Source organism: Psychrobacter sp. Arc29 (genome assembly GCF_041431175.1).
Taxonomy (GTDB): Bacteria; Pseudomonadota; Gammaproteobacteria; order Pseudomonadales; family Moraxellaceae; genus Psychrobacter.
Genome location: NZ_JASMRR010000003.1, coordinates 230,685 through 346,027 on the forward strand (window position 1 = coordinate 230,685; position 115,343 = coordinate 346,027).

General features: G+C 43.7%; 92 protein-coding genes, 2 tRNA genes and 1 pseudogene (2 of these 95 cut by a window edge). 49 read left to right on the forward strand and 46 right to left on the reverse strand.

Features of this window, described 5'->3' with window-relative positions:
• Positions 1–923 carry the 5' portion of a dihydroorotase gene (pyrC, locus tag QO189_RS06065; protein WP_371531968.1) on the reverse strand. It extends 148 nt beyond the left edge of the window, so only the first 923 of its 1,071 coding nucleotides appear in the window; it begins with the start codon at positions 921–923; its stop codon lies off the left edge, out of view.
• Between the two features lie 293 nt (positions 924–1,216).
• Here pyrC and QO189_RS06070 point away from each other — a divergent pair, with 293 nt between their 5' ends.
• Complete coding sequence (locus QO189_RS06070; RefSeq protein WP_371531969.1) at positions 1,217–2,455, forward strand: argininosuccinate synthase; 1,239 nt, start codon at positions 1,217–1,219, stop codon at positions 2,453–2,455.
• A gap of 160 nt (positions 2,456–2,615) precedes the next feature.
• Here the strand turns inward: QO189_RS06070 and QO189_RS06075 are convergent, their stop codons facing one another.
• Positions 2,616–3,893, reverse strand: a complete 1,278-nt coding sequence (locus QO189_RS06075; protein WP_371531970.1) for a hypothetical protein — start codon at positions 3,891–3,893, stop codon at positions 2,616–2,618.
• A gap of 141 nt (positions 3,894–4,034) precedes the next feature.
• Between QO189_RS06075 and QO189_RS06080 the strand changes: the two genes are divergently transcribed.
• A complete protein-coding gene (locus QO189_RS06080) occupies positions 4,035–4,550 on the forward strand; it encodes a L,D-transpeptidase family protein (RefSeq protein WP_371531971.1) in 516 nt (171 codons plus the stop codon).
• 231 nt (positions 4,551–4,781) lie between these two features.
• Here QO189_RS06080 and QO189_RS06085 read toward each other — a convergent pair whose 3' ends face one another.
• Both QO189_RS06085 and QO189_RS06090 read right to left on the reverse strand, forming a co-directional pair.
• On the reverse strand, positions 4,782–6,368 hold the full coding sequence (locus QO189_RS06085) for a CYTH domain-containing protein (protein WP_371531972.1): 1,587 nt from the start codon (positions 6,366–6,368) through the stop codon (positions 4,782–4,784).
• A 154-nt stretch (positions 6,369–6,522) separates the two neighbouring features.
• A complete protein-coding gene (locus tag QO189_RS06090) occupies positions 6,523–8,109 on the reverse strand; it encodes an isocitrate lyase (RefSeq protein ID WP_371531973.1) in 1,587 nt (528 codons plus the stop codon).
• Positions 8,110–8,762: 653 nt separating this feature from the next.
• Here QO189_RS06090 and QO189_RS06095 point away from each other — a divergent pair.
• Together QO189_RS06095 and QO189_RS06100 are read left to right on the forward strand one after the other, a co-directional pair.
• Complete coding sequence (locus tag QO189_RS06095; RefSeq protein ID WP_058025743.1) at positions 8,763–9,752, forward strand: LysR family transcriptional regulator; 990 nt, start codon at positions 8,763–8,765, stop codon at positions 9,750–9,752.
• A gap of 362 nt (positions 9,753–10,114) precedes the next feature.
• On the forward strand, positions 10,115–11,488 hold the full coding sequence (locus QO189_RS06100) for an NAD-dependent succinate-semialdehyde dehydrogenase (RefSeq protein WP_371531974.1): 1,374 nt from the start codon (positions 10,115–10,117) through the stop codon (positions 11,486–11,488).
• A 174-nt stretch (positions 11,489–11,662) separates the two neighbouring features.
• Here QO189_RS06100 and purN read toward each other — a convergent pair whose 3' ends face one another.
• Entirely contained in the window at positions 11,663–12,355 is a 693-nt protein-coding gene (gene purN, locus QO189_RS06105) for a phosphoribosylglycinamide formyltransferase (protein WP_371531975.1), read from the reverse strand.
• Positions 12,355–13,404: a phosphoribosylformylglycinamidine cyclo-ligase gene (purM, locus tag QO189_RS06110; protein WP_371531976.1), complete on the reverse strand. Its 1,050-nt coding sequence runs from the start codon at positions 13,402–13,404 to the stop codon at positions 12,355–12,357. The genes purN and purM overlap by 1 nt, the downstream gene beginning before the upstream one ends.
• A gap of 323 nt (positions 13,405–13,727) precedes the next feature.
• On the opposite strand from purM, the gene QO189_RS06115 reads away from it, so the two are divergent.
• From QO189_RS06115 to QO189_RS06125, 3 genes are all read left to right on the forward strand, one after another.
• Positions 13,728–14,834: an AI-2E family transporter gene (locus tag QO189_RS06115; protein ID WP_201599510.1), complete on the forward strand. Its 1,107-nt coding sequence runs from the start codon at positions 13,728–13,730 to the stop codon at positions 14,832–14,834.
• Between the two features lie 316 nt (positions 14,835–15,150).
• Positions 15,151–15,954, forward strand: a complete 804-nt coding sequence (hda, locus tag QO189_RS06120; RefSeq protein ID WP_371531977.1) for a DnaA regulatory inactivator Hda — start codon at positions 15,151–15,153, stop codon at positions 15,952–15,954.
• Between the two features lie 103 nt (positions 15,955–16,057).
• Positions 16,058–16,759, forward strand: coding sequence for a DUF2057 family protein (locus tag QO189_RS06125; protein ID WP_371531978.1), 702 nt, complete (start codon positions 16,058–16,060; stop codon positions 16,757–16,759).
• A 119-nt stretch (positions 16,760–16,878) separates the two neighbouring features.
• On the opposite strand, the gene QO189_RS06130 is transcribed toward QO189_RS06125, so the two are convergent.
• Both QO189_RS06130 and QO189_RS06135 read right to left on the reverse strand, forming a co-directional pair.
• Positions 16,879–17,364, reverse strand: a complete 486-nt coding sequence (locus tag QO189_RS06130) for a Dps family protein (RefSeq protein WP_201599508.1) — start codon at positions 17,362–17,364, stop codon at positions 16,879–16,881.
• A 246-nt stretch (positions 17,365–17,610) separates the two neighbouring features.
• On the reverse strand, positions 17,611–18,270 hold the full coding sequence (locus tag QO189_RS06135; protein ID WP_371531979.1) for a YcxB family protein: 660 nt from the start codon (positions 18,268–18,270) through the stop codon (positions 17,611–17,613).
• 485 nt (positions 18,271–18,755) lie between these two features.
• Here QO189_RS06135 and serS point away from each other — a divergent pair, with 485 nt between their 5' ends.
• The 5 genes from serS to QO189_RS06160 all read left to right on the forward strand — a co-directional run bounded on the left by serS (position 18,756) and on the right by QO189_RS06160 (position 24,397).
• Positions 18,756–20,042: a serine--tRNA ligase gene (gene serS, locus QO189_RS06140; protein ID WP_371531980.1), complete on the forward strand. Its 1,287-nt coding sequence runs from the start codon at positions 18,756–18,758 to the stop codon at positions 20,040–20,042.
• Positions 20,043–20,055: 13 nt separating this feature from the next.
• The gene (locus QO189_RS06145; RefSeq protein WP_371531981.1) at positions 20,056–20,436 is read left to right on the forward strand and encodes a hypothetical protein; all 381 of its coding nucleotides are present in this window, start codon (positions 20,056–20,058) and stop codon (positions 20,434–20,436) included.
• 93 nt (positions 20,437–20,529) lie between these two features.
• Positions 20,530–22,527: a transketolase gene (tkt, locus tag QO189_RS06150; RefSeq protein ID WP_371531982.1), complete on the forward strand. Its 1,998-nt coding sequence runs from the start codon at positions 20,530–20,532 to the stop codon at positions 22,525–22,527.
• Positions 22,528–22,798: 271 nt separating this feature from the next.
• Positions 22,799–23,341, forward strand: coding sequence for a hypothetical protein (locus tag QO189_RS06155; RefSeq protein WP_371531983.1), 543 nt, complete (start codon positions 22,799–22,801; stop codon positions 23,339–23,341).
• A gap of 60 nt (positions 23,342–23,401) precedes the next feature.
• Positions 23,402–24,397: an NERD domain-containing protein gene (locus tag QO189_RS06160; RefSeq protein ID WP_371531984.1), complete on the forward strand. Its 996-nt coding sequence runs from the start codon at positions 23,402–23,404 to the stop codon at positions 24,395–24,397.
• 12 nt (positions 24,398–24,409) lie between these two features.
• Here QO189_RS06160 and QO189_RS06165 read toward each other — a convergent pair whose 3' ends face one another.
• The 8 genes from QO189_RS06165 to QO189_RS06200 form a co-directional block, all read right to left on the reverse strand.
• Complete coding sequence (locus QO189_RS06165) at positions 24,410–25,381, reverse strand: peptide ABC transporter ATP-binding protein (protein WP_371531985.1); 972 nt, start codon at positions 25,379–25,381, stop codon at positions 24,410–24,412.
• Positions 25,378–26,451, reverse strand: coding sequence for an ABC transporter ATP-binding protein (locus QO189_RS06170; protein ID WP_371531986.1), 1,074 nt, complete (start codon positions 26,449–26,451; stop codon positions 25,378–25,380). The genes QO189_RS06165 and QO189_RS06170 overlap by 4 nt, the downstream gene beginning before the upstream one ends.
• 1 nt (position 26,452) lies before the next feature.
• Positions 26,453–27,367 (reverse strand): ABC transporter permease, encoded by a 915-nt coding sequence (locus tag QO189_RS06175; RefSeq protein ID WP_114700463.1) that lies wholly within the window; start codon positions 27,365–27,367, stop codon positions 26,453–26,455.
• Positions 27,368–27,500: 133 nt separating this feature from the next.
• Complete coding sequence (locus QO189_RS06180) at positions 27,501–28,517, reverse strand: ABC transporter permease (RefSeq protein WP_114700462.1); 1,017 nt, start codon at positions 28,515–28,517, stop codon at positions 27,501–27,503.
• A gap of 241 nt (positions 28,518–28,758) precedes the next feature.
• The gene (locus tag QO189_RS06185; RefSeq protein WP_371531987.1) at positions 28,759–30,399 is read right to left on the reverse strand and encodes an ABC transporter substrate-binding protein; all 1,641 of its coding nucleotides are present in this window, start codon (positions 30,397–30,399) and stop codon (positions 28,759–28,761) included.
• Positions 30,400–30,895: 496 nt separating this feature from the next.
• Positions 30,896–32,524 carry a GMC family oxidoreductase gene (locus QO189_RS06190; RefSeq protein WP_371531988.1) on the reverse strand — a complete coding sequence of 543 codons (1,629 nt, stop codon included), beginning with the start codon at positions 32,522–32,524 and terminating at the stop codon, positions 30,896–30,898.
• 176 nt (positions 32,525–32,700) lie between these two features.
• Positions 32,701–33,042, reverse strand: coding sequence for a DUF779 domain-containing protein (locus QO189_RS06195; RefSeq protein WP_371531989.1), 342 nt, complete (start codon positions 33,040–33,042; stop codon positions 32,701–32,703).
• Between the two features lie 198 nt (positions 33,043–33,240).
• Positions 33,241–34,767 carry an aldehyde dehydrogenase family protein gene (locus QO189_RS06200; RefSeq protein WP_371531990.1) on the reverse strand — a complete coding sequence of 509 codons (1,527 nt, stop codon included), beginning with the start codon at positions 34,765–34,767 and terminating at the stop codon, positions 33,241–33,243.
• A 326-nt stretch (positions 34,768–35,093) separates the two neighbouring features.
• Between QO189_RS06200 and QO189_RS06205 the strand changes: the two genes are divergently transcribed.
• The 3 genes from QO189_RS06205 to QO189_RS06215 all read left to right on the forward strand — a co-directional run bounded on the left by QO189_RS06205 (position 35,094) and on the right by QO189_RS06215 (position 38,499).
• Positions 35,094–37,040 carry an AAA family ATPase gene (locus tag QO189_RS06205; protein ID WP_371531991.1) on the forward strand — a complete coding sequence of 649 codons (1,947 nt, stop codon included), beginning with the start codon at positions 35,094–35,096 and terminating at the stop codon, positions 37,038–37,040.
• Between the two features lie 128 nt (positions 37,041–37,168).
• Positions 37,169–38,317 (forward strand): type I glyceraldehyde-3-phosphate dehydrogenase, encoded by a 1,149-nt coding sequence (locus tag QO189_RS06210; protein WP_371531992.1) that lies wholly within the window; start codon positions 37,169–37,171, stop codon positions 38,315–38,317.
• A 91-nt stretch (positions 38,318–38,408) separates the two neighbouring features.
• Positions 38,409–38,499 (forward strand) — tRNA-Ser (locus tag QO189_RS06215).
• A 127-nt stretch (positions 38,500–38,626) separates the two neighbouring features.
• On the opposite strand, the gene QO189_RS06220 is transcribed toward QO189_RS06215, so the two are convergent.
• From QO189_RS06220 to QO189_RS06230, 3 genes are all read right to left on the reverse strand, one after another.
• Positions 38,627–39,358 carry a hypothetical protein gene (locus tag QO189_RS06220; protein ID WP_371531993.1) on the reverse strand — a complete coding sequence of 244 codons (732 nt, stop codon included), beginning with the start codon at positions 39,356–39,358 and terminating at the stop codon, positions 38,627–38,629.
• 335 nt (positions 39,359–39,693) lie between these two features.
• Complete coding sequence (locus tag QO189_RS06225) at positions 39,694–40,026, reverse strand: CopG family transcriptional regulator (protein WP_201599496.1); 333 nt, start codon at positions 40,024–40,026, stop codon at positions 39,694–39,696.
• A 190-nt stretch (positions 40,027–40,216) separates the two neighbouring features.
• Positions 40,217–40,292 (reverse strand) — tRNA-Asn (locus QO189_RS06230).
• Between the two features lie 493 nt (positions 40,293–40,785).
• Here QO189_RS06230 and QO189_RS06235 point away from each other — a divergent pair.
• From QO189_RS06235 to QO189_RS06295, 13 genes are all read left to right on the forward strand, one after another.
• Positions 40,786–41,130: a multidrug efflux SMR transporter gene (locus QO189_RS06235; protein WP_201599578.1), complete on the forward strand. Its 345-nt coding sequence runs from the start codon at positions 40,786–40,788 to the stop codon at positions 41,128–41,130.
• 1 nt (position 41,131) lies between these two features.
• The gene (locus QO189_RS06240; RefSeq protein WP_227675741.1) at positions 41,132–41,722 is read left to right on the forward strand and encodes a TetR/AcrR family transcriptional regulator; all 591 of its coding nucleotides are present in this window, start codon (positions 41,132–41,134) and stop codon (positions 41,720–41,722) included.
• Positions 41,723–41,839: 117 nt separating this feature from the next.
• Positions 41,840–43,342 carry a betaine-aldehyde dehydrogenase gene (gene betB / locus QO189_RS06245; protein ID WP_371531994.1) on the forward strand — a complete coding sequence of 501 codons (1,503 nt, stop codon included), beginning with the start codon at positions 41,840–41,842 and terminating at the stop codon, positions 43,340–43,342.
• A gap of 105 nt (positions 43,343–43,447) precedes the next feature.
• Complete coding sequence (gene betA / locus QO189_RS06250) at positions 43,448–45,148, forward strand: choline dehydrogenase (protein ID WP_371531995.1); 1,701 nt, start codon at positions 43,448–43,450, stop codon at positions 45,146–45,148.
• 291 nt (positions 45,149–45,439) lie between these two features.
• Positions 45,440–47,485, forward strand: a complete 2,046-nt coding sequence (gene betT, locus QO189_RS06255) for a choline BCCT transporter BetT (RefSeq protein WP_371531996.1) — start codon at positions 45,440–45,442, stop codon at positions 47,483–47,485.
• Between the two features lie 217 nt (positions 47,486–47,702).
• Entirely contained in the window at positions 47,703–48,191 is a 489-nt protein-coding gene (locus QO189_RS06260; RefSeq protein WP_371531997.1) for a YgjP-like metallopeptidase domain-containing protein, read from the forward strand.
• A gap of 159 nt (positions 48,192–48,350) precedes the next feature.
• Positions 48,351–48,773: a tetratricopeptide repeat protein gene (locus tag QO189_RS06265; RefSeq protein ID WP_371531998.1), complete on the forward strand. Its 423-nt coding sequence runs from the start codon at positions 48,351–48,353 to the stop codon at positions 48,771–48,773.
• A gap of 27 nt (positions 48,774–48,800) precedes the next feature.
• On the forward strand, positions 48,801–49,994 hold the full coding sequence (locus QO189_RS06270) for a flavin monoamine oxidase family protein (protein WP_371531999.1): 1,194 nt from the start codon (positions 48,801–48,803) through the stop codon (positions 49,992–49,994).
• A gap of 72 nt (positions 49,995–50,066) precedes the next feature.
• The gene (locus QO189_RS06275; RefSeq protein ID WP_371532000.1) at positions 50,067–51,005 is read left to right on the forward strand and encodes a DMT family transporter; all 939 of its coding nucleotides are present in this window, start codon (positions 50,067–50,069) and stop codon (positions 51,003–51,005) included.
• A gap of 189 nt (positions 51,006–51,194) precedes the next feature.
• The gene (locus QO189_RS06280) at positions 51,195–52,955 is read left to right on the forward strand and encodes a TrkH family potassium uptake protein (RefSeq protein ID WP_371532001.1); all 1,761 of its coding nucleotides are present in this window, start codon (positions 51,195–51,197) and stop codon (positions 52,953–52,955) included.
• Positions 52,956–53,033: 78 nt separating this feature from the next.
• Positions 53,034–53,735 (forward strand): TrkA family potassium uptake protein, encoded by a 702-nt coding sequence (locus tag QO189_RS06285; protein ID WP_371532002.1) that lies wholly within the window; start codon positions 53,034–53,036, stop codon positions 53,733–53,735.
• Positions 53,736–53,778: 43 nt separating this feature from the next.
• Positions 53,779–54,321: a DUF3124 domain-containing protein gene (locus tag QO189_RS06290; RefSeq protein ID WP_371532003.1), complete on the forward strand. Its 543-nt coding sequence runs from the start codon at positions 53,779–53,781 to the stop codon at positions 54,319–54,321.
• 62 nt (positions 54,322–54,383) lie between these two features.
• Positions 54,384–54,797: a PaaI family thioesterase gene (locus QO189_RS06295; RefSeq protein WP_371532004.1), complete on the forward strand. Its 414-nt coding sequence runs from the start codon at positions 54,384–54,386 to the stop codon at positions 54,795–54,797.
• A gap of 102 nt (positions 54,798–54,899) precedes the next feature.
• On the opposite strand, the gene QO189_RS06300 is transcribed toward QO189_RS06295, so the two are convergent.
• The 10 genes from QO189_RS06300 to QO189_RS06345 all read right to left on the reverse strand — a co-directional run bounded on the left by QO189_RS06300 (position 54,900) and on the right by QO189_RS06345 (position 66,007).
• Positions 54,900–55,580, reverse strand: coding sequence for a cytochrome c (locus QO189_RS06300; RefSeq protein ID WP_371532005.1), 681 nt, complete (start codon positions 55,578–55,580; stop codon positions 54,900–54,902).
• An 87-nt stretch (positions 55,581–55,667) separates the two neighbouring features.
• Positions 55,668–57,269 (reverse strand): flavin monoamine oxidase family protein, encoded by a 1,602-nt coding sequence (locus QO189_RS06305; RefSeq protein ID WP_371532006.1) that lies wholly within the window; start codon positions 57,267–57,269, stop codon positions 55,668–55,670.
• A gap of 94 nt (positions 57,270–57,363) precedes the next feature.
• The gene (locus QO189_RS06310) at positions 57,364–58,764 is read right to left on the reverse strand and encodes a c-type cytochrome (protein ID WP_371532007.1); all 1,401 of its coding nucleotides are present in this window, start codon (positions 58,762–58,764) and stop codon (positions 57,364–57,366) included.
• A gap of 155 nt (positions 58,765–58,919) precedes the next feature.
• Positions 58,920–59,534 carry a YceI family protein gene (locus QO189_RS06315; RefSeq protein ID WP_371532008.1) on the reverse strand — a complete coding sequence of 205 codons (615 nt, stop codon included), beginning with the start codon at positions 59,532–59,534 and terminating at the stop codon, positions 58,920–58,922.
• 220 nt (positions 59,535–59,754) lie between these two features.
• Positions 59,755–60,549 (reverse strand): PAP2 family lipid A phosphatase, encoded by a 795-nt coding sequence (locus tag QO189_RS06320; protein ID WP_371532009.1) that lies wholly within the window; start codon positions 60,547–60,549, stop codon positions 59,755–59,757.
• A gap of 67 nt (positions 60,550–60,616) precedes the next feature.
• On the reverse strand, positions 60,617–61,087 hold the full coding sequence (locus QO189_RS06325) for a diacylglycerol kinase (RefSeq protein WP_371532010.1): 471 nt from the start codon (positions 61,085–61,087) through the stop codon (positions 60,617–60,619).
• Between the two features lie 213 nt (positions 61,088–61,300).
• Positions 61,301–62,647 (reverse strand): sensor histidine kinase, encoded by a 1,347-nt coding sequence (locus tag QO189_RS06330; protein WP_371532011.1) that lies wholly within the window; start codon positions 62,645–62,647, stop codon positions 61,301–61,303.
• 77 nt (positions 62,648–62,724) lie between these two features.
• Positions 62,725–63,426, reverse strand: coding sequence for a response regulator transcription factor (locus tag QO189_RS06335; protein WP_371532012.1), 702 nt, complete (start codon positions 63,424–63,426; stop codon positions 62,725–62,727).
• Positions 63,427–63,475: 49 nt separating this feature from the next.
• Positions 63,476–65,164: a phosphoethanolamine transferase gene (locus QO189_RS06340; RefSeq protein ID WP_371532013.1), complete on the reverse strand. Its 1,689-nt coding sequence runs from the start codon at positions 65,162–65,164 to the stop codon at positions 63,476–63,478.
• A 153-nt stretch (positions 65,165–65,317) separates the two neighbouring features.
• Positions 65,318–66,007 (reverse strand): Crp/Fnr family transcriptional regulator, encoded by a 690-nt coding sequence (locus tag QO189_RS06345; RefSeq protein WP_371532014.1) that lies wholly within the window; start codon positions 66,005–66,007, stop codon positions 65,318–65,320.
• Between the two features lie 85 nt (positions 66,008–66,092).
• Between QO189_RS06345 and QO189_RS06350 the strand changes: the two genes are divergently transcribed.
• The gene (locus QO189_RS06350; RefSeq protein WP_371532015.1) at positions 66,093–66,884 is read left to right on the forward strand and encodes a class II aldolase/adducin family protein; all 792 of its coding nucleotides are present in this window, start codon (positions 66,093–66,095) and stop codon (positions 66,882–66,884) included.
• Between the two features lie 7 nt (positions 66,885–66,891).
• Entirely contained in the window at positions 66,892–67,764 is an 873-nt protein-coding gene (locus QO189_RS06355) for an alpha/beta fold hydrolase (protein WP_371532016.1), read from the forward strand.
• Between the two features lie 112 nt (positions 67,765–67,876).
• On the opposite strand, the gene QO189_RS06360 is transcribed toward QO189_RS06355, so the two are convergent.
• From QO189_RS06360 to QO189_RS06380, 5 genes are all read right to left on the reverse strand, one after another.
• Entirely contained in the window at positions 67,877–68,650 is a 774-nt protein-coding gene (locus tag QO189_RS06360; RefSeq protein WP_227675846.1) for a sulfite exporter TauE/SafE family protein, read from the reverse strand.
• Positions 68,651–68,848: 198 nt separating this feature from the next.
• The gene (locus tag QO189_RS06365; protein ID WP_371532017.1) at positions 68,849–70,354 is read right to left on the reverse strand and encodes a tripartite tricarboxylate transporter permease; all 1,506 of its coding nucleotides are present in this window, start codon (positions 70,352–70,354) and stop codon (positions 68,849–68,851) included.
• A 5-nt stretch (positions 70,355–70,359) separates the two neighbouring features.
• Positions 70,360–70,815: a tripartite tricarboxylate transporter TctB family protein gene (locus tag QO189_RS06370; RefSeq protein WP_075107518.1), complete on the reverse strand. Its 456-nt coding sequence runs from the start codon at positions 70,813–70,815 to the stop codon at positions 70,360–70,362.
• 115 nt (positions 70,816–70,930) lie between these two features.
• Complete coding sequence (locus QO189_RS06375) at positions 70,931–71,950, reverse strand: Bug family tripartite tricarboxylate transporter substrate binding protein (RefSeq protein WP_371532018.1); 1,020 nt, start codon at positions 71,948–71,950, stop codon at positions 70,931–70,933.
• Between the two features lie 605 nt (positions 71,951–72,555).
• Positions 72,556–73,845, reverse strand: coding sequence for an SLC13 family permease (locus QO189_RS06380; RefSeq protein WP_371532019.1), 1,290 nt, complete (start codon positions 73,843–73,845; stop codon positions 72,556–72,558).
• A 345-nt stretch (positions 73,846–74,190) separates the two neighbouring features.
• Here QO189_RS06380 and QO189_RS06385 point away from each other — a divergent pair, with 345 nt between their 5' ends.
• On the forward strand, positions 74,191–74,913 hold the full coding sequence (locus tag QO189_RS06385; protein ID WP_371532020.1) for a GntR family transcriptional regulator: 723 nt from the start codon (positions 74,191–74,193) through the stop codon (positions 74,911–74,913).
• Between the two features lie 168 nt (positions 74,914–75,081).
• Here QO189_RS06385 and QO189_RS06390 read toward each other — a convergent pair whose 3' ends face one another.
• Together QO189_RS06390 and QO189_RS06395 are read right to left on the reverse strand one after the other, a co-directional pair.
• Complete coding sequence (locus QO189_RS06390) at positions 75,082–75,777, reverse strand: hypothetical protein (RefSeq protein ID WP_371532021.1); 696 nt, start codon at positions 75,775–75,777, stop codon at positions 75,082–75,084.
• Positions 75,778–75,994: 217 nt separating this feature from the next.
• A complete protein-coding gene (locus QO189_RS06395) occupies positions 75,995–77,386 on the reverse strand; it encodes a GntP family permease (protein WP_371532054.1) in 1,392 nt (463 codons plus the stop codon).
• 514 nt (positions 77,387–77,900) lie between these two features.
• On the opposite strand from QO189_RS06395, the gene QO189_RS06400 reads away from it, so the two are divergent.
• From QO189_RS06400 to QO189_RS06420, 5 genes are all read left to right on the forward strand, one after another.
• Positions 77,901–78,764: a LysR substrate-binding domain-containing protein gene (locus tag QO189_RS06400; RefSeq protein WP_201602115.1), complete on the forward strand. Its 864-nt coding sequence runs from the start codon at positions 77,901–77,903 to the stop codon at positions 78,762–78,764.
• A gap of 385 nt (positions 78,765–79,149) precedes the next feature.
• A complete protein-coding gene (locus QO189_RS06405; protein WP_371532022.1) occupies positions 79,150–80,574 on the forward strand; it encodes an aspartate ammonia-lyase in 1,425 nt (474 codons plus the stop codon).
• A gap of 661 nt (positions 80,575–81,235) precedes the next feature.
• Positions 81,236–81,595, forward strand: coding sequence for a hypothetical protein (locus QO189_RS06410; protein WP_371532023.1), 360 nt, complete (start codon positions 81,236–81,238; stop codon positions 81,593–81,595).
• Between the two features lie 98 nt (positions 81,596–81,693).
• Positions 81,694–82,434 (forward strand): BLUF domain-containing protein, encoded by a 741-nt coding sequence (locus QO189_RS06415; protein WP_371532024.1) that lies wholly within the window; start codon positions 81,694–81,696, stop codon positions 82,432–82,434.
• A gap of 3 nt (positions 82,435–82,437) precedes the next feature.
• Entirely contained in the window at positions 82,438–82,965 is a 528-nt protein-coding gene (locus QO189_RS06420) for an ATP/GTP-binding protein (RefSeq protein WP_371532025.1), read from the forward strand.
• Between the two features lie 101 nt (positions 82,966–83,066).
• Here QO189_RS06420 and rluF read toward each other — a convergent pair whose 3' ends face one another.
• From rluF to QO189_RS06440, 4 genes are all read right to left on the reverse strand, one after another.
• Entirely contained in the window at positions 83,067–84,050 is a 984-nt protein-coding gene (gene rluF, locus QO189_RS06425) for a 23S rRNA pseudouridine(2604) synthase RluF (protein WP_371532026.1), read from the reverse strand.
• Positions 84,051–84,161: 111 nt separating this feature from the next.
• Complete coding sequence (locus tag QO189_RS06430; RefSeq protein ID WP_252962564.1) at positions 84,162–84,440, reverse strand: peptidylprolyl isomerase; 279 nt, start codon at positions 84,438–84,440, stop codon at positions 84,162–84,164.
• Between the two features lie 173 nt (positions 84,441–84,613).
• Positions 84,614–85,468, reverse strand: a complete 855-nt coding sequence (locus QO189_RS06435; protein ID WP_371532027.1) for a patatin family protein — start codon at positions 85,466–85,468, stop codon at positions 84,614–84,616.
• A 209-nt stretch (positions 85,469–85,677) separates the two neighbouring features.
• Positions 85,678–86,109 carry an Lrp/AsnC family transcriptional regulator gene (locus QO189_RS06440; RefSeq protein ID WP_087040231.1) on the reverse strand — a complete coding sequence of 144 codons (432 nt, stop codon included), beginning with the start codon at positions 86,107–86,109 and terminating at the stop codon, positions 85,678–85,680.
• A gap of 168 nt (positions 86,110–86,277) precedes the next feature.
• Here QO189_RS06440 and QO189_RS06445 point away from each other — a divergent pair, with 168 nt between their 5' ends.
• From QO189_RS06445 to QO189_RS06455, 3 genes are all read left to right on the forward strand, one after another.
• The gene (locus QO189_RS06445; protein ID WP_371532028.1) at positions 86,278–87,372 is read left to right on the forward strand and encodes an ornithine cyclodeaminase; all 1,095 of its coding nucleotides are present in this window, start codon (positions 86,278–86,280) and stop codon (positions 87,370–87,372) included.
• A 239-nt stretch (positions 87,373–87,611) separates the two neighbouring features.
• Positions 87,612–88,571 carry an arginase gene (locus QO189_RS06450; protein ID WP_238036617.1) on the forward strand — a complete coding sequence of 320 codons (960 nt, stop codon included), beginning with the start codon at positions 87,612–87,614 and terminating at the stop codon, positions 88,569–88,571.
• A gap of 95 nt (positions 88,572–88,666) precedes the next feature.
• Positions 88,667–90,082 carry a YjiH family protein gene (locus tag QO189_RS06455; protein ID WP_371532029.1) on the forward strand — a complete coding sequence of 472 codons (1,416 nt, stop codon included), beginning with the start codon at positions 88,667–88,669 and terminating at the stop codon, positions 90,080–90,082.
• Between the two features lie 248 nt (positions 90,083–90,330).
• On the opposite strand, the gene QO189_RS06460 is transcribed toward QO189_RS06455, so the two are convergent.
• From QO189_RS06460 to QO189_RS06475, 4 genes are all read right to left on the reverse strand, one after another.
• The gene (locus QO189_RS06460; protein ID WP_371532030.1) at positions 90,331–91,980 is read right to left on the reverse strand and encodes a BCCT family transporter; all 1,650 of its coding nucleotides are present in this window, start codon (positions 91,978–91,980) and stop codon (positions 90,331–90,333) included.
• A 182-nt stretch (positions 91,981–92,162) separates the two neighbouring features.
• Positions 92,163–94,670 carry a CoA transferase gene (locus QO189_RS06465; RefSeq protein WP_371532031.1) on the reverse strand — a complete coding sequence of 836 codons (2,508 nt, stop codon included), beginning with the start codon at positions 94,668–94,670 and terminating at the stop codon, positions 92,163–92,165.
• Positions 94,671–94,917: 247 nt separating this feature from the next.
• Positions 94,918–96,408 carry a CoA-acylating methylmalonate-semialdehyde dehydrogenase gene (locus QO189_RS06470; RefSeq protein WP_371532032.1) on the reverse strand — a complete coding sequence of 497 codons (1,491 nt, stop codon included), beginning with the start codon at positions 96,406–96,408 and terminating at the stop codon, positions 94,918–94,920.
• 75 nt (positions 96,409–96,483) lie between these two features.
• Complete coding sequence (locus QO189_RS06475; protein ID WP_371532033.1) at positions 96,484–97,665, reverse strand: iron-containing alcohol dehydrogenase; 1,182 nt, start codon at positions 97,663–97,665, stop codon at positions 96,484–96,486.
• 241 nt (positions 97,666–97,906) lie between these two features.
• Here QO189_RS06475 and QO189_RS06480 point away from each other — a divergent pair, with 241 nt between their 5' ends.
• From QO189_RS06480 to QO189_RS06500, 5 genes and pseudogenes are all read left to right on the forward strand, one after another.
• Positions 97,907–98,683 carry an IclR family transcriptional regulator gene (locus QO189_RS06480; RefSeq protein ID WP_371532034.1) on the forward strand — a complete coding sequence of 259 codons (777 nt, stop codon included), beginning with the start codon at positions 97,907–97,909 and terminating at the stop codon, positions 98,681–98,683.
• 346 nt (positions 98,684–99,029) lie between these two features.
• A complete protein-coding gene (locus QO189_RS06485; RefSeq protein ID WP_371532035.1) occupies positions 99,030–100,010 on the forward strand; it encodes a YhdH/YhfP family quinone oxidoreductase in 981 nt (326 codons plus the stop codon).
• Positions 100,011–100,923: 913 nt separating this feature from the next.
• Positions 100,924–101,061: pseudogene (locus QO189_RS06490) on the forward strand (DUF4172 domain-containing protein); the annotation flags it as partial.
• Positions 101,062–101,091: 30 nt separating this feature from the next.
• Positions 101,092–101,286: a hypothetical protein gene (locus tag QO189_RS06495; RefSeq protein WP_371532036.1), complete on the forward strand. Its 195-nt coding sequence runs from the start codon at positions 101,092–101,094 to the stop codon at positions 101,284–101,286.
• A 33-nt stretch (positions 101,287–101,319) separates the two neighbouring features.
• Entirely contained in the window at positions 101,320–101,769 is a 450-nt protein-coding gene (locus QO189_RS06500) for a Fic family protein (RefSeq protein ID WP_371532037.1), read from the forward strand.
• Positions 101,770–102,494: 725 nt separating this feature from the next.
• Here the strand turns inward: QO189_RS06500 and nirD are convergent.
• Together nirD and nirB are read right to left on the reverse strand one after the other, a co-directional pair.
• Entirely contained in the window at positions 102,495–102,845 is a 351-nt protein-coding gene (nirD, locus tag QO189_RS06505) for a nitrite reductase small subunit NirD (RefSeq protein ID WP_371532038.1), read from the reverse strand.
• Positions 102,846–102,935: 90 nt separating this feature from the next.
• Positions 102,936–105,521: a nitrite reductase large subunit NirB gene (nirB, locus tag QO189_RS06510; RefSeq protein ID WP_371532039.1), complete on the reverse strand. Its 2,586-nt coding sequence runs from the start codon at positions 105,519–105,521 to the stop codon at positions 102,936–102,938.
• Positions 105,522–106,131: 610 nt separating this feature from the next.
• On the opposite strand from nirB, the gene QO189_RS06515 reads away from it, so the two are divergent.
• The 5 genes from QO189_RS06515 to cobA form a co-directional block, all read left to right on the forward strand.
• A complete protein-coding gene (locus QO189_RS06515; protein ID WP_371532040.1) occupies positions 106,132–107,634 on the forward strand; it encodes a NarK family nitrate/nitrite MFS transporter in 1,503 nt (500 codons plus the stop codon).
• Positions 107,635–107,637: 3 nt separating this feature from the next.
• Positions 107,638–109,752 carry a protein kinase gene (locus tag QO189_RS06520; protein ID WP_371532041.1) on the forward strand — a complete coding sequence of 705 codons (2,115 nt, stop codon included), beginning with the start codon at positions 107,638–107,640 and terminating at the stop codon, positions 109,750–109,752.
• Between the two features lie 76 nt (positions 109,753–109,828).
• On the forward strand, positions 109,829–111,274 hold the full coding sequence (locus QO189_RS06525) for an NAD(P)/FAD-dependent oxidoreductase (protein WP_371532042.1): 1,446 nt from the start codon (positions 109,829–109,831) through the stop codon (positions 111,272–111,274).
• On the forward strand, positions 111,271–114,450 hold the full coding sequence (locus QO189_RS06530; RefSeq protein ID WP_371532043.1) for a molybdopterin-dependent oxidoreductase: 3,180 nt from the start codon (positions 111,271–111,273) through the stop codon (positions 114,448–114,450). The genes QO189_RS06525 and QO189_RS06530 overlap by 4 nt, the downstream gene beginning before the upstream one ends.
• Positions 114,451–114,587: 137 nt before the next feature.
• A protein-coding gene (cobA, locus tag QO189_RS06535; protein WP_371532044.1) for a uroporphyrinogen-III C-methyltransferase crosses the window boundary here: on the forward strand, positions 114,588–115,343 show its 5' portion. 177 nt of this gene lie beyond the right edge of the window; the window shows 756 of its 933 coding nt (coding positions 1–756); it begins with the start codon at positions 114,588–114,590; its stop codon lies beyond the right edge, outside the window.

The following is a 115,343-nucleotide window of genomic DNA, read 5'->3' on the forward strand; positions in this document are numbered from 1 at the left end:
GCGCCAAAACGACTGGCAAATCCTTCTAGCTTATCTATTTTGCCAACGCTATCAAACGCAGTGGCATATAACGGCAGGGCAGTTGCTGAACTATAGCAACCAGCACAGCCACAAGCGGCTTCTTTCTGGTCGGTAGCATGTGGCGCAGAGTCGGTACCCAAGAAGAATTTCGGATTACCACTCGTGGCCACATCTAACAAGACTTTTTGATGGCTCTCACGCTTTAAAATAGGTAAGCAATAAAAGTGCGGTTTGATACCACCAACCAATAGATGGTTGCGGTTAAACATTAAATGCTGCGGCGTAATAGTAGCAGCAACATGGTTGCCTTGAGCCAATACAAAATCTGCTGCATCACTGGTCGTTATATGCTCTACCACGATTTTTAATGTTGGGAATTTGACGATAATTTGTGCCAGTACTTCGTCTAAAAAGCGTTTTTCGCGATCAAAGATATCTATATGGTCTTGCGTCACTTCACCATGTATCAGTAGTGGTAAATTGTGCTTTTCTAGTGCTTCAAATACATCGACACAGGCATTGATGTTGGTAACACCATCGGCAGAATTGGTGGTCGCTCCAGCAGGGTAAAGTTTGACCGCTTGTACGATGCCTGACTGTGCGGCCAATTCGATATCTTGGGCAGTGGTATTGTCCGTTAAGTATAAAGTCATACGTGGATCAAAGGCTGATTTTCGCTCAAGACTTAAATCGCTTGCTGCCAAAGTTTCCATGATACGCGCGCGATAGGCCTGTGCATCATGTGCATTTTTGACTGGCGGCACAAGGTTTGGCATACAGATCACACGGTTAAAACTACCTGCTGCGTGCGGTACGGTCGTGCTCAAAGCCTGATCGTCGCGCAAGTGAATATGCCAATCATCTGGCTGAAGGATGGTTAATTCTCTAATCGAATCAGTCATAGTGTCAAAGCGCTCTATATCGTCAAATAAAGGAAAAAAAGAGGATAATACTGTGCGACTATCATAACAGATTTGCCCAGTTGACTAAATATAAGGCGAAATATCTGTACATAATTCATTGAGTATTATTTAACCCTTTTTAAGATTTAAGCCAAAAGCACACGCCTTATGGCAGTTAGACTTTTGCCTATAGTAAATATGATGTACACTGAGCAGGTAATTTCTTTTTAACTTGCTTTCGATTTGATCTTAGCGCGTTTACTAAAACTAAATTCTCATAACAGGAGTTATTCATGGCTCAGCTTGATCCAAAAAATATTAATAAAATCGTACTGGCCTATTCAGGTGGTTTGGACACCTCAATTATTGCTAAGTGGCTACAAGAAACCTATGATGCGGAAGTGATCACCTTTACCGCTGATATCGGTCAAGGCGAAGAAGTTGAGCCAGCACGTGCCAAAGCGCAAGCAATGGGTATCAAGCACATCCATATCGAAGACTTGCGTGAAGAATTTGCTCGTGACTATGTATTCCCGATGTTCCGTGCCAATGCCATCTATGAAGGTGAGTATTTACTTGGCACCTCTATCGCCCGTCCACTGATTGCCAAGCGTTTGGTTGAAATCGCAAAAGAGCACAACGCCGATGCCATCAGTCATGGTGCGACTGGTAAAGGTAATGACCAAGTTCGTTTTGAGCTGGGAGCAGTTGCATTGTCGCCAGACGTGGTTACCATTGCCCCTTGGCGCGAGTGGGATCTATCAAGCCGCGAAAGCTTAATGAAGTACGCTGAAGAGCATGATATTGCCATTGATTATGCCGGTAATAAGAAAAAATCACCTTACTCAATGGATGCCAACTTGCTACATATCTCTTATGAAGGTGGCGTTCTAGAAGAGCCGTATACCGAAGCAGAAGAAGACATGTGGCGCTGGTCTGTCAGCCCAGAAGACGCGCCTGACGAAGCGCAATATCTAGAACTAGAATACAGGAAAGGTGACATCGTTGCTATCGATGGCGAAGCGCTAAAGCCTTATGAAGTCATGATTAAGCTGAATGAAATCGGCGGTAAACATGGTATCGGTCGTTTAGATATCGTTGAAAACCGTTATGTTGGCATGAAGTCACGTGGTTGCTACGAGACGCCAGCTGGCACGATTATGCTAAAAGCCCATCGCGGTATCGAGTCACTAACGCTTGATCGCGAAGCCGCCCATCTAAAAGATGAGCTCATGCCACGCTATGCAAAAATCATCTACAATGGCTATTGGTTCAGCCCTGAGCGTATGATGCTACAGGCATTGATTGACAAATCACAAGAATACGTCAACGGTACGGTACGTGTAAAATTATACAAAGGTGCTGTGAGCGTCGTCGGTCGTAAGTCAGATGATTCGTTATTTGACGAAAAAATCGCTACTTTCGAAGATGATGCGGGTGCTTACGATCAAAAAGACGCAGAAGGTTTTATCCGTCTAAATGGTCTACGTTTGGCTATCGAAGCTAGCCGTGGTCGCGATTTGTCTAAATAAGCGTTTCGATTGTACGTAGTTAATATTGTACGTAGTTAATTAACCATTTAGCTCAACAGCAATAAAAAAGAGGCCTATATAAATAGCGCCTCTTTTTTTTATGGCTGATGCGTTTCTATCAAGACTCTGTTTTGAACATCACTTTATTAATCACATGTCTTTATTGAGCTTGTGCTGTCTCTGCCGTATCAGACTCTTTATCGTCCATCCTTACAATAGCGACATCTTGTTGCTGACGCTCATCAGCGATATCTTGTTCTAGTATTTCTTCGGTGGCGAGCACGACGCCATCAGACTTTTGCGATTGATATTTGAGCGTAGCGAGCGCCCCTAGTACACCGATGACAATTATAATAATAAGAATGACAGGGTTTTTCCAAAGTGGCGTGGAAGCGTCATATTCTATAGGCTTCTCGCTCGTTGTCGCTGGCGTGTTATCATTATTGCCACCGATCAATCCTAAGCTTACCAACGGCGGCTTTGGTGGATTGGCGGGTTCAGAGTTGATGCGCAGCCGGTTTCGACTAAGATAAATATCAGAGATTTTCGCCAGCTGTAATAACCAGCGCTGATGTGGCAAAGCAATAGCGTGCATCTCTTCAAATACCAGCATGTCGTTATGACGACCCTGCGGCAAATTATCAGGTGAGCGTCCAATAGCTTTTAGGTAATTACCCGTTGCCAATTGCATGTCTTGTACAGGTTCATGGTTTTTAGGCTCGAATCCTGTCAACTCGTACCAGTGGCTATCAAAAGGTGGCGGGGTGCTTGATAGCTGCTCAGCGTTTAATAGCTTGAGCTCTGCACTCTCCGCATGATTTTCCAAAGGCTCTTTGTCTTCTATAGACTCTGTCAGTATGGCCGGCTCGCTGTTAGCACTCTCTGATTCAAGAGTAGGCACTGCTTGCGTTTGCTCATCTCTAAAGCGTGCTGCGGACAAAAACTGTGGTTGTAGGGCGAACCATTTGTTCATCTCGTCACTATCGAGTTGACTGTATTCTGCCAAGATAGCCAATTCTCGAAGGACAATCACGCATAAAGAGGTGAGTAAGATTTGAACTTGCTGCGTTTTTGCATGAATATCTTCAGCAATATGGTCACTGATTTTTATCACACGGGCGCTGTTATTAAAAACGGCATCTGCCGCATCGTTTCGGTGATATAACGTCGCCTTAAGAGTCGCAAAATTCATTGAGTTGTATTGTCGTAACTCTTTGACAGCAGCACGTCCAAATAGCCTTTTGCTGAGTGCTTGTCCTTGATGTTGCTGCTGATAGGCAAGAAGCGCGCTCACAATGGCTTGTAGACTGGCATCCATCGCCAGCCTCGCTTGTGGCAATGAGAGCTGTGCGGCATCAGCCAAAAGTGGCAGCATAGGCTTGGTATCATGATATAAAAAATCATACATCGACACACGTGTCGGTGAAATAGTCGTCATAATCTGCTAGCATCAAAAAGTGTGCCTCTATATTACGGTGCCAAAAGCATTGACACAATCCCTTGATAATAGAAATTTTGAATCAGTTTTACCAATTACCTTAACAGTTATCTTATGGATGACTGATGGCGGGAAGCATTTATGACGAATAATGAAACTTTTAATAAACATCTAGTGATCAACATTGCTAAGCAAACATTAACAGTCCATAAGCAGCAAGCTGAGGTCACTGAATATACTGTCTCTACGGCAAAAAATGGCATTGGTAGTCAGCAAGATAGCGGTTGCACGCCACTTGGTCAGCATATCATTGCAAAAAAAATAGGCGGCAGTGAGCCTATGAATGCTGTGTTTGTGGGGCGGGTACCAACTGGCGAAGTATATGATGCTGTTCTTAGCACGTTACATCCTAAGCGTGATTGGATACTGAGCCGTATTCTTTGGTTGAGCGGTTTGGAAGAAGGCTCGAACAAGGGTAGCAATAGTAAAGGCGGCTGTGATACTTATGAGCGCTACATCTATATCCACGGCACACCAGATACTGAGCCGATGGGTATACCGCTTTCACATGGCTGTATACGTATGCGTAATACAGATATCGTGGAATTATTTGAGCAAGTAGAAGAGGGTATGCCAGTAATGATCGTTGCAGATTAACTAAGATTAATCGTACTTATTATTTCTAAAGCATATTTATTTATCGGTATTTGAGCCCAAAAAATCCGATGACGGCTAAGGATGGTAGTGAAAGGTATAAATATTGAACAATAAGATCAAAGCGAAAAATAAAATGGTGTATCTATAAAAAAGGACAGCTTCATTGATAAAAGCTGTCCTTTTTACTAAGCGATGTATTTTTACCGAGGTATCTTTACCGAGTCATACGTTTTACCAAAATGTTGAGCTGTCTTTAAATTTGGCCAAACGCGTTTCGATATAACTTGGGTCATCCGTAAGCATGGCAGCAAACCAACCTGCACCGTATAGGGCATTAATATCTGTGGTCGATTTTAGCGCGTAAAGCTGTTGATATTGATTGTCATCATTGCGTTGCTCTAGCGCTATTTGCGCTTTTATCAGACGCTTTAACCAACGCTTGGTTTTCTTCTTGGTTTTTTTCTTACTTAACAAAGGCGCAGAAAACTCACTTATGTAGCGTAGCGCTTTTAGGTGATCGCATAGTAGCGCTTCGTCCTGATTATCCTCAGAGATATCCGTATCAACATCTACATCATCGCTCACAATCTCGGTATCACTTACTGCATCAGTTTTTTTATCTGCTTTGAGGCACTTCTTATATTGTTTCGATAAAATTTTTGCTAGCTCGTCGAGAGCGAGTTTATCCGTTTGAGGCTCAATACTAGGGTCACTCATGGTAAAGGCAATCAGCTCTAACAAGGTTAGCTGAAAGTCATTGGCTTGCAGTGTATTGATCGGTGTGATTTTTATATCTTCGATATCTGTTGTCCAGTCAACAGCAGGGGCTCCGAGTGCCTGTAGCTCAGGTTCGATATAGGCCTCGATATGAGCGAGTTGGTAATAATTGTCAAGCAACGTCGAGGTTTGCTTTAGTATCGGTAGCCATTCTGGGTTGATTTCATCAGAAAAGTCAGCAAATGCGGTTAATGCAGCTTGCATACGATCAATACCGATGCGTGTTTGCAAAATATGCTCGTGATCAATGCTTCCAGCGACGATAGCACTGCTATTCGGTAATATCTGTAACAGACAGTTATGTACGGCTGCTCGTATAAAGGCGGGCATGCTACTGTCTTTGTTCACATCTAGTTGGCTTAGGTCAGCGCCAACTGCTGGACTGTGTTTCTGTCCATTGATGAGCAAGCCACCGTTCTCAGCTTTGGTCACGGTAGATAGACACAGCTTGTAGCGTTTGCACCATGTTTTGGCTGTCGTAAATAGAAAATCTAAATCTCCTGACACCAATTCGAACTCTATCTCCTGAATGGTTTTTCGCTGAGAGTCGTCAGTACCATGGATAATTTCTCCATGATCGTAAGCCATCTCGATACAACTATCAGTTTCATCATCATTATCTTCTGTCAGTAAGCGCGTGGTGCGCTCGACGTCGGTGACATACAGTTGTGTTAGGTTTTTTGACAACTTTTTGAGTTTAAAGTCAGCCAGCGCAGAGGCGATTGGAGTTTCTGCATATATCGTCAAATCAGGCATCAGCTCGTTATTATCAAGCATTTCCTGTACTTGTTTGTCGTCTAACACAGCGTTGTGCTCCAAACGAGCGGCAATGCCATCGCCACCAGCTTTGATGGTTTGTACCCATGTATCGCCTTCTTTGCGAATACGCAGACCGATACCTGCCTGTGCAAGCTGCTGATCAGGGGTATCGTAATAGTGTGCAGCCAGTGGTGTCACTTGTGATGATTTAACTTTTGCTTGACGCATTAAACCTTTTAGACGTGACTCTGGTACCAAAAACTTCAGCTCTATCTCTTGCATATTGGCTCCTAATAATTCTGACTGATGGCTTTGATTTAACTTTTGCTTGATAATTATTAGTCTACCACTCTCTGATTATTTAAACCGCAATAAAAAACCGCCCTACATGATGTAGGACGGTTTTTTTAAATACATGCTGCTAGTCTGTCGGTTATTAGAACTGGTTCATCGTGTTCTTACCGCCGCCAGCTTTCAGTGCGTTGTCACCTGAGAAGATTTCTTTGTGGTCATCGCCAAGGTCAGAACCAGCCATTGCTTGGTGCTTAACACAAGAGATGCCTTCACGGATTTCTTTACGTTGTACGCCAGCTGCATAAGCAAGCATGCCTTCTTCACCGAAGTAGCCTTTAGCAAGTTCATGAACGCTAAGTGCAGTCGTATGATAAGTTGGTAGCGTGATTAAGTGATGGAATACACCAGCTTCACGTGACGCATCACGTTGGAAGTTCTTAGCGGCAACGTCAGCTGCTGCATCAAGCTCAGTACCGTCGTAATCAGCACTCATCAAGTCATCTTTATTGTATGCAGAGATGTCTTTGCCCTCGGTTTCCCACTGTGCGATAACTTGCTTACGGAAATTAAGCGTCCAGTTGAACGATGGGCTGTTGTTGTATACAAGTTTCGCTTTAGGCTGTTGCTCTTTGATACGGTCAACCATTGATTTGATGTGTGCAACGTCTGGAGTCGGTGTTTCGATCCATAGTAGGTCAGCGCCGTTTTCTAGAGCAGTGACACAGTCAAGTACAACGCGGTCGATGTTAGTCTCTTCACGGAATTGATATAGGCCGTTAGGTAGACGAACTGGACGTACTAGTTTGCCGTTGTGCTTAAGTAAGCTATCGTTTTCTTTGGCATCTTCAAGAGATACTTCTTCCATTTCGATGAAATCGATGTATTTAGAAGCAAGGTCGCCTGGCTCATTTGATACTGGGATTTTTTGCGTGAGTGATGCGCCCTCAGAGTCAGTACGAGCAACGATAACGCCGTCTTCAACACCAAGCTCTAAGAATGCATAACGGATAGCGTTTAGCTTAGAGATGAAATCTTCATGCGGTACGGTGACTTTACCAGCTTGGTGACCACATTGCTTAGCATCAGATACTTGGTTTTCAACCTGAATGGCACAAGCACCAGCTTCAATCATTTGCTTAGTCAATAGGTAAGTGGCTTCTTCGTTACCGAAACCTGCATCGATATCTGCAATGATTGGCACAACATGCGAATCAAAGTTTTCGATTTTTTCTAAGATTGCTGAAGTGTCTTGGCCCGCTTCTTCAGCAGCGTTTAGCTCACGGAAGTAGTCGTTCAATACTTTAGCATCAGCTTGACGTAAGAACGTGTAGATTTCTTCGATTAGTTTAGGCACTGACGTTTTTTCGTGCATAGATTGGTCAGGTAGTGGACCAAACTCAGAACGTAGCGCCGCTACCATCCAACCTGAAAGATAGATATAAGTTTTAGAGGTAGTGCCGAAGTATTTTTTCTTGGCATACATGGTTTGCTGTGCCACAAAACCATGCCATGCACCTAGAGACTGTGTGTACTGAGACGTATCATTGTCATAATCTTCCATGTCTTGACGCATGATTTTTGCAGTATACTTTGCGATATCCAAGCCCGTTTTAAAACGGTTTTGTGACATCATACGTGCGGCATCAGTCTCGCTAATGTTCTGCCAGTTGCCGTGCTTTTGCTTTAATTCACGTACTAGGTCGATCGCTGATTTATATGCAGTTGACATCTATAGTCTCCTTGGTAGGGTGTAAAAAATAATAAATTGAGCGTTAAAATAATAATTTGTGTTGTCAATAAACTTGGTAGTGGTGGTATCAATACCTCGTAAAGGCCTTCTTTACCCTAAACAAACCTGTGCATGAATACAAGAAGATTGCTGAACTCAGCAGTTGACAAATAATTGCTGATTTATAGTGTTGATTCAGCTTGTCCACGTCTATCAAAGGTGTTTGAGCATTTAATAAACAGCGTTGTCATAATTAGCAACAAGAGATGTTACAATTATACTGACACTTGGTAGTGTTTCACTGTCGAGATAAACCATTACTATGCTATTTAACTATGTTGTTTTTTGGACGATAACCCGTTCATAAAACTCAGGTTTGTGGTCTGTACCGCAAATCCTTTATGGAACTCACTATAACTGCCTTACCAAGATTTATCTAATTTATGATACTTATCTTTAGTATTTTTATAGGTTATAATGTAGTTATAACAGTATCTTATGGTGATGGAATTGAGTTATGCTGAGTATCTTTTGCGGTAAAACCAATAAAAATTCGCAAAATTATGCTGTCCTAGATCGAAAATCACCATTTCAGCACTGATAATACCAAGCGTGCCGTGGTGCTTATTTTTTAAAAGCTAAGAGAAATACATATGAATTTGCAGCGGGTTGATTTAAATTTATTAGTTCATCTAGATGTGTTGCTACGAGAAAAAAACGTCACTCGCGCAGCTGAGCAGCTTGGTATCACCCAGCCTGCCATGAGCAATATCTTGCGCCGTCTGCGTAAGTTATTTAATGATCCGTTGCTGGTGCGCTCCTCTGAAGGGATGACACCGACTGAGCGCGCCCTTGAGTTGCAGCCACGCATCCGTGAAATACTTGCAGATTTGACTCAAGTCCTAGAGCCACGCACTGAATTCCGTCCTTATAGTACGTCACGCGTTTTTCGTATTATGACGTCAGATTATGCTGAGGCGACTTTGGTACCGAAGCTAGTAAAAGCACTACGTTCGGAAGCACCCAACGTTATCTTAGATTTTTTGACGCCCTCAGATGTCTCTTATCGCGATATGGAGCAGGGGCGTGTTGATTTGGCGATCAATCGTTTTAATGAGATACCACAAAGCTTTCATCAGGTTTTGGTATGGCGTGATACATTTAGTTGTTTGTTATCGTCTGAAAGTCCTTATGCCAATCGTTTTAATCTGAAAAACTATCTAAAAGCACAGCATGTTTGGGTATCTAAAACAGGGATGGGCGTAGGATTTGGGGTTAACCCAGAAAAATCAGGTGGCCTAGGGTCTATTGATCAGGCATTGCAACGCTTGGGCCAAAAACGCCAAATTAGCGTCTTCACCCGCCACTATCAGATGCCAGCCATGCTTGCCGCAAATAAAGATTTGATAGCGACATTGCCAACCCGTGTGGCAAGAATGCAGGCCAATAACGACAGTATCATGATGGAAGAACCGCCGTTTTTTATTCCTGAGTTTGAGCTGACCATGGCATGGTCACCATTGTTACAGCATCATCCTGCTCACCGTTGGTTGCGTCAATTAATCATGCATGTGGCACGGCAAGTAGTGGCTGAGGAAGAAAATCCACCACAAGAAATACCTGTCATTAATCATTTGTTTTAACAAGGTTCTTTACAAAGTAGTAAGTATTTTATGGTGAACAATTAGCTTACTTTGAATATTACTGTTTAACCTGTATTTGGTGTATTCAGCGAACTAAACCAGCCATTAGGCTGGTTTTTTCGTTTAGTATTGCTATGTAGTCTTATTCAATATTTAGCTATTCTTAATAAGACAGTCACACTATTAACATCTTCAACACACTTCACAATATATTGTAAAACTCTTCGCCAAATACCTTGTTATGATAGGTGCAGATAGAAAACAACTTATCAATTTATTGAATTGTTCTATCGACGCAATACCAAACAATTAAAAGTGACAATAATACTAAATACATAAAATTAAATAATAAGGACATCCACATGTCAGATATTACTACTGTTAACCCAGCAACGGGCGAAGACATTAAAAATTATGATTACATGAGCAACGACGAAGTTAACAAGATTGTTGATGCGTCACACAATGCATTTTTAGAATGGCGTACTGTGAGCCATGAAGAACGCGGACGTGTTATCAAATCTATCGGTGACAAGCTGATGGATTATAAGGAAGAGCTATCTAAGCTTATGACCGAAGAGCGCGGTAAGCTATATGGTCAAAGTCAGCAAGAAGTCGATCTCTGTAAAGCAATTTGTGACTACACGTCTGAAAATGGTGTCGCTGCGCTTGCGGATGATGAGCGAGATATCGAAAACATGAAAAAAGGTATCGTGACTTATCAGCCAATCGGCGTCATCTATGGTATGCAACCTTGGAACTTCCCAGCGTATCAAGTATTCCGTTATGCCATTGCTAATTTGATGGCAGGTAACAGCGTTTTACTTAAACATGCAGCGAACGTCACAGGTTCTGGATTATTGATTGAAAAAATATTCCATGAGTCTGAATTGCCAAATGATTTATTCCGTACGATTTTGATTGATCATGATCAATCAGAAAAATTGATCGAAAATGACAAAGTACGCGGTGTAACGCTCACAGGTAGCGATGATGCTGGTCGTATTGTTGGTCAACAAGCGGCCAAAGCAATCAAAAAGTCAGTATTAGAGCTTGGTTCAAATGACGCCTTTATCGTACTAGAAGACGCCGATATCGAAACCGCCGTAGAGACCTGTACCCAAGCCCGTTTAATCAATAACGGTGAGACTTGTGTAGCAGCGAAACGCTTCATTGTCGTTGATAGCGTCTATGATGAGTTCCGTAAGCGTATCGTAGAGAAGTTTGAAGGTACAAAATCTGGCGATCCAATGGATGACAGCTCAGACATCGGTCCATTAGCGCGCAAAGATTTGCAAGAAAAACTGCATGAGCAAGTAGAAGACAGCTTGAAAAAAGGCGCGACGATAGCCGTTGGTGGTCAACTACCAGAAGGTAAAAGCAGTTATTATCCAGCGACTATTTTAGAAAACGTTGAGAAAGGTCAGCCTGCTTATGACGACGAGCTGTTTGGTCCAGTAGCCTCGCTCATTCGTGCGAAAGACCAAGACGATGCGATGCGCATTGCAAATGACAGTCGTTACGGCCTAGGTGGCGCTATCTTCTCAAAAGATGAAGAAAAAGCGATTCGCCTAGCCAGTGAACAATTCGATACTGGTATGGTGTATATCAATGGTTACGGTCTTGCCAATCCTGCATTGCCATTTGGTGGTGTGAAGAACTCAGGCTATGGTCGTGAGCATGGTGGATTTGGTATCAAAGAGTTTGTAAACATTAAAGCAGTACATGTATTTTAAGAAGATAGAAATTTATCATGAATGACCATTTATACTCTTTTATAGGTGGTCATTGAATAAGAAAAGCCCAGCTACTCATTGCGAGTAACTGGGCTTTTTGTTGTTTTATACCGTAAAAAATGGCTTAAACAACCAAAGGTTTTATCTGTCTATATGTTATGCATTACTTATATTTTATGAAGTAATAAATAACTGCAAAGGTAGGGTTGGTAAGTAGTTTGTAGCCTGTGAGGAGGTGCTATCTACCTCAAGTGACAAGACGTTTTTTGCTAGCAGCAGTATCGTCCACGGTAAAAGCTTGTGCTCAAGCTTCTGTACTCGTGACTGTAAGCTCTCTGCTGTATCGTTGATATCGACACTTAGTACGGCCTGAGTCAATACCTGACCTGCATCTAGCTCCGCTGTCACCTTATGAATGCTGCAGCCATGATAGCGATCACCTGCTTGCAATACTCGCTGATGCGTATCTAGCCCTTTATAAACTGGCAATAGAGAAGGGTGCAAGTTAATCATCGGTGCAGGCGCATTATCGATAAATGAGCCACTCAATACACGCATGAAACCAGCCAAAACGATCAGATCAGGTTGCCATGCAATGAGCTGCTCGTTTGCATGAGCCTCAAAGGTCTTAATACCCATGCGTTTGCCACTCGCAACGTGCGACAAGACAGCAACTGGAATATTGGCATCTTTAGCACGTGTCAACGCATAAGCATCTTCACGGTTACTAATGACACCAACGATTTCAATCGGTAGCGCACCTGCTTGCATGGCATCTATGAGCACTTGCAGGTTGCTACCACTTCCTGAGACCAAAACGGCAATACGTAATGGCTTGATAGGTTGGCTTGTCTGATCAATTGACATTAACGGTATACCACGGCATCGGCTTCACGTTTGACCATTTCACCCAGTTGCCAAGCGTTCTCACCAGCGTCATTTAGTGTCTTGATGGTTGCTTCCGCTTTGTCTTTAGGAACGACAATGACAAAACCAACACCGCAGTTGAATGTGCGGTACATCTCACTTTGTGCGATATTGCCTTGGGTCTGTAGCCAAGTGAATAGCTCTGAGAACTGCCAGCTGTTTGTATCAATGCTGGCCGCTAGGTCATCAGGCAATACGCGTGGTAAGTTATCTGTTAAGCCGCCACCTGTGATATGTGACATCGCATGGAATGCTGAACTACCAAGGGTGTCCTGTAGCGCCTTGATGGCTTTTACATAGATGCGAGTAGGCGCCATAAGAGCGTCTTGAATAGGCTGACCATCTAGTTGCTCATCGCTGTTGGTCACGTCAATACCGCTGACTTCAATAACTTTTCGTACTAGTGAGTAGCCGTTTGAGTGTGCCCCACTTGAGGCAAGTGCAATCAATACATCACCTTCTGCGACATTTTCACCGGTGACAACTTCGGCTTCTTCAACTACGCCCACGCAGAATCCAGCGAGGTCATAATCGTCGTCTTGATACATACCTGGCATTTCAGCAGTTTCACCGCCGATAAGCGCACAGTTAGCAAGTTTACAACCATCGCCAATACCAGTGACCACAGTCGCAGCTACATCAACATCCAGCTTGCCTGTTGCGTAATAATCTAAGAAAAATAGTGGCTCTGCACCGCAAACCAACAAATCGTTGACACACATCGCGACCAAATCAATACCGATGGTATCGTGACGATTGAGCTGCAATGCCAATTTTAGTTTGGTGCCCACACCATCAGTACCAGACACCAATAACGGAGAAGTGTAACCTGTTGGGATACGGCATAACGCACCAAAACCGCCAAGTCCACCCACGACTTCAGGACGAGTAGTGGCTTTTGCAACGGACTTGATTCGCTGAACCAAAGCATCGCCTGCATCGATATCAACGCCGGCGTCTTTGTAGCTTAAAGAAGGCTTGTCACTCATAGTCATCTCACAGTTGGGGATAGATAATTGGAATTAAAAAGTAAGGGAGTCAATCGCGCTAAAATCAGCGAGATAAAGTTTAAAGGCAAAGTTTAAATATAATGCGCGCATTATACCCAAAAACAGACCGTACTCGCAAAGCAACTTGCCAATATTTGGCTAAGATTTGCATTAAGTGGTAAATAAGCGGTTAAGAAACAAAAAATGACTGATTTTTTGTTGTACTCTGCGATAATAAAACGCTAAATTTACGACTCCTGACGGCTCAAGTACCGCAATTTTTGTCACTATCTTAAATCAGCCCACGTATAGGATTACTTATCATGATGAACCAACCAATCGACCCTTTTTTCAGACGTTTATTTATCGTCGTCGCTTTGGTTGTGGCGCTGTTCCTTCTCTACCTGATGATACCAGTCATTGTGCCGTTTATATTTGCTTTTATGCTGGCTTACTTGTTCAATCCTTTGGTAAAGCGATTGTCAAAACATCTCAGACGTTGGATCGCAATTATTATTGTTTACTCTACCATCACTGTAGGGATGGCGCTATTGCTCTGGTGGTTGGTACCGACATTGTGGCATCAGCTACAAGCCGCTTGGGAGTATCTACCTAAGATATCTGGCTGGTATAACCAAGTAGTACGAGAGTGGTTCAACAGCAATACTCGTTTTCAATTGCCTGTCTTAGAGTCTAAGGATTTTTCTGAGACGCTGGTCGAGTATATGCAAACAAATTATAAGTTTGCTGATGCCAGTACCATGATGAGTCAAGTACTGACTTCAAGTATGAACTTTATTAACAGTGCAGGACTGATCGTGTTGGTGCCAATTTTAACGTTTTATTTTTTGTTCAATTGGGATCAGCGTTTACAGACGTGGAAGATGGCGATACCGGGAGCATACTGTAAACAAGTCATTGGCATCGCCAAAGAGTGCGATCAGGCTTTAATGGCGTTTATTAAAGGCCAGTTGTTAGTGATGGTGCTGCTGGGTGCTATTTATGCAATACAGCTGCAGCTTATTGGACTAGAGCTTGGACTTATCATCGGTATGGTGGCTGGTATTGCTAGCTTTGTGCCTTACTTGGGTTTTGGTATTGGATTTGTAGCTGCTATCATCGCCTGCTTGTTTCAGTTTGGGTTGGATTGGACCTATCTGTTATTGGTCGTTGGGGCATTTTTAGTCGGACAAGCCGCAGAAGGTTATATTCTGCAGCCGCTACTATTAGGTGATAAGATTGGTTTATCACCATTATGGGTTATATTTGCGGTATTGGCAGGCGCCAGTCTATTAGGTTTTGTGGGTATGTTAATCGCGCTACCGGTCTCTGCTGTCTTGAATGTATTGTTCCGCCACCTATATGCGTATTATCGTACGACAGATTTTTATAAAGGTCGTAAACAACTGCTATTGTTTGAGAAGAAGTAAATATTCTATTATTGAATATAGTGAGCGGATAGCGTACAAATGGGAAGCACAAAGCAAATGATTGATAAGGCTTAGTAGGTAAAAGACTTGTCAGTCATTTTGCAAATATGTTATATATAGTCGCAGTGTTGATCGTATCAGCCGTTGCTATATTTTTTATCAAGATTAGCCTGATTAAGGCAATTCATCCATCATAAAAAAGCTATATATCCACTGCACACATTTTTATCAGGTAGTATGGATAGTACTGAATAGCAATTTATTCCTTTTTCTACTGCACTTTTATATTGCATTACGCAACACGAGTTGATGATTCATGGCAGAAGCACAGCTAAGTCTCAATCTGGACATTAAGCATGATGCAAGTCTCAGCGACTTTGCCGGTCCCGGTTGGATGTCTATTATTGATGCAGTGCGGCAATTACATGTCGGCCTGATCGGTCAGTTATACCTGTTTGGTAGCCCTGCGACGGGTAAGTCTCACTTGCTCTCCGCTATTTGTGAGTCATTTATTGAAATGGACAAATCAGCAATTTGCTTGTCACTCAATGAATTGATCCATACCGATGTCCATGTACTATCTTCTTTAGAAAACTTTGATCTGATTGCTATCGATGATTTAGAGGTGCTTGAGCAAAGTAGCCAGTGGCAAGAAGCGCTATTTCATCTGATCAACCGTAGCCGCGAAGGTCAGCGCCAGCTTTTATTTGCGGCCAATAAGCCAGCAGGTGACTTGCCGTTTCAACTCAGAGATTTATTAACGCGTTTGGCACAAGCACCAGCTTTTAAAGTGCCTACTGGTCATGAATTAGCAGACCGTCAAGCATTGCTTCAGTCCATTTTGCGTCGGCGCGGCTGGCAATTTGATGATCGCATTATCAATCATTTATTGACTGAAGGGCCACATCGTATCGGTGCAATGATGGAAGTGCTTAATTATATTCAGCCAATGTTCTCTAACCTTGGCCGTAGCAATATATCAAAAGCGGTGATCAGTGACGCATTACGTACCATTGATGAGCAAACACTCGCAGCAGAGCTGGCTGATATAGCCCAAGAGACGCAAGTAGACAATGAGACGACGGATCAAGACCAACATACGATGCCACTTGATTTTTAGTCGTAAAACTTTTAATCGTAAGACTTTTAGCAGCAAAAATACAAATAACAGTAAGAATACGAACTTTTTATCCAACCTGCTTTGACTATTAATGGAATAACCTATGAAATCGAATGCTTCTTTGCTAAAAAAATTGACTATTGGTATGTTGTTTGTGGGTGCGACCTCAGTCTCTATGATGTCACAAGCCGCTGTGACGCTATTGGTTGATGACCATATCAAAGTGACTGCCATCAATGGACAAGAAGTTCAGCAGAGCGCTTTTCAGCCATTAACTAAGAAGTTCACGCTCCAGCCAGGTCAACACGCTATCACTGCTAAGTATGATCGCTTATATAACTTGCTACGTGATGAGCATGATTACCTGCGTTCAGGTAACGTCAGCGTGACGGCGGAATTGGCAGATAACCAAACGTATCGTTTGACAATGCCGAACCAGCCAGAAGATTACGAAGCCGCTAAAGATTATGCTAAGCAGCCAACACTCGCTATTCAGCAGAACAACACGGTTATCGCAAGCCAACAAGGTATGGCTGGCAATCAAGGTGGACTACTTTCAGGGCTTGGTAAGGCGCTAGGTGGTGTGTTTGGTGGGGCGGGCGATGCCGAGCTACAAAATCAACGTGCGATTGCTGCGTTAGATCAACCAGCAGTAATGCCAAACAATGCTAATGTTGGTACGACCAATATCAAGCAAACTACGAGTGTGAATACCTCTACCAATACCTTAGATTCATTTATGCAGATTTGGCTACAAGCAACGCCTGCTGAGCGTGAAAAGATGCGTCAATGGATTCAACAGTAAATCAATCTGTTACAGATTGCTGAGCATAAAAAAGCACCCAATTGGGTGCTTTTTTATGGTTCTAAATTTTACTGTTATTTGGCTTAATTTAAGCGATATATAATCAGCTTAATAAAGTATTAACCCAAAAAGGCATTGTACATCCATACCAGTTTCTCTTGCTCTTGTACGTATGCATCGACCAGATCAGCGGTACCTTGATCATCGCTTTCTGCTGCTAATGAAGATACTTGACGCTGCTCGGCAATTAAGGCTTGTAAACCAGTTACTACGCCTTTGACACAAGATGTACCATCTTTGACGTTTTTGTCTTCGCTGATGCTCGTGTGTTGTACAAAATCGCTATAAGCGTGAAGTGGTGTACCACCAAGAGTCAAGATACGCTCAGCGATCTCATCAATCTGTAACTGCAATGCTGTGTATAATTCCTCAAACTTTGGATGCAAAGTAAAGAAATGCTCGCCTTTTACATTCCAATGATAGCCACGTACGTTTAAGTAAAACACATGATACGTTGATAGCAGATTGTTTAATTGAGCGATGACTTCGCTCATGTCAGCTTTTTCTAGACCGATCTGGTTAGTAGCGTTATTAGTATTACTCATAATATTGTCCTTATAGTGTGAGTGTTGTTATATGAAACTAAAGAAAGAAGAGTAGAAGTATAAAAATATCTTAACTTTTATTACTATCTATCAATGTAAGCTCTATCTCTTCCTTTGATGCTTATAATAATAGCAAACTATCATTAATAAGTTAAATATAATAAATGCAATTTTACGATTGGTTTTATAAAACTATAATTGAGTCTCTCTATCGCTTTTCTAAACGATAGAGAGAGCTGATAACCGTTATGCTGGCGGCTGCAATTTTTCAGGATTTAAGCCTTTGACCGGAACCACTTCTTGTAAATGTTGACGTACCGTATCGATAGGGAATTTTTGCGCTTGCAAACGTTTCGGAAGGATTTGGCTACCTTGTTGACCTTTCATCTCAAACATCATAAAGATATAGTCGTCAGTCTCATCCCAGCTCTTGATAGCAGTCCACGGAATAACGGCTTGCTGAGTCGCACCTGCACGCATTTGCATACCGCGCATTTGCGAGTTTTTCATCATCTCAGGCTGGTTGCTTGGCATTGCCATGACCAGACCATGTTTTTGTACACCAAGCTTCATTTGGCGCATTTCATCTGGCATCTCTTGATCAGCAATTTGTTTTTCAAACTCTCTTTTTACATACCACCTAAAGCCTAAAGTACGCGCCAAAAGATAAATCACCACACCAACGAGCATTAACCAAAAAATGATGGTTGAGTAGCCTGTTACAAAGATCAATCCTGCAATAGCGAGTACCACAACCACAGCCATAATGATCCATTCTTTGGTCTTAAAGCTCGACAGACCAAAAGAGGGGCTGGCACTGGCAAACAGTTCATATTGGGCTTGAAGGAATTCAGCTTCAGTCAGGTTTAAGGCGACAGGTTGGAGCGTGTAAGGATACAGGGCCATAAAGGTTTCTCAGATGCTTGTGTTAAAAGTGTTGGGTTTACATCGCCAAAGCCAAGTCGTGATGTACTACTTGGCTGTAGGTAAATAAAGGTATGCGCTTATCTTACCGAAAAGTACTCTTAAATGAAACATATAAGCGGATCTGTTCACTGATAGCGGCGATATTAATGGCTTTAATAAAGGTAGATGAGCCTTATTAAAGTAAGTTGAACTTTAGGATATGCATTTCCGGTAAGTATAACTGGCTATGGATAATGAAAGTAGTAGCCCAAAATCATGCTAAAAGCGCTCAAAAAAGCTCAAAGCATGGTCAAATCTGCTGGGTCTTGGTATGATAGCGGCACCCATATAGTTTGATAAAAAATATGGCAGCATGGCAAGATAGTTATTGAGTTATCAAGCTTTGCAATAAGTATAAGCTGACCAATAATTATACTAATAATGTTTAAACTTCTTATTCACTCTTAGTGTTACAGGCAACTATTATGATAGATCCAAAACTCTTACGCGGCGATTTAAGCGATTTACAGCAACAACTGGCCACTCGTGGCTATACGCTTGATATGGAGTTTTGGCAGTCGATTGAATCCGAGCGCAAGTCTCTACAAGTCAAAACTGAAGAGTTGCAATCGCGCCGTAACGCTGGGGCTAAGCAAGTCGGTGCTCTCAAAAAATCAGGCGAAGATGCCAGTGAGCTATTGGCTGAGATGCAAAGTGTCAGCGGTGAGATCAAAGCTGCTGAAGACGAGCTACGCACCTTACAAGAGCGACTGACTCAAGCGGCGCTACAGATTCCGAATATACCAGCGGCAGATGTACCAGTCGGTACGTCAGAAGACGATAACGTAGAAGTGCGTAAGTGGGGCACGCCGCGTACGTTTGATTTTGAGATTCAAGATCACACCCATATCGGTGAGACACTTGGCATGCTGGATTTTGAAGCAGCAACCAAACTAACGGGTAGCCGCTTCAATGTGCTAAAAGGTCAATTGGCGCAGCTGCACCGCGCACTGATTCAATTTATGTTGAACACGCATACGATGAAATATGGCTATCTTGAGACCTATGTGCCTTATATCGTCAATAGCGATAGCCTAAAAGGGACGGGTCAGCTGCCTAAGTTTGAAGAGGATTTGTTTAAGCTAAGCAATCACACGAATAATGATGAGATGGATTTTTATCTAATTCCAACTGCTGAAGTACCAATGACCAACTTGGTACGCGGCGAGCGTTTGGATATCAAAGAGCTACCGCTAAAATTCACCGCACATACGCCATGTTTCCGTAGTGAAGCGGGTTCGCACGGGCGTGATACTCGCGGCTTGATTCGTCAGCATCAGTTTGAAAAAGTGGAAATGGTCAATGTTGGCACCGCAGAGCAATCTGATGATTTGCTAGAGGCGATGACAGGGCAGGCCGAATATATCTTGCAGCAGCTTGAGTTGCCATACCGTACAGTACAACTATGTACGGGTGATATGGGTTTTGCCGCACAAAAAACCTATGACATCGAAGTATGGTTACCAAGCCAAGACACCTATCGTGAAATCTCTAGCTGCTCTAACTGTGGTGACTTCCAAGCGCGCCGTATGGGTACGCGTGTCAAAGATGGTAAGCAAACTAGCTTGGCTCATACTTTAAATGGTTCAGGTCTAGCAGTTGGTCGTACGCTGCTCGCCGTGATGGAAAATCATCAAAATGCGGATGGTAGCATTACGATTCCAGAAGTATTGCGTCCGTTTATGGGCAGTGCTGAGCGCATTGAAATCTGAGAGTCATGACATCATGAATACTTTGTCTATAGTTGATGAACTAAATTACTCACAATTTCTCATCTATGGTCAAAGTACAGGCGACGATTTGTTAGGCTTTGAAATAGATGCCAATCTATCTTTCTGTTGTATGGAAAATAATGTTGGCTGCGATTTTCTTGATCAAGAACGCCATGATGATACGAATTGCATGCTTACGTTACGCTGCAAATTTGCAAATAACGTAAGCTATCAGCAAGTGGCAGATTATTTAGAGAAGAAATGGCTTCAACATGTCTGCTATCGAGAGTTTGAGAAGCATCATATTGAGGTCGTTAACGGCCAATTGATTTTTTATTATGTGACCCGATCAAGTCGTGGACTAGGAGTAACAGGGAAAATTGTTGCTACTTAGTTTATAATGAGCCACCTATTTAGATATCTAAGCAAATTCAGTTCAATAACCTTTTTTAATCAAATAAACTTTCCTTTAATATTAGGACACGCTATGCCCACCCCAATTAACGAACGTAAACTAGCCAATGCCATCCGTGTACTGTCGTTTGACGCGGTTCAAAAAGCCAACTCTGGACATCCGGGTGCGCCAATGGGTATGGCTGATATTGCCGAAGTTTTGTGGCGCAAATTTTTGAAGCACAATCCAGCAGATCCTAATTGGCACAACCGTGATCGCTTTGTACTGTCAAACGGTCATGGCTCGATGCTTATTTATTCATTGCTACATTTATCAGGTTATGATGTGAGCGTTGATGACCTAAAAGGTTTCCGTCAGCTGCATTCAAAAACTCCAGGCCATCCTGAACTTGGTTACACGCCTGGTGTAGAAACGACTACTGGTCCACTAGGACAAGGTATTGCTAATGCCGTTGGTTTTGCAATCGCAGAAAAAACTTTAGCCGCACAGTTCAACCGCGACGGTCATAATATCGTTGATCACCATACCTATGCATTCTTAGGCGATGGTTGCTTGATGGAAGGTATCAGTCATGAAGTGTGCTCGCTCGCTGGCACGTTAGGTCTTGGCAAATTGGTATTCTTTTATGATGACAATGGCATCTCAATCGATGGTAATGTTGAAGGTTGGTTCACTGATGATACCGAAGCGCGCTTTGAGTCGTACGGCTGGCAAGTCATCAAAGTCGATGGCCATGATACCGATGCGATCACGCAGGCAACTGAGCAAGCCATTGCAGAGACTGCTAAGCCAAGCTTAATCATCTGCAAAACTACAATCGGTGCTGGTAGCCCAAACAAACAAGGCCTAGCGGCCAGTCATGGCGCACCACTTGGTGATGATGAAATTGCCTTAACGCGTGATGCATTGTCTTGGAAACATGCGCCGTTTGAATTAGATGACGAAATCTATGAAGCATGGGATGCTAAAGCCAAAGGCGACGTACAGCAAAAGAACTGGGATGCGGATTTTGAAGCGTATAAAAAAGCCTACCCAGAGCTTGCTGCAGAACTATCACGCCGTCTAAATGGCGAGCTGCCTGCTGACTTTGCTAGCCAAGCGCAAGCCTACATTCAGCAAACGCAGGAAGCGGGCGGTGATGTCGCTAGTCGTAAAGCCAGCCAAAATGCTATCAACAGCTTGCAGCCGTTGTTGCCAGAACTATTGGGCGGTTCAGCGGATCTTGCAGGCTCAAACCTCACGCTATTTAAAGGCGCGAAAGGCATTGAGAAAGACGCTGACGGCAACTACATCTACTATGGCGTACGCGAGTTCGGTATGACTGCGATTGCCAATGGTATTGCACTACACGGCGGCTTTATCCCTTACGTAGCGACGTTCCTCATGTTTATGGAATACGCACGTAACGCGGTACGCATGGGCGCACTGATGAAGCAGCGCGTCATCCATGTCTATACGCATGATTCTATCGGTCTGGGTGAAGATGGCCCAACGCATCAGCCAGTTGAGCAATTGACTAGCCTACGTACTACGCCAAACTTACGCACATGGCGCCCGTGTGATGCGACTGAATCTGCAAGTGCTTGGGTAGAAGCGATCAAATCAGAAAATAACCCATCAGCATTGATCTTTAGCCGTCAAAGCTTGCCACATCAAGCACGTGATAGCGAGCAAGTCGCGAACATCACCAAAGGCGGTTATGTGCTAGCTAAAGAGAAAGGCGAGCTACAAGCCATCATCATCGCCACCGGTTCAGAAGTTGGCCTAGCGATGGAAGCGTACGAGACACTTAGCGCAAATGGTGTTGGCGTGCGTGTAGTGTCTATGCCATGTGCAGAGATTTTCGTAGAGCAAAATGCTAGCTATCGCGAAGCCGTATTACCAGCGAATATCCGTGCTCGCGTCGCAGTAGAAGCCGCGCATGTAGATTACTGGTATAAGTTCGTTGGTCTAGATGGCAAAGTCATCGGTATGACCACTTATGGCGAATCTGCTCCTGCTAGCGATCTATATAAAGAGTTTGGTATCACGACTGATGCTGTGGTCGAAGCGGTAAATAGTTTGGTGTAATACACCTAACTGAGTGAGTATTTAAAAAAAGAGCCATCAGAGAAATCTGGTGGCTTTTTTTATGGCTTAATCTTTGGCTTTTCTTTTGGTCTGCTTTCATCAATATGGCTATCGGTAAAATAACTGCTGCAATCAGTACTAAATTCTATGCCTCAACATGATGATTTAGTGGTAAATTAGAATGGACTGATTACTCACGAAGCTAAGTTTTACTTCTTGTGCAGCTCTCATATAAACATAAATTATATGACTATAGAACTGGAAAAATTAGATGGATAGTATCGAACTGGCAAATGCTATTACATGGCTAAAACAGATTGAACTAAGTGAGGGCTTGATAGCAGCCTGCATAATCGGAATATTTGGACTATGCGGTATTCTCATTACTCAGAGATCTGAACGTAAAAAAGAGTATGAAGCCTTTTTAAGAATAAAGTTTGAGGAAGTGGTTTTTAGACTGGTTGATTTTGCAGCCATTATTCAGGAAGTTCAATCTAAAAGTTTTTCAAGTAACTGTGATGAAGATATAGATGTTGATGAATTTTACAGAGAAGGTGGCAAGATAGAAATATTAATAGCTTTATATTTTCCAGAGCTTGAGAAAAAATATGAGTTGTTTTTAAATGCAGGGGGAGACCTGATAAATGCACAGCATGAATATGAAACTAATCCTAACGATAGTACTTTAGATGTACTTAAACAGATTGATGAAGAATATGATCAGGTTTATAAGAGTTTTTATAAACATATCAAATCATGTTCTTCTACTTATGCCAAGCCTTTAAAGCATCGCAAGAAAGTGCTGATTAATTAAATTTAAAGAGTTTTGGTATTACGCTTAGTACATTCTATAACCATTCTAAAGATCGCTATTATGTCCCTAAAATCCAGCTTTAAAGGTTTCCTAGGTGAAACTGTCATCAACGTCGCCATGTGGCTTAAGCTTGAAAAAGATGTTTATCACCGATTAAATGGTATTACTTTGCCAAGAGCAAATGGTGGTAGTACGCAAATCGATCACGTCATCGTTTCCGTACACGGCATCTTTGTGATTGAAACCAAAAACTATAAAGGCTGGATATATGGTAGCGAGAACCAAAAACAGTGGACACAAGTTTTCCAAAATGGAAGTAAATTTAAATTCCAAAATCCATTGCGCCAAAACTACTTGCACATTAAGACGCTCGCAGATTTATTAGGCTTGGAGCTGAGCTACTTCCATTCAATGATTGCTTTCATCGGTGAGTGCGAGCTAAAAACCCGCGACCAGTTGCCCGAGCATGTATTGACGAGTGGTATGGTCTCGTATGTAAAGAAAAAGCAAAATAAGATACTCACTGAAGATGAGGTTGCATCTATCGTTGAGCAGATTAATAGAAATAGATTTAGTAAGTCTTGGCGTACCAATAGAGAGCATAAAGCCTACCTAAAAGATAAGCATAGTAATCCAAGCAAGAATACTGATAACCCTACACTTGAACCAACAGTAAGAGAAACCCCTAACAGAGCCACACTGGAAAGTAGAGAAGTGCATCAATGGTCTGTTCAGACTAAAATTGACCCTAGCGAGTTACCAATTGACAGTCTGAATACTCAGCAGACAATCACGCCGCATAACAGTATGTCGCATGATATGGCCAATAAAGTGTTTATGACGCCGTTTGAGGTTGTAGAATCTGAGCCAAAAGTGAATAAACCTGAGATACTTAAGGCGGCAGACAATGCCGCTAATCTCGTCCAAATACCAACCTGTCCAAGATGCAATGGCGAGATGGTTGAACGCATCGCAAAAAAAGGCGCACGCCAAGGACAGTCCTTTTATGGGTGCGCGCAGTTTCCTAAGTGTCGCGGTGTGGCAGATATTGCTTAACCGTTAGTCACCTCAACCATATATCTCTTCCAAGCGTAAACAAGCAACCAATCGACCATCCCATTCGCGCAGTTGCGGCTCTACTTCGCTACATTGCGAGGTAGCATATGGGCAGCGTTTATGTAGCGCACAGCCACTTGGTGGATTGAGCGGACTTGGTAGCTCACCTTGTAGGGTTAAATCGTTTTTATGACCATTTACCGTGGGTGCAGCTGCCAGTAACGCGATGGTATACGGATGTTTTGGCGCATTATAAATGGCTTCTTTAGGACCGTGCTCGACCGCTTGACCCAAATACATCACCATCACATCGTCAGCGACATGGCGTACTACTGACAAGTTGTGTGAGATAAAGACGTAAGCGGTACGATACTCATCCTGTAAGTCCATAAATAGATTTAAGACTTGCGCTTGAATGGACACATCGAGCGCAGATGTGGGTTCATCAGCGACGACGATTTTAGGATTGAGCATCATGGCGCGAGCAAGGGCAATCCGCTGGCGCTGACCACCCGAAAACATATGTGGAAAACGCCCAGCATGTTCAGGACGTAGGCCGACATTTCTCATCATCTCGTTGATTTTGTCACGCTTTTCTTCTTTAGACAGATTGGTATGAATATCCAACGGTTCCGTCAGTTGATAGGCGATAGTATGACGCGGATTCAAGCTACCATAAGGGTTTTGGAAGACCATTTGAATTTCGGTACGTAAGTCTTTGAGCGCCTTTCTACTATAGCCAGTGGTGCCTTCATCATTGATAAATAACTCGCCTTGCGTAGGCGCTTCGATCAGCGTCAGCTGGCGGGCAAGGGTGGATTTGCCGCAGCCGGATTCACCAACGACTGCCAGTGTCTTGCCAGCTTCAAGCTCGAATGAGATACCGTTTAGGGCTTTGACATACGCTTTTGGTTTACCCAGTCCTTGTGATACTGGGTAATGCTTGTGTAGATTGTCTGCTTTTAAAACCACTTTATTACTCATACTTGTGACTCCAAAATAGCAGCGTGAGAGATAGGGGTGCGAGAAGAGGGATCAGCATGAATACAGCGTACCTTACCATTTGGTGTATCCAAAATAGGCGGCGGTACGTCACACGCTGGCTCTTTGTACGGGCAACGAGGAGACAATAAGCAACCGCTTGGGCGATCATATTGGCTTGGTACGACACCGGGCAAGCTGTTCAATCGATCTTGTCCGATAGCCAGCTCAGGGATAGCTTGTAATAGCGCCTCTGTATAAGGGTGTGCAGGATGTTGAAAAATCTCTGGCACGGTACTGGTTTCCACCACTTGTCCAGCATACATGACCGCGACATCACGTGAGTTTTGTGCGACAAGGCCTAGGTCATGAGTAATCAAAACCATCGCCATTTGTTTTTCGCGTTGCAATCGACCGAGCAAATCCATAATCTGCGCTTGTACGGTGACATCAAGTGCGGTAGTTGGTTCATCGGCGATGAGCAGTTTTGGTTCGCAAGCAAGCGCCATCGCAATCATAACGCGCTGGCTCATACCGCCTGAGAGTTGATGCGGGTAGACTTTGAGTCGGTTTTTGGCGTCAGGCATTTCGACCAACTCTAACAGCTCTAATATGCGTGCCTGTACTGCCGAGCCTCGCAAGCCTAGATGCTTGCGCAGTACTTCACCCAGCTGCATCTCAACGGTAAAGCTTGGATTGAGGCAAGACATTGCGTTTTGAAAGATCATGGAGATGTCTTTGCCAATGATGCCGCGTTTTTCTTTGGCAGGCATACTGATCATGTCTTTATTATCAAACATCACCCGCTTGGCACGGACGGTCGCGGACGGCGGCAGTAGCCCCATCAGCGCCATCATCGTGACCGACTTACCTGAGCCGGATTCACCCACGACAGCGATGACTTCACCTTGTGTGATTTTTAAAGATACATCATCTACAGCGCGAAAGGCACGCTTTCCTTGACCAAAAGTGACCGACAGATTTTCGATGTCTAATAACAACGGCGCGTCTTTTGTTGATGCGCCATTCATAGAAGTATGAGTGGTAGGCGTTTTAATTAAAGGATCAGTCATCTTAGGTCACCTGCTTTAATTTGGGATCGAGCGCGTCACGCAGGCCATCACCCGTCAAGTTAATCGACAATGCAGCCAAGAAGATAGCGACACCTGGCCAAATAGCGAGCCAAACATTGCTTTGAATGTATTGACGAGCCGTACCGAGCATCGCGCCCCATTCAGCATCAGGTGGCTGTACACCAAACCCTAAGAAACCAATCGCACCCGCTTCTAAAATAGCAGAAGAAAAAATCATCGTTGCCTGTACGATGAGCGGTGCCATACAGTTGGGCAAAATAGTGATAAACAATAGGCGCAGTACGCCAGCACCCATCACTTGCGAAGCGATAAAGTACTCACGTTGCAACTCTACCATCGCGGTGGCGCGAGTCAGACGAATAAAAGGCGGCGTACAGACCAAAGCGATGGTAATAATCGTATTGGTCATAGATGGGCCTAAGATAGCAGCAATTATGATGGCTAAAAGCAAGCTTGGATAAGACATCAAAATATCATTGACCAGCATGACCGCTTTGCCCCAAACCTTGGGCCAAAATGCGGCACTAAGTCCTAATGAAATACCGACTAGCATCGCAAGGGTCGTCGCGCTCAGACCGATAAATAAAGAATAACGCGCGCCATACATCACCCGAGACAAGGTATCTCGTCCAGCATCATCAGTGCCTAGCCAAAACATCGCATCACCACCACTTAAAAAGGCTGGCGGCAGCTGCTCTTGGCCGGTAAACAATTCATAAGGGTCATGGGGTGCAATAGTGGGCGCGAGTATGGCAATGATGACCATCAATGCCAATACAATAAAACCAAGTACCGCGCCTTTATTGCGACAAAACGTCGATAAAAATAGCTGCCAAGATGATGGCGGTGTAGCGGCCATGAGATTGACATCAGAGGGGAGAACAGAAGGCTTCATGAGCAGTTCCTATAGTGGCTAGCGCAGTGACAGTTTTTAGAATTTTGTTCCTAAAAAAGTACTAAGCATTGCTAAAACATCACTTCAGCGCCAATCATCACTATTTATAATATGAGTATTTATCAATGTGACATTAAGAAGTATGTCGAATACGTGGATTGATCAGACCATACAAAATATCAATAAATAAACTGACCAAAATCAAGGCAGTGGCGACCAACAAGATACCGTTTTGCACAATGGGGTAATCACGAGTGAAAAAGCCATCGAGGAGCCAATTACCAACGCCCGGCCAGCTAAAGATAGTCTCAGTGATAATCGCGCCCGCAAGCAGCGTCGCCATTTGTAAGCCAACCACAGTGACCACGGTAATCAACGCATTACGCATCACGTGTATCATTATCACGCGGCGTGGTGATAAGCCTTTGGCTCGAGCCGTACGCACATAGTCTTCATCCAACACCTCTAACATCGCAGAGCGTGTCATCCGCGCGATCATGGCGAGCGGAATAGTCGATAAGGCAATTGAAGGCAAGATAAAGTGTTTGACCACATTCCAGAATGCGCCAGGTTCTCCTGAGGTGAGAGAGCCGAGTAACCATGAACCGTATAGTGGTTGGACGTCTAAGAACTGTGCGACAGAAATTACCCCAGCAACGGGTAAAAGGCCAAGATAGTGAGCGAATATACCCGTTAGGATAGGTCCCAATAGATAGATCGGCATCGAGTATCCTGCCAGTGCTCCTGACATCAGGGTATAGTCAATCCAAGTACCACGGCGTAAGGCGGCAAAAATACCTAAGCTCACACCAATGACACTAGCAATGACAATCGCGCACAACGCCAACTCTAAGGTTGGTACGAAGTGAGCAAAAAAGTCTTGTAATACAGGAGAACGAGTACGGAAAGACTGACCAAAGTCACCAGTCAATATACCCGTCAAATAGTCCCAGTATTGGACAACGAGTGGTTTATCTAATCCAAGCCTTTCTAAGGCGCGGGCATGTAGCTCTGGATCGACCATACGCTCACCCATCATGATCTCGACAGCATCGCCCGGTACGAGACGAATCAACGTAAAGGTTGATAGCGTGAGGCCAAGATAGACAGGAATGAGAATGGCAATACGGCGCAGAATATAAAGTAGCATGGGCTGCTCAGTAGTTTTGATTCAATGAGTGGAGTGGTAGCAATGAATGAAGTCGTCCGTGACCATGCATTTAAGTCATAAGGCACTTGAGTGGAAGGTACTTAAATGACAAATACTTAAATGATAAGCACTAAAATGAAAAGTATTTAACGCATATAAATACGGCTGGAACAGAGATTCTGAGCCAGCCGAATACAAATTAAATAATAGTGCATGTCGTACCGGACTTAATTAGCTAAGGCTATTCGACCTTCACGCCATCGAAGCGTACAGCACCAAGCGGACTGATTTTGAAATCCACAACGTTTGGTGCAGTGAATACGGTGACTACCGAGTGCGCCATTGTCGTCCAAGGCAGTTGCTCTTTGAATATTTGCTGAGCTTGTACGTAGTCATCCACGCGCTCATCTTGATTGGTTACCTGACGCGCCTTCATGACTAAATTATCAAAGTCTTTATTACACCAGCGTGAGTAGTTGTTACCACCGACGGCGTCACAAGATAATAATGAGCCTAGCCAGTTATCTGGATCACCATTGTCGCCAGTCCAACCTGCCAAGATCACATCAGGCTCACCTTTAGCAGCGCGTTTTAGATACTCGCCCCACTCATAGGTTACCAGCTTGGTATTAACGCCAATCTTCGCCCAATCTGCTTGCAGCATTTCAGCCATTAGCTTGGCATTGGGGTTGTACGGACGTTGGACAGGCATATACCACAGGTCGATGCTCATGTTATCAGCACCTGCTTCTTTGATCAGCGCTTTTGCTTTTTCGACATCATAAGGCGCATCTTTAAGCGATTCGTCGTAACCCCACTGCGTTGGTGGCATCGGGTTGGTCGCTTTGAGACCTTCGCTTTGATAAACCGCATTGATAATCGCGTCTTTATTAATCGCCATATCTAATGCTTGACGAACTTTAAGATCACTAAGCTTCGGTTTTTCGACGTTGTAGCCCACATAGCCGACGTTGAAGCCTGGTTGATCAAGAACGGTGGCTTTACCAGATTTTTTGACCGATTCAATTTCGGCAGGTTTTGGATATGCCGATACATGGCATTCGCCCGCTTGAACTTTCTGCGCGCGAACCGCTGAATCTTTGGTGATAACAAACACGAGGTTATCGATGTAGATATTATCTTTGTCCCAATAGTCTGGGTTTTTGGTATAACGAATTTGCGCGTCTTTTTGATAAGAAGTGAAGACGAAAGGACCAGTACCAACTGGTTTGGTATTAAGGTCAGCGGCATTACCCGAAGCCATCAATTTGTCTGCATATTCAGCAGAATTGATATAAGCAAATGGCATCGCTAAGTTCTGTAAAAATGGTGCGTTGGTCTCGCTTAGAGTGACTTTTACCGTGTAATCGTCAACTTTTTCAATGTTAGAAATAATATCAGGCAGTCCCATGCCAACTGAATATGGGAACTCAGCGGGATAGGCTTTGTTGAATTCATAGTCTGGGTTGGTGAGACGTTCTAGGGTAAAAATAAGGTCGTCTGCGTTAAAATCGCGGCTTGGTGTGAAATAATCTGTTTTACCGAACTTGACGCCTTTACGTAGATTAAAGGTGTAAGTCTTGCCATCTTCGCTAATATCCCAGCTTTCAGCGAGTCCTGGCTGAATCTCAGTACCGTCTCTTTTAAATTGTACCAAGCCGTTATAAATAGGGTAGGCGCTGGCATCAAAATCTGTACCTGCGGTGTACTGTGCTGGATCGAAACCAGCAGGGCTACCTTCTGAACAATAAAGCAAGGTCTTGGCGGCTTTTGCATCTGAGCTGACAGCAGATTCATCAGTGGTTTTGTTGTCACCGCTACAGGCGCTTACACCCAAGATAAGTGTGGCCAACATCGTAAGTTTAAAGAGTGATTTTTGCATTATTACGTCCCATGTAATGATAGGTAGTTGCTTATAAATTGCTATGCCTGTCTGAGGAATTAGCAAACTTTCAACTGCTTTTGGTATATTTATTTTGAAGATATTTTCTTTACAAAAAGATACATATATAAAGTTGAGAAAGATTTAATTTATATAATGTAGAACATATCGTTATAAATAAGTCGTTTGAATATACTCTCATAAATAGCGATAATGCAAGAAATCTTTGAAATAATTTAATAAAAAAGACGATTTCTATTATTTTAGAGAGCTAATACAACCAAAAAAGGTAACTTTTACGAATTCCGACAGTAAAATTCATAATAAAAAGTTATTAATATAAATATATATGAATAAATTAGTTACTGTTCGGATACAAATATTTTTATTGTTGTGATGATAGACAAGCGTATAAATGGCAATAATTTGTAAAAATCAGTGGATTATTGAGCAGCTGCTGACTATTTGGTGCGGTAGCTATTAGATGCTGTGGTTATTAGGTGCTGCTATGATTTGTTTTTATTAAATCAGCCAGTTTTTCAGCAATCATGATGGTTGGCGCATTGGTATTGGCACTAATGAGTGTCGGCATGATTGAAGCGTCAATAACCCGTAATCCACTCACACCGCGTACTTTTAGTTCCAAATCAACCACTGACCTATCATCTGCACCCATACGGCAAGTGCCTACGGGGTGGTAAATAGTGTCTGACTTATTGCGGATATAACCGAGCATGCCGTCTTTTTCGATATAAGGAGCGGGGTAGTCTTCGGTGATGTACTTGGCGAGTGCGGACTCTTGCATAATAGCGCGAGTACGCTCGGCACCTGCCACCATATGCTCGACGTCTTTTGGATGTGAGAGGTAGTTGGGATCAATCAGTACGGCGTCAGAAGGATCAGCTGAGCCTAGTCTCACGGTGCCGCGGCTCTCAGGACGCAGGTAGCAGCTGTGGCAAGAAATGGCATAGCCACGTCTCAAATCGCGACCATGCTCTATCACGCGCGAGATGACGAAATGCAACTGGGTATTTGGCCACTCTTTTGGCGCGTCACCCACACTAAAGAAGGCACCCGCTTCTGCATAATTGGTAGATAGTATCCCTGTACCATCTTTTCTCCACTGCCGAATGCTTTTAGGCAATGTGGCCATCGCTGCCAGACCGATGCCGATGACATCAGTGGTATTGACCTCGTAATCAAAGACGACATCCAAATGATCTTGTAGATTGCCACCGACGTCAGGTGCGTCTACCACGACATCAATGCCATGCGACTTTAGATGCTCAGCCGGACCGATACCAGACAGCATCAGGACTTTGGGCGAGCCAAATGCACCCCCTGATAATAGGACCTCATGACGCGCCTGAACGGTATGCTTCACACCATCTTTTTCGTAGATGACACCAGTGGCTTGATGGTCTTCGATAATGACGCGGTTGGCTTGCGCATGGGTAATCACGGTGAGATTCGGACGGTTTTGCACAGGGTGCAAGTAAGCCGCAGCAGCAGAGCAGCGTTGGCCTTGTTTTTCACCATGAAAGTGGGTAACTTGATATAAGCCTGCACCGTCTTGCTTTTCGCTATTGAAATCGGTGTTATGGTCGAGACCATTGGCGACGGCCGCTTCTACAAAGGCTTTTGAGATGTCTCGTGGACTGAGTAAATCGCTGACATGTAGTGGTCCACTATCACCATGTAATTCATCACTACCGTGAATATTGTTTTCGGCTTTGATAAAGTAAGGCAGCACATCATCAAATCCCCAGCCGGTACAGCCTTGTTCCACCCAGCGCTCATAATCTAGCTTACTGCCCCGCGTATACACCATGGCATTGATGGCAGAGGAGCCGCCCAAGCATTGCCCGCGTGGCTGAAAACCGCGACGGTTATTGAGATGCGTCTGAGGCGTAGTGTGAAAGCACCAGTTGTTCAATTTGAGCGGCTTGCCAGGAACCATCAAAATCAATCCAGCAGGTACACGTACCGCCAGATCTTTGCCATCACCGCCATATTCTAATAGGCAAACGCTGATGTTTGGGTTTTCGGTGAGGCGGCTCGCGAGTACACAACCTGCAGACCCACCGCCGACGATGACGTAATCAAATAGTGTGTCAGATTCCATGTCATATTCCTTATAGCGTCCATGCTAATCAAAATAGTTTAAACTTTACCTTATCCATTATTTTGTAGAAATAATAAAATATAAATGACTCCGCGGTATCTATTTATATCAGTACAGGTTTACACGAGTATAGGAAGGTAAGCCGGTATGTTGATACTCAGCTTATCGTTTGGAATTTATGATATATCATCTGATACTGAACACACTTCTGAGCGAACGATAAAGCGCTTACCTTCAGGTATCTCTAGCGAAAAGCTAGCGCCGCGTCCTTTGACGACATCAATGGTCAAATCGGTATGCTGCCATAGATTGTATTGTGCGCGTCCCATATAAAATGGACAGCCAGCAAGCTCACCAACCAGCACATCCTGACCACCCACTTTGAACTCTCCTAATGGATAGCACATGGGCGAGCTGCCATCACAGCAGCCGCCTGATTGATGAAACATCAAATCACCATGCTTCGATTTCAATAGCTCAATGAGCGCCTTACAGGACTCTGTTGCCATAATTTTCATCATCAACTCCTTAGCTACTTACACTTGCAATAGCCAAAAACTATCGCTAAAAATCATACGATGATTAAAAACCATATAGTGACTGAACTTCGAGCTGTAGCTCGAACTGTCTCTAATGGGCTTTAAAGCAAAAATGCAACCTATCCTGCGACAGATTGCATTTGTTTTCTATCTACTGTCATCTTTTCGCAGATTAGATTAGAAGAAACCCATTTTTTTAGGACTGTACGAAACCAGCATGTTTTTGGTTTGTTGATAATGATCGAGCATCATTAGATGGTTTTCGCGGCCAATACCGGATTGCTTGTAGCCACCGAACGCCGCATGTGATGGATAGAGATGGTAGCAGTTGGTCCATACGCGGCCTGCTTGGATGCCACGGCCGAAGCGATATGCCTTATGTACGCTACGTGTCCACACGCCAGCGCCTAGACCATATAACGTGTCATTGGCAATTTGCATGGCTTCGTCGTCGTCTTTAAAAGTAGTAACCGCGAGCACAGGTCCAAAGATTTCTTCTTGGAACACGCGCATATCATTGGTGCCTTCAAAAATAGTCGGCTTGACGTAGTAACCGTCTGCTAAGTCGCCGTCATGTTTGGCTTGCTCGCCACCGACTAGGACTTTCGCACCTTCTTTTTTGCCGATATCGAGATAAGATAAAATCTTCTCTAACTGATCTGAGCTGGCTTGCGCGCCAATCATAGTATCAGTGTCTAATGGATTGCCCATTTTGATGGCTTCGACACGAGCGATACAGCGTTTGATAAATTCATCATAGATGCTCTCATGTACAAGCGCACGTGATGGGCAAGTACAGACTTCGCCTTGGTTGAGCGCGAACATGACTAGACCTTCGACCGCTTTGTCCAAGAAGTCATCGTCTTCATCCATGACATCAGCAAAGAAGATGTTAGGGCTTTTGCCACCAAGCTCTAGCGTCACTGGAATAATGTTTTCGCTCGCGTACTGCATGATGAGGCGACCAGTCGTGGTCTCACCAGTGAAGGCGACTTTATTGATACGAGGGTTTGAGGCGAGTGGTTTACCCGCTTCGACCCCAAAGCCATTGACGATGTTTAGCACGCCTTTAGGCAAGATGTCAGCAATACCGATGGTCTCTAACATATATAGAACGGAAGCTGGGGTTTGCTCAGCAGGCTTCATGACGATACAGTTACCCGCGGCTAGTGCAGGGGCAATCTTCCATACCGCCATTAGGATAGGAAAGTTCCATGGAATGATCTGACCCACGACGCCGAGCGGCTCATGGAAATGATAAGCAACCGTGTCTTCATCGATTTGGCTAATGCCGCCTTCCTGCGCGCGAATGGCACTGGCAAAATAACGGAATTGATCGATAGCGAGTGGAATATCTGCCATTAAGGTTTCGCGCACTGGCTTACCGTTTTCATAGCATTCAGCAATGGCGATGGCTTCTAGGTTGGCTTCCATGCTATCTGCGATTTTTAATAACAAATTGGCACGTTCAGCAACGCTGGTTTTGCCCCAAGCGTCTTTGGCAGCATGCGCGGCATCTAGGGCTTTTTCGATATCGGCTTCTTTTGAACGGGCAACTTGGCAAATAGTTTTACCATCGATTGGACTTGGGTTGTCAAAGTACTCGCCATCGACAGGAGGGGTCCACTCACCATTGATAAAATTATCGTATTTTTCGCGGAATTGGACGGGACTGTTTTCAGTATTGGGATAAGCGTATAACATTAACCACTCCTTGTTGTGTATGATGATTATTTAAAATATGGCTATTTATAGACAGCCATTTAAAAATGAATCCTTGGTCTTCCTGAACCAATTATTCCTCTATCGTACTGAGCTTTTGGGCAGAACGATAATGACTTTTTATAATGATATATTTTGTATCACATAACTTTAAGTTATATAGTGCAGGTCAGTTAAAATGGTCCGCAAAGTGAGTGCAGCTGTTATAATTGTGGACATCTACTTTGGCTTACTGTGGTTATTGCCTAATCATGGTGGCTTTCTTTTTTATACTATTTCTTTTTCATAATATTGGTTGGTTTGGATCTATGCGTCAATCTTCTGCTCTTGATATCTTAAAAACAGGTCAAAACGTCTTTTTGACTGGCTCGGCAGGCTCAGGTAAGACTTATACCCTCAATCAATACATCGATTATTTACGCGCTCGCCGTGTGCCGGTGGCAGTGACGGCCAGTACTGGTATTGCCGCCACACATATGAATGGTACGACGATTCACAGTTGGTCAGGTATCGGTATCAAAGATGAGCTGAGCGACCGAGATTTGACTAATTTGTCACGCAAACAGTTCTTGGCAGACAGATTAAAAGACACGGCAGTACTGGTCATCGATGAGATATCAATGCTGCATGCCAAACAGCTTAACTTGGTCAATCAAGTACTCAAGCATATTCGCAAAAACGACAAAGCATTTGGCGGCATCCAAGTCGTGGTCGCAGGAGACTTTTTTCAGTTACCGCCGATTGGTAGTAAAGGGGAGACCAATCGTGAAAAGTTTGCCTTTATGTCTGAGGCATGGCTCGATGCCAAGTTTCATATTTGCTATCTATCAGAGCAGCATCGTCAAGTCAGTGAAGCGGCAAATGGCGGTTTGGACTTAGATGATATTCTCAATCAAATCCGTCGGCAGGAAGTGACCTTTGAGGCGATTGCCGCCTTAGAAAATACGTACGATCAAAGCGTCGATATCAAACGCACTCGTCTCTATACACACAATCTCAATGTCAATAAAATCAATGACAAGGAGTTGGCATTGCTAGACGGTGAGATGATGCGCTTTGAGGCGACCACCACGGGTGACAGTAAGCTGGTTGAGACCTTAAAAAAGACCGTACGTACCCAAGACGAGCTGATTCTCAAAGTGGGTGCAAAGGTGATGTTTATCAAAAACAATGCCGAGCTTGGCGTGTCTAACGGGACGATGGGTGAGCTGATTGGTTTTGCTGCGGTCAAGATAGATGACAGTAAAGACAGTAGTGATGCGTTAATTGAAGATGATAGCAGTAGTGACAGTGAGGATACTGACGAAACCACTGATAAAAAGACGACCAAGGGCAAAAAAAGTGCTGCCAAAAAAGAAGCCGAGCAGTCAAAAGCAAAAAAAACAACGACACAAAAAATGCCTGTGGTCAGGCTAAACTCAGGACGTGAAGTCATTGCTGAGCCTGAAGAATGGATCATCGAAGATGAGACGGGTGACGTGCTGGCAAGCTATTTACAAGTACCGCTCTGTCTAGCATGGGCGATTACCATTCATAAATCGCAAGGCATGACCCTCGACGCGGCTGAAATCGACTTGTCGCGTACCTTTGAGTTGGGGCAAGGCTACGTGGCCTTATCGCGCCTCAAATCACTGGCAGGATTGCAGCTACTGGGTATGAATGACATGAGCTTGCAACTCGATCCGCTGGCACGCGGCGCAGACAAGCGTTTTTTGGTACTGTCTGACGAAGCCGATGCCAACTATGCGATGCTCGATGAAGAAAGCATGCAGCAGGCTCATAAGAAGTTTGTCCTAAAGTCAGGTGGTACACTGAGTAAATCTGTGATTGATGCCTATGCCGCACTGCAAAAAAAGCGCCGTGAGCAGCAGCAAGCGCAAATCGATAAGAAACAAAAACTGGGTAATCAGGTTTCTGATAAGTCAGAAAGTACCTTGCGTGCAACCAGAGTGTTATTGGAAGAAAGTTTGACCATAGCGGAAATCTCGCAAGCGCGTCAGTTATCACAGTCCACCATCATGCGCCACATCGGCGAGCTAAAATCGCAAGACCCAAGCCTTGCCTGCGATCATCTACGTCCAGAGGATGAGGTAATGACAGCGGTTGGCAACGCTTATGTCGCCATCAAAGTCGCTAATAATCCAAACGATTTTAATGATGATGGTAGTATCAAACTGCGTCCGATATTTGATCATCTCAAACAAAGCATCGATTACAACACCATTCGTTTAGCATTGATTTTTATCACGCCGTAATTTTTTATGACAAGATAGTTTGTTATGACTCTGTAGACTTTTTTGAAAAACTAATATTGAACCAACTATTAGAGCGTGTCTAAAGCGACAACGCTCATTCTTTATATCCCTTTATAGCGATATCTTTTATGCCTGATTTTTCTAGCGCCACTTATCAATTGACCTCTGACCCGATCGCGGCGACGTATCGTACCACTGGCGAACACTCACAGCCACTGAGAGTCGCTATCAATGGCTTCGGTCGTATAGGGCGCAATGTACTGCGTGCCTTGCTAGAGCGCTTTGAGGTGTTAGGACGTGCCATTCATGTGGTCGCCATCAATGATTTGGCGCCAGCGGATATTTTGCTGCATTTATTAAAGTTTGATAGCACGCATGGTCGCCTGAGTCGGTTAGGCGTCAATGCCGAGATTGTAGAAAGCGGAGCAGATGAGGATAATAGAACTCAGCTTTGTCTAACCAAAAATAATCTGACGTATTGCATCAATATGCTATCAGAGCCCAATCCACAAAACTTACCTTGGCAGTCGCTAGGCGTCGATGTGGTGCTGGAGTGTACTGGGCATTTTCGCTCGTATGAGCAAGCTACGCTACATATTGAGGCTGGCGCACAGCAAGTAATCATTGGTGCAGCGCCATTCGATGACGTGGACGCTTGTATCGTTATGGGTGTGAATACCGATGCACTCACGCTTGATCTACCGATTATCTCTAGTGTCTCTTGTACCACGCAGGCATTGGTGCCGCTGATTGATACGCTTGATAAAGCGTTTGGTGTGAAATCTGCCATGATGACAGAGATTCATGCGGTTACTGCTGATCAGACCGTGCTCGATCAGGCGCATCGAGACCCAAGACGAGCGCGTGCTTCTGGCTATAATATTATCCCAACGACCTCTAGTAGTATCGCTGCCACCGAGCGTGTCCTACCAGCCATGGTGGGTAAGATAAATGGACATTCGATACGCGTGCCCACCATTGATGTGGCAGCAATCGATGTTACTTTTGTATTTGATACGCCAGACGTCAGTGTCGAGGCTATCCGTGAAGTACTCAAATCTGCTAGTCAGGCGCACCTACATGACATCATGGCCTATACCGATGAGCCTTTGGTCTCTAGTGATTTTATTCATCAGACCGAATCATTGATCATTGATGGTCAGCAGCTGATGCAAGTAGGCGAGCAGTACAAGGTCTTTGCTTGGTATGATAACGAATGGGGGTATGCCAACAGGCTGCTCGATATGTGCTTACATCTGGCATACAGCAAGCGATAATGCATAATTTAAAAGTATTTTAAAATTAATTGAGTTTTTTTAGATTAGGGGCTTGCATTATAAAATGATATCTATATAATGATGCACCAATGGAGACGTGGCAGAGCGGTTGAATGCACCGGTCTTGAAAACCGACAAGGGTTAATAGCCCTTCGAGAGTTCGAATCTCTCCGTCTCCGCCAAATTCGAAAAGCCCCAATCAGCAATGATTGGGGCTTTTTTTATGGGGCTGTTATATATAAAAAATACTGAATATAAAGAAAGACTGAATCAAATGCTCTACAAAATCTTAAATAGTACGTTGTACGGCTATTTTGCCAGTGAGCTGCCAAACTCAATGGTTTGATCATCTGCTAATATCAGTTTGCCTTCCTCAATCTCGATTGTCATGCCATTGGGGTTTTTGATCGCACGCATGACATTGATGTCCTCAATACTACTCTCAATAATGATTTTGCCAGATTGTTCTGGCTCGATAGCTGGATCGAATTGTATCAATGGAACATTGAAGCTTTTACCTTGTGTAAGGTTGGCATCTTTCATGCTCAGCACGCCTTTGAAGCTTTGTATGGCGACATCGCCATGATTAGATAGCATGAACTGCATTTTGACTTGGTTTAAGCTATCGCTGTCACTGGTCTTAATTGGTAATAGGGCGATAGGGTATTTCTGTGCTGTCGCATTTGCCGCCTGACCAGTCACGATAGGGCTTTTTTTACCCGTTGGATTATTGGGATGCAAACGCTCGTACTCACGCTGTTGTATGAGGGCTTGCTCAATCGTGGTACGCGGCATGGCGCCTGATTCATAAGCCTCGCTGAGTTTCATTCGTAGCATATATCGGCTCAGCACTTGCTGATCGGCCGCAGGTAATTGCTCAAAAGTTTGCCCTAGCTTTTTTTGCCACTGGTCAGAATCAGTCGGTATGGTTGTTTTGCTGGGGTCAGTTTGTGGTGATGAGCAGCCAGGTGCAATCGCTAGCATCGCTACCGTAATGCTCAAACACAAAGTCTTATTAAAACGATTTTGTAAACTCATCATCGTACACCTCCTTATACATTTTTATTATGGTAAAACCTGACGAACAATCGCGACTATTATTCTTAATATACCTCGTTTGGGGAGAGGTTTTGTTTAATTATGGCTAACTACCGTAGCAAACTGACGATAGTGTCAAAAAATCAGTGCCGTTAAGTATGAAAAAAATGTATAACGATTAAAAGTTTTAATAAAGCTTTATTCTGGATAATAGCTCTGGATAACAGCCACAAAAAAAGACCAAGCTTGCGCTAGCAAACTTGGTCTTTTTTGTAAGAGTCGTTATCGGCTAATATCTGGCCGCATAATGACTTCTAGTTTGTCACGTTCAACATTGGTTATTGATCGTTGTCTTGCAACTCAGATAAAGAGTGAGAGATGTTGTTGTTGTGGGTTACTACAATCGCCTCATCGATAATACGCTGACTGACGCCGCGCTTGCGTAGCGTTTCGATAAATACTTCGTCATGAGCGAGCGTGTAATCTTGATGGTCACGATCTAAGCCTTGACGAATATAAAGGCGAATAAGACCTTGAATGCGCTTAAAGCCCAATTCTGACGTTGTCGCTTCCAATAGGCCAATCATTTCTTCAGACAAACGAATGCTGATCGGGCGCATGATTTTTTGCGGATGATCAGAAAACTTATTTTTTACACGTACAGGTATCATAATAAACCATTATTTTTAGTGAGTAGGAGGAAAACACTCAAACAAAAACGAACACAATCAGAACTCATCTTACCATACAACAAAAATGCCTAAAAGAACACAGCCGCCATGCGAATATTATTATAGACAAATGCGAAAACGGCAACAATAAAAAAACCTTCATCAAATAGTGATGAAGGTTTTTAGTATATGGCTCTCCAACCTGGGCTCGAACCAGGGACACACGGATTAACAGTCCGTTGCTCTACCAACTGAGCTATTGGAGAATAAGCTGTCATAACTGCAAGTGTTTAAAGCTTTATAAAGCAGTAATTACTTGGCTTGTTTGCGTTATGTGGGGCACATTTTAGCCAAGTCGTTAGAGGCTGTCAACCTTATTATGCGATTAATTATAAATATTGTCGCAATTAGTAGAAATAGGCGTTCATCCCTTGCTAGATAGGGCATTTCAGCACCTTTATTCACCCAATAAGAATGCAAATTTACTTATTTGCTCTAATCGATATATACATTTATAGAAAACATCAGATTTTGAAAAGAATAATTGGTGCAATGCTGACACGATCACCAACCTAACCGGATCGAACTAGCTATAAAAATAGCAATATCTTGCTATTAAGACGACCGCTATACCGTTTGACACAATAAAGAGGCAAGACAGCCCTTCACATTGCTAGAATATTGCTATAAAATACCTACCATATGGTTTCTTTGCTATACTTGATTATCAGATGCTTGGATAAAGGCGGTGTGCTAACGATGAGTCCTACGACGATTGCTTACGGTTATCTGACGATCGCTATTGTATGCGAGGTGATTGGCACGACTTTTTTGGTAAAGTCAGAGCAGTTTACCCGTTTGGGGCCGACGCTGATGATGGGTGCGCTTTACGCGCTCTCATTTTACTTATTGGCACAGACACTCAAGGTCATCCCTTTAGGTATTGCCTATGCATTATGGGGTGGGTTGGGCATTGTGCTGACATCGCTCGCAGGCTTAGTGCTATTCAAGCAAAACCTAGATACGGCAGCAGTGGTTGGCATCGCTATGATCGTCGGCGGTGTTGTTGTGATGAATTTATTGTCTAACTCTGTGGTGCATTAATATGAATATAGAAGTGGAAAATGCTCATAAGCGCAAAAAACAGCCAGAAGTGGTTCGCCGTGCCTTACTTGATCAGGCAGCGCGAATAACGCTTGAGCAAGGACTGACGAAGGTAACGTTTCAGGCGGTTGCTGATGCCGTAGGCGTAACAAAGGGCGGCGTGATGCATCATTTCGCAACCAAAAACGCCCTTGTGCTTGAAGTGTTTAATGATGCGATGGCGAAATTTGAGGCAGAAGTAGATGCCGCCATGGCGAGTGACCCTGTGAGTTATGGCTCTTTTACCCGTGCCTATATAGATGCCACCATCAGCTTGGGCGAAAAAGCGCAAGCCGAATACGATAATCAAGCAACATTATATGTATTGATGCTAGGCGATAGCGAGCTACGTGAGTTGTGGGCCAAATGGGCCAATGCTCAACTAAAGAAACACGCAGCCACTGACGATACTGAAACACTAAGCATGGTTCGTCTGACGGCTGATGGGATTTGGCTCTCGGATTTTTCAGGCATTCATATAGCGGACAAGCAGTCATTACACGATCGGTTGATAAAAATGACGCACCGTGACTTTGATACAAGTTCGAACTAACAAACATTTAGCCAATGAAAAACTACGAAAACTATATTCACAAAATTAAATAATGACGACATTATATGGTAAGAGCCTTTATATAGCGGCTTTTGCCCATCGTCCTAAGGAGAATTTATGACAGATATCAACAATTTGACAGACATTATCGATTTAGAAAAAGTGCAAACCGCTTATATTAATGGTCGTTACTTGGCGGTAGATGACACGCTCGCCACTTTTGAAGATATCAATCCAGCGACTGGTGAGGTATTAGCAACCATTCAGCAAACGAGCAATGAGCAGATCGATGAAGCGGTAAAAGCGGCTCATGAAGGTCAAAAAATCTGGGCGGCGATGACGACTGTTGAACGTGGTCGTATTCTCTCAAAAGCTGTTGAGATATTACGCGCGCGCAACGATGTGCTCGCATTACTTGAGACCAAAGACACGGGCAAAGCCTACTCTGAGACAAAGTATGTCGATATCGTAACTGGCGCTGATGTCATCGAGTACTATGCAGGGCTTGCGCCAATGATCGAAGGTCGTCAGATTCCACTGCGTGATACGAGCTTTGTCTATACTCGCCGCGAGCCACTTGGCGTGGTCGCTGGTATTGGTGCATGGAACTATCCTATTCAGATCGCTATGTGGAAAGCAGCACCTGCATTAGCTGCTGGTAATGCGATGATCTTTAAGCCATCAGAAGTCACGCCGTTGACAGCTTTAAAACTGGCTGAGATTTTGACAGAGGCGGGACTACCAGATGGTGTATTCAATGTTGTACAAGGCAACTACGAAGTAGGCCAAGCACTGACTAATCATCCAGATATCGCCAAAGTATCATTCACTGGTGGTGTACCAACGGGTAAAAAGGTTATGTCGAGCGCGGCAAGCTCGTCTTTAAAAGATGTGACGTTAGAGCTTGGTGGTAAATCACCGTTGATCATATTTGATGATGCCGATATCGACACCGCGGCTGACATCGCGATGATGGCGAATTTTTATAGTACCGGTCAGGTATGTACCAATGGCACGCGAGTGTTTGTCCCTAAAGCGCAGCAAGAAAAGTTTGAGCAAGCCATTTTAACGCGTGTTGAGCGTATTAAGTTGGGTGATCCGGTGGATGAGAACATCAACATGGGTCCATTGGTCAGCTTCCCGCATATGGAAAGAGTACTTAGTTATATCGAGCAAGGCAAAGAGGGCGGCGCACGTCTACTAACGGGCGGCGCACGCGTCACAACAGATGCACTGGCAAATGGTGCCTTTGTTGAACCGACCGTATTTACAGATTGCAGCGACGATATGACCATCGTGCGTGAGGAAATCTTTGGTCCAGTCATGTCAATATTGACCTACGAGACCGAAGAGGAAGTCATCCGCCGCGCCAATGATACCGATTATGGTTTGGCGGCTGGAGTTGTGACTGCGGATCTAAATCGCGCGCATCGCGTCATCGCTCAGATCGAAGCGGGTATCTGCTGGTTGAACACGTGGGGTGAGTCAGCGGCACAGATGCCAGTCGGTGGCTATAAGCACTCAGGTATTGGCCGCGAAAACGGGGTTGAAGCGCTCGAGCATTATACTCAAACCAAATCTATCCAAGTAGAGTTGGGTGCGTTTGAATCGGTCTTTTAATGATTGGTATTGAGAAAAACGAGGGCGGTTTAGGCCTGATGACGCTGTGCATTTGACCTTACTGCTACCAACCGATTTATATTTTTCAATATTATGGAGCATGTTATGACATCAACCACCCCTGAGTACGATTATATTATTGTTGGTGCAGGGTCAGCAGGTAATGTGCTGGCCACGCGTCTGACCGAAGATGCCAATATTAAGGTACTGCTACTAGAAGCCGGTCGTCCAGATTATCGATTGGATTTTCGTACCCAAATGCCAGCGGCGCTTGCGATGCCGCTACAAGGCACGACCTACAACTGGGGCTACAAGACAGATCCTGAGCCATATATGAACAACCGTGTCATGGACTGTGGTCGCGGTAAAGGCCTTGGCGGCTCATCACTTATCAACGGTATGTGCTATATCCGCGGCAATGCGCTGGATTATGATGATTGGGCAAAAATAAAAGGTCTGGAAGATTGGACGTATTTGGATTGCCTACCGTATTTTAAAAAGTCAGAAAACCGCGATGTTGGCGAAAATGACTACCACGGTGCGGGCGGCCCTGTTGAGATGACTACCTCAAAGCCAGGCGTCAATCCTCTGTTCCAAGCTATGATCGAAGCTGGCGTACAAGCAGGATATCCACGCACCGAAGACTTAAACGGCTATCAGCAAGAAGGTTTTGGCCCGATGGATCGCTTTGTGACGCCTAATGGTCGCCGCGCTTCAACGGCTCGAGGCTATCTGGATCGCGCCAAGCCGCGTGACAATATCACGATCTTGACAGGTGCGCTGACCGATGTGATCTTATTCGATGGCAAGCGTGCCGTCGGTGTCAAAGTAGAGCACGGAGGCCAAACCAAAAAGTTTTACGCATCTCGTGAAGTGGTGGTGTCTTCTGGTGCGATTGCCTCACCGCAGCTATTGCAGCGCTCAGGTATCGGCCCTGGTCAATGGCTCAGAGACACTGGCGTGACGGAAATACTAGATTTACCGGGTGTGGGCAATAACTTGCAGGATCATTTAGAGCTGTATATGCAGTACGAATGTAAGCTGCCAGTGTCGATTGCGCCTGCCAATAAATGGTGGAATAAACCTGCCATTGGTGCGGAGTGGTTATTCAATGGTACAGGCCTTGGGGCTTCCAACCAGTTTGAAGGTGGCGGCTTTATCCGTACAGATGAGAAATTCACTCACCCAAATATTCAGTATCATTTCTTGCCACTTGCCGTGCGTTACGATGGCCGTAGCGCCAGTGATTCACACAGTTTTCAAGCCCATGTCGGTTCATTGCGCTCACCAAGTCGTGGTCGCGTCAAGCTGACGTCAAAAGACCCAAGTGCGCATCCAAGTATTTTATTTAACTATATGTCACATGATCAGGATTGGCAGGAGTTCCGCGCGGCGATGCGTATCACGCGTGAGATCATGCATCAACCTGCGCTGGACCCTTATCGCGGTGCTGCCATCTCACCCACCGAAGACTTGGTCACCGATCAGCAGTTAGATGACTATGTGCGTGAGCATGGCGAGACGGCATATCATCCGTCGTGTACGTGTGCGATGGGAGAAGATAACGATTCGGTCGTCAATGGTGAAGGGCTGGTACATGGTATCGATGGTTTGCGAGTCGTTGATGCGTCTATTATGCCAAATATTATTAGCGGCAATCTCAATGCCACCACCATTATGCTGGCCGAAAAAATCGTTGATAAAATGAAAGGCGTACAACTGCCTCGTTCTACGGCAGATTATTATGTCGCCAATGGAGCACCGCTACGCTCTGAGCCAATGCGCGATTACCTCTCAACGATGTAAGCTAAGCGGCTGGGCAGGTAGGCAGGGCGAGATGCGCTGCTGAATAAATAACGATATAAGATAACTTCAAAGTAATGGCCTTTCACGTAAAGGCCTTTTTTATCAGCGCTGATGTAGTAGGGCGATGCAAGTCGTTACGGTCGGCACTGTTTATCATTTTATTCGCTTTTATTCATTGGTACTGCTTTGTGCGTCATGCGGTTCTGTATACGTTATGTGGTTAAAAGTCATAATGCTATGCCGGACAAAGCAATATCGGACACTGTTTAATTTACCTATTTGAGGTCTTTTATGTACAGTTCGCCATCACAAGATGTGACGAAACCTTTGAGCCTAAATAAAACTGTGTTTTTAGGTTCGGCTATTATTTCTATTTTATTGATAATCTGGACCATTGTTTTTCCAGATTATAGTGAGACCTTACTCAGCTCAAGCATGGCTTGGGTATCAGATAAGTTTGGCTGGTACTACATGTTGGTGGTTGCCGCTTATAGTATCTTTGCTTTGTTTGTCGGTTTTTCTAAATATGGCGATATCAAGCTGGGGCAGGATCACGAAAAAGCGCAGTTTCCGTTTTTAGCGTGGGCTGCCATGCTCTTCTCCGCTGGTATTGGTATAGATCTATTGTTTTTTGGTGCGTCAGAGCCATTGATGCATTATCTAACACCGCATACGGGACTAGAGCCTGCGAGTGCCGAGGCGATGCGTCAAGCACTTGCTCAGACCTTTTTGCATTGGGGTTTACATGGCTGGGGTATTTATGCACTGATTGGTATGGCATTGGCTTACTTCGCCTATCGCAAAAACATGCCACTTGCGCTACGCTCACCGCTCACACCGATATTTGGTGAACGCTTGATCAAAGGCTGGTTGGGTGATGGGATTGATACTTTCGGTGTCGTGTGTACGTTGATGGGTATTGCGACAAGTCTGGGTATTGGGGTCTTACAGGCTAATGCTGGCTTGACCCATGTCTTTGGTATTGAATCTAGCAAGATGGTTCAAGCGCTTATCATTGTCGGTGTGGTCGTAGCCGCTGCTGTCTCTGCGATGACGGGTGTCGAAAAAGGCGTACGTCGTCTGTCTGAATTCAATATGCTGTCGTCAATATTGCTATTGCTTGCCATCCTCGTGATGGGTAATACCGTCTATTTATTAAACACTTTTACGCAAAATATTGGTCAATATTTCCAAACCATTATTTATAAAACCTTTGATGTTTACGCTTACGACGGTACTGCCGGTGCCGACTGGAAATCAGGTTGGACGATATTTTTCTGGGCATGGTGGGTGGCTTGGGCACCGTTTGTTGGTCTATTTATTGCACGTATTAGCCGTGGCCGTACGCTACGTGAGTTTGTCTTTGGCGTGATGTTTATTCCATTGGGCTTTATTTTTGCATGGTTCTCTATCTTTGGTAACACCGCGATAGATCTGGTCGCCAATGGCGCAACGGCGCTTGGTGAAACTGCCGTCAATGATGCCGCGATGGGTATGTTTGCACTATTTGAATACTTCCCTTATAGCGAAGTCCTATCATTTGCAGGTGTGATCATCGGTCTGGTGTTCTTTGTGACTTCTGCTGACTCAGGCGCGTTGGTACTTGCGAACCTAAGCTCAAGAGGCATGACCAATGACACCGATGCACCGGTTTGGTTACGTTTATTTTGGGCGGCGGCAACGGGTCTTATCACGCTAGGCTTATTATTTGCAGGTGGTTTTGCTTCACTGCAATCCGTCTCTGTGATTGCAGGCTTGCCGTTCTCTCTGATTCTAGTGCTCTATATGATGTCCATGTGGAAGTCACTGAAAGAAGAGGGCAATAAGCGCAAAGCCAGCACGATTGGTACTGCCAATGTACTTGATAGCGGTAAAGGCTGGAAAGCACGCTTGCAACGCATTGTGAGTTTCCCAGGACACGCGCAGGTCGAAAAATTCTTGAAAACGGTGGTGATGCCAGCGATGACTGAGGTCGAAAAAGAGTTCAAAGCAGGCGGTCTCAAAACCTCTTTAGATGCGCATAACCTTGCCAGTATCGGTGAAGATATCGATGCCGGTATGGATAAAGACAGTGGTCAGGTAGACGGTCTAAAACTGCGTGTTGGTCATGGTGATGAAGATGACTTTATTTATGAAGTTAACTTGATCAAAGCCGAACGTCCTAACTTTACATTGAATACATCAAACAAGCAGGCAGAGCATTATTATCGTGCTGAGGTGTTCTTAAGTGAAGGCTCGCAAGAGTATGACTTGGTTGGCTACACCAAAGAGCAAGTATTGGTCGATATCTTAAATCAGTACGAGCGTCATTTACAGTATCTACATTTAGAGCGTTAATGGCTTAGACTTATCAGCTATCAATCTATATATACGATAGCTGATAAGTGCCCATCTTTATAAGAAATGACCCCATAAGTTGGCTACAGCTTATGGGGTTTTTTATGACGAACAAAACAAGCGAGAAACAGCATAAGTGAAAGATAACATATAGCCAATATAAGGTAAAATCTATCAAACAAGCGGATAAGTTTTTACACAAGCAAAGGATATTGTTGTGACGAGATTAAAATACATAGCGCATTACTCAGAGCAGATTCAAACGCAAGCGGCGCAAATGATAAGTGATGGCAGAATGGGTGAGTATTTGGATAAAAAATATCCCACCCAGCATCAAGTACAAAGTGATAAGGCGCTTTATCACTATATCAATGAAATAAAAAACCAGTACATGCGTAAGATTGGCCCGCTATCACATGTCAGTTATAGCAGTAAGTTAAAGGTACTAAAGCATGCGCTAGGTATTCATACCACGCAGTCTCGGGTGCAAGGCAGTAAGCTTAAATCGCACAACAGCATCACGGTTGCTAGTCTATTCAAAGACGCGCCGCCAGAGTTTTTGCGGATGATTGTGGTGCATGAGCTTGCTCATTTTAAAGAGCACGATCATAATAAAGCGTTTTATCAACTGTGCTGTCATATGGAGCCTGAATATCACCAGCTCGAATTAGACATGCGCTTATGGTTGCACTGGCAAGAGCGGTGATTAGACAGAAATATAAAGTCAAAATAGCTCTTTGCCACCGTCTGAAAACGCTCAACGTTATCGCTAACCGTGCTAAGCTTGCCTGTACTAAAAATTTAACTGCCAAATCATAAATTGAGACACAGTTTTTTTGTTATCTCACGAAAAATAGAGAAAAAAATGATCAACACCAAAATATATAAAGCCATTTATACCTTAGCCGAAGAATTGCTAGAGGCCGATCGTCGCGGCGACCAAGCAAAATTTGATGCGCTTTATGCGGAACTAAAAGCCATTTGTACCGACAACGAAAATACCGATAAAGATCATCCAGAGCAGTGGGAGACACTTGCTGATTTTACAGAAGATTTGGATGAAGCATTGGTGATTTATGATAAAGCGTTGGTCAAAGCCACGGCGATCAATTCAAAAGATCATATGTCATCAATTGCTTTTTCTATGGCAGTTCTACAGATTGAGACTGGTGAGACTGAAGCTGCTATCCAAAATCTACAAAATGCCAAAGTCACGGCCAATAAAATCGAAGATAAAGAGTTTAAGGTTGAGATAGATGAGCTACTCACGAAGCTGCTAGCTGAGTAACTTCTACCAAATAGGAATAAATCTGATATGCAAGACGTACCTATAGTGATCGTTGGCGGTGGCTTAAGTGGACTATACGCCGCCTTTTTATTAGAGCAAAAAGGCATCGCGTATAGACTGTTAGAGGCGCGTGATACATTGGGTGGTCGTATTGCAGTCGCCAAGTCTTCAGGTCTGACCCATTCGGAACAGGCAGCTCTTGACAAAAAGGCTGCTGATAAGGAAGCTGCTAATAAAATATCTGATAACACAGAATCAAATAATGCGTTTGATTTGGGACCTTCTTGGTTTTGGCCAGACTATCAGCCGCAGTTGAGTAGTCTTATTGAATCATTAAATCTATCGCGCTTTGCGCAGTTCGAAGTAGGCGATATGATGATGGAGCGCGCTGCTGAGCAATCATCTGTGCGTATGCAAGGTTATAAAAGCGCGCCGCCTTCTATGCGTTTAGTCGGTGGAATGGCTGCTTTGATTGATGCGCTATACGCTCGCTTAGATACTCGCTATATCATGACCAATCAAAAGGTACGGCAGTTGACTAAGACGGATGGGTATATTGAAGTGCAGAGCGAAGATACTTCTGGACATGTGACCGGATATGTCAATACGTTTCGAGCGCAGCATGTGTTACTTGCGCTACCGCCTCGGTTGGTAGAAGGTTGTATAACATTTCAGCCAGCATTACCGCAAAATCTGAGCACCCAGTGGCAAGAGACAGCAACTTGGATGGCACCTCATGCCAAATATGTGGCGGTCTATGAGTCACCATTTTGGCGATATAACGGTCTCTCAGGCGCAGCGCGCAGTGCGATAGGGCCACTTACCGAGATACATGACGCTTCTACGCTAGAAGGTAATGGCGCGTTGTTTGGCTTCTTTGGTGTTCCCGCGCAAGTGCGCCAAAGTGTCTCTGATGATGTGTTAAAAGAACACTGCCGTGCGCAGTTGGTGCGGCTATTTGGGGCACAGGCGGATACGCCAATCGCTGAGTATCTCAAAGATTGGGCACAAGATTCATTGACGGCGATGCCAGCTGATGTCAGCGGCGATGGTCAGCATGCAGTAGCGCCATCATCTAAGCCACAAACAGGTGTATGGCAAGATTGTTTAACAGGCTGTGGTAGTGAATGGTCAGCGCAGTTCCCTGGCTATATTGCGGGCGCTATTGATGCAGCGGCAACGGCGGTACAAAGCTTGCCTGCGACTGTGTTATCTAGATAGTGTTGTCTCGATGATAAACACCGCAAAAAGTTATCCAGCTAGATAAAACATCGTCATCCAATAGGATAGCTGATGAATAACTCGCTCAAAAAAAACACTCGCAAGGCTACTTGGCTTGTGCCTTTTGCTTGCTTATTAGCAGGCGGCGCGCTCACTGGTATTTCGACCAATCTAGCAAAATACGCGGGTGACATTGGGCTGACACCACTAGCGTTTTTGTTTTGGTCGATCACTGGTGCTGCTATTATTCTCTTGATAGTCTCTTTTCTGAGAAAAGAAGCCCTTCCTTTTAGCGCTCATAGTATCGAGTATTATTTTGTCGCCGCCTTTGTCAGCGTGGCGGCTGCTAATTTACTGTTATTTTCTGCTATTCCTCATGTTGGGGCAGGGTTTGTTGCCCTAATTATATCTTTACCCCCACTGCTAACGTATCTTGGCGCACTGCTGCTACGTATGGAGCGTTTTTATCTCATTCGTGCGCTTGGCGTAGTGGCGGCGCTTTTTGGCGCAGGGGTATTGGCTATCCATAAGCTTTCTGCACCAGAGTCTAGTGTCTTTTGGATTTTAGTCGCGCTGTGCGGGCCAGTGCTACTCGCCATTGGTAATATCTATCGGACATTACGCTGGCCTGACAATGCTTCATCTAGTGCGCTCGCACCCGGCATGCTGGTTGCGGCGGCGCTGCTGTTAGGTTTGTTTAGTGCGCTCTCTGATTTTTCTGTCGCGATATCTTTAGATGATTGGTTGCCGCTAGGATTGATAGCCGTACAAGCATCGGTGTTTGCTGGTCAGTTCTCATTATTATTTCTTTTGCAAAAAACAGGTGGTCCTGTTTTGCTCAGTTTATTAGGTGCAGTGGGAGCAGTCGTTGGTGTACCTATCGCGATTTTTTTACAAGGGGAGCGTCCGCCTGAAGGCTTGTTTTTAGGAGCGACGTTAATAGCCATTGGTGTGGTACTGGTAACATGGGGCGGTGTAAAGATGACGACGGTAACGATAAAGGACGAGTGAAAGCTAGCTTATCAAGCGACACAATCAGTAAGTGTGCTATATCCTTGCAAGTATTTGATATTCTTTTTTAATCTTGATTATGATCTATATTGATTCAATAATTCGTTACGATTATTTCAAATCAGTTTTTGTGAATACGATGAAAAAGGAGTATAAGTATCGTGGTTATCGTTGTCATGGACTCAGGCTATGAATGCAGCCACACGTTATCAATTATTAAATAATTTTACGATTCTTATTAGTGTTATCGGGGTAGTTGTTGCCTTGTTAGATAGTGGCTTTACGCTACCAACATGGATACAACAAGTTTTTCATATTTTTTATTTGGTCATTATCTTGTTGAGCTTTGTGGTGACAGTTGGCCGTTATATTTACACAAAAAAACCGCTAACGCTTAATAAAGTCGCAGTGTTTGACGCCTTTACCAGTACAGCGATTGTCATTTTATTGATAGCGCATTTCACTGACTTGGTGCGTTCTGGATTGGACGCCGCCGTTGATGGTTTTGTTGCGATAAAAATCGCCGTGTTTGTCACCTTTATCCGTGAACTCTCTGATCATAATTTCAATCTCAATCGTACCTTTCTAAATCCTGCACAGTTTTTTATCTTAAGCTTCTTAGCTGTTGTGCTGGTTGGTGCTTTGCTCCTAATGATGCCCAATGCGACAACGCAGCCGTTATCTTTTATTGATGCACTCTTTACCGCGACCAGTGCCGTTTGTGTGACTGGGCTTATCGTCGTGGATACGGCAACCTATTTTACGACGTTTGGCCAAGTTATTATCATGGGGCTGATACAAATCGGCGGCTTAGGTATTTTGACGTTCGTGACGTATTTTAGTTATTTTTTTAAGGGCGGTGTCAGCTATGAGACGCAAGCGAGCATTAGCGAGATGTCTTATATGCGCGGCATGGGTAATGTGGTGTCGACACTCAAGTCTATCTTATATGTGACATTCGCCGTTGAGGCGGTGGCGGCAGCACTCATTTATATCAGCATTTATGATATGCCTGATATGGACTGGTCTGAGCAATTGTTTTTTTCGGTTTTTCATGCGATTTCCGCTTTTTGTAATGCTGGGTTTTCTACCTTTAGTGCTGGCATGTATGACGATTCGATACGCTTCAATTATCCATTGCAGCTTATCATTGCGATGACCTTTATCTTTGGTGGTATGGGCTTTACCATTGTGGTCAATGTGCTGCGGTATTTGCGTCATCGCGCTGAGCGACTCATATATCGCAATGACCGGCACTATATTTATCAGCCTTGGTTGCTGAATATCAATAGCCGTATTACTTTGATTACGACTGGTGCGTTATTGTTGACTGGTCTGATCGGTGTGATGGTATTTGAATACAATAATGTACTCGCTGACCATACCAGCTTTTTTGGTAAGCTTATCACAGGGTTTTTTACGGCTGCCACGCCGCGAACCGCAGGGTTCAATGTCATTGATATGGGTGAGCTGACTTTTCCAACAGTCATGCTAACGATATTTTTGATGTGGATTGGGGCGTCGCCCAACTCGACGGGTGGTGGTATCAAGACCAGTACCTTTGCGATTGCGCTATTAAATACACTGAGTCTAGCCCGTGGGCAAACGAAGATAGAAGTCTTCAAGCGTCAGATTGCGGAGATTTCAGTCCGCCGCGCGTTCTCTATTATGTGGTTGTCATTATTGGTCATCGGTACGGGTGTGACGCTGATTAGTTATGATCAGCCAGAGCTTGATTTGATCAAAGTGGTGTTTGAGTGTTTCTCAGCTTATAGCACGGTGGGGCTAAGTTTAAACCTGACAGCAGATTTATCAGATTTTAGTAAAGTGGTGGTTTCGGTCATCATGTTTGTTGGACGGGTCAGTATGCTGACGATATTTATTGCGCTACTCAAAAACATGCGCCAACGCAATTATCGCTATCCGACTGAAGAAATCACGATTAACTAAATCGTCGTAAACAGACGATTTTATGCTTAAAAACGAGTAAAGATATATCAAAAGATACTGAAAAAGGTCATTAAGGTTATGAAATACATCATCGTAGGATTGGGGAATTTTGGTGCGTCACTGGGAGCAGCATTGACCCGCCAAGGTCACGAAGTGATTGCTATTGACAACAGCATGCAACGAGTAGAGGCCTACAAGGAAGTCATCTCTCATACGCTCTGTATGGATGCCACGGATGAGTACACCGTGAGCGGATTACCGATTGTCGATACCGATACTGTCATTGTTGCTATTGGGGAAGATCAAGGCGCCAATGTTATGGCGACGGCGTTATTCAAGACGCTAAAAGCGAAACGTTTGATCAGCCGCAGCATCAACCCGCTACACAAAAAAGTCCTACAAGCCATTGGTGTCGATGACATTATTTACCCTGAAAAAGAAGCGGCTAATCGCTGGGCCAAACGACTGTCACTAAGCCATTTCGTTGATTCGTTCGAGTTGAGCGATAACTTCAGTATGGTAGAAATTAAGATTCCAAATGTATTGATCGGCAGGACGGTTGAGGAGTTGCGGTTGGAGCAAAAATTCAATATCCGATTGCTTAGTACCTTGCGCTATGAGTATTATGAAGACAGCTTTGGTCGTACCCAGACCAAACCTAGCGTGCAAGGTCTGGCCACGCCTGATCAAATATTGCAAGACCGTGATGTATTGGTCATTTATGGCGCAAACAAACACATCAACCAGTTCTTACGTAGCGTGGGTGTGAAAATCAAATAACGGCTTGCAATCGCAGTGACATGAGAAGAGACAGGGGAAGTTTATGAATAAGCGCAGTATATCCGTTCTATTGGTCGCTGTTATGGTGTTGCTGTCAGGCTGTGATCCGTCTGCGCAAGATCCGAACGTTCTTCTGTCCGAGCGCCAACAAGATCCGATTGAAGCGTTAGAGGTAACCTCCGATGTAGATCGCAGTCAGTTCAGTTATAAAGAAACCTTTTATGTACCGATTTATTCTGATATCTATACCGATAGAGACAATCGCAAAGTGCTATTGTCAGCGACACTGAGTGTGCGTAATACCACACTCAAAAAATCACTATATATTAATAAAATTGATTACTACGATACCGATGGTGCACTGGTAAAATCGTATCTAAGCAAGCCCATTGAGCTACCAGCAATGGCTACGCTCAACTATATCGTCGAAAAAGAAGAAGATAAAGGCGGGTCGGGTGCCAACTTTATTATCGAAGTTGAAGGTATCGATGAAACCGTCAGACCAGTTATCGAAGCGGTCATGATTGGTAATTTTAGCAACAAAGGATTTGCCTTTAGTACGGAAGGTACGCCAGTAATACATTAAAGGAATGTATTCAGTGAAGTAATAAATAACAAGGAAAGTTTAATTCAACTCAAGGAAGCGTTATGTCTGCAACAAAAGAAGAAATCAGCGCCTTTATGGCGTTAGAGTTTCCACAAACCAGATGCATCGTCGAAGCAGTCAGTGAAAACGGTGCAACCTTATCGCATGATATTGGCATAGATGAGTTACGTCCTGGCGGCACAGTATCGGGACCTGTCATGATGGCCGTCGCTGACGTCGCCATCTATGTCGCGATACTTGGCAAAATCGGCATCGTACCATTAACGGTGACGACGAGTCTGACCATCAATTTTTTGCGTAAACCGTCAGCGGATGCACGTATTATCGCTGAATGCACCTTACTCAAAGTAGGGCGAGCCTTGATAGTAGGCGAGGTGTCTCTATATTCAGAAGGTTCAGATGAGGTCGTGGCTCATGTCGTCGGCACCTATTCTGTACCGCCCAAGCGTATCTAAAACGCTATGTAAGCGTTTGGATAGCTCATCAAAAGAGCAGCTATGTTAAGAGGTTGCTCTTATTTTATCGGTCGACGTGCTTTATAAAATAGCGAGTACCATCTATTCACTAGGATCTGAACCTGGTGGAAAATTATGGCGTAGCTGCGCAACATTAGCAGTGGTCACTGTATCTGTGAAGTTATTTAGATCGCTATGCACGTATTGTGTGACGGCGGCTATTTGCTCGTCGTTCATCATACTATGGAACGATGGCATACCGCGCAGACCATTGATTAACACACTAATAATATAGTACTTCGATTGCATCTTGCTGTTGTTAGCAAGCGGTGGATAGTAGCCAGCGCCGTATGCACCTTCACCTTTTTGCATATGACAACCTGCACAAGAGTCGTCATAAAGCTTTTTACCATTAGTGGTAAAGAACCCCGTCTTACCCTGTGTGCTGCCTTCAAACTTGGCGAGCCACGGCTTCATGCTAGGATCATCGCTCATTTTTGGTATTGAGCGTACATCGACGATATTGCTGGCGGGTTCAGCCAACTCGTTTTTGGACATATATACGCCGCCCCATGCGCCCTGATTGCGACTGGCCTGATTGTCAAAATTTTTGTTAAATACCATAGGCGTTGTCTGTGGATTGGCGATAGTGGCTGCGTTTTTTGCCTTATACTGACTACAGCCTGACAACGTTGTTAATGCAATTGACCCGCCAACCATCAGCAGCATTATGGTCTTGGCTGAGCCAGACGATGCGATTGGGTTTGGTGTCACCATATCCATGATTATTCCTAATGTAGCTATTCTCATTATTATCATCCTTGCTTCAACGCCAGACTGGTCATCCAAATGCTTACTAAAAAGACACTGCTACCCAAGTTTCTTGGCCTTTTGATGCAAGCGTTTGGCGGCATCCATACCAGATAATATTGCCCCTTCTTGCCACGCAGGAATGTGCGAGCAATGCTCACCTGCCAGTACGATGCGGTGGTCAATCTCGCAGAGGGTCTCGTAATATTGCTCACGACTCGACTCGCTCCAGATACCATAACAGCCAAGCGACCAAGGGATACGGTGCCATGCAACCGAAGTGCCCGAGCGGAACTCTTTGGTATATTGCGGATGAATCTGTTTGCCATAGGCGAGCGCCGCGTTGATACGCTCTTTGGGTGTTAATGAGTTAAATTTATACGAAGTCTCGCCAAAGCCATAAGCGCCAAGCAACACACCAGCGCCTGTGCTAAACATATCTTGTGACGGATAGGAGATTTGGGTGATCGGCAGATCAGTATAGGTGATACCGCCATAGATCCATTCATCCTCTTCCCAGAACCGCCGTTTGAATTCTAAACCCACTTTATACGAGCTATCATAAGGGACGGCTGCCATCGCTTTTTTCATCGGAGCGGAGACGTTAATATCAATTTGAGTCAGTATGGATAAAGGAATCGTACAAATGCACCAATCTGCGCGCACCGTTTTGGTGGCACCGTCAGGGCTATTGCTATCAACATAATCAACGGTAACGCCTGTCTCGCCTTGATTGATCTTGGTGACTTTGGCATTGAAGGTAATCATATCGCGGCACTCGCGCGTGAACGCATCACCAATTTTTCCCATACCGCCGACAGGCTGAAACATCGTTGGTTGATGCACATGGACGGTATAGTTGCTATAAATGTCCGACCACATGCCTGAGTCTAGTAGCTTATCCATCGGTATAGGCGTTGATGGCTTGGCATCAGGCATCAAACCGCCACCCGGATACACACTATAGCCGCGATGCTTGCCGGTTTCATGGCTTTTGACATAGCGATAGTTGTTATCCAAAACGCCCCAGCCCTTTAGACCTTCGAGTAGTTTTTCTTTGTCCTCTTTATCAACGCTACTATCGAGACTGCCTTTATTGACGGCTTTGGACAGCAGTTCTGACACGTAACCGCGGATATCGCTCTGTACTTCGCCCAAGCGCTGCGGCGCACCGTTAAAGTGATTGGTACGGTGTAGATAAGCGCGATCATTGGTTTGGATAAAGGGTTGCAATGCGACGCCGAACTTTTTGCAATAATGAAAGACCGCGTAGTGATGGATGGGCAATCGCCATGGCCCACCATTAAAGTAATTGCCTTTTTTAAAGTCGCACGTGACCTCCGCACCGCCCAGCTCTATATATTTGTCACCGCTATTGAGTGTCCAGCTACGTCCGCCGCCACGATTTTGGTACTCAAGCACGGTCACTTTGTAGCCCGCTTTGCGTAGCTCATAGGCCGCAGTCAGCCCGCCCAATCCTGCACCCAAAACCACGATACTGGCGCCAGCAGGGGCACCTTTGAGGTTCATTTCTTCTTTAAAGCTCGACTCGGATGCAAACCCCAACGTGGTCATCGCTTGATACATCGCGGTCGCGCCTGCGGTCTTGCCAATCATGGAGAGCAGTTGCCGACGCGTAGGGGATTGGAGCAGGTCATTCATAGGATTATCCTTATCATGCGGGTCTTTGCCATATGATAAAAGGCGAAGATTAGAGCGCATTTTTTATAGTTGGTTTTAATGCCAATTCTTAGGGCTAGCTTTTTTCTTTTATCACACGCGTGACGTCCGCCGCGCTGACATCGCTGCTTGGTAGACCACCAAAGGTGACTCGTACATAGTTGGTAATGCTAGCGATTTGTGCAGGGCTTAAATCTTTTGAGAAGCCTGGCATTTTTGGTGCTGTGTTAAAGGCACCTTTCGCGCCAAAGGCAATCACGCCAACGAGCGCATCAGGTTTTACGCGGCGAATGCTACTGAGGCCAACGATAGATGCATAGCGCGCATCGGGCTGGGCGTAACCATCGACGCCATGACAGCTGGCGCAATGTGCTAAATATAAGTCTTTTGGCGAGTTGCTGCCCAAGTTATTATTGCTGCCGCTATTGTTGACACTGCTGACAGTATTCGTTTTGGCCTGCGCCAGATAGTCTTTTTGCTCAAGTAAGTTATAAGTAATAGAGTTGCTGACTGGCTGTGGTAGGCGAGAGACATTGACAGGTATGAGATAGTCATCGGTCTTAATGGCTGGGACGACTTTTAGATAAGATGCCATCGCGATCAGATCTTCGTCAGTGAGATAGCGTGTACTATGTGCCACGGCTTCCGCCATTGGCCCGCCCGCATAAGCGCGCTTATCAAGCGTTCCTGTACGTAGGTAGGTCACGATGTCCATTTCGCTCCAGCGCCCAATCCCTGTGTCGTTGTCAGGGGTGATATTTGGGGCAAACCATTTACCAAGCGGCGCCCCAGATAAGTAGCGGTCTTTATCAAGACCTTGGGTTAGATTGCGCGGCGTATGGCAGGTGCCGCAATGCTCTAGATTATTGACCAGATATTCACCACGTTGCTGGGTTTGCGTGAGTCCTGAGCGGTTTTCGGTAGAGGGTACATTGATGACATTCCATGCCAGCATTAGGCTACGGATATTCAATGGAAAAGGCAGGTGTGTGGTTTTTTCAGGGGGCTTGTCTACCACAGGGATGGTCTGAAAATAAGCAAACAAGGCACTGACGTCATCATCCGTCAGGCCATGATAGGACGGATAGGGCATCGCAGGATAGATCTGATGACCGGGTGCGCGACCTTTGCGTAAGGCTTTTTTAAAATCTGCCTCAGTATAATTGCCAATACCATAGCGCGTCGATGGTGTGATATTGGTCGAGTAAATATTGCCAATGGGCGTCTCAATCGGCACGCCGCCACTATAGTCTTCACGATGGCAGGCCATACAGTCAGCGGTACGCGCCACGTAAGCACCGCGGTTGGCAAGCGCACTATTGGCGGGGCTGGCATTAGGTAAGGTTATTCTGCTAGGCAAAGTGTCCATTGGCAGGCTGACCGTCTCTGCCATCGTAGCGGTAGAGAGTACGCCGAAACCGATTGTCGTGGTTAAGCAAAACAACAACGCTGGCATGACTGTAGAAAGTGGTTTCATAACGTCCTTATAGTGCTGATAAATCATCCTTAATCCCTCATCCTAATATGCCTGCAATTCGCCAGTCGTGTCTAGCAAAATAAAGCAACGTGATAACTATCTATATTGAAAAAGCACTGTCATAAAAAGCACTGTCGTAAAGTTAACATTAGCCGCTACTGTCTGGCGGCTTCCACCTTAATATTTAAGTTAAGATTTTTGGTCAATCCAAACCAGACAAATTTGTTTATATTCCATTTTGTGCGATCAATCGTCGCAGTGAAGTCGCCACCGCAAACGTCCTTTTTAAGACTGGGGCTCAAATAACAATCAAAATTTGTGGCTTTCAGGCTAATAGGATGCGTCTCGCCATGTAGCGTCAGCTTGCCATCTACTCTTGTTACCTGTGGGCTTTTCTTATTTTGATCAAAATACCACTTCGTCGACTTAAATTGCGCCGAGGGAAACTTTTTCGCATCAAAAAAATCCGGTCCCGTCAGGCTACTATTAAAAGAAGGGTTGCCTGTATTGAGGGAGTCTATCGGTATGATTAACGAGATATCGCCTGTTTGCCGACTTGGGTCGTATTGCAGTTGACCTTTGATATCATAAAAGCCACCAGTAGTGGCAGAGGTCTTGAAGCGTTCAATGGCAAATCGTATGTGCGTATTGGTAGGATTGATGGAGTAACTGGCGGCATGACTGTCATCGATAGTGCTGACAAGCAGTAATGGAATAAGCAGCAAGGCGTAGATGTGCGAGATTTTTTGTCCAATGCATAAGAGGTGCATGGCTACATTCCTTTGTGGGCTATCGATATGTAAAGCGTTTTATTAACGAGCGCCATCCATGGTTTTGCTCAATACTAAGCCAGTTCTCATTCATTATTTATACATTGTTTTTCAAATGGTTAGTAGTGTTATTTTAGTAAATATATAACCGCTGGTTTCAGTTATATCTAAACATTCATATCTCAATATTGATTCTAAATATTGATTCTAAATATTGATTCTAAATATTGGGTGTCCCAGTGTTAGACAGCTTTATATCAGCACGGTTTTTATGATTGTCGGTATTTTTAGTTTTATTTGCTATCGAGTGTTTGAAGAAAAGAGTGGCAAGCGCACAGGCTATCGTCAGTGATAGCAGCATCGAGACCAAAGTATGACTAAAAAAATGATCGCCAAACAGCATTTTATACAGCCCCATTGTCCATCCCAAGACCGTGACTGTGGTAAATATTTGATAGCGATACTTTTTTAACGTCGGCAAAAAAGCCAATCCATATAAGGAAAACCCTGCGCTGGCGTGAGCCGCTGGGAAGCATCTGGCGGGCGTAGCTGCTACGATATTTTGCCACAGGTTAAGGTAGGGCAGATCACCGTTAAAAATAACCAAGTCATTTGGGCAACTCACATGGGTGACGCCTTTGAGCGTGGCAATGCTAGCCGGTACAATCGCGATTATAATCAGTAGATAGCCGATCTCCCGAATTGGTAACGGAAGCAAAAATCTATCAAATTTATGGCGATGCTGCGAGGCGACGTCAGGCAAAGGCTGTCGATACTTTATGATTAACACTGCTATGAGGTAGACCGCCAGTAGAATTAATAGGGCTTTGGGCAAATCATAAAAGATAAACGCATAAGGCTGCGCGCCCTTTTCTAGTAGCCAGTGTCCATTGCTATAAAAAAGCTCACTGATGCGTATGTCCAACTGGCTATGCTCAAAAACCAAGGTGGCAATGATCGTCACGCACAGTAATTTTAGCCAGCCCCAAGCCATTGAGTGGTTTTCTAAAGTCATGGATACACCTGATAACGTACATTAAGTGATGATAGATTCCAGCATGTTGCTATAAAAAAATAGACAACTATAAAAAGACAGACAGCGCCATTAACCATAAGACCGTTAAGAGAAATAACGACAAAAATTGTGCAGCAGAGCCGACATCTTTTGCGATTTTTGCAAGTGGATGCTTAGCGGTTGACGTATGATCGACGCAAGCTTCGATACCAGTGTTGAGAAGCTCAACAATCAAAGATAAAAAAGACGCGAGCACTAGCATCATCTTTACACTCAATGCAAAAGGCATAAAAGCGATAGCCACAAACAGGGCAAGATTAAGCCACACGACCTGTCTAAAAGCCGCCTCAAACTTGTATGCTGCCTTAAAACCATCCATTGAATAGCCCGCAGCTTTTATAATTCGGTAAAAGCCCGTTTTGCCTTTTGCGCTCTCTGCAAAGCTATCAGGCGTGAGCGCACTATGATGTGCTGGCTGCTTGATAGAGCTGTGACTGGCTGTCTTGTTTTCAAGATTAATAGGGTTGGTGTCGTTCATATAGAATTCTTAATGGTCTATTAATATCAAGGTATGCGCTCGGCTTTGCACGACCAAACAAACAGTCAGGCAAAGTCGATATAGCTTGAGTATAAGACGAGAGAGATTAAGAAAGTGTTAAGAGACTATGAAGAGGCTGGGATACGTGGTAATGAATATTAAATAGGGCAGAGGGTGTTTTTTAGATGAGATTTTTTGGCATTATTGCATGGGCTACTTGTAATAAATACTAAAAGTGCTGCCGCCTGAATGATTGGCTTGATGGGTCAGATGCCAGCCCATATGAGACATGATGCGTTGTACGATACTCAGCCCCAAACCTGAGCCTTCAACCTTGTGATTGATATCATGCTCTGGTGATAAGGCTGTGCCTGTACCCCCGTCTTGATAGTCATGAGTCAATCGCTCAAATCGTTCATATAGCAGCGGCATCATCGCCTCAGGAATACCAAGACCAGTATCAGTGACCATGATTTTTTCATCATCGATAGTGATAATGACTTCGCCATCATCCGTGTACTGAAACGCATTTTTTATCAAATTGCCCAATGCCATTTTTAATAGCTCAGGACGCACATAGGTGCTATATTCTTGCTCAGCGACTACCTGACACGTGACGGTCTTGTAGCGCAGCAAATAGGTCAATCGCTGTACCTCGGCTAGAGCAGTGTTATTAATGGATGTTTGCGGTGCATCTAGCTTTTCAGGAGCGCGCGAAAGTAAGAGCAGGGCGGTGATAATCTCGGAGGTCTCACGGGCTGTATTACTTATACGATTGGTAAATTCGTTTAGGTAGCTGTCTTCTGCTAACTGTGAGGCCAACACCTCAGAGGCACCCATGATGATGGTCAAGGGCGTGCGCAGCTCATGGCTGACGTCACCGGTGAACAGTTGCTCGCGCTTGAGATATTGCTCTAGCTTATGGTTTTTTTCATCAATAGCACGTGCCAACACCCCAACCTCAGATGGCATATGCGTGAGTTCTGTTAGGTTTTTATGATCTGTTTCGACGGCTTGTTTTAGATCTAATAGCGGCTTGATGATTTGTTTGGAGGACAAATGAGAGAATATAGCGGCAATAAGCAAACTCAAAATGACTGCCACTCTTAGTGTATCCGCAAAAATATCTTCTAAGTTTTCGAAGATTTCTAAAACAGGGTAGTGGCTCATCACCATTTCCACCCCTTCCAAGTACGTCAAAATGTAAGTCTGATTGCCTTGTTGATAGACGAAAAAATGAAGGTTGCCGTGGGTTTTGCCAAACTCACCGTCTATAGTGACAGACTTCTCTTGCACCGTTGCCGTTGCTGTTGTTTGCAGGTTGGCAGGTGCATTGTCGTAGCGGTAAATTGTGATACCTGGATTAGCGGTATAAATAGAGCGATCGCCATACTTTTCTTGGCTGATATCAAGCTGCTGCAACAGCCGACCCTTGACCAATTCCTGTTCTATTCTACTTTCCGCGTATAGAAAAATACTGACAAAAGCCCCGCATAGCAACAGCGCGAATATAAAGTAGGACAAGCGAAACTTATTGGCTATCGAGTCTATATTGAACATAGTAAAGAGGTACTTAATCGAAGGAGGCGGTTGATATAGTGAGCGATGGTAGACCGTATGAGGTGCTGCTCTCTCAGTTATACTACCGCGTTTTCTGATTTATTGGGATCGATGATTTGGTAACCCACACCAGGCACTGTCACTATCATGGTTTTGTCAAAAGGCTTGTCGACCTGAGCCCGCACGCTATGCATATGAGTACGTAGCGCATCACTGCTCGGTATATCCAGACCCCAAACCTTTTCTTCAAGTTCTGTCTTGCTGACGACGCGAGGTGCTGCACTCATTAGGATATGTAATATCTTAAATCCAGTTGGGGTGAGCTTAATCGACTTTCCTTCGCGCATAATAGTATGTTCGCTGTTGTTCAACGATAGCGTGCCCACAGCGATACTGTGCACAAAATGATCATCCTCATGACGACGTATAAGTGCTTTGATACGGCATTCTAGCTCAATCAACGAAAAAGGCTTGACCAAATAATCATCAGCGCCGCTATCAAAGCCTGCCACTTTATCCAAAATCGTATCGCGAGCAGTGAGCATTAATACAGGCGTTTTGTCGTGCAATTCTTCTCTGAGTTTCTTACACAGCTTGGTGCCATCCATACCTGGTAGCATCACATCGAGCAATATCACGTCATAATGATTGCTTGCGGCGAGCGTTAGCCCACTGTAGCCATTATGTGCGTTGTCTAATTCAAAGCCTTTTGGCTCAAAAAACGCGTAAATATTGGCCACGATATCAGGGTTGTCTTCAATAACGAGTATCTTATACATGATGTTGACCTAAAAAATAGTGGTGACCTAAAACAATATAGAAACGGATTTAGTTATTTACTTTAAAAAAGGTTGGCGCGCCTTTGACTGCATCGGTTGTGATGCCAAAAAAGCTAAGCAACGTCGGCGTAATAAAATCATGTGACACGGGCTGACTGCTCATACTAGAGAGACTATCCGCATCGATGTTATTGCTGTCTGGTGACCAAATGACTGCGGGCACGTGTTTTTGGGTATCTGGGGCAAATTTATAGGGCAGACCATGCAAGTAAATATTATTTTCACCCAGACTCTCGCCATGATCGCTCATATATACCATGACTACATCATAATCTTGTTCGTAAGGTTTTAAGGTATCAATCACGTTATCCAAAAAGTAATCGGTGTACAGAATCGCATTGTCATAGCCATTGATCACAGACTGGGCGTCACATTTGGATAGCTCATTGGTCATACAGACAGGTTTATACGTTTCAAATTCTTTAGGGTAGCGCTGGTAATAAGCGGGGCCATGATTGCCCATTTGGTGTAACAAAATAAGCGTATCTTTAGGTGTCTCTTTCGGTGAGCTGCCTGACTTAACCAGTTTATCAAAACCATCAAGCATGCCAATATCTCGGCATTCAACATCGCAGTTCGGATTGGTATCAGCCGTTTTGTAGTCCTCAAAAGTGACACGATCAGCCACGCCTTTAGAGCTAGAGTTGTTGTCTCGCCAAACGACATTGACTCCTTGCTTGCTGAGCGTATCGAGTACGTTTTCATTGTACTTGGCGGTATCGATATCATAGTTCTCCCGATTGGCATAACTGAACATACACGGTACTGAGTAAGCAGTGGAGGTGCCACAAGAGACGGCATCTTTAAAGCTATAAAGGTTGGATTGTTTTGAGAGCAGCGGCGTGGTGTTACGCGCATAGCCGTTCAAACCAAAGTGATCCGCTCGAGCCGTTTCACCAACGACGAACACCATTAGCTTGGGTTTTGCAGTGCTATTAGTAGGAGCTACGCGCTTTGCATCTGTCGCATGTAGCGTGAAAGTATCAGGACGGCGCAGCTCATTGACATAATTTTCGCCAAGTTTGATCGTAGAGTAAATAGGCGTGATCGGGTTGGCATAAGAGCGAACTTGTTTATGCTGACGAAAGAAGCTCGCGTACTGGTCACCAAAGGGTAAAAGACACGCCGCAATCAATGCGATAGACAATATCAACGTGGCTGTTTTTTGTAGAATACTGCGTTGCCAAGTAAAGCGTTTTAGACGAATTTTGCTAATAATAAATGCTGGTAACACGCCCAGTAGCAGCACCCGAATGACCATGCTAGGGGCAAACAATCCCATCGCCTCTGCTTGATCGGTCTCTAGACTATTGATCAGCATATTAGTGTCAAATATCGTCCCGTAAGCATCGGTAAAATAACCACAGATGGCCGCAGTGATCAGTAGCGCAATCAATACTGGTTTGGCAATCGGACGATAGCAAAGCAGCTGTAATACTAGCCACATCAGTCCAAACAACAAGCCAGTAATAGACAGTATAAAGCCGACGTTTTTGCTAAATGGATAGACGTTTAGCACCTGCTCAAAAAAGCCAATATTGGCAGTCGCCACCAAATATAAGGCAACGATGATAATAAGATAACTGAGATTTATCTCACGATTGTAGAGTTTACTCAGATAACTGTTTTTTTTATTGGCTTTAGGCGTGTCGATTTTGGCGGCTTGAGATATGGACATATAAATACTTCTCAACAGAATGATAGGAAACGTCATTCCTTACCATAACAAGTGTGCTGTTAAGAAGATGTTAAGGTGGCAGTTTTGATGCTGATGCTAATACTAGTTTGCGAGGTGTTGAGTGGTTTATAGAAAATTTTATAGCTATTCAAATTATTCAGAATTCATCATTGCTCTTAACTCAGACTGATTCTTTATGGTAATAAAACCATAGTGCATATCGATTATGGCCTTTTTTTGCCACGATTGAATGATTTTATTGACGGTTTGTCTGGTGGTACCAAGCATAAAGCCAAGCTCTTCTTGCGACAAGCGCAGGTCTATTTTTATATCGCCACCTGTCTGTTTGCCATAAGTACCAATCAGTCCCATGAGCATACTCGCCAATCTTGCGGATGTATTGAGTGAGGTGGCATCATCAATCCAATCAAACGCTCTACGAATACGCGCGCAAGTGATGAGCGCGAGGTGCTTGTATAAAATTGGATACTGTTGCGCCGTTTGAATCACCACCTTTCTAGGGATAGAAATCAACGTAACCTTATTGATTGTCCACGCATCATGGGTACGAGGATGGTCATCTATGATAGATATCTCGCCAAACCATTCGCCACTAGATAGATGGGCGAGAGTCATGGCATTGCCGCTAGCGCTCACATTGCAGACTCTAATCGTACCCGACACGACAAAGTGCAGCGCCGCATCATCGTTATCACCAATGGCATGAATCATTTGGCTTTTTTGATACACCTTTAGCACAGCGCTATGTGCCAGCTGTGTCTGGACTTCGGCTGGCAAGTCAGCAAACCAAGGGTCGTTATTTAAATGATGATTGATATTCATAAGTGTCATGTTTTTGACAGATTTGGGTTTGAAGAATGGTGTAAAGTAATTATTCGGACTATTTACAACTGTAAAGGACTATACAATGCAAACAGCGATGAAAACGACCACACAAACTGACTCAACATCGAGTGTACACCATAATATAAGCGAACAAGAGTGGCAGATGCGAGTAAATCTTGCCGCTTGTTATCGCTTAGTTGCGTCTTATGGTTGGGATGATCTGGTATTTACTCATATCTCCGCCCGCGTACCAGGGACGGAAGATGAGTTTTTAATCAATCCTTATGGCATGCTATTTGAAGAGATCACCGCCTCCAGCCTAGTCAAAGTCAACAAAGCGGGCGAAAAAGTCTCGCCATCAGCGTTCAATGTCAATCCAGCAGGATTTATTATTCATAGTGCCGTACACGAAGCCCGTGATGATGCGCACTGCGTGATTCATCTGCACACTAGCGATGGGGTGGCAGTCTCGGCGCAAGAGCAAGGGTTATTGCCCATCTCGCAGCAGTCATTATTTCCCTTATCTAACTTGGCGTATCACGATTACGAGGGCGTGGCACTGAACCCAGAAGAAAAGGTTCGTTTGGTTGCTGATTTAGGCAAGGCTAACTTTATGATCTTGCGCAATCACGGTCTGCTCACTTGTGCCGATACGGTCGCTGACGCATTTCTGAATATGTATATTTTACAAAATGCCTGCGAGATTCAAATCAAGGCGCAGAGCGGTGGCAGCGCATTGACGCCGATACCAGCACAAATATTGGCCGGTATTCAAGCGGCGTCTGAGCAGGTGACCAGAGGGGCGAATGGTGATATCGCATGGCCTGCCTTATTAAGAAAGCTACGCCGTACTGACCCATCGTTTGAGGAGTAGATTAGCAATGATAACCTTGGACGAATGGCGACGACAGGGAGAGTATTTTACTGTTGATGATCAGCAGATTTTTATACGGCATGCAGGGGACAAAAGCGCGCCTTCATTGCTACTGATTCATGGTTATCCTAGTGCCAGTTGGGATTGGGAGGGTATGTGGCAGGTGCTCACTGAGCATTATTATGTTATTACTCTTGATATGCTGGGGTTTGGGTTGTCAGATAAACCCAAAAACGCACGCTATTTAATCAGTGAGCAGGCAAATCTTTGTCAGGCTGTGTTGCGACAATTGGGTGTCAGCGACTATCATATATTGGCGCATGATTATGGTGATACAGTGGCTCAGGAACTGCTGGCAAGGCAGGTTAATACTAATAGTGAGTTTTATATTGGTAGTGTTTGCTTTTTAAATGGAGGGCTTTTTCCTGAAACCCATAAACCTATTTTTATTCAAAAACTATTGATATCGCGATTAGGTCCTTTGGTGTCCAAACTCATCAATAAGCAAAAATTTTCGCGCAGTTTACAGCGAATATTTGGCCCTAACACGCAGCCTGCGCCAGAGGTGATAGATACGCTATGGCAGCTGTTAACACATAATAATGGTTTGGCAGTGATGCAAAAACTGATTAACTATATACCGCAACGTCAGCAGTATCGTAAACGGTGGGTAGGCGCTATTATCAACAGTACCGTTCCTATTAAGCTGATAGCTGGTGCTAAAGATCCGATCTCAGGTCAGCATATGATCGATCATTATCGTAAGTTGATTCCCCATGCTGATGCGACCGAAATTCCTATGTTAGGGCATTATCCTCAGATCGAAGATGCGGAAGCAATAACAGCAGTCTACCTACAGTTTAGGACCAGTATTCTTTAATAACATTAAATGTAATAAAAAACGCAGGGCATCAAGCGGTGCGCTGCGTTTTTTTGTAATAAGTGCCTATCTATTTTTATATATAAACTGACGCTATCAAATGATAGGCTTATTAAAACAATACGTTTATGTTTCTTATGATCATTATTAAACCACTAATCACCATTAATATCAGCAGCATTATTCTAAACTGACTAATGCTGATGCCAGCCAAAAAGCGTTTGCCAATGACGTTGCCAATAACGGCACCCAGTCCTAATACAAGACCATATACACAGATCTTGACAGTGAGTATGCCAAAAAAGGCGTAGCTGACGACTTGTACAATACCGACAAAAAAAGAATTCGCCGTTTTGGTCGCAATAAGATTCTCTTTTTCTAGACCTGCATTCATATAAAAAGGGTTAAGAATAGGGCCGAGGCCACCCACCAACGTGCTCATAAAGGCAATGAAAAATCCCACAGGTACAAAACCGACTTTTGGCATATCAAACGTTTTACTTACTTTACCGAACTTGTATTGGAAAATAGTAGAGACTAAAAATGCACCAACCAATAACTGAATCCAGCCGGCATCCAAACGGCTAAAGACCAATGCCGCCAACCACGCTCCTACGATAGCGCTTGGCACATAGTACTTGGTCAATGACCAATCAATATCATGCCAAAATAAATAGAGCCGCGAGGCATTACTCATAAAGGTAGCCACGTTGATTACAGGTGGCGCAACCGCAGTTCCTATCATCGAAGAAGTGACTGGTATCAGCAGCATCGCACCGCCACCACCAGATATAGTAGAGATAATAAAAGCGATCATACCAGCACTGAATAGTCCTACTAAGTGCCACGTTGGAATGGTTTGCAATAAATCTAAAACAAGGGGCACTATAAAATCCTATTTCATGAGTGACATCAAGTAGTGATGTTTTGCTAATGTTGGACAGCTGACAAAAAAAGTGAGGAGTGTTGAGGGCTTGTCTTTAATAACTATTGAAAGTAGAGTAAAAGTATTTCTAAAAAAACGGTGGCCATACCTGAGTATAACCACCGCCGGAGAGACATTTAGAGACGAACTAGCAAAAACTTATGCAGCAGTCTTCTTAAAACGTTTACGATACATTTTACGAATGATTGGCATGAAGATCATGACCACGACCAGACCCCATAATGATACGGTGATTGGGCTGCTCCATAGAATAGACATCTCGCCTTGAGAGATAGACAGAGCACGACGTAGGTTAGACTCCATAAGCTCTCCTAGTACATAACCTAGAATAAGGGCTGATAGAGGGAAGTGCAGTTTACGTAAGAAATAACCAAAGATACCGAGTCCTACCATGAACACCATATCAAACGTTGTACTGTTGATAGAGTAGACACCAACGAAGCTGATAGCAGCGATTGATGGGATCAAGATATAGTTTGGTACATTCAGTAGCTTAGAGAAGAAACCAACCAACGGGATGTTCATGACAAGCAAGATAACGTTACAGATGAACAATGAGGCAATAAGACCCCAAACGATATCCGGCTGCTCAGTAAATAACTGTGGACCTGGCGTGATATTGTACAACGTCAACGCACCCATCATAACCGCTGTGGTACCAGAACCAGGAACACCTAGGGTCAACATCGGTACGAATGAGCCACACGCTGATGCGTTATTAGCCGCTTCTGGTGATGCTAGACCACGAAGGTCACCTTCGCCAAATTTGCCACTATCACCAGCAATTTTACGTTCGCTAGCGTAGGTCATCGCACTGGCAATCGTCGCGCCTGCACCCGGTAGGATACCAACGAAGAAACCCATTGCACCACTACGTAACATAGCGCCGATGGTAAAGAGAAACTCTTTTAGGTTGAATAAGCTACGCTTACCTTGCGCAACTATTTTACCACCCGTACTGGTTCTTTCGAGCAAAATCAAGATTTCACTGACACTGAAGAAACCAATAACGATCGTTGTGAATTGAATACCATCAGATAGATTGACGGAGTCAAAAGTATAGCGATAAATACCCGTCACCGCATCGACACCGACAGTGGCAAGACCCAAGCCGATCAATGCAGATACTGCGGTCTTAATCGGTTGATCACCGACCAAACCACTCAAACAGCAAATCGCGAATACCATCAATACGAAGTATTCAGCAGGGCCAAAAGACACCGCCCATTTAGCCAGTAGCGGGGCAAACAAGACCACGCCAAGAGTCGCAATCGTCGAACCAATAAACGAGGCGACCGCAGAGATGGACAACGCAATACCTGCCTTACCTTGCACCGCTAGCGGATTACCATCCAACGAGGTCATCACCGCCGCAGCAGATCCTGGCACGTTGAGTAGAATGGCAGAAATACGACCACCATATTCACAACCAAGATAAACCGCTGCCAGTAAGATCAGCGCACTCTCTGGTGGTAGACCGAGGGCAAAAGCAAATGGTAGTAGAATTGCCACACCATTAATCGGGCCAAGGCCTGGCAACATACCCACAATCGTACCAATAAAAGCGCCGATAAGCGCAATCAGTAAGTTTTTGGGCAACATCGCTACGCCGAAACCGTGCATTAAAAAGTCAAAAGTTTCCATAATAGCTATCCCATTATTCCTGATAATATTCCAAGTGGCAGAATGACGTCCAAAGCCATGTCAAATAAGACATACAGGGCGATACTGATCACAACTGAAAAGATAAGGCTTTTAACAGGGTTGCCTGCAAACAGTAGACCAACCGCAAAACACATCAGGGTGGTAGCAACAACAAAACCTAAAGGCTCAAAAATCAAACTATAAATCAATAATGCACTGACACACAGAACCAGATTTCTAAGCACGACCTTGTTATAGCCTAAATCAATGACTTTGGTAAATCGTGCTGGACGAAAGGCAATAACCAAGGTCAAAAGTGCCATCAGTGAGAAAATTAAAATAGGATAGGGCCGAGGGCCGATAGGATCATAAGCAATGGGAGCAACGTAACCAATAGCCAAGTAGACCAAAAATAAGCTAAATAGTCCCATTAATCCGGAGAACGCACGTTCCATCGTCATAGAGGTATTCCTTAAATTTTAAATAAAAAGGTTGAGAGATGTCTCATCTTTCAACCTTTGATGAATACTAAACAATTTAGTATTCAATCATTAAGGGGATATGGTCTGGGTAATGCTACTGTGCGGCAGCATCAACAAGACCGTACTCAGCAGACAACTCACGTAGCTCACCAGTACGCTTATAGACATACTGCTCAAGCTCATCGCCAGTCATAGAGAATGGTAGTAACTCTTGTTGTTCACGCAATTCGGCAAATTTTGGATCAGCAAGCATTTTATCAAATGAGGCTTTCCACCAGTCGTAAGCGGCAGGGCTAACGTCTGGACCCATGTAGTAACCACGAACGACAGGCCAAGTCACATCATAGCCTTGCTCGACTGCAGTAGGGATATCAGCCATAGAGCCACCCAGTCTTTCATCGGCAAATACGGCCAATACACGTAATTTGCCAGCAGTAGCTTGTGGCATAATCTCAGCAATACCAGCACTTACAACAGTGACATGGTTACCCATTACTGCTGTAATTGCCTCACCGCCGCCTTCCATCGCAACATAAGTCATGTCGCTAGGGCTGACGCCAACGGCTTTGGCCAAAATAGCGGTTTGCATCCAATCCTGACCGCCAACACTACCACCAGCGGCGAAACTGATTGCTTTTGGATTTGATTTAAGTTCAGCGACCAATCCTGCTAGATCTTTGATTGGTGAGTCCGCATTGACAGCAATAGCACCGTAATCAGTACCAACGGCGGCGAGCCATTTCACGTCTTTTTCGGTGAATTTACCAAATTTACCTTGTGATAAGTTCAGGATTGATCCTGTTGAGAACGCGATAATAGCGTCTTCGTTGCTGCGGTCATTGGCGACAATTTTGTTATATGCAACGGCACCCACGCCGCCTGGCATATAAGTGACGCGCATTGGGTCTGTCAATATACCCGTGTCTCTTAGACCTGACTGAGCAAGCTTACAAGTCAAGTCAAAGCCGCCGCCTGGTTTTGCTGGAGCGATACATTCTGGACGTGAAGGACCTGCAAACTCATCTGCACCTGCACTCGCAGTTTCGTTAGCATTGTTACAAGCTGTCAAGGTAAGTACAGATAGACCAAGCGCTAGATAGGATAGTTTTTTCACACGACACTCCTTGTGTGTATTTTTTCAGTAAAAATCAATAAAATTTTGATTGAAAGGATAGGGTGACTATGGGAAAAGTTGGAAGCAGACCAATAATGTTACCAACCTTTACAAGCGTAGTCTTTTTGTTCACTTTGCAAAAGTAACAGAATAATTTAGAAATAACAAGAAACATATGTATGTATGTATGAATTTTTTGGAATCAGTAGCGGGATGGACTTTGTAAGAACCCAAGCTTGCTATGTCGGTATTAGATAAATACAGGTCCAGCCCTAATCTAAAATGAGGTTTTATAATGACAGTAAAAACAAACGCTTATGAATAACGCATGGTGAGAGTGATTAATAGCAACCGCTATGAAACAAGAAGTCGCTCTTAAAACGAAACAGGGGATGCTTTTATCTGAGGGCAATTTCTTATTATGAGACAGGCAATAGGGAGGCGGAATCAGTGTTTGCTCAGCTGGTTGATAGGCAAAATGTCGACGGCCACTGCCAATAGGTGCGATATATTTTGTCTGTAAATACGGCTTGTAAAGATTGTCTTATAAGTATAAAACTGAACAAAGTATCATTATTTACATTACATATGTTTTTTTATTGTGCTCAAAATATCATCTGAATAAACAAAATGGCGATCAAGCCAACGACAATATCCAAAGGCACTGCTTTAAACAGTAGCGTATGCAATAGCTTGTTTTTGTCGATATGCACTTGAGCGGCACCCAGTATCAGACTACCTCCTGAAGAGAAGGGAGAGATGGACGAGCTTTGAGCGCCGATGACGATACAGATAAACAAGAAAAAAGGACTCAAACCAGAAGCCACAGCCAAGGCAGGGACCATCGGAAATAGAGTCGGTGCAACGACGCCAAGCGTACTGGCAAATATCGACATAATTGCACTAATAATAAACACCAAAAATGGTATCATCCAAATAGGAACGTTGGTACTGAGCCACTCTGTTAGCTCATAAATAACGCCCACTTCCACACCGAGGCTAATCAACATACCTACGCCGCAAATCATAATAAGCGTATTCCATGGTATCAACGCAATCACGGTTTTTTCATCACCCAGCTTCAAAAATAAGCTCATCAAAGCGAAGAAAATGGCAATAAAACCAATATCAATCCGAGCGTTCAAAAACTCAATGGCGTCTACGTTCGGTATGAGTAGGTTTGAGATGGGCACAACCAATACAATCGTCATCATCATAAAAATCAGCATGATGGATTTTTTTTGTTTGGTGTCAAAAGGCGCTGGAACAACGGTTTGAATGGCGATCTTGCTGGTCTTGGCATTAATAAAGCTATAGCTTCCTAATAAAACAATCGGCATCAAAAAGGTCGCGGCAAATATACCCAAACCATATGTAAAGGTATTGTCATTGGCCACACCAGCACCGCTCATAAGCTCTCTGAAAATAACGCCACTCTGTGAGGTAATAAAGTTGGCACCCGCTAGCGCTCCATAGTTCACAGACAAGGTCGCAATAATAATGTTTAAGTTGGTTCTTTTAGATAACAACAAAATCATCGGTGCCATCGTGGCAAGAACCGTGTAATAACCGGCTCCTAAAGCTGCTACAATTGTCGCAGCAAAGAAAATAGCCAGCGGCAAAAACGCTGGAAAATGTCGACACTTGTATATCAAATGCTCACACAGTTTTTCTAACGCGCCATTCGCTAAGGAAAAATTATAGAAGAGCGTCACAGCAAAAATCACAAAGAAAATCTTTAAAGGCCACAATTTAATAACCTCGTAAGCGCTTAGCTGCATACCAAAACAGCCAATCAGATACGCGAACACGATTGCAAACAAGCCGATATTGATTTTAGTGGTGTAACCCAACACAATAGAAATTACTATGGCCGCTATAAGATATAGGGTCATATTCGCTCCTCGGTCTTGACGGTATGACATCTAAATATCTACATACATATATATGTTTTAGATTAAAGAGCATTGTGATAATGTTGACAAACAACTTTCTAAGCCAGCAAATCTTATCAGCTTCTTAAGTGTATATAACTCAATAGAATAATAGCAAAAAAGGAGCCGTTAATTAGGTGAGATTGACCAAAAAATCTAGATAGACTTTAATATCGAAATGATGTGTATAGAGTTTGGTAAGGGCTTAAGATAGAGTGTCAGAGATATTTTATTTCTTATGAACATGATTGGGCTTAGAAAGATTGGGCGTATTAATAAAATCTTCCTATTGTGGTGAAAAAAATTATGGATAATTTTAAAAAATTTAACATGCCACGGTATGAGCAAGTGCGGTGGCATATTCAAACGTTACTGACAGAAAATAAGTGGGATGAAAAAACCCCCTTACCGACAGAACAGGAGTTTGCGGACAAGTACCAAGTATCGGTGGGCACCGTTCGCAAAGCGGTCGAAAAACTGGTGGATGACGGCGTTTTGATAAAGCAGCAAGGTCGTGGTACTTTTTTAAAAAGGCCAAGCTTTGAGGGCTCGTTATTAAGGTTTTTCAAATACCGCGATAAAGATGCCTCTTATGTCATACCGACTGGCGTCATCAAAAAAGTCATGTTGATAGAGCCTGTTGAGGCAATCAATAAAGAATTAAATATTCACGAAAAAGAAAGTTTGATTTATATAGAACGTGTGCGCATTGTCGAAGACAGAGTGATTTTGAGTGAAAGAATTTGGTTACCCGAGACCCGTTACCAAGATTTTATCGGTCTTGAACCTGAAGACTTTGAGAATCTTTTATATCCTTTTTATTACAAAAAGTGCGGTCAGTTTGTCTCATCTGCCGTAGAAATGCTGTTTTTTATCTCCAATCATATAGACCCTTATCTGGACAATACCAAGCAAGAAAACTTAGTGAAAGTATGCCGCGTTGCTAAAAACCTAGAAGGGGACCCTATCGAATATAGAGAATCTTATGGATTGGCAGAAAAATTCAGTTATGAGGTCAATATTATTTAACCATTGGCCACTTCACCATTAGCGAGGGCAGTGGTTAAGTTATGCTCAATAAGCTATAAAAAAGGAGCCGATGATTCGGCTCCTTTTTTATATCGGTTTTATTTTTATTTCGAATCTAGAATCTATGAATGACCGATTAAAGAAATGGCCTATTCATCATTGAGCAGCTTACTTGCTGTTAAACGTAATCGTCTGTCCGCCATTACTAGCTGGCGGTGCGATAGTGACTTTGCTCGCAAGTATGTCGCCTTTGGCATTGATTTTGTAGCATTCTTTTGAGCTGCCTTCAGAGGTGCCACCAGCAAGCATGTTGTCTGAGGTTTCGATACAGAACCATGCGGTCTGATTGCTGTCTCGCGTCAGGGACCAGTTTTGGTTATAGGTTCCTATTTTTTTGCGCATGCTGCTATCGCTATAGACATTTTCAGTAATCAATTTGTTTGAGTCGCCCACCGTCGCCATTTTTGGGATAGTGGTTGTTTGGTTTGAGACCGAATATTTGCCTGTGCTGTCTGTAAAACCGTGAAATACCAAAGGGTTCAAGGTGAAGTAATTGATAGCGACTGACTGGTTAGTGATTTGATTGTTCACTTTATTGATCGTATTGATCTCAGTACCTTGTACCTTTTTATTATTGAAGACCATATTGCCTTTAGGCGTGACTTGAATATCTGCTGAGGCCGTTTGATTGCCGATAGTGGCAACCAAATTTTCACTACGTTGTTTGGTATAGATATTGAGCATGGCAGTCTCAATAGGGTACTCGGTCACTATGTTATTTGCGTTGGTGTTACCCACCGTTCCACCGCTCGCACAAGCGCTTAAGCCCATTCCTGCGGCAATACATAATCCTAATGTTTTCATGATTTAATCCCTCAGTCTATTTGGATGAATGCTATTAGTAGCTACTGTAAGTAGCAGTTATTATAAGGAATATCTACTATAATCGAATTTTTTAGCAATGACATCTGCTAACCATCCCAGACCTTCTATCATTACATCACTATAACAACCAGTAATTTTCTAGTGCGTTAAGAGTAGGCAATAATGTTTCTAAAAAACTCTGATAAAGCAAACCCACTTAAAAAGAACCGAATAGCGTACCGAGTATGATGACTAGAATGAGAGCAATCAAAGGAATGATGACAGCGACAGCAAATATGTCCTTATAAGACTCTCTATGGGTCAAACCACAAATAGTGAGCATGGTGATAATAGCCCCATTATGTGGGAGCGAGTCTAGACCACCTGACGCGAGAGAAGCAATACGGTGCATCAATTCTGGGTCAATATTATACTGCTCTGCCAGTTGCATATAGTTTGCGCCCATGATTTCTAACGCTATTCCTAAACCACCAGAGGCTGATCCTGTAATACCTGCCAAAACGTTAATCATGATGGCTTCTGATATGAGCGGGTTACCAGGGGATATGGCCATCAGAGATTGCTTGATAATCTCGAAACCTGCAAGGGTTGCAATCACGGAGCCGTAACCCACCTCTGACGCGGTATTGAAAATAGGCAGCAAGGATCCCATCGCACCTTTGTTCAAACTGTTTGCCACACTGTCTATTTTCTTAAAGTTTAGAACAACTACAAAAACACAAGCCAAAAATAATGACAAAATAATTGCCCAAATACCAATCACTGAGCTGAGTGCGACGCCACCAAATTTTTCATCAGCCAAGTAACTGTTGTTCCACAACGGTATGATCATTTTTGAAAACGCATAGTTGCCCACGATCACAATAATAATGGGGAACAGCGCAAGCCAAAAATTAGGAATATCCATGCCTGAATGCGGCGCTTTTTCATTCAGTGTATGGTTGCCGTAGCCTTCATTATGCGCGCTTGCAAGTCGTAATTGGCGATTCATCCATAACATACCGCCACCTAACATAACGATCGAGGCAATAATGCCTAGCCCAGGCGCTGCAAAGGCGTCCGTCTCAAAATAAGGCATGGGAATGACATTATGAATGGAAGGAGAGCCGGGCAATGCGGTCATCGTTAAGGTCAGGGCGCCGATACAAATGGCGCCAGGTATCAGTCTTTTTGGGATATTGGTCTGCTTAAACAAAGCAGCTGCGATAGGATAGATGGCAAACGTCACCACAAAAGCGGACACACCGCCATAAGTTAAGATTGAACAAGCCAGTACCACAGCCAACAGAGCATGTTTCTCGCCCAGCTTATCGACTATATTGTGCGCGATGCTATAGGCGTAACCAGAGTCTTCCATCAATTTGCCAAAAATAGCCCCCAAGATAAATAGGGGAAAGTATTTGACAGCAAACCCGCCAAGACCTTGCATAAATACTTCAGTATAGATGCCCATTGTTTGGTTGCTTTGTCCGCTTAACACAACGGCTAAAATAGCGAGTAAGGGCGCTAAAACTAAGACGCTCACGCCTCTATAGGCAAAATACATCAACAGTGACAAAGACAACAAAATAGCAAAAATACTCATAATTTTGATTTCCTTCCATGGAAAAAATAGGCGGTGAACTATACTTTGTGAAGCGGATCGTTTCTTATAAATAGGATTTAGGTGGTTTACCGTCCAATAAAATCCTATGGACTGTTTTTATTATTTTTTATTTAAGTGGTAGGATAATGCCCTTAAGTATCAGTGCCTTCTGCCGGATCGGTACTTGAGAAATATTGATTGATGAAAAAAATACGGTAAACGGTTGTTCATAAGAGCTATCCTTAGCATGAACGAAATGCAACTAATACAATGATCAAAAAATACTGTGAGAGTCAGTGAGGCAGACATTACTGTCTATTCATTGCAATTTTTTAATAATGATACATTATGTATCGTCTTAAAATCTAACAGACGAGCAAACAAAGGTCAATCAGTAGACCCTGAGAGTCGCGGTACTGGTGCAATGGTTTATTTTTAATGAAAAGATATTAGTCACTTTGAGATAAATTAGATCGTATTCAAATGTCAGGCATAACTTATAAGTGTGGTGATATCAATGATAAGAGAGCTTAAAACCTTCGTCGCCGTTTGCGAGCTAGACAGTTTTGCCGCGGCAGCTCGGCACATCAACTTGACCCAGTCTGCGGTCAGCGCACAAATCAAAACGCTTGAAGACAATTTAGGATTGTCATTGTTTACTCGTTCTGCTCGTGCTATTACGCTTAATCCGCAAGGCACTCGCGTATTACCGATCGCCAAAGAGATTTTGGCGCTTTACTCCACAATGCAGCTGTCTTCGGATACTGATATTGCCAGCTATTACGGGCAGCTTAGGATTGGCTCGATCAACTCCGTGCAAGTGGGTATCTTGCCAGAGGCGCTAAAGGCGATTACGTTACTTGCCCCATTAATGCAGACAGAAATTGTCCCTGGGCGTGCTGTAGAGTTATTTGAAAAACTAGAAGTCGGGGAGATAGATGCGGCGATTACGATACAGCCAGCATTTGCACTGCCAAAAGACATCGTTACCCAGTCTATTATGACGGAGCCTTACGTGCTCATTAGCCCCAAAAAATGGCCGTTTCATAGCCTCAGGCAGACGCTTGAGCAACATCCTTTTATCCATTACACCTTGCAGTCCTCAGCGGGTGCAAAATTAAATAAATTCTTTAAACAACAAGACATTAAGGTCAATACGATCATGGAGATCAATGACCTTGATGCTATCGTTCGGATGGTGGAGTCGGGTCTAGGCGTGGCGTTAATTCCTTATGCAGGGCTATGGATTAGAAGTACGCCGCCCGTACAAATTCACCATTTAGGGGATAACAGTTTGGTGCGAGAGGTTGTACTGGCGTATCGTTATACGGATCGTCAGCAGCCACAAATCAATGCCTTAAAGCAAGCATTGGGACTGTAAGTGAGTCAATTTTATAAACCCTAGCTTGTCTCACTGAAGCTAGGTGTTTACTTATGGTACTTATAGTTAACGATTAATCCATTGTCTCAATCAGTCAAACTTCTTATAAAAAAATTCTCATAAAACTCTTCCTGCCAAATAAATTTTTTCCAAAAAACCTACTGTGAAAGCGCTCATTCTTTTTCATAGAACAACCTTATCTGTCATATTTTTCATTAAGCATCAAAATTTTTGGGGCTGAGAACGAAATATTTGCGTTTTTCTTGTGCTAAATTCTCGGTTACGATGGCGCTAATCTTTAGTAGAGCCAAGACAATGCACCTAAATAACAGAGTATTGTCTGTCTACTGCTTCAACTTTCTATACTTTAAGAAACCATAAAAATATGACACATACAGATAACCTTATCGATAATAAAGCCCATACTCGCATCGAAAAAGACTTGCTCGGTGAGCAAGCCGTTCCTGCCACTGCCTTGTATGGTATTCAAACGCAACGCGCCGCGCAAAATTTTGATATTACTGGCATGCCAATCAGTCATTTTCCTGATTTAATCAAAGCACTGGCAATGGTAAAAGCGGCGGCGGCCAAAGCCAATTATCAACACGGTCTACTCAGTGAAGATAAGCTCAGCGCCATTACTGATGCGTGTACCGATCTGATCAATGGCGAGCATCATGAACAGTTTATTGTTGATCTTATTCAAGGCGGGGCGGGCACGTCGACCAATATGAATGCCAATGAAGTGATTGCCAATATTGGCTTAAAAAAGATGGGGTTTGAGTACGGTCAATATAGCCATTTACATCCCAATAATGATGTCAATCGCTCGCAGTCGACCAATGATGTCTATCCGAGCGCGGCACGTTTGGCGATGGTGTTTGCGGCAAAACCACTGCAAGAGGCTATCATCAAGCTACAAAATAGCTTAGCTACCAAAGGAAAAGAGTTTAGCGGCATTCTAAAAATGGGTCGTACTCAATTGCAAGACGCGGTACCGATGACGCTAGGGCAAGAGTTTAATGCCTTCGCCAGTGATTTAGGCAGTGAGACGGCGCGAATCGAACAGGCTTGTCTACAGCTATGTGAATTGAACTTGGGCGGTACGGCGATTGGTACGGGCATCAATGCGCCTAAAGGTTACGCCAGCTTAGCGATTAGTGAGCTCGCCGATATAAGTGGCCTGCCAGTATCACTTGCTGAGGATTTCATCGCTGCTAGCGCGGACATGGGTGCTTTTATTACTTTCTCGAGTGTGCTCAAACGCCTAGCCATTAAGCTGTCTAAATTGAGCAACGATTTGCGTCTATTATCTAGCGGGCCACGCACAGGTCTGGGTGAGATCAATTTACCAGCCAGACAACCTGGCTCGTCGATTATGCCGGGTAAAGTCAACCCTGTGATTCCTGAGGCAATGACCCAAGCTGCCTTTCAGGTGATAGGTACGGATATGACGGTTACCATGGCGGCAGAAGCAGGGCAGTTGCAGCTCAACGCGATGGAACCACTGATTGTTTATAACCTACTCAACAATGCGCGTCTGTTAGAAAAGTCGATTCGTATGCTCGATGAGCGCTGCATTCAAGGCATAACTGCCAATGAAGCCCGCTGTGCGCAGCATGTCGAAAATAGCATTGGTATTGTGACGGCACTGGTACCACATATTGGTTACGAAAACGCCAGTCGTATCGCAGGAAATGCGTTGCTAAGTGGGTCAGGCGTAGCGGATTTGGTCAAACAAGAGAAATTGCTCAGTGATAAGGAATTGGCGGCAATTTTATCACCTGATAGAATGGTCAGCAGTATATAGTTGGTACTGTATATTAGAGTCGGCACAAAACCATTATAGTACAGCTGGTATTCGTTTTTTCTAACCTATCGCGTGTAACGCAAATAGTGAGCAAGAAAAATGAATATCAGCTAAGTGTTGTATTTAATGAATTTCTTATATTGAACTGACTATATTATTCAGATCTCTTCTTTATTTTTATACTAAGTTTGATAGATCGTTTCCTTATCTTCTTCATAGAATAACAACTTCTCGCTTTTACCTCTGCACATAGCTCTCAATTCAAAATAAATTTTTCATCATCTTATTTGCCAATCAAACCTTAACTAACGATAGACATCATTTATTTTAGATGTATATTTTTTGACTCTCTTATTTAGTAGCTTAATCTTCCTAAAATCATATCTATGGATTTAACAGTGTAAATCATGTTTATAGGATTTTTCTCAGCAAATATTAATGTATTGTTGATGGCCTATTCTTGTCTATTTAAAAGTAAGAACTTACTATTTCTTTGTCACCCTCATTACCTAACAATTCAAAAAATTTTTAGTTTTTACTAAAAAAGTAGTTAAATGTTTAGAAAAAAAAGGTTAGTATTAATTAAGCTTTGATAAGCTGAGCTGCTTAGCAAAGTTTGTTTATGCAAATAATCTTTCTAACTAAAGTTGAGAGGTAAAACATGACAAATATTGACGCGTCTTTGCAAGAGCTAATGACACTTGATGGTGCTATGGGTGGTTGTATAGTGGATTATATGTCTGGCATGGTACTAGGGACTATCGCTGGAGGTGTTGACTTGGAGCTGGCAGCGGCTGGTAATTCTCAGGTTGTCAAAGCTAAAGTTCAAACAATGAAGTCGTTAGGACTTTCCGGTGGTATTCAAGATATTTTAATCACCCTTGAGGATCAGATACATATCATTCGCCCAACAGCCAATCATGAGGACTTATTTATCTATCTTGTATTAGATAAAACCAAGGCCAATCTCGCATTGGCACGCCGAAAAGTGAAGTCAGTGGAAGATGGTATCGAAATATAATATAGAAAATAGTTTTCTGCTAACCTGATTTAAAATCAGTCTGTTAGCAGAAAAATATTGTTCGGTTGGTCAGTTTTCTTCAAGGATTTTAGAGAAGTATGGGGGATGAAATGAAATGTGTTGCCTACATCAGTAAAGCACCCCTTACAAAAAGTGGTGTTTGTCTACCCATTGGACTGTCAGGTATCGTCAAAGCTTCTAATAGAAACAAGAATTCAGAAATAACAGGATTCCTATGCTATAGGAAAGGGTATTACTTTCAAGTGATTGAAGGACCCTACGAGGTGGTAGAACAGTTAGCATCAAAAATATTAGTTGATTCTAGGCATTCAGACCCTTGTATGTTTATCAATAGGCGCATCTCTAAGCGCTGTTTTAAAACATGGAAAATTAGTGTTTTTAATTTAGTGGATCAAAGTCAACTATTTGAGCAGTTTAGAGAAACCTATGATATAGACCTATCCAGTTTCAACGAACAACAAAAGATAGGTATCAAAAAATTCTATGACTTAAAAAATACACCTCATCCAGAAAATTATGAAGGTAAGAATTTAAGGTTAAAGGCTTGGCCTGATTTAAACAGTATTGGTCAATCTCAGACGATTATTGATTTATGTGTTAAGTTAACTAAAATTGCTTATCCTTTTGAACAATTAGTAGCAGATGAAAGATTTGGCACACGTGATCAGGTTGTTGAAGCGCTTAATCAATTTGAAACACTTGGGATATTAACAGTGACAGAGTCAGAACTGTCTCAAAATCAGGAAATAGAAACAGTACATGAAAAAGAACCTAGTAGTTTCTTTGGTGCTATTAAAAAATTTCTAGGAATGAGGTAAAAAGTGGACTACCAAAAATTAGCCGTTATTGGTGAGGTTGGCTCTGGAAAAACTCAATTGGTCCAAACTTTGAGCGAAATAAATCCTTTTGGTACAGAGGTAAAATCCACTATCGATATAGGAAAAGAATATACCACAGTGGGTATAGACTATGGTCGGATTACATTATCCGATGATATGGCGTTGGGGATTTATGGCGTACCAGGACAGGAGCGTTATTCGTTTTTATGGGAGTTTGTGAATCGGTCACTATGGGGTTTACTTATCTTGATTAAATATGGAGAAACACCTGATTATGAAAATCTAGATAAAATGCTCACTTTTTTTAGGCCTGAAAAAACCCAAACCACATGCATTGTTGCAGTCACTCATTGCGAGGACGGCGATGAGCTTAGCATCGCTGCACTTGGTCAGGAAGTAAGAGCGATGCTCATGCATCATAATGTCGTGGCGCCCGTGGTCAATATTGACCCGAGAAGTCAGGAGTCAGCAAAATCTCTTCTTGTTTTATTTAATGCACTTAACTATTAAAAATAACGCCAAACATGAGAAATAAAAGTAACTAAAAAAGGGGCTTATCTTCATCGTTTTGATCACTATGACAGCGATATGATGAAATTAGATAATCACTATCACTTAGAACCTCGACCTTTTGAGGGGCGTCTACCATTTGCAGCAGGTTTACCATTGCCTCCAGCATTCTTGCCACGACCGGTAGGACGCCCGTCTCTACCTTTAGAACCTGCTGGTTTTCTGGCATCATCCTTGGCGTGCTTGTTACGTCCCTTTGCAGCACCCGCTGATTTTGCAGAGGGTTTTGACTTTGATTGAGCATCAGTACGCGGTTTTTTTCGTGGTGCATTGCGTGATTTTTTGCCCGAATGATTGTCTTGAGAAGAAGATTTTTCTACTGCCTTTAGCAGAACAGACAGCTCTGTTGGTGTCAGGTCTCGCCAGTCGCCGACAGGAAGCCCCTTAAGGCTTACATTCATAATCCGCGTACGCTCAAGCTTGACGACCTCATAGCCAAAATGCTCACACATACGGCGGATTTGACGGTTCAAACCTTGAATGAGCGTGATATTAAAGACGTTGGGTGCCACCTTAGTAACGGGACATTTTTTTGTCATTTTGCCCAGCATTGGCACGCCACTCGCCATACCCTCAATAAAACTATCTGTGATCGGCTTATTTACTGTGACCAGATATTCTTTTTCGTGGTTATTGCCAGCACGCAATACTTTATTGACCAGATCGCCATTGTTGGTCAGAAAGATCAATCCTTGAGAGTCTTTGTCCAAACGCCCAATCGGGAAAATACGTACCGAATGTCTCACAAAATCGACAATGTTGTTTTTCTCAGAGCTTTCCGTGGTGCTGACAATGCCCACTGGCTTATTTAAGGCAATAAAAATAAAATCATCAGGCTCGCGTGGCTCAATCAGCTGTCCGTTGACTTTTACTACATCGCCAGCAGCCACTTGATCACCAACCGATGCACGCTTGCCATTGATGTATACATTACCTTGTTCAACAAAGCGGTCAGCATCGCGTCTGGAACAAATCCCACTTTCGCTGATGTATTTATTGAGACGAGTCGAGGAATTGTTATACATAAAGCACCGTTTTACCTGATGAAAAGCTTTTTTGTTAAGAAAAAAGCCTAAATTGAATGGTTCAGTCGTCTTGTCATTGAAGCGGCGACTTACGTTTTTACAGTCTAACGCTTACGTTCTGTAAAGCACTTTGACCACATGCCAGCCGAATTTGGTTTTTACCAAATGAGGGGTAAAAAGTTCGCCGTTGAAGCAGATTTTATCAAAAGGTCCTACCATTTGGCCTTTTTCGAACTCACCTAAATGACCACCTTTTTTGCCTGATGGACAGGTTGAATATCGTTTGGCCAGCACATCAAATGCCGCGCCTTTTTTGAGCTTGGCAATGATATCTTCTGCCAACTCTTTTTGTTTGACTAAAATGTGCAATGCGCTAGCGGTACGAGCCATCGTATAAACCTTTCATAGAGTATCAATTATCGGGTCATTATATCATTACTTATCTTGTTTTAGCTTAGTTACTAACCTTTGTGATTCAAAGGTTATCTAAAATTATCTAAGCCAATTTCTTATATGCGAAGCCAGTGTTTTTTTTGATATCTCTCCTTTACTTAAAAAAAAGGTTAAAGCTGATGCCAATCCTCAATCGCCTTGTGTCCAACTTCTAATCCTACATCATAGCTATAACGGATCTTGGCTTTATTTTTGGATAATCGACTCGCCATGTTTTTTAAGTCGGGTGGACAAATCTCTAAAATTTTCTGTGATGATGGCGTCTGTAAAAATTGTACCGAGTCATTATAGCGTTGGGTTCGCGTCAACAAGCTTTGGGCAAAACCATGTCGTTGCTTAGTATAATATTTAGCCAACAGCTGGTCGCCTTTACTGCTTGCTTTAGCGTAGTTTTGCGGGCGAGTACGTATGACCATGAGCTTATCAATACTCTCTTGCCCAGCTGCCCACTGTACGGGCAAAGCATCTGCCACACCTCCATCAAAATAAGGCTCACCGAATATCTCGACCGCTTGGCGGGTCAGCACTGGGATAGAGCTTGATGCCCTTAATCCATCCAAAATATTGTCTTTAGCTGCCTTAATGTAGGTTGCCTCTCCTGAAATAGCATGTGTTAACACCATATAAAACTCAGCATGGTTGGCAAATAACTGTGCCTGATCCAGCGGATATTCTTGCTCCACCATATCCCACATCCACTTTAGATCCAGTAAGTCACCGCCTCTAAGGAAACGACCATAATGAATAAATTCAGATCGAAGGGAATGATCCAAGTAAATATGCAAGGTGCGGCCTTGTTGTGCGGCCAAATAGTTAGCAACGTTAGTTGAACCTGAAGAGACGCCCACACAAAGATCAAAAGGATTGAATTGTTGTTGTAAAAAGGCATCTAAGACACCGCTGCTAAATGCGCCACGCATGCCGCCGCCTTCAACCACCAGTGCTTGTCGATGTTGTTTAAGCATTGAAAACCTCGAATGACGCTCGCAAAGTATACTTACAAGTACACGAAACGAGGGGATAAAAAGTGTTTATAAATATAGTCGATACTAGGACTAGGGCGTGTCCTTAATTCGAACGTTTATCACTGTTTTAAAATAGGGACACGCCCTAAATAAAATGTATATACGCAATTATACTGTATGAGTGGAAACAGTTTTTCTGGATATAGACATTACAAACTCGATAGCAGAACACTCGTTTCGCTATTCAAAATGCCATCAATCTCTCTGACTTGCCGCAGCACTTCATCAAACTCTCTCAAACTTGTCGTGTGTATCTCCGCTACCAAGTCCCACGCGCCATTGGTTGTATGGAGCTTAATCAATTGCGGGATGCCACGCAGTTTCCTAATTACTTGTGAGGTAGATTTACCTGTTACCTCAATCATCATCATCGCTTTAACGGTTTCTTTATCTAGCGCTTCATGCACGCGAATCGTAAAGCCTAAAATAGCGCCATTATGAATCAATCTATCCAATCTATTTTGCACAGTGGCACGCGAAACTTTAAGTTTTTTTGCAAGGATTGAGATGGTTGCGCGGCCATCTTGTCGAAGCTCAGATATCAGTTCGCTATCTAAAGAGTCATAAGTATAGTACGCCATAAAAGTGCTTCCTTCATCAAGTTTTGACATTATGCTAAGTAAAGCTTATCAATATGTCAAAAATACATCAATATTTAATAAATTATTGACATTTTAACTGACATTTATAGTTGGTAGGATATTGATTGTCGGTTAAACAAATAATATTCATGGAAGGGAGCAAAACTAATGTCTAAATTTATCGTGTCACAAAAGCAGGGTGTGCCATTTGTTAGCGTACAGGCGATGGCTGAAATCATCAGTAATCATGGTATCGAACAGACCATAAAAGAATTGGTAGATGCGTTAGAGCAAGATTATCTTCGTTGGGATCAGTTTGAAAAATCCAGTCGTTTTGCTTCTCATTCAAAAGACGGTGTCATAGAGCTCATGCCTGTCAGCGATGGTGACATGTTTGCGTGTAAGTATGTCAATGGCCATCCCATCAATACCAAGCGTGATTTGCAGACGGTAGCAGCTTTTGGCGTGTTGTCTGATGTCGATACAGGCTATCCCATCTTGCTGACAGAAATGTGTATTTTAACGGCATTACGCACAGCGGCGACCTCGGCCCTAGTCGCCAAGTATTGTGCGCCTAAAAACGCTGAGACTTTGGCACTCATTGGTAATGGTGCGCAAGGAGAGTTTCAGGCGATGGGTATGAAAGCAGTGGTTGGTATCTCAAAAGTGCGTTTATATGATGTCGACCCAGCTGCGTCTGAAAAAGTAGCGCATAACCTTGCCGATTCAGGCCTAGATATTATCATCTGCAAAACCGTAGAAGAAGCGGTTGAAGGGGCAGATATCATCACCACATGTACTGCTGATAAGAAAAATGCCACCATCCTGCGTGATGACATGATCAAAAAAGGCGTCTATATCAACGCAATCGGTGGCGATTGCCCTGGCAAAACGGAGCTGGATGCCGACATTCTGCTAAGAGCCGATCACGTCATTGTAGAGTTTGAACCACAAACCCGTATCGAAGGCGATATCCAACAGCTTCCTCAAGACTTTCCTGTGACGGAGTTTCACCGCATCGTGAAAGGTGAGAAAGAGGTGCGCACCAACGATAATAATTTAGTGGTATTTGATGGTGTCGGTTTTGCCTCAGAAGACTTTACGGCTCTAGTCTTTTTGCGTGATTTGATCAAAAAACAGGACGCCTATGAGCTGCTTGATTTGATCCCTCATCAACCAGATCCTAAAAATCTCTATTCGGTGGTGAAAGCTCACAGTAAAGAGCATAGTACAGTGACGCGTGAAGCTGAGTCTATGGCGTAAGTGGGGGCTGTAGGTTTGAGCCGTTATAAAGTGTTTGATCCACTATAAAGTAAATAGGCGCTGCTGAAATAAATTTTGCGCCGCCTCTGTCTGCGAAGGCACAGCAAGCCAGAAAAATTTGTTTCAGTAGCGTGTGATACGGGATATATCTTTCTTATTCAGGACTGACTATAGCTAAGTAGTGAGAAAAAAATAAATTCAAATGATAAAAAATTGTTTTATTTAATGGAGACGAAATAATGAATGATCTAATGAAAAACGTGCGAATAGTAGAAGTGTATTCAGATGTCGCAGGGCACAAAAAAGGCGCGTCACTAGGCATTGATGCATTGCGCGCGTCATCGAAAGAGATGAATGCAGACTACTACGAAAAACTGCAACTTGACAGTATCAAAAATGAATATATTCATGAAGAAGAATCGCCATTTAAACATGCAAAATACGCTGATGTGATTGAGCCTGTTATCTCTAAATTGGCACATAAAATAAAAGAGATAAGAGAGGAGAATCAATTTCCTATCGTTATCGCAGGCGATCATTCTAGCTGTGCAGGAACCATGCATGGTCTCAAAATGGCGCACCCTGATGCTGAGATCGGTGTGGTGTATATAGACGCGCATGCTGATTTTCATTCACCATACACCAGTGGGTCAGGAAATATGCACGGCATGCCTTTGGCCATGGCCTGTGCAATCGATAACTTGGAATGCAAACGTAACGAGCTCTCTGATACAGAAAAAGAGTATTGGGAACGACTAAAATTTATGGCGTCCAATGAGCCATCAATCAAGCCAGAAAACGTGGTGTTTTGTGCGGTTAGAGATTACCAAGAAGAGGAAATGGAGTTAATCAAAAGACATAAAATTCCTTTATACAGCGTGGCTGAAATAACCAAAAAAGGCATCAGTGCCACAGTAGCCGAAATCTTCAAAAAACTAGAGTATTGCGATCATATTTATGTGTCGTTTGATGTGGATAGTGTTGATCCTTTATACGTTCCAGGAACCGGTACGCCTGCCATGAATGGTCTGTCTTATGAGCAAGCCATGCAGCTCAATATAGAGCTCATTAAAAATGAAAAAGTATGTTGCTGGGAAATGGCAGAAATCAATCCCTTATATAACAATTCAAAAGATGACTCAACGAGAATATTTAAAATTTTAGAAGAGGTCACACATTCTCTTTTAAATAATTACTAGTATGAAATATTAAGAATGAGTTAAAGGGTATTTAACCTAAAAAATATTACCTAAATTTTTAGGTTAGTTAAAAAGGGACGAAAGGTAAAAATAATATGGACATTATTAAAGCCAGCACTGCAAATCAAGATGCTAGCAGTGCTAATACCAGTATCAATCTCAAACAGTTTTTAAAATTCTTTATACCCTCTATGATAGGGTTGATCGTCTTCGTATTTCCCATTCCTTATGTAGATGGTAAATTTGTCAGCTACTCAGACGGATTTACCATTCCTATCGCTGTGTTAAAGGATTATATACAGGGTTATATGAGCGACTTTTTGCCATTGCTCGTTGTCATCTCAATTATGATTACGGTGGTTGGCAGCTTATATACCAAAATCATGAAACCTGCATTGATTTTAAACAATGAGTTTTTGAATAACTTACTGAACGTCAAAACATCTTGGCTGATGCTTAGATTACTTGGTGCGTTTTTTGTCGTCGTTACCTATTTTCAATTTGGGTTTGAGAGCATATATTCAGACAGTATTGGTGGTCTATTATTATATGAGCTCATGCCCATACTATTTATTGTTTTCTTTTTAGCAGGATTATTACTGCCGTTATTGCTTGATTTTGGCTTACTAGAATTTGTTGGGGTTTTATGCACCAAAGTCATGAGACCGTTGTTTGGTTTACCGGGCAGATCCTCTGTCGATTGCTTGGCATCATGGTTAGGTGACGGCACTATTGGCGTCTTGTTGACTGATAAGCAATTACAAAGTGGATTTTATACCAAAAGAGAAGCAGCCGTGATTGCGACCAGCTTTTCAGCGGTTTCGGTTACCTTTTGCTTGGTGGTGATTTCCCAAGTCAAGCTAGAAAGTTACTTCATCAACATGATTGGCGTGGTTGCGTTATGCGGTATTGTTTGTGCGCTCATCGTACCAAAGTTATTCCCATTGTCGAAAATTGAAGATACGTATATCACAAAAAACGATGAGGTGGATTGCGAAGCGATTCCCGAGGGCAAAACGTTATTCAACTATGGCTTACACAAAGCCGTTCAAAAAGCAGACAAGAGCCCCAGTTTTTTGACTTTTTTAAACGATGGGTTGAAAAATATCTTGGACATGTGGATAGGAATACTACCTATCGTCATGGCAATCGGTACTTTAGGGTTGATTGTTGCAGAAAAAACGCCTGTATTTGATTATTTAGGTATGCCATTTATTCCATTCTTAGAACTATTGAATATCCCATTTGCCGCAGAAATGTCAAAAACCATCATGGTAGGTTTTGCAGATATGTTCCTACCGGCCATTATCGGCTCTTCAATAGAATCAGAGTTAACGCGATTTGTCATCGCTTGCTTATCAGTTTCTCAATTGATTTATATGTCGGAAGTCGGTGGATTAATCTTAGGGACAAAAATCCCCGTGAGCTTCTTTCAGTTATTGGTGATTTTCCTATTAAGAACGGTTATCTCATTACCGATTATTGCGTTATGTGCTCATATGATTTTTTAATGATATTCCAGTGTGAATCTGGCCTTGAAAGAAAAGACTGTAAATAGAGCCTACTGAACGCTCATTGCATTATGACTGAATAAAAATTAGCAAATAAGAAACCACCTATCAAGGTGGTTTTTTACTATTAACATCGACCTATAGTTTTAGTGAGAAAACTGCTACGACGACCTATAACTTAAAAGTGCAACCTACACGAAACATCGCGTAGCACGTGTTTTATGCGCCTGACCATTAGCGTGTCAATCTCAACTATTTTCCTCCACTAACTCTACCATATCGACTTCAGGATGAGTGGTGTCATAGAGAACCGCTTTTATAAGGGCTATTCCCATGAGTACCATGACGAAACTAAAAGGCAGTGCACCAATCACCATTGCCGTTTTGATTGCGCCCAAGCCACCACTGATCAATAGGACCCCAACAACCAATGCTAATATAACACCCCAAAAGATAATGTGTGGACGACCTTTTGGACCTTCATTACCACCTGAGTTGATAGTGTTGATAACCAAAATGGCCGAATCTAGCGTGGTGACTAAGTAAGTCAATAGTAAGACCAGAACTAAAATAGCCATTGCCCAAGCTGCATTAGGAGATAGCATCACATCAAGCATTGCCAGCAACTGAGACTCTTGACCGACGCTTGAGATAGCATCAGTACCACCTAGTGTTAAATCGATTGCGGTACCGCCCACGACTGAAAACCAAATAAAACACATCAGTGCAGGTAGGATGACCGTACCAAATAGATAAACTCGAATGCTACGACCACGTGAAATACGGGCAAAGAAGACCCCAACGAAAGGACCAAAGGCGATCCACCACGCCCAATAGAACACAGACCAATCTTTTTGCCATGTGGACAACGTATCACCGACAGTCGTACCATCTGGCTGCCAAATCGTTGTTAGCAGGGCAGGAAGTGCAACCACATAGTCAAACAAACCTAAGAAAAAAGATTGCAAACCAAAGAATGTCGAACCAAAGATTAAGAAAAAGGTAAACAGAATAAAGCTGAGCCACATGTTGAGATTAGACAGCCATTTGACCCCTTTACCAAGGCCTGACAATGCAGAGACGGTGGCTACCCCAACGATGACAATCAATGCAACGATAATGGCGGCCGCGGATGATTTGCCTTCAGCGTTGAGGAGCCAGTCGCCCATGCCAACACGGTACATGCTAGAAACAAATTGCTCAACACCAAACCCTAGTGTTTGTGCGACACCCAAAAGCGTTGCAATGACAGCGACAATGTCAATAGCATCACCAAGCCTACCGGATAGCTTTTTGCCAAAGATTGGCGCAAGCCCTGAGCGAATGGTAAGGGGTAGTTTACGTCGAAAAGAAAAATAAGCCATCGAAAGACCGACTAAAGAATAGCAAATCCATGCACTAAAGCCCCAGTGGAGAAAGGCCCATTTATACGCGTAACGCACGTTATCAGCACCATAGCCTGTTGCCATACCTTGAATAACTTCAGGGTTATTACCAAAGTGATACATCGGCTCTGCGGTGGCAAAGGTCAGCATGCCCACACCGATACCGGCACCAAAAATCATCGCAAACCATGAGAAATTAGAAAACTCAGGTTTGTCCCCTTTGTCTCCTAAGACAAGCTTGCCATAACGCGGAATGAAGGCTAGGAACATGGCGACAAGTAAGAAAAAGGTGACCGATAAGATATACCATGTCGAGAAGTTACTGAGCAAGAAACTGTTGATAGTGCCTAGTATGGCAAGCGAGCTTTCAGGAAAAATGACTGCCCAGAGAATGAGCAGACCCAGTAAAATTTTTGCAGTAATCGTAACGTCTTTATTAAACCCTTCATAAAAGCCTTTTGTGGCTACTTTGATGGGTAATTTGGTTAAAGGTTTTCTACGGTTAAATTTCATATCTAATCCTTTAGATAGTATACTTCTCGTTTAAATGAGTCTTAGGTTCCGCAATCCTTCCAGTCGCCTAATCCATATCATTCAAAGAAAGTCATTGTTTGGCCTATGTACAAACCCAACGGCGCTAAACGCGGCACCAAACAATGACACTTCCTGATTTAAATGGTTCATCAAATTTGCGGTTAACTTGGTAAGTATTCTTGACTCCAGCTATCGCTCACATAACCGCTTGCGATACTTTCCTCAATTTGTGACTCGCTATAACCGAGCTCTTTCATGATTTGACGCGTTGAATGACCGAACTTTTCAGGCCGAGAAAGCGCGTATATCTTGCTATGAGTGGGACGAATGGCATAGGGGTCAAGCTGGGTGACTTTGTGACCACTTGGATGGTCTTCATAGGTTGAGAATGAGTAACTGCCACGATCAATACCTGGCGTGTCATCTGCTAGTCGGCTATATTCTGCGCGTAGCGCATTGATATCAGCACAAATAACGGCAGCAATATCTGCGGCTTGCAAACGATCTACCCATTCGTGAGCAGGTATCTTTTGGAATGCGTTAGACAAGAATGAGGCACGGTCACTTTTTGCCAATTGGCTAAAGCCTTCTAAGCCCTCGACTCTCTCGAAGTTGTCTACGTCAACTTCATGCGCGTTTAATAATACATAGTTACCTGAGGAGGTATAGTAAAAGCGCGTTAATTCATCATGACCATTGGTTTCGCGGCCTGATGGCTCATCAAACAGTCCACGTTTTGCAAAGTCATAGCAATAAGGAATTTGTAGCAAGGCACTATTGGCAACCAGTGATGTCCGTCCGCGCCCGATACGTCCAGTACGGAATTTTTGATAAAGCGCCACACCAATACTCATCGCACCGCCAAAACCGCACATAACGTCGATGGTACCGACGTGAGCATGCTCTTCAGGCGTGTCCATTGCACCGCCGCAGCGCAGCATGATACCCGTGCAGGCCTGTACCACGTCATCGTAGCCAATGAAGTCGCTACAGGGACCTTTACGTACGCCACTGAAGCAGTCTAACTTACAAAAGATGGCTTCAGGATTTAAGGATTTAAGGCCTTCAGCATCTAATCCCATTTTCTTAATCTGTGTATCGGTGGCATTCCAGACGATCACATCAACCGACTTGACCAATTTTTCAAACAGCTCGCGGCCTTCGCCTTTGCCAATATCAGCAAGGATAGAGCGTTTGCCCGTCATTTGAGAAAGACCATAAATAACGGTGTTCCAGCTGTCGTACAGTGGAGTGGCAGAATCAAGTTTGATGACCTCTGCGCCAAAACGTGCCAAGTAAGCGGCCGAATGTGGCCCTGCAATCACATTACAAAGATCAAGGACGCGAACGCCGTCTAACCAACCACGTTTTTCACTGCTCTCATTAACTGAAGGCAATTTGGTTCTAAAGTTCTGGAACTTTGCTAAGGCTTCATCAAAGGTACTCGGCTCTGGCGGCTTGGGTTCTAACATAAGCTCGCCACATTCTTCTAGCCACACAATCGGACCTGGCTGAATCATCTTGCCATAAGTAGGGTCATCGACCTCGATCATCAAACCTGCCGTTTCTGCATGATCATCACGGATCCACTCTTGTAGCCAACGCTGCGGCGCGCCAGGAATACCACGTTTACCAAAGATTTTTTGCCACTCTTTGGAGGTACGTAGTAAAAAGGCGTCTTTCATTTTTGCAGCGATATGATCTGCCCAGTACTTTGGCATGGGGTAAACGCCAAGCGAGGTATCGGAGGTCCACTCACTAGAGGGTACATACGTGTCATCTTCCTCCGTCAGGCCTTCTGCCACCAATTCATCGTACAATCCAAGCACTTCTAAGCAGCGCTTGGCATGATACTTGTGGCTTGGGCATACCACATAAAACATACGACCATCTTTACACATATAGCTGCGGTAAAAAGGATCGAGCAGTTCTTGTAGCTCTTCATAGTTCATATTCATTGGGATGCCTTCAACGCGGCGGCGTTGAATTTCAACTTCGCGTTGGGTTAAATAACGCTCAGGCATGTTTTCAACTTCTATTGAGTTATAGCAGAGCCCTTCCATAACCGCAGCAGCAAGCGGTACTTCAATGGCATCACCAAGGCCAGTATTTTCACGGGCTTGTAGGGCAAACACCACAGAAGAACCAGCTAACATGGCACCATAAGCTGAGGGTAGTGGTAGGGGTGAGAACGATGGGTTGATGCCCATGAGGACACGGTTCAAACCCATGTCGGTAAATACGCCCGAGCTTGCTGAAACGATACTTTCGTAAGCACGTAGCTCACGGCGTAGCTCATCATTTGACGCAAATCCAGGGATGGACAAGGTGATCAGCTGCGGACGTTCTGCACGTAACGCGACCAAATCGAGTCCCATTTCTGCCATTTTGCCTGGGCGAAAACCTTCGATGACGATGTCGCTTTTCAAAATGAGTTGGCGGGCCTGTGCTAAGCCTTCTTCTGTTTTGAGATCGAGTTTGAGCATCAATTTATTGCGATTTAATATGGCGTTGGCAGGGCTTTGCCATTTTGGACCTGATGGTGGGTCTATGTGAACCACAGTAGCGCCTAGGTCACCAAGCATCATACCTACAGCAGGACCAGCAATATATTGACCAAAATCGATTACTTTGACACCTTTGAGTGGCAATTCACGAGTTTCTTGCATAGTCATCCATCCTTAGAATTTTATTATGCGATTGCTATTAAAAATTAGAGCTAGTAAAAATGAGAACGATAAAAATAAGTGTTTGCTTGGCGGCGATAGCATAGAGATGAGCGGCCGCCAAACTGTATCGCTAAAGTGCTCGCTATCTATCCACCGGTGAGGTAGATAAAAAGCAAGCACCAGTGATTTACAAATTATTTGCTATTTTTGAGGACACCAATAACCCAGCACTCAACAGACAAGAGGATTAAGTTGGCATAGAGAACTGTTTTTCATCTCTCACTGCCGTGCTAGGCCAGCGCTGAGTGATGGTTTTGCGGCGAGTGAAGAATCTAACGCCGTCTGGTCCGTACATCGCCAAATCACCAAACAGTGAACGCTTCCAACCACCAAAGCTCTGTGATGCTACGGGTACTGGTAGCGGGATATTGACGCCAACCATACCGACTTCAATGTTGTCGATAAAGTGACGAGCCGCTTCACCATCGCGAGTATAGATACACGTACCATTACCATATTCATGGTCATTGATCAGTTGCAGTGCTTCAGCCATGGTTTCTACGCGCATGACTTGCAGTACTGGACCAAAAATCTCGGATTTGTAGCTGTCCATGTCTTTAGTAACATGGTCAATCAATGTTGGACCAACAAAGAATCCTTCTTCATAACCTTCTGGTTGAACGTCAGAGCCATCCGTAACTAGGGTTGCACCTTGATCAGCCGCACTCTGAATGTGCCCGACAACTTTAGATTTGTGCGCTTTGGTAATAACAGGGCCAAAGTCGTTATTTTTCTCTGAATGCACACCGAATTTGAGCTCTTCGATAGCAGGCTTTAGCGCCGCAATCATCTTGTCAGCGGTTTCATCACCGACGGCGACGGCCACAGATAACGCCATGCAACGCTCGCCTGATGAACCAAATGCTGCGCCTAGCAGTGAGGTTACAACATTGTCCAAATCTGCATCTGGCATAACAATCGCATGGTTTTTTGCGCCACCCAATGCTTGGCAACGTTTGCCCTGCGCCGCTGCGGTCGTGTAGATATATTCAGCGATAGGGGTAGAACCTACAAAGCTGACTGCTTTAACATCTGGATGATGCAAAATGGCATCAACAGCATCTTTGCCGCCATTGACGACATTGATAACACCTTCTGGAAGCCCTGCTTCATGTAGTAGCTGTGCGATAAATAGGGTAGAGCTTGGGTCGCGCTCAGATGGCTTTAGGATAAAGGTGTTACCACAAACGATCGCCATCGGGAACATCCACAGTGGCACCATCGCAGGGAAGTTAAACGGGGTGATACCAGCGACAACACCTAGTGGGTGAAATTCGCTCCAAGAGTCGATATTGGTGCTGACGTTACGGCTGTGCTCACCTTTTAGGAGCTCAGGTGCAGCGCACGCATATTCAACGTTTTCGATACCACGTTGCAATTCACCTGCAGCGTCATGAACGATCTTACCGTGCTCTTCACCGATTAGGCGGCAAATCTCGTCTGCATTTTGCTCAAGCAACTCTTTGAATTTAAACATGACGCGCGCACGTTTTAGTGGCGAGGTTTTGCTCCATGCCGGAAATGCCGCTTTGGCCGCAGCGACTGCTTCGCCGATGGTTTTTTCGCCACCTAACGCAACTTTTTTACTGACTTCACCCGTTGATGGGTTGTAGACGTCTTGGGTTTGGCTGTCATTATTGACTAAGCTACCGTTAATAAAGTGTCCGATAGTTTGCATAGTTTATGTCCTTTAAACAGGTGTGTTATTGATGGGTTGATAAGTAAATGAAGGCGACTTTGATACTACAGAGCGCTATGCGTGAGCCGTACTATTGTCATCCCACAGCATGGTATAAAGCTGAATCATTTCTTCAAGATTGGGTATGCGAGGGTTATTGTTAGGAGAGCCCGATGCAAATGCTTGCTCACACATCGTATTGACAAGTTTGTCAAAGTCGGCGCGCTGCACACCGAATTCTGCCAGCGTAGGCACATGCAACTCTTTATTTAGGTCTTTTAAGAAGCGCACTAAATTGGTGTTGGCTTGATCGTCGGTGTCGCTGGTATCCGCGATACCTAGGGCACGTGCACAATCAGCATAACGGTCAGGCGCACTTGAGATGCCAAATTCGGTAATGGTTGGCAGCAGCATGGCATTTGAGAGGCCGTGCGGTACATGGAAAAACGCACCAATCGGGCGGCTCATACCATGGACAAGCGCAACTGAGGAGTTACAAAAAGCGATACCAGCTAAGGTAGAGCCAAGCATCATTGCCTCGCGAGCCGCTTCGTCTTTACCATTGCGATAAGCCATTTGGATATTAGGTCCAATCAGACGCAGCGCCGCCAATGCTTGTTGATCGCTATAGGCATTGCGTTTAGGGCTGATGTACGCTTCGATAGCATGAGTCATCGCGTCAATGCCTGTATCTGCGGTTGTACGCGGCGGTACACTGAGCGTCAGGCTAAAATCGATAATCGCTGCTATAGGCATGAATCCCATACCCACGCACAACAGTTTTTCATTGTTGAGATCATCTGTAATGATAGTGAAGCGGGTAACTTCTGAGCCTGTACCAGCCGTGGTTGGTATAGCAATAATAGGCAGGCCCGTTTCATCGACTTGACGCGGGAACTTATAGTCACGCATATCGCCACCAAATCTGCCTAAGATAGAAATGGCCTTGGCGCTATCAATAGGGCTGCCACCGCCTAGCGCGATAAGACCATCATAGTCTTTCGCTTTGACTTGAGAGACGCCAGCGCTGATAGACATTTCAGTAGGCTCTGGGACAGTGTCCGAAAACACATCCGCACTGATCTGCGCTTCTTTTAAAATGCCTTGAATATTATCGACATAGCCAAGCTTGACCATCGTGTCGTCAGTGATGATCAGGGGTTTTTTGATACCCAAACTCTTTAATATCTGCGGTAGCTTTTGGCAAGCATCGCGGCCAATTTCCATCGTTCTTGGCAGAAGGATACTGTGCGACATAGTTACTCATCCTTGTATTAATAACTTCCATTATTAGCTTGATAGGCCGTTCATTCGTCGTAAGAAGGACTGACAAAATGAATCATACCTAACAATAAAATTTCACATAACGATAAATATTTTCTCGTTATGTGAAAGGTAACAGAATATGTTTATGATGACAAGACGCAAAAGCATAAATTTTATCGCTATAATGAATAAATTTATTTGCTGAGCGTCAGCTAAAGGTTTGGAGTAATTAATGAGTGAGGCTAAGAAGAAGAAAGGATCAAGCGTGGAGCGTGTTTTGCAGATCGTAGAAGTGCTGGCAAGCTCCCAAAGACCGATGAGTGTCAGTGATTTATCAGAAACGTTAGAAGTGCCTGTGCCCAGTATGTATCGATTGCTGGATCAGCTGCAGAGCCTTGGGTTTATCCAATTAGATTTGCCAGGGAAAGTTACCTGTGGAAAGCGCACTTATAAGCTTGCTATGAACTTATTACAAAATAGTGATTTCAAAAATGAGAGGCTGGCGATACTAAATGAGCTATCAGCGAAAATAGGGGAGACAGTTGGTATTGCGATTTTACAAGACTTAGATGTGGTGTATGTCGATCGCGTTATGTCGGATTGGCCACTACAAATATTTTTACCGTCGGGTACTCATGTGCCTGTTTGGGCCAGTGCCAGTGGTAAGTTATTACTTGCACAACTGTCGGATGATAAATGTGAGCGTATCGTTGAGAAGATGTCGATACATGCGCTCACGACCAATACCCAGACAGATAAACAGCAACTGATGCAAACGATTATAAAAACACGCGAGACCAAAGTGGGTATAGACAACGAGGAGTTTATTCCAGGAATGGTAGCTTGTGCGGTCATGATTCCTAATGGCGAGCAACAAGCATTTGCCACGCTGTTTACCCATGGTCCTACCGTCAGAAAAAGTATGGATGAGTTACTCAGCTATTTGCCGCTGATGCAAGAGGCTGCTGATGAGTTGTCCATCATTTTTAATCAAAACTATGAATTATGAATAGAGAAGTAATTTGTAAAATACAGCAGTGTATTAACTCTCAATCAAGACATCATCGCTTCTATAACGCATAGAATAATAAAAAAGGTTGGCAGTACCATACGCAATATGGTGCTGCCAACCTTTCATTGTTGAAGCGATTTAAAGGCTTGTACACACATATCTTGTTATCATAAATCGATTATGTTATTTTTCATAACGATAACTTTTATATCGATATATGAAATTATATTAAAATTAAAACATATTATTGAAATGCTAATACCTAACTGAGGTAACTAAAGGCAAAGAATCTCCTTGCCAAAAATACTGAGGTTATAACTCTAAGCATGTACAAGGAGTGAATATGAAAGCCTTTTTAGTAGAGAAAGTAGCTGAAAGAGAATTTTCTGGCGCGATACAAGAAGTTCCTGTCCCAGAATGCAATAAAGATGAAGTCGTCATAAAGACAACTTATTCTTCATTAAATTATAAAGATGCTTTAAGCTCCGTCGGTAATCCTGGAGTAACTAGAAAATTTCCTCATATCACTGGCATTGATGTAGCCGGAGTGGTGCACGAAACGACATCTGATATCTTCGCCGTTGGAGACAAGGTACTGGTTACAGGCTATGACTTAGGTATGAATACGGATGGTGGTCATTCAGAATTTGTTAAAGTCCCAGCTTCATGGGTTGCAAGAATCCCAGATACGATCACCGACAAAGAAATCATGACTTTCGGTACTGCGGGATTAACAGCAGCTTTAAGTATCAATGAGTTACTAGACAATGGTATAAAGCCAGAAGACGGTGAGATTTTAGTCACTGGTGCGACTGGTGGCGTAGGCTCTATAGCGGTTTCTATACTGAAAAAAATTGGCTGTACTGTTGTTGCTGTGTCAGGAAAAAAGGAACAAATTGATTATCTTAAACAGATTGGTGCGTCAGAAGTTATTCTTAGAGACACTTTCAACGAGAATGCTAAAAAGCCTATGATGGCTGAGAGATATGCAGGGGTTGTCGATACGGTAGGCGGTGATATTTTAGCCAATGCCTTGAAATATATAAAATACGATGGGGTTGCCACTTGCTGCGGCCTCACAGCATCACATGAACTCAATACTAATGTATTTCCATTTATTTTGAGGGGCGTAAGACTAATCGGTATCGATTCGGTCGAATGTAAGCTTGAGAAGAAGCAAGCAGCATGGAACAAGCTGGCTGGTGAGTTCAAAATAGCGACGTTAGATAGTATCACTAGTGAGATTGGTCTAGAAGATATTAAAACCACTTACGCGTTGATGTTAGAAGGAAAATCCGTAGGTCGATATGTAGTAAAAATATAAGAGACGTCTATCTTATTGTCTTTATGGTACATCTCAAAGAGAGTCTTAATTTTTTAGAATTAAGACTCTCTTTGTTTTTTATAGATAAATGCTGTGCTATGTACACTGTGACTGTTTTAGTGAGTTAAAACGTTGATACCAGTAGCCTATAATCAAAGCTTCAAATCCTCATTAAAAAGCGGATTTTATTCCCATAACGGACGCTATGATAAGCAGGTTTGATACAAAAAATGAATTCATAAAGCCGACAGACAAAGAGATATAAATTAATTTTGAGAGAGTTTTAGTAAAGTTATAGTAGAGGTCGAAAGTGCCATTCTAAAGGAAATGCTAAATAGAGAGCAGGCGCAACTTAGGCACAATTTGGGCACACAAGTTTTTTCATAATTTTTGTTAAGACTACGAAAACAGAAGATTTCTACTGATACAAAGTCTGCGATTTTTCTACAGCCCATATTTTACAGACAAAAAAAAGCCCCAATCTTAAGATTGGGGCTTTCTAAATTTGGTAGGCATAAGCAGATTCGAACTGCTAACCTCTACCATGTCAAGGTAGGTCGACGAACCTGTAAAGAATGATTTTATCTTACATACGTTGATTTCATTAGTTTTCAGGTAACATATAGAAAAATAATTAAGAGGTAAATTATTATATTATAAAATTTAACTCGTATTTAGGCACTATATTTTTATAGTGTTTTTACCTCCGCTCAATTATCATTTAGAACAAAAAGCCGCGCACTTTTATTAAAAATTTTTCTTTAATGCTTCGATTATTAATGCTGATTTTCCAGTTTTAGAATCTCTGGTTATTGTTTATATTGATTATTCTCTGCATATTTCTGAGGAACATATGAAGCATATTACTTATATTCATGAGCATTTAAATTGGACTGAATAGCAATGGTCAGACAAAAAACTATTTTCACTCGTCAGTCGCGTGCAGATATTACAAAACCGTTTACTAGGAAAACTGCTAACGCTAGGATTTGATCTGAATGTCGAGACACGGTTAGATACAGTGACTCTAGAGATTATTAAAACCTCTTAGATTGAATGTGAGGCTCTAAATAATGAGCAAGTGCGTCCCTCAGTTGTGCAGTATTTAGGGTTAGATAATGCCAGTATGCCAACGACTACTCGTGAGATCGATGCAGTGGTAGAGATGATGCTAAGTACCACCTATCGTTATCAACAGCCGTTATTATTAGATGACCTACTCGGATGGCATCGAGCATTATTTCCAGATGGATATAGTGGGCTTTATCGCATTTAAGCAGGCAATATCCGTGATGATAGTCACGGGCCAATGCAAGTAGTGTCTGGTGGGTATGGTCGTGAACAGGTCCATTTTATTGCCCCAAGTGCATATAGGTTGCCAGATGAGCTAGACAAATTTTTATCGTGGTTTAACATTTCGCCAAATGAGCAAGATGATATAGATTTGGTCATCAAAGCAGGTATCGCTCATTTATGGTTTGTGACTTTGCATCCATTTGATGATGGAAACGGACGACTAACACGAGCAATTACAGAAAGAATGCTCGCGCAAAGTGATAAAAGTGCCCAGCGCTTTTATAGTATGTCAGCGCAGATTCTGAAACAGCGTAATGACTATTACAAAATACTAGAGCGCACACAAAAAGGTGATAAAGATATTACGGATTGGTTGGTGTGGTTTTTGCAAACGCTAGAGCAATCTCTCATTGCAGCTCAAGAAACCACGGATAAAATTATCAGTAAATCAGGTTTTTGGTAGACGCATCGACAGCATGCTTTAAATGATAGACAAGTAAAAATGCTAAATACTTTGCTGACTGATTTTTATGGCAAGCTGACTACTAATAAATGGGCAATTATGACTAAGTGCTCTATAGATACGGCACTACGAGATATTAATGATTTGATAGAGAAGGGTATGATGCAAAAATCTGTAGCATCAGGGCGTAGTACGAGTTATGAGTCGGTTTTATGATAAAAATAATATTTTTTAATTCTGCTATGACAGCAAGAAAGTATTCAAACAAGCTGTAATAGAGGCAACCCATTCAGTGACATAATATGAGTGCTTCCATTATGAAGGTCTAAAATATTCGATACGATAAGGAAGTCTTAACTTTATAAGAGGGTTACATTTACAAGATCTTCTTTGTATGTACATGGGGCTAACATAGAGTCCAAGCTGATAAAAGCGCTTAGACTTTGCTATACATCTATTGTGCCGTTATTGATTGTAGAAAATAAAGCACGATGTTTTACTCCTGTGTGATAAATGTGCATTCTCATTTTATTGTTTATTTATAAATGGTCACAAATAGCTTTTCTAGTCTTATTTAATATCGATAACTTCCTAGCAGACATCAGTCTTATTAACCTATTAGAGGATGACAAAAAGCTTAATAAAGAATAAAACAGCCTTTGATTCTTAAAGTCAAAGGCTGTTTAAATAGTTTAAAAGGTAGTATGTGTTAAACACACAAATACTTAGTTATATTTCACGATGACGTCACTACCATGAAGCTCGACTTTATACGTGTCGAGTATGATATTTTTATCATCCAAACATTGACCTGTGACAAGATTAAAGCGCTGCTTATAAATAGGTGAGGCGACATATAGTACATTTTCAGCAGAGCCATCCTCGTTGGTAATAGTGGTGCCGCCAATCAGACCTCTAGACAAAACGTTGGCTTGACTGAACGGATCATAATTATCAAGCGCAAATAACTGTGTTTGCTTGGTGCAAAAAATAGCCACTTGTTTGCCATTCACAAGCGCACAGACCCCTGTTTCGGGAATAATATCATTGATTTTGCATACCGTGAGCTGAGTCATCAGAAGATCCTTAATGGTAAAATATAAATGAGACCAACAATAAAAAATACTGTCTAGCGTCTACTATGAATAGACGCTGACACGTCAAGATTATGCTAATTCGGTCACTTTTATTTGCGTCTTTTCAGTGTCAGTTGCAGGACGGATCTGCTCGCGCTCAGTGACGAATACCACATTATCATCGCCTTGCTCACTATTCACAAAATGACGGAAACGTTTGAGTTTTTCGCTATCAGTAATGGTGGCTTTCCATTCACAAACATAGTTGTCGATGAGTAATTGCATCTGTGACTCTAGCTCCTCAGCGATACCTAAACTGTCCTCAATAATCACTGCCTGTAGATACTCAAGTCCACCTTCAAGGCTCTCGCGCCATTTGGAAGTACGCTGAAGTTTATCTGCAGTTTTGATATAAAACATGATAATACGGTCGATATACCTAACAACCGTGTCCGTATCAAGATCCGTTGCGAATAGTTCACCATGACGCGGGGTCATTCCACCATTACCGCAGACAAAGAGGTTCCAGCCATTTTCAGTAGCAATAATCCCAAAATCTTTGCTTTGCGCTTCAGCGCACTCACGGGTACATCCAGATACGCCCATTTTTATTTTGTGCGGTGAGCGCACGCCTTTGTAGCGATCTTCTAATCTAAGGGCTAAGCCAACACTGTCATCGACACCGTAGCGACACCAATTGTTACCCACACAAGATTTTACCGTACGCAGAGATTTACCATAAGCATGCCCTGTCTCAAACCCAGCATCGACCAGTTGTGTCCAAATATCAGGCAGTTGGTCTAAACGTGCGCCAAATAAGTCGACGCGCTGGCCGCCAGTGATTTTGGTATATAGATTGAACTCTTTGGCGACTTGTCCGAGGATGATGAGTTTATCTGCAGTGATTTCACCGCCAGGCACACGCGGCACGACCGAATAAGTCCCATCTTTTTGAATATTGCCTAGATAGTAATCGTTGCTGTCTTGCAGTGGCGTGAGTTCGGGCTTGAGTACATAATCATTCCAACAAGACGCCAAAATAGAGGCGACGGTTGGTTTGCAAATCTCGCAGCCATGACCACTACCGTGCTCATCTAATAGCGCATCAAATGTCTTAATGCCTTGTACTCGAATCAAGCTATACAACTCCTGACGTGAGTAAGCAAAATGCTCACACAGATCATTATTGACTTCAAAACCAAGCGCGGTTAGTTGATAGCCCAATGTGTCTTTTACCATAGGTGCGCAGCCGCCACAGCCGGTACCAGCACTGGTACATGATTTCACCTCTGCCATGGTATAAGCACCGTCTTCAACGGCGGCACAAATAGCACCTTTGGTGACGTTGTAACAAGAGCAAATCGTGGCGCTATCGGGCAGGTTCTCGATACCCATGGTGGGTTTTTCTACGTTGGGTAGGATCAGGCTTTCAGGATGGGCAGGCAGGTCAATATCGTTTAGAAATAGCTGCAAGAGATTGTTGTAATCCTCAGTGTCGCCTACCAATACAGCGCCCAATAGCCGCTTATTGTCTGCTGTGGTTACCAGTTTTTTATAGATACCCTCAGCAGGGTTTTGGTATAAATAGCTCAAACTGTTCTCTGTTGCACCGTGCGCATCACCGATACTGCCCACATCGACGCCCATCAGTTTGAGCTTGGTGCTCATGTCAGCGCCTGTAAAGGTCTGAGCGTGATCGCCTGCGATTTGAGCAGCGCAAATACTGGCCATGCTATAACCTGGCGCGACCAAGCCAAAAACGGTGTTGTCCCATACGGCGCATTCTCCAATGGCATATACATTCGGGGCACTGGTACGGCAGGCTTCATCAATCAGAATACCGCCACGGGCGCCGATTTCGATACCGCATTCAGGGTTGCTTTTGATAATGCCATCTTGCGGACGAATACCCGCACTAAAGACGATCATGTCGGTATCCAACGACGTATCATCAGCGAACTGCATGGTTAAGTGACACGATGCTTCATCCGACAGGGTATTGTCGATAATGGTCTTAGTATTTTTACCTGTTAGTACTTTGACGCCAAGGGCTTCAATTTTACGCTTTAAAATATCACCGCCAGCAGCATCAAGCTGTACGCCCATCAGCTGAGGCGCAAACTCGACTACGTAAGTTTCTAATCCTAGTGTGACTAGGGCTTTGGCGGCTTCAAGACCCAGCAGACCACCACCGACCACGACACCTTTTTTAACTTTTTGCTGCTCAGCAGTACTAAGAATATCATCCAAATCTTTAATCGTACGATAGACATGACAGTGCCGATGCTCGCGCCCTGGAATCGGCGGCACAAACGGATAGGAGCCTGTTGCTAGTACCAATTCAGCATAGTCTATCTGGGTACCGTCTTCCGTGCTGATACATTGATTGGCGGCATCGATGTTTGTGATTCGCTGATTAAGATGCAACTGAATCTGAGCATCCTCATACCTGCTCAAGTCCACTAAGTTTAGTTTACTCACATCTTTATGTTCAAAATAGCTCGATAGATACACCCGGTCATAAGCTGGGCGATCCTCTTCAGCAAATACGTGAATCTCAAACTGATCGTGTAAGCCTTTTTCTATCGCTCGCTCGATAAAGTGATGTCCCACCATACCGTTACCAATCACTACTAATTTAGCTTTATTCATCGTACGTACTATAGTGCTACTCATATGCCTATCCTCAGTAATGGGTTTGCTTAAATACTTTCATCTAATGTCCCATCCAAAAGTCGCAAGTTAATTTTTAGATGGTTCAATGATAGATAGTCGTTAATGCTTAGATGCCTATAACTATTAAGCCCTCAATAATCGTGCCAAACACAATTAATGACATTCAATTATCGAACCCTTATATAGTTAAAAGATATGTAGCCTTACCAGTTTATAAGGTCATGCCAGTACTTTTGGTGATGCTATTTTCTGTTGTAAGTAATTGTTTAATATGATCTTTTTAATAGTTGTCATTTACATCCTATGCACCAAAATAGTGACAAAAATGCACCAATTTGGTTTTGATTGTTACTTTAAAGGTGCATCGCTTACTTTAATTAACTGAGAGGTAACTTAGTTTTATCTAAGCAATATTATTTAATTGGGATGCCTTTAGAGCCATCTGGTACAAAGCGTAGCCCTATTAAAAAAGATGATGCTTTATATCTATGTCAATTTTATATTTGCAGCTGGCACATCCATTGCACTCTCCTAATGGTCGCAACTGATAAGTTTCTGACTCATAACGTGTTTTTATAACTTTAATGTTAGCCATTTGAGGAAATCGTCTATGCCTTCATCGAAACCTGATGTGCCAAATAAAAACAAGCTGAATATCTTTTCTTTTAGTGGTAAAAACAAAATTCTCCATCTTGGGTGGATGGCGTTTTTTTTCACCTTTTTTGTGTGGTTTAACCACGCACCATTCTTATCTGCGATAGGGGAGAGCTTGAACCTCACCAAAGACCAGGTAAAAACCTTATTGATATTAAATGTTGCCTTGACTATTCCAGCCCGAGTCATCATCGGTATGTTGACCGATCGCTTTGGTCCGCGGCTTGTTTACACTGCTATTTTAGCCATTGGCGCAATTCCCTGTTTCACCTTCGCTTTTGCGCAAGATTACAATACGCTAGCGCTATCACGCTTTTTGTTAGGTTTCGTTGGTGCAGGGTTTGTGGTCGGTATTCGTCTCATGAGTGACTGGTTTCCTGCCAATGAGCTGGGTACAGCTGAAGGTATCTATGGGGGCTGGGGAAATTTCGGCTCTGCCGCCGCGGCACTGCTACTACCGACAGTCGCTATTGCGGCCGCTGCCATTTTCGGCGGTGAGGAAGGTTGGCGTTATGCAACGGCTACTTCAGGGTTGGTTATGATGCTCTATAGTGTGATTTTTTATAAGATGGTACGTGATACCCCTAAGGGTGCCACATATTTCAAACCTAAAAAATCTGGTGCCATGATGGTGACTTCATCAGGTGACTTCTGGCTCATGATGGTATTTAAACTGCCGATGTATTTGGCATTGGCCTTATTGGCGTGGAAATTATCACCAGCTGGTGTCAGTTTGCTGAGTCAGGCAAGTGTCAACATCGTCTATATTGCGTTGGTGGTGTTATACGTTTATGAATTTATCAGTAGTTATCGTTTTAATAAGGAAGTATTTACCACGCCTGTGCCAAAAGCTCACCGATATGACTTTAAGCAAGTCGGTATTTTGAATATTTTATACTTTGCGACTTTTGGCTCAGAGTTGGCTGTGGTCTCTATGCTACCACTCTTCTATCAAGAAACCTTTAACTTATCGATTGTCATGGCAGGTGTCTTGGCATCAAGCTACGCCTTTATGAACCTCATGTCACGTCCAGGCGGCGGCTGGTTGAGTGATAAATTTGGTCGCAAAATCACACTTTTGATTCTCACTGCAGGTTTGGCCGTTGGTTATCTGTTGATGGGTGTCGTTGACTCTTCATGGCCGATCGCACTTGCGCTGTTGATTACCATGTTCTGCTCTTTCTTTGTACAGGCGGGTGAGGGAGCAGTGTTTGCTGTGATTCCTTTGATTAAACGTAGTATGACAGGTCAGTTTGCAGGAATGACGGGTGCTTACGGTAACGTCGGGTCAGTGGTCTATCTAACTGTACTGAGTCTGGTATCGTATCAGGCATTCTTCTTTGTGATTGCCGCAACGGCTGTGGTTGGCTTCTTTGCGCTGTTTTTACTAAAAGAGCCTGAAGGCGTTATTATTGAAGAGATGCCAGATGGCAGTTTTGCTCAAATACAAGTGAGCTAAATTATGTATGAGAGCGTCAAACAAGCTCCTAAAGGGACAGGTCAAGTAAGCAGTCATAATGCGGACGTTGCATTGTGGCTGCCTGATTTTTGTACGATGGCAGGGCGCAAAGCTGAGAACCAAGATAGCCTACTCATAACGACCTGCTTGCCTTATGGGTTCCCATCGTTATCATCCTTTTCACTATCGTCAGCGCATAGTGGCGATCATCCCTCTTTTACAGCGCCTTTATTGGTGCTAATGGCTGATGGGGTCAGTGCTTGCCAGTTTCCCAAACAAGCCAGTCAGTCAGTGATAAACACAGTGACACACTATATCACCTCAAAACTTGCAGAGATGGTACAGACAGATAGGGTGCAAGCAAATGAGGCATCAAGCGAATCGCAAAGACACTCTGCAAGCAAAGCGCAAGAGCAATCGCTAAATCCGCTACACAGCTTTGATGACAATCAAATTGCCATAGTGATTAAGGAGGCGGTCCACCAAGCCAATGATTCGCTTTACTTCCCGCAGGCGTATGAGCGCCTGCCAGCTTTATTATCAACTTTATCAGGACTGCTCTGTATAGGTGACCGTATTCATCTGTTCCATACAGGCGACTCTCGTATCTATCGTATCGGTATCGACAGTATGGTGCTATTGACCAAAGACCATCACATTCACCACGGACGAGACAAAGGGGCGTTGTCTGCTGCTATCGGTGCTGATACCCGAGTTGAGCTGCAACAGTCGGTGTTCACTTTGCACCAAAACGAGTGTTTGGCGCTCATGACCGATGGGGTTTATGAGTCTATTACGCCAGCAGAGTTACAGTTTGAGCTGTGTGCTGCGGTACAGGCCATGCACCAATCAGTAGCATGTCCTAATCAAATCATCGACCATCTTCAGATGAGCCAGCGTTTATGTGAGCACGCCTTTAGCGAGGGTAGTTATGATAATCTCAGTGTAATCATGCTGGGTATGAACGATGAAATCACGAAAACCAAAACGCACAGAGAAACAGATAACGCCATTGCGCTTGATCAAGGTTTGGATAGCGACCGTAGTCATGCTCAGGATATCAATCACTATCGCTTACCAACGGGCTTGGCAGTAGGGGCACAGATTGATAATTTTGTGGTCAAAAAAATCATCGCGCGTACGGCTCGCAGTGAGGTGTATTTAGTAAAGGATAACGACCAGCATGCATTTGTTTTGAAGTCGCCAAGTCTCAATGTCATTGCTGATGGGTATTATCTACGTGAGTTTTTAAAGGAACGTAAAATCGGTTTGAGCCTGTCCAAGCACAAACGTATTGGTGAGCCCGCTTACAATCAAGTGAACCCCAATAGCGTATCCTCCCATGATCCGCTTTTAACCAGTGATGTCTCTAAAAAACTGAATGCTACTTTCAATGCGTCTAATGCATCGGGGCTTTTGCGCTACTACCCAGTGCCTGCCAGTAGCACTTATTTATATCATTTAACGGAATATATCGAAGGGGAGAGCCTACGAGTTTTTATGGATCGTCAAGCCCCTTGTGATATTTGGCAAACTTACGATTTACTCACTAAGATCGGCATGGCGGTCCGTGTGATGCATCGAAACTACCTACTGCATCAAGATATCAAGCCTGAAAATATATTATTAACTCAATCAGGTGCGGTCAAGTTAATCGACTTTGGCTCTGCTAGCTCCTCCATACTAAAAGACAGTACGCGTCCTCCTAATGGCGATTTGCACTACGCTGCACCAGAATATTACACCGATGCCCCAAAAGGCGTGCATTCTGATTTGTTTTCCATTGCCGTGATTGGTTATGAGTTACTCACAGGTGAGCTACCATTTAGCTCGCAAGAGTTGATGAACCCATCTGTCTCACTAGTTGTACCTGCCGAGCGCCTGCGTCAAAACCGAGTGCCCGCTACCAGCCAGCAAGCGTTGATGCGTGCACTACACTCTAGTACGCAGGCAAGGTATCAAGCGATTGGCGAGTTCTTACAAGACTTTAATCCCGATAATAGTAACAATACCAGAGACCCTGAACCGCTGATCATACGTCATCCCTTATTGGTTTGGCACAGCATTTGCTTTATTCAATTTGTCATTATCATATCGTTGCTGATTTATTTTTCATAAAACCTTGTTAAACGTAAATAGTACGACAAGCCATTTTACTCAACGCTGCGTGTTGCGGCTAAGGAATGATTTTCCTATGTCACTTGATTCACCAGAACCAACCCATACTGCTTTCTCTACCAATGCTTCTTCTTCTAGACGTCAGACTACTGCGGGTATCGTTATTATAGGCGCTGGGATGGCAGGCAGTCGTTTTGCCATTGAGCTGGCACGTGCTCAGCAGCAAAGCAGCCAAGAAAAAGGCGCAGCTCATTTACCCATCACGCTGATTAGCAAAGAACCGCAAGTGGGCTACAACCGTATCATGCTGTCACCCGTACTCTCAGGAGAGTCGGTTTTTGAAGAGACATATTTATACGAGCTAGCAGAATATGAGCAATTGGGTATCACGGTATTGGCTGGCACGTCGGTAGATGCAATCGAAACCAATAAGCGGCGTGTCAAATTGAGTGATGGACAAACCCTGGATTATACCGAGCTGGTGCTGGCTACTGGCTCACAAGCTCGCGTCATCCCTTTTGCCAATCATGATGCTAAGGGGGTTCATGTATTTCGAGAGATTGCTGATGTGCAGGTATTGACGGAGTACGCGCGCCAAGCAAAAAAGGGTCTTGTCATTGGTGGCGGGGTGCTGGGTCTGGAAGCCGCTTGTGCTTTGGCGTCTCAAGGGGCAGATATGACAGTGGTTCATGTTGATAGTCATGTTCTCAACCGACAGCTTGATATGCCCGCCGCTCATCTGCTACAAGCAGAGCTCTTAAGTCGAAGTGTCAAGCTGGAGGTGTTAGCCAACACAGAATGTATTACGGTCAATGATCAACACGAGGTTAATGGTCTGTTGTTAAAGGATGGCCGCACACTGCCAGCAGACTTTATTGTCATGGCCGTTGGTGTCATCCCCAATACGACACTGGCCCAGCAAAGCGGTCTTGAGGTTAACCGAGGTATCCTTGTAGATAACTTTATGCATACGAGCTGTTCTCATGTCTATGCGATCGGTGAATGTGTCGAGCTGGACGGGGAGCTATTCGGGATGGTGGCTCCTGTCAATCAACAGGTCGATACCTTGGTGTCTGTCTTAAAAGCGCCATACATCTCAAGTCGTAAGACAGCCAATAGTGACTCACGAATAACCGAATACAAAAACCACTGGCGTCCCTTTATCAGCAAGCCTTTATCTTTAAAATTAAAAGTATCTGGCATCGCCGCTTTTTCAGCAGGTCAGATTGCTTTTGATGATATTGAAATGGCACAGATAGAGCGCGTGGTTTATCAGCAAACGAGCCTCGATCATTATCTTTGTCTCTACATCAAAGCAAGCAAACTTATTGGCACGGTACTATACGGTGATGTGAGTGAAAGCGGGTTTTATAGTCAGCTGATCACTGATGGCAGTGACATATCCTCGATAAAAGAAGACCTTATCTTTGGCGAAGCCTATTGCGATGTAGAGAAAATAGAAGCAGCTGAGCCCGAATCGGTCTTGCCAAGTGACGCAAACCTAATAGGAGAGGTCTCATGAGCAGCACCATCTTAAATGACGATCAAGCCCTCAGTGTCGTACCGTCCTCTCGCATTACAACTTACACTGAAGATTTGATCAGTCCTATTCGTACCACTTGTCCTTACTGCGGCGTAGGCTGCGGCGTACTAGCAAACATCGATGAGGCAGGTGTAGTCAGCGTGACAGGCGATCCTGATCATCCAGCAAACTTCGGTAAACTCTGCTCAAAAGGCAGTGCATTGGCACAAACATTGGGCACTGAGCGCAGGTTGACTCAGCCTTATTATCAAGACAAACAGCGATCAATTGCAAAAGGACAACCAACAGATAAGCAGCCTGTCGAGTGGGAGGCAGTATTGGATGATATTGCCAGTCGTTTGAATAACACTATCGCGACACACGGGCGTGACAGCGTAATGTTTTATGTGTCAGGGCAGCTGCTTACAGAGGATTACTACGTTGCCAATAAGTTTATTAAAGGCTTCATTGGTAATAATAATATCGATTCCAATTCGCGTCTTTGTATGTCCTCAGCAGTTGCAGGGCATAAGCGTGCTTTTGGTGCAGACTTAGTGCCTAGTAATTATGAAGATTTAGAGTCTTGTGATTTATTGGTATTGGTGGGCTCCAATATGGCGTGGTGTCATCCTATCTTATTCGGACGGTTTTTAGCCGCCAAAAAGCGTGATCCTAATAAAAAACTAATCGTGATTGATCCGCGTCGTACTGATTCTTGTGAATTTGCCGATTTACATGTGCCCATCACTGTTGGCACGGATACGCACTTATATAACGGACTGCTGCATTATCTTGAGCAAAAAGGCTGTGGTGATAAAGACTATCTTAAGCAGTGTCAGGATGTCACGCCCGCCTTAGAGGCCGCAAAAACATGGACGATTGATAAAGTGGCGACGGCATGCAGTATCAGTGAGGAACTTGTACGGGAGTTTTATGAGCTGGTCGCTGCAAACGATAGAACAATCACAGCATTTAGTATGGGCGTCAACCAGTCTGCGAGTGGTACCGACAAGGTCAATGCCATCATCAATACTCACTTGTATACTGGGCGAGTGGGCCGAGTAGGTGCAAGTCCATTTTCACTAACCGGTCAGCCGAATGCGATGGGAGGGCGTGAAGTGGGCGCGTTATCGAACCTACTTGCCGCGCATCTAGACCTAGATAACGAGCAGCATCGTCACTTGGTGGCTGATTTTTGGCAAGCGCCGCAACCGCTTGCCGCAGAGGTTGGGGTAAAAGCTTGCGATGCTGCTGATGCCATACTAGATGGCCGTATCAAAGCCATCTGGATTATGGCGACCAACCCTGTCGTCAGCTTGCCTGAGGCTGATAAGTTTCGCCGCGCACTGGCTACCTGTGATTTGGTGATAGTATCTGACTGCTCCGTCGACAGCGACACGGTTAAGTGTGCAGATATTGTTTTGCCCGCACAGGGTTGGGGGGAGAAATCAGGCACAGTGACCAATTCGGAGCGCCGCATCTCGCGCCAGCGGGCTTTAATGCCTGCACTCGGACAAGCAAAGCCTGACTGGTGGATACTGTCTCAAGTCGCTAAACGCATGGGTTTGGCAGGGTTTGATTATCAGCATCCTAGGGATATATTTAATGAGCATATCGCCCTAACTGCTTATAGAAATGATGCCAGCCAAGCTCTGTCAGATAGCAATCAACCGCGCTATCTTAATTTAGCAAAAGATCTTTCTCCAATGGTAGTCGGTTCGATAGCATCGATAGAGGAAAGCCCAAACCATCTTGAGCAGCAAAATAAAGACGTCGTTTCTTTCAGTCGTGACGCATATGATGCCATGACACCATTTCAGTGGGGCGGCGCACGTATCGCACCAATCAAAACACGTTTCATTGCCATTACGCCGCCCAGTCACGTGAGTATACCCAACAGGCATCCGCGACGATTAAGATCAAAAAGCACTGATAGTAAAAAAAATAACGGCAGTCGTATGTTTTATCAGGATGACTCAGGGGCAGTAGACTTACGGCTGATTACAGGTAGGCTTCGCGATCAGTGGCATACGATGACGCGCACAGGACTTGCACCGCAGCTCAACCAACACGAATCTGTACCAACGCTCACCGTGCATCCAAATGATGCCAAGCAGCTCGGTGTTGACCAAGGCGATTATGTACAGCTACGTCCCTGCCATGAGAAAAACTTATCAATACAGAGCCAGCCGCCGCGTACGGTCGCGAGCACCACTACAGACAGTCAGGTGCTCGCCCAAGTTGCCATCAGCGACAGTATGAGTGCAGGCGATGCCTTTATGCCGATGCATTGGAGCAACGCCTTTGCTCGTTTTGCTCGCGTAGGTGCGCTTATTCCAACGGTCGTTGATCCGCATTCAGGACAGCCTGAATTAAAAAATTCTGCAATCAGCGTGATACCTGTGCCGATGAAAACTTATGGCAAGATTTTGGTGCATCCTGATCTACAAGACACCATGATAGTGCATCTGCGTGAGACTTTATTGGATTTTGAGAAAGAGTCTGAGGATCAAGGAGTGCTGATATCTTCTTCTGATACAAATACAACTTCTGAAAGATCAAACTCATTACCCGCATTGACATGGAGTTTAAGTCGTCAAACCAATAGCGTCTTGATTACTTTAGCCAGTCCTATAGACAAAGTCGTCAGTAAACTGCTTGACCCTGAGTACTGGCAAAATTTTATCAATGCCTATCAAGCATCTCTCACCGATAAATCGATCAATAGTGCCTTTACTTGCAGCAAGCAAGCAAAGCAGCTTCGCTTCGTCTCGACGCAGGTAGAAGCAAATAATAAAGCGATAGGTCGGGCATCGATTAGTGCGTCAAAGTCTGACATACCACGCTGTCAGCTACTACTAAGCGTTTGTTTTGCACCGCAGGTGGCGCAGCTGCCCAGTATTCATTGGCTTAACAACTGCTTTGCCAGTACTGATGCGATACCAGAGAATCAACGCTATAAGTGGTTGCTAGCAGGTCGTCCAGCGACAGGGTATGTTGATCCAGGTGCATTAGTATGTTCATGTATGGCAGTTGGAGAGAATATTATTATCGAGACGATTACCAAGCAGCAGTGTATGAGTGCCCACGCGGTTGGAAAGGCATGCCGAGCAGGGACTAACTGCGGTTCATGTGTGAGTCAAATTAATGCCTTGATCGATAGGTATGCGTCTTAAGTAGTGCTTGTTGCAAAGTTTGATCGTTAATATGGCATAGGGCTTGCACCGTATTTTACATGCTCTTCTTTTCTTAGGTATGCCATTGTTAGGTGCAGGTTTGCGCGTTATTAACAGTGTTATTAGGAGTTATTACCATGACTGATTCATCTCCCTTTATTACCACATTGATTGCAAATCATTTGTCTAATACTAATTGTCATACCGCAGGGCGCGACAAGCCATTAGGTATAGACAAAAATATGAAAGTAGGCACGGTACATTTGGTTGGTGCAGGTTCTGGTGATCCTGAACTACTCACGTTAAAAGCACTGCGAGTGATGCAAAAAGCAGATGTCGTGCTCTATGACAGCTTGGTTTCAGAGGATATTTTAGATATGTGTGCGCTGACAGCAGAGAAGATATTCGTTGGTAAGCGCCGTTCCAATCATGCGCTACCACAAGAAGGTATCAATGAGCTGCTAGTCAAACATGCGCTAGCAGGTAAAACGGTCGTTAGGCTCAAAGGGGGCGACCCCTTTATTTTTGGACGAGGTGGTGAAGAACTGCAAGAAGTGGTGCGTCATGGTATTCATTTTGAATCTATTCCTGGTATCACTGCTGCTAGTGCGGCTGCAAGCAGAGCAGGTATTCCATTGACACACCGTGATCATGCACAAGCCGTGAAGTTTGTAACAGCATGCAAAAAATCAGGTGCACCTAATAATGACTATGATGAACTTTTGGACAGTACGCAAACCGTTGTCTTTTATATGGGGTTGAATCGACTAGATGAGATGACCCAAGGGTTAATTGCCGCAGGGCGCGACAGTAACACACCTTTTGCTGTGATTAGTCATGCTAGTTTGCCTACTCAGCAGCTGCTAATCGGTACGCTTGGCAGTATCGCCGAG

What these genes read in the sequence shown, in the direction of transcription:
- QO189_RS06070 (WP_371531969.1), top strand. Translation starts at nt 1,217, where the DNA reads ATGGCTCAGCTTGATCCAAAAAATATTAATAAAATCGTACTGGCCTAT.
- QO189_RS06075 (WP_371531970.1), bottom strand. Translation starts at nt 3,893, where the DNA reads ATGACGACTATTTCACCGACACGTGTGTCGATGTATGATTTTTTATAT.
- QO189_RS06080 (WP_371531971.1), top strand. Translation starts at nt 4,035, where the DNA reads ATGACGAATAATGAAACTTTTAATAAACATCTAGTGATCAACATTGCT.
- QO189_RS06085 (WP_371531972.1), bottom strand. Translation starts at nt 6,368, where the DNA reads ATGCAAGAGATAGAGCTGAAGTTTTTGGTACCAGAGTCACGTCTAAAA.
- QO189_RS06090 (WP_371531973.1), bottom strand. Translation starts at nt 8,109, where the DNA reads ATGTCAACTGCATATAAATCAGCGATCGACCTAGTACGTGAATTAAAG.
- QO189_RS06095 (WP_058025743.1), top strand. Translation starts at nt 8,763, where the DNA reads ATGAATTTGCAGCGGGTTGATTTAAATTTATTAGTTCATCTAGATGTG.
- QO189_RS06100 (WP_371531974.1), top strand. Translation starts at nt 10,115, where the DNA reads ATGTCAGATATTACTACTGTTAACCCAGCAACGGGCGAAGACATTAAA.
- purN (WP_371531975.1), bottom strand. Translation starts at nt 12,355, where the DNA reads ATGTCAATTGATCAGACAAGCCAACCTATCAAGCCATTACGTATTGCC.
- purM (WP_371531976.1), bottom strand. Translation starts at nt 13,404, where the DNA reads ATGAGTGACAAGCCTTCTTTAAGCTACAAAGACGCCGGCGTTGATATC.
- QO189_RS06115 (WP_201599510.1), top strand. Translation starts at nt 13,728, where the DNA reads ATGATGAACCAACCAATCGACCCTTTTTTCAGACGTTTATTTATCGTC.
- hda (WP_371531977.1), top strand. Translation starts at nt 15,151, where the DNA reads ATGGCAGAAGCACAGCTAAGTCTCAATCTGGACATTAAGCATGATGCA.
- QO189_RS06125 (WP_371531978.1), top strand. Translation starts at nt 16,058, where the DNA reads ATGAAATCGAATGCTTCTTTGCTAAAAAAATTGACTATTGGTATGTTG.
- QO189_RS06130 (WP_201599508.1), bottom strand. Translation starts at nt 17,364, where the DNA reads ATGAGTAATACTAATAACGCTACTAACCAGATCGGTCTAGAAAAAGCT.
- QO189_RS06135 (WP_371531979.1), bottom strand. Translation starts at nt 18,270, where the DNA reads ATGGCCCTGTATCCTTACACGCTCCAACCTGTCGCCTTAAACCTGACT.
- serS (WP_371531980.1), top strand. Translation starts at nt 18,756, where the DNA reads ATGATAGATCCAAAACTCTTACGCGGCGATTTAAGCGATTTACAGCAA.
- QO189_RS06145 (WP_371531981.1), top strand. Translation starts at nt 20,056, where the DNA reads ATGAATACTTTGTCTATAGTTGATGAACTAAATTACTCACAATTTCTC.
- tkt (WP_371531982.1), top strand. Translation starts at nt 20,530, where the DNA reads ATGCCCACCCCAATTAACGAACGTAAACTAGCCAATGCCATCCGTGTA.
- QO189_RS06155 (WP_371531983.1), top strand. Translation starts at nt 22,799, where the DNA reads ATGGATAGTATCGAACTGGCAAATGCTATTACATGGCTAAAACAGATT.
- QO189_RS06160 (WP_371531984.1), top strand. Translation starts at nt 23,402, where the DNA reads ATGTCCCTAAAATCCAGCTTTAAAGGTTTCCTAGGTGAAACTGTCATC.
- QO189_RS06165 (WP_371531985.1), bottom strand. Translation starts at nt 25,381, where the DNA reads ATGAGTAATAAAGTGGTTTTAAAAGCAGACAATCTACACAAGCATTAC.
- QO189_RS06170 (WP_371531986.1), bottom strand. Translation starts at nt 26,451, where the DNA reads ATGACTGATCCTTTAATTAAAACGCCTACCACTCATACTTCTATGAAT.
- QO189_RS06175 (WP_114700463.1), bottom strand. Translation starts at nt 27,367, where the DNA reads ATGAAGCCTTCTGTTCTCCCCTCTGATGTCAATCTCATGGCCGCTACA.
- QO189_RS06180 (WP_114700462.1), bottom strand. Translation starts at nt 28,517, where the DNA reads ATGCTACTTTATATTCTGCGCCGTATTGCCATTCTCATTCCTGTCTAT.
- QO189_RS06185 (WP_371531987.1), bottom strand. Translation starts at nt 30,399, where the DNA reads ATGCAAAAATCACTCTTTAAACTTACGATGTTGGCCACACTTATCTTG.
- QO189_RS06190 (WP_371531988.1), bottom strand. Translation starts at nt 32,524, where the DNA reads ATGGAATCTGACACACTATTTGATTACGTCATCGTCGGCGGTGGGTCT.
- QO189_RS06195 (WP_371531989.1), bottom strand. Translation starts at nt 33,042, where the DNA reads ATGAAAATTATGGCAACAGAGTCCTGTAAGGCGCTCATTGAGCTATTG.
- QO189_RS06200 (WP_371531990.1), bottom strand. Translation starts at nt 34,767, where the DNA reads ATGTTATACGCTTATCCCAATACTGAAAACAGTCCCGTCCAATTCCGC.
- QO189_RS06205 (WP_371531991.1), top strand. Translation starts at nt 35,094, where the DNA reads ATGCGTCAATCTTCTGCTCTTGATATCTTAAAAACAGGTCAAAACGTC.
- QO189_RS06210 (WP_371531992.1), top strand. Translation starts at nt 37,169, where the DNA reads ATGCCTGATTTTTCTAGCGCCACTTATCAATTGACCTCTGACCCGATC.
- QO189_RS06220 (WP_371531993.1), bottom strand. Translation starts at nt 39,358, where the DNA reads ATGATGAGTTTACAAAATCGTTTTAATAAGACTTTGTGTTTGAGCATT.
- QO189_RS06225 (WP_201599496.1), bottom strand. Translation starts at nt 40,026, where the DNA reads ATGATACCTGTACGTGTAAAAAATAAGTTTTCTGATCATCCGCAAAAA.
- QO189_RS06235 (WP_201599578.1), top strand. Translation starts at nt 40,786, where the DNA reads ATGAGTCCTACGACGATTGCTTACGGTTATCTGACGATCGCTATTGTA.
- QO189_RS06240 (WP_227675741.1), top strand. Translation starts at nt 41,132, where the DNA reads ATGAATATAGAAGTGGAAAATGCTCATAAGCGCAAAAAACAGCCAGAA.
- betB (WP_371531994.1), top strand. Translation starts at nt 41,840, where the DNA reads ATGACAGATATCAACAATTTGACAGACATTATCGATTTAGAAAAAGTG.
- betA (WP_371531995.1), top strand. Translation starts at nt 43,448, where the DNA reads ATGACATCAACCACCCCTGAGTACGATTATATTATTGTTGGTGCAGGG.
- betT (WP_371531996.1), top strand. Translation starts at nt 45,440, where the DNA reads ATGTACAGTTCGCCATCACAAGATGTGACGAAACCTTTGAGCCTAAAT.
- QO189_RS06265 (WP_371531998.1), top strand. Translation starts at nt 48,351, where the DNA reads ATGATCAACACCAAAATATATAAAGCCATTTATACCTTAGCCGAAGAA.
- QO189_RS06270 (WP_371531999.1), top strand. Translation starts at nt 48,801, where the DNA reads ATGCAAGACGTACCTATAGTGATCGTTGGCGGTGGCTTAAGTGGACTA.
- QO189_RS06275 (WP_371532000.1), top strand. Translation starts at nt 50,067, where the DNA reads ATGAATAACTCGCTCAAAAAAAACACTCGCAAGGCTACTTGGCTTGTG.
- QO189_RS06280 (WP_371532001.1), top strand. Translation starts at nt 51,195, where the DNA reads ATGAATGCAGCCACACGTTATCAATTATTAAATAATTTTACGATTCTT.
- QO189_RS06285 (WP_371532002.1), top strand. Translation starts at nt 53,034, where the DNA reads ATGAAATACATCATCGTAGGATTGGGGAATTTTGGTGCGTCACTGGGA.
- QO189_RS06290 (WP_371532003.1), top strand. Translation starts at nt 53,779, where the DNA reads ATGAATAAGCGCAGTATATCCGTTCTATTGGTCGCTGTTATGGTGTTG.
- QO189_RS06295 (WP_371532004.1), top strand. Translation starts at nt 54,384, where the DNA reads ATGTCTGCAACAAAAGAAGAAATCAGCGCCTTTATGGCGTTAGAGTTT.
- QO189_RS06300 (WP_371532005.1), bottom strand. Translation starts at nt 55,580, where the DNA reads ATGGATATGGTGACACCAAACCCAATCGCATCGTCTGGCTCAGCCAAG.
- QO189_RS06305 (WP_371532006.1), bottom strand. Translation starts at nt 57,269, where the DNA reads ATGAATGACCTGCTCCAATCCCCTACGCGTCGGCAACTGCTCTCCATG.
- QO189_RS06310 (WP_371532007.1), bottom strand. Translation starts at nt 58,764, where the DNA reads ATGAAACCACTTTCTACAGTCATGCCAGCGTTGTTGTTTTGCTTAACC.
- QO189_RS06315 (WP_371532008.1), bottom strand. Translation starts at nt 59,534, where the DNA reads ATGCACCTCTTATGCATTGGACAAAAAATCTCGCACATCTACGCCTTG.
- QO189_RS06320 (WP_371532009.1), bottom strand. Translation starts at nt 60,549, where the DNA reads ATGACTTTAGAAAACCACTCAATGGCTTGGGGCTGGCTAAAATTACTG.
- QO189_RS06325 (WP_371532010.1), bottom strand. Translation starts at nt 61,087, where the DNA reads ATGAACGACACCAACCCTATTAATCTTGAAAACAAGACAGCCAGTCAC.
- QO189_RS06330 (WP_371532011.1), bottom strand. Translation starts at nt 62,647, where the DNA reads ATGTTCAATATAGACTCGATAGCCAATAAGTTTCGCTTGTCCTACTTT.
- QO189_RS06335 (WP_371532012.1), bottom strand. Translation starts at nt 63,426, where the DNA reads ATGTATAAGATACTCGTTATTGAAGACAACCCTGATATCGTGGCCAAT.
- QO189_RS06340 (WP_371532013.1), bottom strand. Translation starts at nt 65,164, where the DNA reads ATGTCCATATCTCAAGCCGCCAAAATCGACACGCCTAAAGCCAATAAA.
- QO189_RS06345 (WP_371532014.1), bottom strand. Translation starts at nt 66,007, where the DNA reads ATGAATATCAATCATCATTTAAATAACGACCCTTGGTTTGCTGACTTG.
- QO189_RS06350 (WP_371532015.1), top strand. Translation starts at nt 66,093, where the DNA reads ATGCAAACAGCGATGAAAACGACCACACAAACTGACTCAACATCGAGT.
- QO189_RS06355 (WP_371532016.1), top strand. Translation starts at nt 66,892, where the DNA reads ATGATAACCTTGGACGAATGGCGACGACAGGGAGAGTATTTTACTGTT.
- QO189_RS06365 (WP_371532017.1), bottom strand. Translation starts at nt 70,354, where the DNA reads ATGGAAACTTTTGACTTTTTAATGCACGGTTTCGGCGTAGCGATGTTG.
- QO189_RS06370 (WP_075107518.1), bottom strand. Translation starts at nt 70,815, where the DNA reads ATGACGATGGAACGTGCGTTCTCCGGATTAATGGGACTATTTAGCTTA.
- QO189_RS06380 (WP_371532019.1), bottom strand. Translation starts at nt 73,845, where the DNA reads ATGACCCTATATCTTATAGCGGCCATAGTAATTTCTATTGTGTTGGGT.
- QO189_RS06385 (WP_371532020.1), top strand. Translation starts at nt 74,191, where the DNA reads ATGGATAATTTTAAAAAATTTAACATGCCACGGTATGAGCAAGTGCGG.
- QO189_RS06390 (WP_371532021.1), bottom strand. Translation starts at nt 75,777, where the DNA reads ATGAAAACATTAGGATTATGTATTGCCGCAGGAATGGGCTTAAGCGCT.
- QO189_RS06400 (WP_201602115.1), top strand. Translation starts at nt 77,901, where the DNA reads ATGATAAGAGAGCTTAAAACCTTCGTCGCCGTTTGCGAGCTAGACAGT.
- QO189_RS06405 (WP_371532022.1), top strand. Translation starts at nt 79,150, where the DNA reads ATGACACATACAGATAACCTTATCGATAATAAAGCCCATACTCGCATC.
- QO189_RS06410 (WP_371532023.1), top strand. Translation starts at nt 81,236, where the DNA reads ATGACAAATATTGACGCGTCTTTGCAAGAGCTAATGACACTTGATGGT.
- QO189_RS06415 (WP_371532024.1), top strand. Translation starts at nt 81,694, where the DNA reads ATGGGGGATGAAATGAAATGTGTTGCCTACATCAGTAAAGCACCCCTT.
- rluF (WP_371532026.1), bottom strand. Translation starts at nt 84,050, where the DNA reads ATGTATAACAATTCCTCGACTCGTCTCAATAAATACATCAGCGAAAGT.
- QO189_RS06430 (WP_252962564.1), bottom strand. Translation starts at nt 84,440, where the DNA reads ATGGCTCGTACCGCTAGCGCATTGCACATTTTAGTCAAACAAAAAGAG.
- QO189_RS06435 (WP_371532027.1), bottom strand. Translation starts at nt 85,468, where the DNA reads ATGCTTAAACAACATCGACAAGCACTGGTGGTTGAAGGCGGCGGCATG.
- QO189_RS06440 (WP_087040231.1), bottom strand. Translation starts at nt 86,109, where the DNA reads ATGGCGTACTATACTTATGACTCTTTAGATAGCGAACTGATATCTGAG.
- QO189_RS06445 (WP_371532028.1), top strand. Translation starts at nt 86,278, where the DNA reads ATGTCTAAATTTATCGTGTCACAAAAGCAGGGTGTGCCATTTGTTAGC.
- QO189_RS06450 (WP_238036617.1), top strand. Translation starts at nt 87,612, where the DNA reads ATGAATGATCTAATGAAAAACGTGCGAATAGTAGAAGTGTATTCAGAT.
- QO189_RS06455 (WP_371532029.1), top strand. Translation starts at nt 88,667, where the DNA reads ATGGACATTATTAAAGCCAGCACTGCAAATCAAGATGCTAGCAGTGCT.
- QO189_RS06460 (WP_371532030.1), bottom strand. Translation starts at nt 91,980, where the DNA reads ATGAAATTTAACCGTAGAAAACCTTTAACCAAATTACCCATCAAAGTA.
- QO189_RS06465 (WP_371532031.1), bottom strand. Translation starts at nt 94,670, where the DNA reads ATGCAAGAAACTCGTGAATTGCCACTCAAAGGTGTCAAAGTAATCGAT.
- QO189_RS06470 (WP_371532032.1), bottom strand. Translation starts at nt 96,408, where the DNA reads ATGCAAACTATCGGACACTTTATTAACGGTAGCTTAGTCAATAATGAC.
- QO189_RS06475 (WP_371532033.1), bottom strand. Translation starts at nt 97,665, where the DNA reads ATGTCGCACAGTATCCTTCTGCCAAGAACGATGGAAATTGGCCGCGAT.
- QO189_RS06480 (WP_371532034.1), top strand. Translation starts at nt 97,907, where the DNA reads ATGAGTGAGGCTAAGAAGAAGAAAGGATCAAGCGTGGAGCGTGTTTTG.
- QO189_RS06485 (WP_371532035.1), top strand. Translation starts at nt 99,030, where the DNA reads ATGAAAGCCTTTTTAGTAGAGAAAGTAGCTGAAAGAGAATTTTCTGGC.
- QO189_RS06500 (WP_371532037.1), top strand. Translation starts at nt 101,320, where the DNA reads ATGCAAGTAGTGTCTGGTGGGTATGGTCGTGAACAGGTCCATTTTATT.
- nirD (WP_371532038.1), bottom strand. Translation starts at nt 102,845, where the DNA reads ATGACTCAGCTCACGGTATGCAAAATCAATGATATTATTCCCGAAACA.
- nirB (WP_371532039.1), bottom strand. Translation starts at nt 105,521, where the DNA reads ATGAGTAGCACTATAGTACGTACGATGAATAAAGCTAAATTAGTAGTG.
- QO189_RS06515 (WP_371532040.1), top strand. Translation starts at nt 106,132, where the DNA reads ATGCCTTCATCGAAACCTGATGTGCCAAATAAAAACAAGCTGAATATC.
- QO189_RS06520 (WP_371532041.1), top strand. Translation starts at nt 107,638, where the DNA reads ATGTATGAGAGCGTCAAACAAGCTCCTAAAGGGACAGGTCAAGTAAGC.
- QO189_RS06525 (WP_371532042.1), top strand. Translation starts at nt 109,829, where the DNA reads ATGTCACTTGATTCACCAGAACCAACCCATACTGCTTTCTCTACCAAT.
- QO189_RS06530 (WP_371532043.1), top strand. Translation starts at nt 111,271, where the DNA reads ATGAGCAGCACCATCTTAAATGACGATCAAGCCCTCAGTGTCGTACCG.